Source organism: Lawsonibacter sp. JLR.KK007, assembly GCF_036941135.1.
Lineage (GTDB): Bacteria > Bacillota > Clostridia > Oscillospirales > Oscillospiraceae > Lawsonibacter.
Window position 1 is genome coordinate 621,587 of sequence record NZ_JAYWSY010000003.1, and the last position, 115,343, is coordinate 736,929.

The window sequence follows — 115,343 nt, forward strand, 5'->3', positions numbered from 1 at the left end:
TGGCCACCCGCTGCGTCCACGCCTGCCCCAAGGATGCCATCACCATCGTCAACCACCGGGCCAGCATCGACCACAGCAAGTGCATCACCTGCGGCAAGTGTGTCAGCGCCTGCCAGTACAGCGCCATCGTGAAGAACCAGCGCCCCTGTGAGAAGGGCTGCCCCGCCAAGGCCATCTCCATGGGCCCGGACAAGAAGGCGTCCATCGACATCAACGAGTGTATCTCCTGCGGCAACTGCGTGTACCAGTGCCCCTTCGGAGCCATCCAGGACAAGTCCTGGATCGTGGACGCCATCCAGATGGTCCAGGGCGGCGCCCACTGGGGCTACAAGACCTACGCGGTGATCGCCCCCTCCATCGCGGGCCAGTTTGCCCCCGCCACCTATGGCCAGGTGGTGGCCGGCATCAAGCAGCTGGGCTTCTCCGGCGTGGCCGAGGTGGCTCTGGGCGCCGACATGGTGGCCGACCGGGAGTCGGAGGAGCTGGTGGAGAAGGGGGTCCTCACCTCCTCCTGCTGCCCCGGCTTTGTGGGCTACGTGAAGAAGAAGCACCCTGAGCTGAACCAGTACGTCTCCCACACCCCCTCCCCCATGGTGATGATCGGCCTGCACCTGAAGGAGAAGGAGCCCGACGCCAAGGTGGTCTTCATCGGCCCCTGCGTGGCCAAGAAGAAGGAGTTCCAGCTGGGCCGCACCATGAACGCCATCGACTGCGTCCTCACCTACGAGGAGCTGTTCGCCCTGTTTGCCTCCCGGGACATCGACCTGGAGAAGCTGGAGGAGGCCCCCCTGGATGAGGCCAGCGGCTATGGCCGGAACTTCGCCCGCAGCGGCGGCGTGGCCGAGGCCGTGGTCCAGACCCTGAAGGAGAAGGGGTCCGACTTTGCGGTGAAGGCCGTCCCCTGCAGCGGCACCGCCGCCTGCGAGGTGGCCCTGATGAAGCTGAAGGTGGGCCGACTGGAGGGCAACTTCATCGAGGGCATGGCCTGCGAGGGCGGCTGCGTCCAGGGAGCCGGCTGCCTGGTACGCAGCCCCAAGAACAAGCTGGACGTGGAGAAGCACGCCAAGGCGGCCAACGACCAGGGCCGCGGCGTGGTCCAGGCGGTGAATGCCGCCAAGGGCATCGCGGCTCCCGCCGCCCCCGTCAAAGCCGCCGCCAAGACCGAGAGCAAGGCGGAGAAGGGCTGATTGAAATACGCAAAAAACCGCCGTCCGTTAGGGGGGTACTGATAAAGAACCTTATAAAACCACAAAAAAGTTGAGCAGTTACCGAAAAAAGCAAGACTTTGTGACAAAAATCAATACCCCCGAAAAGCACGATTGTAGGATCGTGCTTTTTTTATGCCCAAAAGGAGGCGAGCACTGTGCCGGAGGCCATCTTATCAGATTATTTTTACGGCGATGAATCTGAGCAATTTGTATTTTTTAAAATCCCCCGCCAGCTTATCACCGACCTAAAATTCAAGCACATCTCCACCGACGCCAAACTGCTGTATGGTATGCTGCTGGACCGCATGAGCCTGTCCGCCAAGCACGGCTGGTACGACGACACCGGGCGTGTCTATATCTACTATACCGTGGATGAGATATGCGGGGACATGGTATGCGGGCGGGATAAGGCCATGAAACTGCTGGCTGAACTGGACAACAAAAAGGGCATTGGCCTGATCGAGCGTGTCAGGCAGGGCCTGGGCCGTCCCTCGAAAATCTATGTCAAGCGGTTTACTACCCGGACAGCGCCTCCCAAACCGGCCCCGTTGCCTCCTGAACCTTTTGCGCCCATTTCTGAGGTCGATTTTTCCGACGTGCAGAAGTTAAAGTGTACCCTTAGTCAAGGACAAAATAAGAAATAGACACCCCAAAATTTGGACAGACATCAAAAAGGACAGCAGGCTGAATGAATCTCAACTATTTGTCACCTAATTAAAGGATCAGAAACTATCTCTGGCTCCAAAGTGTGCGCACCAAGCTCATTGGGGGTTTTAGAGATTTCAGGCGGCGAGGGTTTGCTGGGGAGATCAAGAGGATAAATGCCGGTAGTGACAAAGGAGAAATATTCGTTGGGAGAGAGCTTTGCCAAATCCCATTGATACCTCTCGTTGTTGTAATACGACATATAATCGTCAATGATCGCCTTTACCTCATCAAAAGAGGGATCGCCCGTCAAGTCAATCAAATCTTTCATATGCCCGAAGAAGCTCTCCTGTGGCGCATTGTCCCAGCAGTTTCCTTTGCGGGACATAGAGCGGCGAAGCTCGTTGTGTTCAACGAGTTCAATAAATTTGCAGCTGGTATAATGGCAGCCCTGGTCGCTGTGGATCACGGTCTCTGCATGGAGCGAGACGCCATGTTCCCGCATCAAAATATCCACCGCGTCCAGCACAAAGTCAACATCCAAGGATGGACTGAGGGTATAGGAAAGCACCTGCTTTGTATAGGCGTCCATGATCACACAGAGGTAGAGGAACGACCCACCCCAGGGGATATAAGTAATGTCCGTGAGGAGCACAAGCCGGGGGCCATAGCTCTCAAATTCACGGTCTAAAAGGTTAGGCGCATAATGATTCGTTTTCATTGCGTTTTTCATTTTGCGGTAAGGGTTTGCCCTCCGAATCGGACATTGCAAGCCGTATTTTTTCATCAACCGGCGTATCTTTTTCAGGTTCATAACCACCGGCGGAGTATTGTGGATAAGGCACATATAGATGCCCCGCGCCCCTTTGGAATATCTCCGCCGGTTGTATGCCTCCAAAACCAGCTCAAAATCAGCGCGATCCTGTGCTTCCCGCACCTGCCTGGCCGAAGCGGCGTTTAACCACGCATAGTAGCCGGACCTGGAAACCCCCGCTGTCTGGCACATCATGGATACAGATAGTTCGTTCTCACTGTTGGATAACGTCTGGTGGATCAGGGAAAAGATGGTGGAAGCCTCGTTCATGGCCGCGGCCCTTGCTTTCGTCCACCTCTGGCAGAGGATATTTTTTTTAGAAATTCCACCTCCTGCTCCAGATATTTCAGCCGGTGCTGCATCTGCCGCAGCTGAGCCTGGGTAGTTGTGTCTCCGCCTTCAGCAGACCCCTCTCCGCGCCTGCGCTGCGGCCGCTCATGGAACCCTTTCGCTGAAACCGCCTGCTTGCACACTACGTTCTGGATGCCGCTGAGACGATTCCTCCCGAGTACCTCCGGATCATAGCCCAAATCGTACATAATCGTTCTGGGTGTATCCCCTTCCTGGTATCTCCGCCAGAATTCTTCCTTGAATGCGTTTGTGAAGGTGATCTGCGTGGTGGACACATGGAGCGTGTATGGATTTTCTGCCATAACCCGCACCTGCTCTTGGGTAAACATTTTCCGTGCCATGTGTGATGCCCCTTTCTATTGGCCTCATTTTATCACACAGCCCTACCCTTAGAACATACTCTTGTCCTATATCCCTTTTCTTTCATTACTTGTTTCGTCCACTTTTAGGGTACGTCCTTACTTTTTAACCTGTCCACCAACCTGGGTCGCCATTTTTCCTGCTGTCCATAATCTTGGGTACAGTTTAAGTCGGAAAATCCGACTTCAAGAGGTCGAAAAAATCCACGTCAAGAGGTCGAAAAAATCGACCCAAGTTATACAAAGAGAATCCAAACTGATTTTATCCAGCCTTATCCATCCATCTCCCCCCGACAGCCCCCCAAGGGGCCGATGGGGATGGATCGATACAAGCAAAGAGAGATCATCGAAGAAAATATCGGCTATGAGCAGCTTCGGCAGGAACTTCCCTACGATGATGTGGAAAGCCTTCTGGAGCTGATCGTTGACGTGATATGCAGCACCGCCTCAACCATGCGGATCGGCGGAGAGGTCCTGCCAGTGGAGACTGTCAAGCAGCGATTCCAGCAGCTTGACGGGGGGCATATCAAATACGTCGTTGAATCTATGCGGCAGACCACCACGAAAATCAATAATATCCGGGCCTATCTGTTGACGGCGCTCTACAATGCGCCGGTGACGATAGGCCCTTACTATACAGCCGCTGTGCGGCACGACTTTGGGTGAATGAAAGCCCACCGTGGGACGCAATTTCAGCCCAAATCAAAACTCTGGTTAAATATTCAAATCCCACCATGAGACGCAAATCCAGTCCGGTTATGTTTCGCCCGGCAGAGAATGAAATCTCACCGTGAGACGCGAATTTTAACAAATAAAAGCCATAAAGGAGGTAAATTTTAATGGCAAATGAAAACGGCAAACCCCAAGCGCAGACCATTCCCCTGGCAAAAATCCATGACCTGCCCGGCGTGTTCATCAGCAAGCAGCCGGACAAAGCCTACGGCGGCCTCGTCACCAGCATCCAGGCGGGAGGCGTCAAGGAGCCGGTGATCCTTCGGCTCCGTGAGGACGGCGAGTATCAGCTTGTGACGGGCTACCGCCGCCGCCGGGCCAGTGAGCTGGCCAAGAAGCAGGACATCCCCGCCCTGGTGTACGACATGACCCCGCAGGAGGCCATCGACTACCACAAACGGGTGCAAAAACAGCCTGGCCTGCCTGTCCCCGGAAAACTGTTGGAGCCCCCTGTTTTGGACAGGAAAGCGGAGAAACCCGACATCAAGGGTACGGAAGATCCGACCACTGATCCCCAAAAAGTGGACAAACCCGCTGACCCGGCCAAGGGCGGCAAGGCCCAGGAGGCCACCGCACCCAAGGCTGGAGAGAAGCCCGCTACCCCCGCCGCTGGGGATAAGCCCAAGGAGGCCTCGGCCCCTGCTGACCCGGCCAAGGGCAGCAAGGCCCAGGAGGCCACCGCACCCAAGACCGGGGAGAAGCCCGCTACCCCCGCTGCTGGGGATAAGCCTGAAAAGGCCCCGGCCCCCGCTGACCCGGCCAAGGACGGAAAGGCTCAGGAGGCCACCGCGCCCAAGGCCGGGGAGAAGCCCGCTACCCCCGCTGCTGGGGATAAGCCTGAAAAGGCCTCGGCCCCCTCTGACCCGGCTAAGGGTGGCAAGGCTCAGGAGACCACCGTACCCAAGGCCGGGGAGAAGTCCGCTGCCCCCGCTGCTGGGGATAAGCCTGAAAAGGCCCCGGCCCCCGCTGACCCGGCCAAGGACGGAAAGGCTCAGGAGGCCACCGCACCCAAGGCCGGGGAGAAGTCCGCTACCCCCGCTGCTGGGGATAAGCCTGAAAAGGCCCCGGCCCCCGCTGACCCGGCCAAGGACGGCAAGGCCCAGGAGGCCACCGCACCCAAGGCTGGAGAGAAAACCGCCGCCCCCGCTGCTGGGGACAAGCCCAAGGAGGCCGCTAAACCTGTCATTGCTGTCACCGGCCCCGCAGCCAAGGGACCCTCTGGGACAGCTATCTCCCAGGTGTTCGACGAGCGTCTTTCTCCCCCGGATGAAAAGGCGCTGAAAGACCTGCCTGTGCCGAAAGAGGGCGAATCCTTCTTTATCACCCTCCACCCGGCTTACCTGGAAAAGTCCAAGTTTAATGTCTTTTCCGTGGACCAATCCAGTGAGAATTTCCGGGAACTGAAAAAGTCCGTGGAGCTGGTGGGGATCAAGGACCCTGTGCTGGCCCGTCTGAAACCGGAGGGTGGTCTGGAAATCCTGTCTGGCCAGCGCCGCCACCTGGCAGCCCTGGCCCTGAACTATCCCGTCCCCACTATCATCCAGAAAATCGACGACGCTGACGCCAAAATCATTGTGGCGGACGGCAATCTGCATCGGGATAAAATCTCCATGTATGACCTGTCCCGGGCCCTTCGGATGAAGATGGAGGGCATGAAGCAGAAATCGGGCCGCCGCAAGAAGGGCACGTTCAAGGCCGAGGAGCTGGACAGCGATGAAAAGCTGGCTCAGGAAATGGGAATGAGTGTCAGTAAGCTGAACCGTATGCTCCGCCTGTCTGAAGCCACCAAGGATGTGTGCGCCCGAGTGGACGACGGCTCCCTCCACCTGTCCACCGCATCGGCTATCTCCTTCCTGAAACCTGAGAATCAGGACGAGGTGCTTCACTTGATGGACCTGGGCTATAAGGTCAAAAATGAACAGGTGGAACGTATGAAAAAGGTGGATAAGGCCGGGAAACTGGATGAAATGACCATGCGGGATATTTTGGACGATAAGGACATCAAGCCCAAGCTCCCGCCTGCGCCCCCGGCACCCACGCCTCACCAGCCTGTCCAGGTGGTGGACGGCCAGACTCCCCCCCTCCAGGGCGGCCAGATCATTCCCCCGTCCCCGGACATGAAGCCCGCACCTGATACCGCCACTCCCGCTGTACCGGGGGCGACAGCCCCCGCCGCTGATCCTCCGGTACAGTCCGGCCCCACAGCCGGTCCCGCGCCTGCCACCGGAACCGGGCAGGAGGAGAAGGAGCCTTTTAAGGGTGAACAGGAGCGGCCCGAGATCACCAAGGTCATTCTCACCGGAGACCGCCTGCGCAAGTATTTCCCCGATGTCTCCATGACGCCCCGTGAGATTGAGGAGAGCGTCTATGAGGCGCTGGAGGAGCGCCGCCAGCGGCAGATCAAGGCCCAGCAGAAGGACGCTATTTTTCAGCGGGGAAAAACGCCGGGGCGATAATGGAATTTCACGCCAATATTGCCAACCTGGGCAAGTATAGCGCCGGGCAGCTGGCCGAAACTATTTTGTCTTTTCCCGTCACAACGGAGCAGGTCCAGGTGGCCTTGCGGGAAATCGGCGTGGACGGCCTCCGGTATCAGGAGATCATCATTTTGGAGTGTCGCACCAGTATCCGGGGACTTGACGATAAAATAGGTGACTTTGACCACATCGACGAGCTGAATTACCTTGCCTCCCGGCTTGCGGAGCTGACGCCGGAACAGCGCAGCAAGTTTTCCGCCGCAGCTGAGCATGACGAGTACGGCGGCAGCTTGCAGGATTTAATCAACCTCACCTTTAACCTGGATTGCTACGATCTCCTTCCCGATGTGAAATCAGACGAGGACTACGGTCATCATCTGGTGGACACCCATCGGGATTTTTTTCTGCCCAAACCGGCCCGGCTCTACTTCAACTATGAATCCTACGGCGAGTGTACCGCCATCAATGAGGGCGGCTGTTATACCGTCCAGGGCTACATCTTCAACAACCGCCGCATACCATTCAAAGAAGTTTACGACGGCCAGCACGTCCCGGAACAGTACAAGGTATTCCAGTACCCCATCCAACAGAGGATCAAAACGGCCCGGCCCGGCAGGAGCCGGGACAGCCCCGGCCATAAGCGCCCATGAGGGCGCTTTCTTATGCCCAGAAAAAAGCGGGCCAGGGTAGAAAAGCCGCCACTCCATGTTGTTTCCCTCTCAGGCGGGAAGGACAGTACCGCTATGCTCCTGCTGATGGTAGAACAGAGTATGCCTATTGACATGGTAGTGACTGCCGATACCGGAATGGAGTTCCCCGAGATGTACCGCCATTGGGACCAGGTGGAGCAATACTTATTGCGTAAGCGTGGCCTAAAGTTGACCATCCTGCGTCACCCGGAGGGCTTTGAGAGGATGATGTTTGACCACCCCGTAAACCGTGCGGAGGAATGGCAGCATGTCACACCTTATGGCTATGGCTGGCCCGGTATCAAAAAGGGCCGCTGGTGTACCGGCCAGCTCAAAACACACCTGATAAACAAGGCTGTATCACAGCTGAGAAAAACCCATAAAATCTTCCACTATGTCGGTATCGCCGCCGATGAACCGGAACGGATCAAAGGCGAACATTACCCCCTCTGCGATTGGGGAATCACCGAGGCCCAAGCGCTGCAAATCTGCTACGACCGAGGCTTTGACTGGGGCGGTCTGTATGAGATATACCACCGCTGTTCCTGCTGGTGCTGCCCCTTCCAGCGCATTGACGAACTGAGAAAGCTCCGCCGTCACCACCCCCAGCTTTGGGCCAAGCTGCTGGATATGGACGACAGGGCTTTAGCACAATTCGGCCACAATGCCCTGGGTCGATTCAAGGACCACTGGACTGTAGCGGAGCTGGAAGAACGTTTCTCCGCTGAGGATCGGGAAATATCCCTTTTTGATAGCGATAAGAAAAAAGGAGCTGATGTAATGAATGTTTTAGTAGTGGAGCCAGGAATGGCACCCTACGAGAAAGAAATCAACGGCCTGGAAGAAATGCAGGCCGTTGTGGGCGGGCCTATTAGCGCCCTTTACCCCTTTAAGGAAACGACTGTTCTTGTTGTCAATGACGAGGGTATCAACCTGGGCCTGGAGTTTAACCGCAGCATTGAGGGCGGCTACGGCGGTGTCTTTGGAACATTTTTTGTCTGTGGGCTGAATGAGGATAAGTTTTGCTCCCTAACCCCGGAACAAATGGAGCACTACAAACAGAAATATCTAAAGGCGGAGGTCCTGATTGCACTTAACGGGAATAAACCCTTTACATTCAAAGTTGATCCCCGCCCCAGGATACCGCCTGACACCCCCAAGCACCCGCCTAAAAAACCGGGACGGTGAACAATGTCCGCCATATCAGATGAACGGCTGGCCGAGCTGACCAACCGACTGGAAAATGGGATCAGGGAACTATACGCCAGCGGGCGGTATGCGGAGTATCTGGCCGCAATGTCCAAGTTTCACCGTTACAGCTTTGGGAACGCCCTGTTGATTCTACTCCAATGCCCCACGGCATCCACCGTCGCTGGTTACAATACCTGGAAAAAGACCTTTGGCCGACAGGTCAAGCGGGGTGAAAAGGGCATTCAGATTTTGGCCCCCTGTCAATTCACCCATTTGGTGGAGTACCAGAAGCTCGACCCAGCCACCGGCCAGCCCCTATACGGCAAGGACGGTAAGCCGCTGGTAGAACGCCGGCGGGAAAACGCCACCCGTTTTAAGATTGCCACCGTGTTCGATGTGAGCCAGACGGAGGGGCGGGAGCTGCCTAATATCGGTGTCTCTGAACTGACCGGGGAAGTTTCCGATTTTTCCGGTATTTATGATCGGCTTGCCGCCCTGTTTCCTCTCCCCGTGGAGCAGGACCATGTTCCCGGCACCGCCAAGGGCTACACCAGCTTCATGGAAGGACGTATTGTCATCAAGCCTGGTATGAGCCAGGTACAGACCATCAAGACACTGGTGCATGAGATCGCCCATGCCAAACTCCATAATCCTGATTTTCTGTCTGAGGAGCAGAAGAAGGCCCGGCGGGAGAAGGAGGTGGAGGCTGAGAGCGTGGCCTATGTGGTCTGCCAGCACTTCGGTATCGACACCTCCGACTACTCCTTCAGCTATGTGGCCGGTTGGAGCAGGGGCCGGGAGCTGACAGAGCTAAAAGCCTCCCTGGATGTGATCCACGCCACCGCTGGGGAGATCATCAACACCATCCAGCCACCCCCACCTGAATTGGAACGTAAGGCCCCGGAGCAGTCGCAACAGCAGAAATACAAAACTAAAAAATCGGTAAGGAAGTGATTTTTTGAGCAGCTATGACCCTTTCGAGCGCATGAGGGAAATTGAAATCTTCGGTGTCCCCGCCCTGTTCACCGACAAGGCCATCCCCCCGGAGGCCGTCCATCCCGGCATGAGCCGCTATGAGCTGCTGGCCGGGGACGGTGGCCCGGAGCAGCCCCGGTATGCGGCCATCCAGCCGGGCGGCAAATTCCTGGGTACTGTACTTACCCCTGTCCCGATTTTCCTTTACGCTCAGGATACGCAGCGGGAAATCGGCCCCGGCGACCTGATTCTGGACACTGAGGCTGGGAGCTACACCCCCGCCGAGTTTGAGGAAAAGTATCTGTCCCCAGACTATGATCCCCAAACTCAAAAAGAACGGTATGGCAAAGAGGAGTGATCAAGTTATAGCTTTTTAAGTATATAGGCATCACATTCATTGCTTAACATCTGTATGTGTTTATTAAGTTCATTCAAGTATATTACAGCTGATTCACGATTTTGGGCTGATAAAGCATCTCTTAGCTTGTTGGTACAAATAAGAGTGTCAGAATTTATATTTTGAAAATTCTCTAATATTACTGAGTGTCTATCAAAATAGGGAAATAATTCTTTTGCAGCAACAGCAAACACTTGGCTCAGTATCGTGTTTTGCTCTGTCTCATCCAAAGAGTATGTAAAGTTTTGTAAGAGATCGCTGATTTTTTCAGCAAACAACTGGTATTGTCTAACAATAGTAATTATTTGTGTTGCCTTCCCCTGTTTCTTTTCTAACTTTTTACTAAAGAGGCTTTGAAACAGGTAAATAAGTATTCCATTTGTGATAATCGGAACCAGTAATTCTATCCAATCTTTCAATTCCATACATATACCCGCCCTTTAACTGTAGAAGTAATCTCATTATAGGCTAGCTGCTTTGAAAGTCAAGTTCTCTTATAAGTAGCACCGCTTTGCGGCGCTGTCCCAGCAAGTATGTCATTTGGTAGCACAAATGACCCTTGTTAGGGGCAAAGCCCCTAAAACCCCCACGAATAATGGCGTCTCACCGTGAGACGCGAAACATAGCGGCTCCATCGTCAGGAACCATGCCGCCGCTTAAAATGAAATCTCACCGTGAGACGCCAATTCAAATCAGAAAGGAAGATGCCATGCGAAAGCGAAACCGCCATATCAGTGTATGGATGAATGAACAGGAATACCGACACTTAAAAGCTCAGGCAGGTAAAGCGGGACTGGGTATTGACCCGTTCATCCGTACTTTAGTCGCAGGTGTCCAACTCCGCCCCCGTCCGCCCGACACCTACGCCGCCTTGCTCCGGGAGCTGTCCGCTATCGGCAACAACGCCAACCAGATTGCTTATTGGGCCAACGCCCAAAAGAGCATTTCCGAGGCCGACATACGGCAGGCCGCCTCCCTGGTCCGGGAGGCGTGGCAGCTGGTCAAGGAGACGCTGTAGTGGCCTATGACAAAATCATCACCATCCGCAGCCGGTTGGATCACTGTCTGGATTATGCGCTGAATGAGGAAAAAACGGCGCTGTCCCAGGCCATAGACTATGGCATGAATCCGAGCAAGACCCACAATCTGGTGACGGGGATCAACTGTGTCCCGGAATCTGCCCACCAGGAAATGCAGGCCACCAAGCGCCGCTGGGACAAGCGGGGCGGGGTGCTGGGCTACCACATCATCCACTCCTATGCCCCCGGTGAGGTCACCTCGGAACAGGCCCACGCCGCCGGGGTGGACTTCGCCCGCCGTCTGCTGGGGGACCGCTATGAGGCCGTTGTCTCCACCCACACCGACAGAGAACATCTGCACTGTCATATCGTGTTCAACTCCGTATCCTTCGTAGACGGCAAAAAGTACCGCAGCGATTTTCAAAGCTATTTCGGCACCCTGCGGGAGACCTCCAACACCGTTAGCCGGGAACACGGCCTGTCCGTCATTGAGCCAGAGGGCCAGGGCAGACACTACGCCGAATGGGAGGCCGAGCGTAGCGGCAGAGGTACGGTCCGGGGAGTCGTCCGCCAGGACATCGACGCCGCCATCCGGGAGAGCTTCACCTTTGACAGCTTTCTGGTTGCCCTTCGGCGGCAGGGCTACACGGTGAAGTATGGGGCCAGCGTCAAGCACACCGCCATCACCCCGCCGGGCGGCAGGCGGGCTTTCCGCCTGGACAGCCTGGGGAATGGCTACACAGAAGCGGACATCCGGGCACGGCTGGCCGCTGTCCGCAGTGGCGGCATACCCACACCGCCAGCGCCACAGCCCATTGTCCCCAAGCGGTACACCGTCAAAAGGCGGACATACCGCCAGAGCCAGCGGCGCAAGCTCCACGGCTTTCGTGCTCTATATGTGTATTATCTGTATCTGTTGGGCGGACCGCATCTTCGGAGGCGGAAACCGCCTTCTTTCGCTGTCCGGGCGGATGTGGCCAAACTGCGGCAGTATCAGCGGCAATTTTCCTTGCTGCAAAAATACCGCATTGACAGCGACAGCCAGCTTGCCACACTGGGCGAGGCCCTGCAAGCCCGGATCGACGGCCTAACGGCTGACCGCAAGGACCTCTACGCCAGAAAGCGGGGTGGCGAGGACGTGGAAGCGGAAATCGCCGCTATCAATGCGGAGCTGCGCCGCTTGCGCCGGGAGTTGAAAACCTGCGGCAAAATTGAGGCGGACATACCCCGTATCCGGGAAAAAACAGCGCTTTACCAGGAGCAGAGGACCCAGGGCGGGCCGGTCAGGGACCGTCCGACGATAAAATTTGAGAGGAAGTGATTTATCTGGACGTAAACGCCGAGGCCGCCGATCTGGTGGTCAAGGAGAGTATTCAGGCCACGGAGAGCGCCGTCAAGCTGGCCGGGACCGGGCTGAAAAATGTCGCCGCCCTTCTGCTGGCCCTACAGCGGCAGGACAGTAAGGTGGTGGGCAAGACCAGCGCCAAGCGGTTGGCCCGTGACCCCGCCCCCGCCGTCGTCGTCCCACTGAAGCAGGAGGACATGAAGCAGTTTCAAAAGCTGGCAAAGGAATACGGTATTTTATACTTTATCGCTCAAAAGAAGGGCAATGATACCGGCTATGTCAACATCGTGTCCAACCAGAACTACGCCGCCCAGCTCAACGCCGTCATGGAGGCCATGCAGTACCCCATCCCCCAAAAGGCCCAGGAGGGCGAGCCGTCAAAAAAAATGAACCCCCGTGCTCCACAAGAGAGGTCCTCGCCCGAGCACGGGAGTGGCTGGAATCCCTCCCAACCGGAGGGGACGGATATTGAATCCGTCCGGGCCCGGCTGGAGGGGCTGAAAGCCATGTCCAGGGGGACGCACACCAGAGAGAGGACCCACGAAAAGATTCGATAGGAGGAATTTTGTTTGGCAAGTATCAGCGACATCATCAAGGGCAGGGCTGACCGGGATCAGGCCCGGACGGAACAGCTCCGGGCCGACCGGGAAAACCTGTCCCATATGCGGGACAGCGCCCTGGAGGACATCACCACCAAGCCGGACCGCTACCAGCAGTATCTGACCTTGCAGGCGGATAACGTCCGGTGCAGCGTGGGCAACGTGGCCCTGACCATGTACCAGCTGCCGGGGGCCACCCGGATCGGCTCCACCGACTTTTGGCACCAGCAGGGCCGGTACGTCATGGACACCGCTATGAACAGCGGGGCCAAGGTGTTCGTCCCGCCCAGGGACCCCAAGCGCCGGGGCTACTTCATGGGCAATTATTATGACATCAGCCAGACCACCGGCAAGCCCGTCATTCCCCCCGCCCCGCTGGAGGATAAGACGCCCCGAATGACAGCGGCCCTGGCCGCCCTTATGGATCAGACCCCTGTGGCGATAGCGGCCGATGAAGAAATTTCGGCGGCCGCCTACTACAACGAGGCCGACTTTACCATCTACATCAACCCGGCCCACACCGACACGGAGATTTTCAAGGCTCTGGCTACGGAGATCGCCTTTGCCCGAGCCCATGACCGGGGCTACAACAAGGGCTACCGGCGGGAGGCTTACCGCCTGGATTCTGAGAGCGTGGGCTATATGGTTTGCCGCCGCTTCGGGGTGGCCTGCGCCCCCCCGGACGCCAAAATGGTCCGCATGTTCTATGATGGCTATGACCCCTCCAGCCGGGCCGAGGCCCTGGAGCAGCTTCGGGGCACCGCCCGGAGTATTGGGGACGGCCTGGACCAGCAGCTCAATCCCCGGCAGCAGGAACGCCAGAATAACCGCCGTCACGGGTCCAGATAAAGCGGCACTATCTGGGGCGTGTCCCCTTTGGGGAGGGTACGGCGGGCACCCCTGCCAGTCAAGGCCGCATGATTGCTTCGCAATCATGCGCGAGCCGGCCAGTCTGCGGACTGGCCGGGCCTTGACAGTCAGTGCCCCCCGCCGTCTGTGCTATGAAAGGGGACACACCCCAAAAGCCGCCTTTCGGCGGCTTTTGCTATCCTGGGAGGCGGTTTACCTCCCACCGTCCAGCGGGGCCAACGGCCCCGCTGGACTACCTTATACTAAAATTGGAGGTTTGCATATGAAACGCACATGGAGACGCTTTGCCCCCGCACTCGCCGCCCTTATATTGGCGCTGGCCCTGTGCCCCGCTTCGGCGCTGGCCGCTGAACAGGACACTGGAGGCGGTAATCAGGCCGCCGCTTATCCCGCTGAGGTACGGGAGAGCGAGGAAAACGGCGTCCACCGGATCGAAAAGGTCTATGTCCTGTCCGTCCGGGATGACCCCGCCGCTATCCCTACCGCCGACTTTGAACGGGAGGGCCGCAGCTACACCCTTCTGGATGTGATCAAGAATGACCAAACTGAGACAGACGCCAAGGACCACATCGAGGTCGTCACCCTGGCTACAGATACCAAGGACGTGGCCGCCATCATCCAGCAGCTGGAGCCCGCCCTGGAGGTGACCACCGAGGACGGCTACACCGGGACCCTCACCCCGGACTATCCCGGTATCACCGTAGAGGCGGACGGATACCAGACCAGCTCCCGCACCGTCACCGCCACCCGCAGCTATCCCAACCTGTCCGACGCCGACGCATCCCTGATCCCCAAGACCATTACCGACGGCGGGCAGACGCTAACCCTGGCCGACGTTCAGTGGCAGGAGGCCGGGGGCTTCTACAACGCCACCGCCAACTATAGCGGCACCGCCACAGGGAAGTATGCCACCGGCTACACCGCCACCGTGGAGTACAAGGGCGAGGTATCCAGGACCAGCGGCGACACCGTGATTTACACCGCCATATTCGCGTCTCACGGTGAGACGCGAAACTCGCCCGGCCCGCAGGACCCCTCCGCCCCGGCAGACCAGAACAGCGGCGGAGGTATGAACAGGGCCCTGTTGGTCCTTCCCCTGGCCGTGCTGCTGGGCGGCGCTGGCTTCGGCTGCTGGAAACTGACCAAATATATGAAAGATAAGAAACGGGGGTATGTAAAATGAAAAAACGCTTGACCATGTTGCTGGCCCTCTGCTGTCTGCTGGGGGCCTTCGCCACCCCTGCCAGCGCCCTGGAGTACACCTTTGACAGCCCGCCCACCGGGGACTTCGGCGCTCCCACCAGCGACGACACCATCTATGAGCATAAGGACCCTAACGTGGACCGGAGCAAGAGCAGCGCCCTGATCCCGCCCGGCTTCGGGACGCCCACCAGCTATCTCCCCAACTCCGGGGAATATTTGACGCCCAATCTGGCGGCGGGCGGGCCGCTGAACAGCCCCTCCCTCAATGGGACCGTGACCGGCTCCATCGGCGGTGGAACCGTGCTTCTACCTGGGGCGGTTGACGCGCCCACTTCCAGCTACCCCACCACCGGCAGCACTGCCAATACTCAAGTCACTGGCTTTACCGACGTGACCTCCGACCTCTACTACAGCAACGGCAGCCTGGGTACTCTGAAAATCCCGGCCATTGGCTTGACCGTAAAGGTGGTCCAGGGGACGGACAGCAAAGCTCTTGCCAAGGGCGCGGGCCACTTCACCAACACTAGTATTTGGGACGGCAACTGCTGTCTGGCCGGGCACAACCGGGGCGTGACAAACCACTTTGGGAAGATCCACACGCTTGACACGGGGGACACCATTACCTTGACGACCAAGCTGGGAACCCGGACCTACTCCGTCACCAGCGTGATGAAGGTGGGCGAGACAGACAACTCCATGTTGGCCGCCACCACCGAAAATTGCATCACACTGTTTACTTGCGTCCGGGATGAACGGGACTACCGTTGGTGTGTCCGGGCCGTGGAGGTATAGGAACAAATCCCACCGTGAGATTTAATTTTGGCGCTGGAACTGTGTGGGTTTTTGACGATATCCCCTGTTTTTGATACAATATTAGTAGGAAATCATTTCCTGAATAAACTTTTGGAGGTATCAAAAATGAAAGGGAAATACGTTCAGTTTGTGACCGGCGCGATTGCTGGGGCCATGTTGGTCCCCACCACTTATGCGGCAGTACAGCAGCTTACCGCCACCCCCAGCACCCAGCGATTCTACATGGACGGCGCTCCCGTTCAACTGGAGGCTTATGCCATCAACGGCAGCAACTATGTGAAGCTCCGGGACATTGGCGAGGCCGTGGGCTTCAACGTCAGTTACGACGGCTCTACCAACAGCGTCTACATTGGCGAACGGCCCACCGGCGCCCAAGGCGCTGGCACCGGCTACCTGACCAACGGCCAGCCTGTCACCGAGGAAAATGTGCTGGCTCTCCTGCGGCAGATCGAACGGGACTGGCCCACCGGCACCACCTGGGGGACTAACAAAACCCCAGGCACCCACAAAAACGAAATCCCCAGCACAGAAAGCGGAAAAATCATGCGCAGTTACCATGTCAGCAATACTTACGCCTGCGGGGCCTATGCCAGCATGGTAAGCTCCCTGATTTTCGGTGATACCGCCAATCCTGGCCGCAAATTGAATGATTTATCCCAAATGAGACCGGGGGATATCCTGTTTTACGTCCGCAATGACAGCGGTAAGATATGGCATGTTGCGGTTGCATTGGAAACGCCCAACAGTATAAACGCATTTCATATCACAGACGGCAATCATGGTGAAACTGTGCAATGGCCGGACAGCTCCAGCCCCTACAGCAATATTGACAACCTGGAGTGCTACCGGGGCGAGGGCAAAAGCCATCATCTGGAGGTATGGACCCGCTATCCTGAGAATGTCCCCTACACCGGAAACAGCACAGACGCATGGCTTACCCAGGCTAAAAATAGGAGGTCATAAAATGCACCTGAAACCACCCATCCCACGCATGAACAGCCCCAACCCATAAATGAAGAATGACGCACCCACGGGCCGCACGAATTATGTGCGGCCCTTTTTTATCCCAAAATCAAAAGGAGGAATTTTTTAATGCTGAAAAGTATGAAAGCCCACTGGAAACGGGCCGTTTCCGGGCTGTTGGCTGTTATTATGGCCGCTGGTATGCTCCCGGCCCCGGCCTTCGCCGCTGACACCTCGGGCGGCTCCAATCCCTACGCACCCACTGGCAATTTTGAAGTAAATGTGGCGGGTGCCACCGCCTGGAACGGCGGCGATGGGGCCTTGACCGTCTACAAGACCGAGAGCGGCAGCGCCCAGGTCACGACAATCCCCGCTGCTGTGCCCTTCGCCCTTCTGGAGGACAACGGCGGCACTCGGCTGAAAGTCGGCTATGCTGCCGACGGCGGCTGGACAGGGAGCAGCCTGGACGGTACCGGCTGGATCGACAAAGAAAATGTCCTGGTCAATTTGCCCGACCTTCTCCCCAGTATCGGCTATGACCGGGACAGCGGCAGACTGTTCAATTCCCGCCTGACCCGGTTTGAATATGTTATTCCTGCCAGCTATAGTCTGGCCGAGCAGTTGGCCCAGCTTCAGCAGGAGGCCATGACCAGTGGCAATACGCTGGTGGTCCGTCAGAGTGGCCAGACCGTGAGCGTCAGCCGGGCCAAGGGCGACCCCGCCCAGCTGCACAGCTACACCCTGGACGGAGTGGCCTACCAGAAGTACGACGGCTGGACGGAGTATGAAACGGCGGACGACAGCCTGGGCGACCTCAGCTACGAGTTGCCCTTCTCCATTGACCGGGCCTATAGTGCCGATCCCAGCGTGACGCTGACGGTGTTTTGCCCACAGACCGTCAGGCGGGCCCCGGCCAGAGTAAGCGCCAGCAATCCCACAGGCGGCGTGGGGGCCTACAACCCCGGCAGCCCCGGAGGCAAAAAGCCAAGCACCTCTAACGTGGCCTGGAGTACCGATCCGGAGCGGACTTTTCTTCGCTTTACCCTGCTGGAATTTCCCCAGGGCGTCGTTACCGACCTGAATACACGGGATTGGAGCACATGGCATGTTATTGGTACTCCCTTGAATGTCGTTTGGAGCAACGGCTGGTCCGTGGACAAGTGCCGCAGCGATATAACCTGGTACAACTCCAACGCCATGCAGTACAACGGCGAGGGCAGCAACGCCCCCCAGTTGATGGGCGGCTCCTTTGAGAACGGCGGGGTGTACTCCTATGACGCCACCGGAGGAAGTAACAGCCGGTGGGTGACTACCGCCGATGAATTTCAGGCGGCGACCGGTATCTCCGACCAGGAGAAAGAGCAGATGTTCCATTGTAACTCCGGCAGCTGGTCCAGCGGCTGGAGGAATGGAGACTATACCTCCATGTGGGGCACCGACGCTGAATCCGTGACTCCCGGCAATCTCTATCAGGTCTACAAGGCCAACGACGCGTTTCTCTATCTGTTAAAGCGGCTGAGTTCCAATGAAAGTAATGATGGTTGGGATGCCGATACAGCAATGGAAAACTGGTCCGAGTACGTCCACGACGCAGACGGTAACCTGCGGACCAAGTACCGGATCATTGTAGAGACAGGCGGCGTCTTTAAGGACCCGGACGGTATGCGCCGTGCCTATACCCTGCGTGAGATGATGGCTTACAGCCTCTACAACAACGAGGGCAGCGGCCCTTATACGCTCATTTATGACCAGATGTCCACGATGGTGAACATGGCCCGCTGGATGCGGCAGGGCAAGGACAACCAATTTTTGGAGTATCCTCTGGATGAAAGCGGCACCCCCACCGGGGAGGAACTTCACTCCACCAACGGTTTCAGAGAGACGGACAGCTATGTGGACACCATCCAGTACGCCCGGCCTATTCGGGATACTATCTTTTCTGAGCGCCGGTCTTTCGGCCTGCATATCTTCTCCCCCTTCAATTTTGAAGGCGAACAGCCTGACCGCCCCTCTTTGGAAGTCACAAAAAAAGCGGGCTCTGATATTTCCTCTGGCGAGGAATGGGGTTTTACGGTAAAGTATATAACCGGAAATCCCACCAGCTTTTCCGCAACGAAAAACGGTGCGGACTGTACCAGCCAAGTGACGGATACCGGCAGCGGCTTGAAGTTCAGGTTAAAGGCCAATGAGACGATCCACATTGATTTTGAAACAGACCTCTCTTTTCGCTGCGAGGTAACAGAGGACGATTCTTCCGACCTGACCGATATCACTGGCAGCGGCGGCACCGCCGATATGACGGCGAAAAAGTTTACTACCACCAGTGGAGTTGCTAAAGTGACCTTTACCAATGGCACTGAGCCGCCTCCGCCCCCGGATAACCCTCCGCCTACCCCTACCCCCGGCAAGGCTATCCTCTACAAGAGGGACGCTAACACCAACGCTGGCGTCGGGCCCGCTACCTTTAAATTCAATTCTGTCGTGAATGGCAGCTATGAATTTGATACCGACGCCTCCGGTACGCTGGAGAGCATCCAGTGGTGGGACCCCACCGAGGCTGACGGCAAGTACATCAAGCCCGGCGAGTACGCTGTCACCGAGATCGTACCGCCGCCCAATTACCTGCCTACTACTGAGGTCCAGCAAATCAAGTTGGAGCTGGATGCGGACGGCAACCCCATTCCGGCTGGCCCATTAGTGTTCAAAAATTTGGCGAAAGTAGGGCTTCGCGTGGTTAAGTATGACCGTCAGAGCCACCAGCCCATGAACGGTGTGACCTTTGAAATTTTTCATAATGGCACCTCCATCGGCCGCTATGAAACCAAGGGCCAGGGCGAAATCATCCTGACCAACATCGAGCCCGGCACCTACCGGGCCATGGAGGTAGACACCGGCGACGAGGGCCATATCCTGGACACCAGCTACCAGGAGGTAGAACTTGTCGCTGGCGGCGGCACCAAAGATTTGGTGTTCTTCAACGACAACAAGCCCGGTATGAAGCTGGTGAAGGTGGACAGCGCCAACCCCTCCAAGACCATCCCCAATGCGAAATTCCGTATCCGAGCCGTGGATGGCAGCTTTGGCCCGCAGGAATTTGTGACCAATGGTAGCGGCGAAATCGACCTGTCTAACCTCCCCGCAGGTTCCTATGAGGTGACTGAAATAGAGTGCGCCGGGTACGTCATTGACAACGCCCAGCGCATTATTCATCTGAAGGCCAACGACACCGCCCAATTTGTGTTCACCAACACCAAGAAGCCCGGTTTCCGTCTAATCAAGACCAGTGCGGACGGCACTCCCCTGGATGGCGTTACCTTTAAGATCACCCCCATTGAGGACGCCAGCCACTCTATCGACCGCACCACGGCGAACGGCGGCGAGATCTTCGTGGAGGACCTGGAGCCCGGCGTGTACTCCGTCGTGGAGACGGCTACCCTCCCGGACTATGTTCTGGACAAGACGGAGTACCATGTAGAGCTGTCCCCCGGAAAAACCGCTGAACTTCGGCTGATGAATGAGAAGAAGCCCCTGTTGACCCTCTCCAAAACGGACGCTGACACCGGGGCGGTTGTCCCCGGCACCGTGTTTGAGGTCAAGGGCATTGACAACGACTATCAGGACGACTGGACCACCGGAGCGGACGGCAAGGCTGCCAAGCGCGTCACCCCCGGCACCTACCGGGTGACGGAGAAACATGTCCCCGCCCCCTACTACCTCCCGGACAAGGACGCTGACCGGGTGCAGACCATCTCCCTGAATCCCGGCGATGAAAAGACCCTGTTCTTCAAAAATCATCGCACCCCCGAGCTGACCATTTTCAAGGTGGACAGCGTGGCGGGCGCTCCCATTGAAGGGGCCAAGTTCCATGTGACCTACACCAGCAACGGCGAGGCCGCCGGCGCTCCCGCCTCTATGGACTTTGGCTTTTTCATTTCCGATTCTCACGGTGAGATTCGATTACACGAAAAAGGAAAGAAGCTGTACCCCGGCGAGTACACCGTCACTGAGGTGGAGCCCGCCCCCGGTTTCCAGATGAAGGAGCCCACCACGCAGAAGGTCATTCTCCACGGCGGCGAGAGCAAGACCCTCACTTTCCAGAATGAGCCGTTAAATGGGATCGTGGTCGAAAAATATGACAACGTGACCCATGAGGCCCTGCCCGGCTGCACCTTCCAGCTCCGCTTTTTGGGCGGCACCAGCGGCACAGGCGGCACCGTCATCGGCCAGAAAACCACCGGGCAGAACGGCACCTGTATCTGGACTGGCCTGACCGCCGGGACATACGTCGTGGAGGAAATTGACCCGGCAGACGGCTATTCCATCATCAATTCCTCCGAAACGGTCTATATTTCCGACGATGGAAAGCAGAGCGTCGTCACAGTGAAATTCGACAATGCACCGGACGGGATTCTTCTTATTCGGAAGGTCTGTTCGGTGAATCCCTCTGTTACCCTCCAGGACGCTGAGTTCAAGGTGACCTATGCGGACGGCACCCTGATTGGCGACAGCAATGGCATTTACCGCACCGACGCCCATGGCGAGATCCGCATTGAGGGCCTGAAACCCGGCAAGAGCGTCATTGTGACTGAGACAAAGGCCCCCGCTGGATTCATCATCGACACACAGTCGCAGACCATTCAGATCAAGGAGGGCCGGACTGTCAGCCTCACCTTTAAAAACCAGCCTCGGGGGAAACTAATTATCCAGAAGCGAGACAGTCAGACTGGCCAGCCTCTCCCCGGCGCCGAGTTCCGGGTCACAACCGCCGCTGGCTGTGAGGTTGGTCTGGACGGCGTGATCGGCACCGCCACCCTCACGCAGAACGGGCTGTTCACCACCGATTCAAACGGCGAGATTCGCATTTCCAACCTTGCTCCGGGGGCCTATGTACTGACTGAAACCAGGGCCCCGGCAGGGTATGTCATGGATTCTCCCAGCACCAACGTGGTTATCGGCCCCAACGGTGACACGCAGACGGTCATTGTCACCAATACTCCCAAGGCCACGCTGACTATCACCAAGCGGGACGCTGTGACCCGCAAACCCCTGGCAAATGCTGAGTTTATCGTCCGGGACAGCGAGGGCCACACAGTCGGCCCCACCAATGGTATCTACAAGACCGGGACGGACGGCACAGTAATTGTCTCTGGCCTGGAGCCCGGCAGCACAATCATGGTATCGGAAACCAAGGCCCCCACTGGTTATATCCTCGATGAGACGCCCAAAAGCATTGTAGTAAAGTCTGGTATTTCCAACAGCCTGATTTTTGACAACGAGCCAGGCACTACACTGATTATCCGAAAGTTTATCGAGGGCACCGAGAACGAGCCGTTGAGCGGTGTGTGCTTCAAGGTGGTGGACGGCTCCGGAGCCGCTGTTGGCCCGGACGATGGCTGCTACTACACCGACAAGGCAGGCGAGATTGTGCTCAGTGGCATTGAGCCCGGCACCACCGTGATTGCCCGTGAGATCAAGACGGTGGAGGGCTACATTCTGGACGGCACTCCCCAAGACATTCTTATCAAGGGCGGAGAGGTACAGCAGCTCACATTCTGGAATAAACGGGCCGGGACCCTGGTAATTCAGAAGAAGGACAAGGTATCCGGGGATCTGATCCCCGGCGCGCAGTTCCAGCTGATCTATGCCAATGGCGGCTTCGTGGATAATGACAACGGCCATCTGAGCAGCAACGGCCTCTACACCACGGATGATAAGGGAGAGATCAGAATTTCCGGTATTATTGGCACCGTCGTTGCCAAGGAGGTCAAGGCCGCTCCCGGCTATGTGATCGACCCGGCCACGCAGACACAGACCGTCACCGTCAACCCCCTGGACACGCAAACGCTTGTATTTCTCAATGATCCCATGTGCAGCCTGACCATTAAAAAGCTGGATTCTGTCAGCGGCAAGCCTGTCCCCGGCACCGAGTTTGTGGTCAAGGACGGCAGCGGCAACATCCTGGCTCGCTGTACCACCGGCAAGGACGGCACTGCCACGGTGAGCGGCCTTGTTCCCGGCAGCACAGTGATTGTCACTGAAACCAGAGTGCCCGAGGGTTACGTGCTGAACCAGACCCCGCAGACTATTACCGTAAAGAACGGCACCGGCAACAGTCTGATTGTCGGCAACATCGGCGGCAGTTCTGGCGGCAATGGCAGCAGCAACGGCGGCAACGACCTCACCTTTGAGAATGACCCGAAAATGACGTTGACCATCCACAAGTACATTGAGGGCACCGCCAATGAACCTCTGGCTGGCGTGGCCTTCAAGGTGGTGGACGGCTCCGGGGCCCCGGTCGGCCCCAGCGATGGTGTGTTCTACACCGACGCCAAGGGCGAAATTGTGATTGAGGGCCTGGAGCCCGGCACCACCGTAACCGCCCAGGAGGTCAAGACTGTTGAGGGCTTTGTGCTGGACGGTACTCCCAAGACCATCAAAATCAAAGCGGGGCAGGCCCCTCAGCTGATATTCTGGAACAAGCGGGCCGGGAATCTTATCATCAATAAGGTTGACGGCATTGACAAGCACCCCCTGGCTGGTGTCTGCTTCAAGCTCACCTATGCGGACGGCTCCAACGTGGACCAGGACGGTGGCAAGACCTCCACCAATGGCATGTATGTAACAGACAGCACCGGCCAGATCAAAATTTCCGGTATTGTTGGCACTGTGATTATCACAGAGGTCGAGACCATTGACGGCTACTATATTAAGGAGGAACACCGCACAAAGACCGTTGAAGTCAACCCGGACGACACGCAGACGGTGACAGTCTATAACGTCCCCACCCAGGCGCTGGTGATTCAGAAGTTCGCCGCGGGGGACAAGGGCGCTCCGCTGGCCGGGGTGGAGTTCCTGGTTACTGACAGCGACGGCACCCTCATCGGCCCCAACAACGGTATCTACAAGACCGACGCGCTGGGCCGTATCACCATCAAGGGGCTGACCCCCGGCACTGTCATTACCGCCAAGGAGACCAAGGCCCTGGACGGCTACATTTTGGACAGCACCCCGCAGTCCATTGAAATCAAGTCCGGGGAGGTCCAGACACTCAGCTTCTACAACACCCCCGCTGGCGGCCTCACCATCATCAAGAAGGACGAGGAGACCGGGGAGCGGATCAGCGGCGTCCAGTTTGAGATACGCAAGCTGAACGGCGAGGTCATCGGCAACTATACCACTGACCGCAGCGGCGTTATTTCTCTGCCCCAGGCCGACACGGGCTGGTATCAGGTGACAGAGTTGAAAGCCGCCAAGGGCTACCGGCTGGACAGCCAGCCCTACCAGGTAGAGGTCAAGGACGGCTCCACCGCCACCCTGGAGATCACTAACCGGCAGGCTGGCAGCGCTATTATCCATAAGGTGGACAGCCTCACCGGAGAAGGGATTTGCGGAGTTAAATTCTTGGTATCCGACAGCAAGGGGAACCCCATCGGCACCTATGAGAGCGACAACGAGGGCTATGTTTTTATCGACAAGGACCTTGCGGATGGTAAGTACACCGTGCGGGAATTGGAGTGCGCCCAGGGCTATATCCTGGACACCGTGCCCAAGACCTTCTATGTGGAGTACGGCGGCTGCACCACCATAACCTGGCCCAATACCGCCATCCGGGGACAAATCCAGATCGTGAAGAAGTCCGCCGAGTACAACAGCGTTAACGGCCTGCCCGCCGGGACGCTCCTGGAGGGGGCCACCTTTGAGATTTACAACGAGCGCACCGGAAACAAGGTGGATACCATCGTCACCGGGGCCAACGGCCTCGCGTCCTCTAAGGCCCTTCCCCTGGGCCGCTACACAATCCGGGAGACAAAGGCCCCGGCCAACTATGGCACGTCCACCGAAACCTACACCGCCGTGCTGGAATACTCTGGACAGATCGTGCGGCTGGAAATCAGCAACAAGAGCCTGTCTACCGGAGTTTCCATCGAAAAGACCGGGCCCAAGGAGGCCATGAGCGGCCAGCCTGTCCGCTATGTGTTCTCCCGGATTGGTAACACCAGCAATGTCATGCTCCAGTCCTTCTACTGGAGGGATACCCTCCCCGCCTCTGTGCGGCTGGATAAGGTAGTCACCGGGACCTACAATTTCCCCGGCACCTATAAGATCGTCTATAAAGTGAACAGCACCGGCGACTACCGCACCCTGGCCGACAGCCTCAGCACCAGCCGGAATTACACCCTGGCTGCCAGTCCCGCCGCCCTGGGCCTTGCGGCCAATGAGCGGGTGACAGAGGTCATGTTTGTGTTTGGGCAGGTCCCCGGAGGGTTTAGTCAGGTGGAGACTCCCATGCTCCATTGCATCACCCTTCCCGGTCTGGTCCCCGGCTCCAGTTTTGTCAACGTCGCCGACGTGGGCGGGACCTACAACGGTGTGTGGGTCCAGGGCGTGACCCGCTGGGTGACGACCGTATACGGCAAGCCCACTCCGTTACCCCGTACCGGCTATTAAATCCCACCGTGAGACGCCAATCACTCCCATAATGAAATCTCACGCTGAGACACAAATCAGGAGGTATCCGTGAAGCAGCAGAATAACAGCGGACCCCTCCCGTGGCTCCTGCTGGCCGTCCCCGTCCTCTGGGTGGGGGCGGCCCTGGCCAGCGGCTACCGGGAGGACATGACTATTTTCGACCTGATGGGGCGTTTCAGTATCATACTGGAACGCCCCTTTGACATCCGATGGACGCCCTACACCCTGAAATTCATGGTGGTGGCCCTGGTACTGTACGCCTTCGCCGTCACCCTCTACTTTTCCTGCAGGCAGAACAAGCGGCCCGGCGAGGAACACGGCTCCGCCCATTGGGGGAATGTTCACACTCTGAACCTCAAGTACCGGGATAAAGACCCCCACAACAATGTCATTCTGACCCAAAATCTCCGCATGAGCTTGAACGGGCGGAAGCACCTGCGCAACCTTCTACAAATCGTGGTGGGCGGCTCTGGCTCAGGTAAGACCCGGTATGTGGTCAAGCCCAGTGCGTCCGTAAGGGCAGAGTGACGCCTGCCCGCGGAGCTGTTGAAACCCCACCTTGAGCAAGTGGTGGACAAGGTATCACGCGGTGGTCAATCCACAGGGAGAAGGAGGCCCACACAGACCACACAACGCAACCCATCATCCCCCGTCTAACCCCGAAAGGGAAACCGGAGGGCGACCATAGCATGACGGAGTACACGGGCCGGTACGAGCTTCACGGACGGCGGCGTGGAGGGATGAAAAGATGTGCATGAGGATGAAAGCTATACTGCCTGCTTGACAGCCAGAGATTGGGCCCAGACAGTGCCCCCGGCGTATGGAAGCTAAACCCGCCGGCGCTCCTGACAAAGTTAGTGTTCGGCTCTATCTTTGCAGATACCCGGAGTGAATCCAGCCACGGGAAAGTGGAAAATGGCGAACGTCACATACCGACAGCACATCACGCTCGTTTCAGCAGTTCTAAACGGAGATTGCTCTAAAAGCGGAGCGCCGCCCAGGTGCGGCTATGGGAGCTATGAGAAAAGCGGCCCTGAAAATCCGCCAAGGCAACGGAGCTGTCATAGTAGTCTGAGGACCCTGGATTGACAGGGATAGCCGTAAAAACGGAAGCGAATAATGACGCCCACATGGCGAAGGACAGCGGCCAATCATTTTGATACAAGAGAGGACGGTGCGCGAGGCACCATGAGAAATCCGATTGATGTATTGAAGCTCCTCACGGAGAAAGCAAGTGTAAAAGGCTATACTTTTGAGCGGTTATACCGCAATCTGTATAACCCGGACTTCTATCTGCTGGCCTACAAGAATATTGCGGCCTCACCGGGCAGCATGACCACAGGCGCGGATGGATTGTCCATCGACAATATGAGCATGGCTCGTATCAACAAAATCATCAAATCCCTGAAAGACCAGACCTACCAGCCCAATCCGGCTCGGAGGACGTACATCGCCAAGAAAAATAACCCGGCGAAGCAACGCCCTTTGGGTATCCCTTCCACCAACGATAAGCTGGTGCAGGAAATCATTCGGATGCTGCTGGAGGCCATTTACGAACCCACCTTCTCCAATCTGTCCCACGGCTTCCGTCCAAAGCGAAGCTGCCATACGGCATTGTCCCAAATCAAGGATACCTTCACAGGTGTACGTTGGATGGTGGAGGGCGACATCAAGGCTTGCTTTGACTGTTTCGACCACCACGTTCTCATTGATATTCTACGGCGGCGCATTAAGGATGAAGCGTTTTTGTCCCTCATGTGGAAGTTCCTGAAAGCCGGATATATGGAGCAATGGGAATACCACAAAACCTACTCCGGCACCCCCCAGGGCAGCGGCATGAGCCCTATTCTGGCAAACATCTACCTCTCCGAGCTGGACACTTTCATGGAGGAATACAAGGCCCGTTTTGACACGGAACCCTTCAAACGCAACGCCAGCAAAGAATATGAGAAAATTGCCAGACGCTACCGCAAGGCAAAGAAAAAGCTGGACGCGGGAGACCACTCGAAAGAGGCAGTCCAAGAGTTCAAAGCGGCCCAAAAGCTGAAACTGTCCACACCCTACGCCGACGTGCTGGACGCTGATTTTAAGCGGATACAGTACAACCGCTATGCAGATGACTTTGTGGTGGGCGTGATCGGCTCGAAGCAGGACGCAATATCCATCAAAGAGGATTTGCGGCGATTCCTGTCCGAAAAGCTGAAGCTCACTCTCTCCGAGGAAAAGACAAAGGTCACTCATTCCAGCCAGGCGGTGCGTTACCTGGGCTATGACATTCGGGTCGTCCGAGATAAAGCAACCAAACGGGATAAGAACGGCGCATTAAAGCGTCCGTGGTATGGGAAGGTGTTCCTCTATGTTCCCCATGAAAAATGGGAGAACAAACTGCATGAACTTCGGGTGATGCAGGTCAAATGGGATGAAAACCGGGGCCGTGACTTCTGGCGGCCCATGCACCGAAACGAGCTGCTCAACAGCACGGATATTGAAATCGTCAGGCAGTACAATTCGGAAATTCGCGGCTTGTACAATTTCTATCGTATCGCGGAAAACGTCGGCGTACTGAGCAAATTCTACTATATGATGCGCTACAGTATGCTGAAAACCTATGCCGGAAAATACCGCACCAACGTCAGCAAAATTAAGAAAAGATATATGCGCGGTGGTGTGTTCCGGGTGCCCTATATCACTAAATCCGGACCCAAACTGTGCGAGTTTTACCATGATGGATTTCGCAAACAGGACAAGGGTTATGACAACGTGCAGGACACCCTTCCCCGGTATATCCGCTATGATGGGAGAAATACCCTTGCGAACAGGCTGAGAGCCGGTATCTGCGAGCTGTGCGGCAACAAAACGGACGATATTCGTATGCACCACGTCCGCGCCCTGAAAAAGCTCACCGGCAAAACCGAGGCGGAACGCCTGATGCTGCATATGCGCCGGAAGTCACTGGCGCTGTGCCCGTACTGCTATCAGTCTACACTTGCTCAAGAACCGTGATGGTGATTGCGCTTGGAGCCGGATACGCGGAGACGTGTAAGTCCGGTTCTGGAGGCGGCTCCGCCGAGACCGCTGGCGAAAGCCAGTATGGCGCGGCGGTGCCTACCTCACATTTGTATGAGGCCAACGCCTCCTACATAGCGACTGACCCCAAGGGGGGTGCGACACGTTCCTAACTGAAAAGGTTAGGCGTGGAGCCAAAAGAAGGACAGGAGATTGAAAGGAGCTTCTGGAAAGGTTTCATAGAACTGATTGTCCGACAGGTGGAATGAAGGGGTAACGCCTGGAAACGCCTGCTCTGATCCTCCGAATGGCATGGACGCTGTCAGGAGCGGAAATGTCATAAGCTCGGTGAAGTCGGCTGAGAGCGCACCCTAAAGACGCAGGAATGCGGTACAGGAACAGCGAACCAGAGGTGGTCGAGTACGTGATAGGCCGGGAGTCCAAGTAAGCATCTATGGTTAGAATCCTCCATGTTACAGCATGGCGGAGGCGTATTCTCGATTGTACGGGTCTAAATAGGGTATTGGCCGAATGGGCCAATCTCACCATCGTGTGAGGTCTGTGGGGATGAGTAAAACTCGGCTTTTATGAAAGTCCCTGCGCTGTTACAGGCGGCGGCAAGCAGACAGGCTTATAGAGAAGACCTACGGATGCTGAAAACAGGATAGGACAATCGGAACGTGGTAAGCCAGCGACGCGGAGAGCTTGACCTCTGTGAAGCGGCGGCAGGGAAAAATCTTCGGAAACAACCTGCCTTGCGCTGGTGAATGTGGCGGCACAGTACCAATGAAACGGAGCTAATAAAGCCGTGGAGGGATAGCCGCCAGTCAGTGTTTTACAATAAATCGAAGTTACAGTTCAAATGAGCAAAATCATTCTGCATAAGGTTCGAGTATGACTAAGAGAGGCAAACCCTTCAAGAAATTGGAGTGAGCCGACTTATGGCAGCCAACAAACCAAAGAAAAAGCAAGCACTCAGAAATAATGAGTATTACAGTACCCAAGCACTATTTGACGATTTATATGAGAGAAGTCAGCGCGGCGAAATCTTCACGCACCTGATGGAGCTGATTGCCAGTGAGCAGAATATCCTGCTGGCCTACCGCGCCATCAAAAAGAACAAGGGCAGTAAGACCAAAGGCGTAAACTCGACCACCATCGTTGAAATGGGAGAGAAACAGCCGGAGGAACTGATTGCCTATGTGCGAAAACGACTGCAAAATTTTCACCCTCATGCAGTCCGCCGGGTGGAAATCCCCAAACCAGATGGACGTATGCGCCCGCTGGGCATCCCCACTATGGAAGACCGTATCGTTCAGCAGTGTATCAAGCAAGTGCTGGAGCCAATCTGTGAAGCAAAATTCTACAAACACAGCTATGGTTTCCGTCCAAACCGAAGCGCCCACCATGCGGTAGCCAGGGCAATGTTCCTGGTGAATATCTCGAAATACCGCTATGTGGTGGACGTGGACATCAAGGGCTTCTTTGACAATGTGAACCATGGGAAGCTGCTGAAACAGCTTTGGACACTGGGCATACGGGACAAGCAGTTGTTGTGCGTCCTGTCCAAAATGCTGAAAGCGCCCATCCAAGGTGAGGGCGTTCCGGCAAAGGGGGTGCCGCAGGGCGGTATTCTCAGCCCGCTGTTATCCAATGTGGTACTGAATGAGCTGGACTGGTGGATTGCCAGCCAGTGGGAGGAATTTCCCCAACTGCAACGGTATCGAAGCCGGCCCCATTACAAAGGAAATGGCACGCTGAAGCAGGTGTATTTGGTACGGTATGCGGATGACTTCAAGCTGTTCTGCAAATGCCGCAGTGACGCAGTGAAAATATTTGAAGCAACGACAATGTGGCTGAAAGAACGGCTGGGGCTGGAAATCAGCCTGGAAAAATCTAAAATCGTCAATTTGAAAAAGAGATACTCAGACTTTCTCGGCTTCAAGCTGAAGCTCCGCCCCAAAAGCGGAAAATGGGTGCTGAAATCGCACATGGCAGACAAGGCGCAGAAAAAGTGCAGGGAAAACATACGCTCAGCCATTGGACGAATCGGCAGAGAGCCAAACCAATGGAGCGTGATGCAGTTCAACGCTATGGTGCTGGGCCTGCATGAATACTACAAAATCGCAACCAACGTATACCTCGACTTTGACCGCATCGCCTTTGATGTCAGAAAGACACTTTTATGCAGAACGAAAAGCCATCGAAGCAAGACCGGCCTGCGAAGCCAGGCATTTCAGCAATTCTATGGCGATTTTACCGGGAAAATATTCAATGTGGCTGGGCTGGCGCTCTTTCCAATCAACGGAGTGAAAACTACGCCGCCTATGTGCTTCTCTCCCGACATCTGCAATTACTCCGAAAAGGGACGGGCTAAAATCCATGAGCTGCAGAAGGCAATCAGCCCTGTTATCCTGCAAAAACTCATGGAGCATCCCATACAGGGGCAGAGTACCGAGTTGAACGACAACCGCATTTCTCTCTACATCGCTCAGCGGGGAAAATGTGCCATTTGCAAAGAGCCCCTGCTGTCGGGGGATATGGAAGTCCACCACATCACGCCAAAATCCAGCGGCGGAAAGGACAACTACTCCAATCTGGCGCTGGTAACGGGGGATGTTCATAAGCTCATCCACGCAACCGACCCGGTAATCATCCAAAAATATCTCGATAAGCTGAAACACTGCAAGCTCAACATGGCGAAACTCAATAAATTCCGGCTGTTGGCTGGCAACTGTAAAATCGAATATAGGTAAACATTGATGGGGCGCCGTGTGATGGGAAACTATCACGCACGGTGCTAAGCGGGGGAAAAGCCGGAGATTACTTCAAACGCTTACCTATCGCAAAAGCTGGCCCGATCCGCCGTCCCTCTGCTGCTGCAAGAGGGCTACACCATCCGCATTATCGACTTGGTGGACCCGGAACACTCAGACTGCTACAATCCCTTCCACTACATCCGCAGCGACGCCGATGTGCTGAAGCTGATCGCCAACTTCATTCGCAACACTACCCCGAAAAATGCCCATTCCAATGATCCGTTTTGGGAACGGAGCGAAATTGCTCTGGATTCCGCCCTCATGCTCTACCTTCTCCACGAGGCGCCCCCGGAGGAGCAGACAATGGAAATGATGTTGACCATGCTGGAGTACGGGGCGGCCAAGGAGGGGGACGGGGACTATCAGTCCCCATTGGATCTTCTCTTTGAGGCTTTGGAGGAGGAGCAGCCCAACCACATCGCCCTGCGCCAGTACAAGGTGTTCAAGCAGGCCCCCAGCGAAACGGCTATGAGTATCCTCATTACCGCCTCTGTCCGTCTGGCCCCGTTTACGTTGCCGGAGGTCCAGCGGATCACCAGCCGGGACACCATGGAGCTGGAGAAGCTGGGGGAACGGAAACAGGCAGTTTTCTGTATCATCCCGGACAGCAACGACGCCTCTCTCAATTTCCTCGTTGGAATGTTGTATACGCAGGCATTTCAGGAGCTGTACTATCAGGCGGACAAGGTACACGGCGGCAGTCTCCCCGTCCCGGTACGGCTCATGTTCGACGAGTTCGCCAATGTTGCCCTCCCGGACGGCTATGCCCGGCTCCAGGCCACCATGCGCTCCCGGAACATCATGGCAACCATTATACTGCAAAACATCTCACAGTTGAAGGCCCTTTTCAAAGATGATTGGGAGGGGATCATCGGCAATGCGGACAGCTTTATCTACCTCGGGGGGAACGAGCAGAGCACCCATAAATTTGTCTCCGAGCTGCTGGGCAAGGAGACGATCCAGACCCAAACCCACAGCCAGAGCAAGGGGCGCAACGGCTCATTCAGCCAGAATTTCCAATCGGCTGGCCGTGAATTGCTTACCCCCGATGAAGTGCGTATGCTGGACAACCGTCTGGCCCTGGTCCTGATCCGGGGAGAGGCCCCGGTCATCGACGCCAAGTACGACTTGACACGTCACCCTAATATCAAGCGGACTGCGGACGGCGGGGCCGCCCCCTACACCCACAACGCCCGCTGCCTCTATGACGTGGGTGACCTGGATTTTACGTTTACATCCCTGGATGAAATCGAAATTATTGAAAATATGGAGGAATCTTTATGAACAAACACACCAACATTCCCGCGCCCCGCAACACCCTCACCCGCCAGCAGCGCCGCCGCAGCCGCCGTGCCCGCTGCCTCTACACCGCCGCCGTCCTGGTCCTGTCCCTCTGCGCCGTGCTGACCGTCCCCGCCTTCGCCGTCGGGGACTCCGATCCGCTGGCTATCGTCAACAACCTGAGTGAGTTTATCTTTTCCATCATCAAGGCCCTGGGTATCATTATCCTGGGCTGGGGCATCGTCCAGGTGGGCATGAGCTTTCAGTCCCACGACGCCAGCCAGCGAACCCAGGGCTTTCTCTGCCTGTTCGGCGGGCTGATGATCGCCTTTGCTAAGGAAATCCTGGGCACTATTGGCGTAGTATGAGTAACATTGGCACAAAACAGGGAATGGCGTCTCACGGTGAGACGCCATTCTCTCCTATGGAGGTGAGCGACAATCAGCGATAACTGGATCGTAAATATTCTGGAAACCGCCCTGGCCGACTGGAACGGCAAACTGACGGAGATATGGACGCTGTTGACCCAGACCCCGCAGAATTTCAAGGGCGGCGACGTCTGGACTGTCATCATAGGCATCCACAACGCCCTGGTAGGGGTGGGCTATGGCCTGTTGGTCCTGTTCTTCGCGATGGGTATCTTCCAGAGCGCCGCCAGCTTTCGGGACTTCCAGCGCCCGGAATTTGCCCTGCGGCACTTTATCCGCTTCATTCTGGCAAAGCTGGCTGTAGGGAGCTGCATGGAGATTATGACTGCTATTTTCAGCGTGTGCGGCGGGATCATCGCTACGGTCATGTCCGGTATGGGCGGCTCCGTCTCCACGGCGGCCACCCTGCCCAGCGAGATCGTGACGGCCATAGAGGGCTTGGGCCTGTTGGAGAGTATTCCCCTCTGGCTTGTCTCCCTGTTAGGTTCCCTGTTTATCACTGTCATGTCCTTTGTTCTGCTGCTGACGGTATATGGGCGGTTTTTCCGCCTCTATATGTTCACCGCCCTGGCTCCGCTGCCTCTGGCTACCTTCGCCGGGGAGGGCACCGCCGCCAGCGGCAAGGCATTTCTGAAAAGCTACATCGGCGCGTGCATGGAGGGGGCCGTTATTGTCCTGGCCTGCCTGATCTACTCCGCTTTCCTGTCCAGCAGCACCCCGGCAGCGGACGCCACCCTGCCCGCCGTCACAATGGCATGGCAATACATTGGACAGTTAATTTTCAATATGCTGATCCTCACCGGACTTGTCAGGGGAGCGGACCGCATTGTGAAGGAGGTTTTAGGAAATGTTTGATTTTTGGGGTAAATACGGCCTAAAATTTCAGAAAAATAGTGCCGCATATATACGCAACTATGTCCAATATTAGAACAGGGAAACTTCACAAATTTTAGTATGTAATATTACCGCTTTTTCGGAAATACCCCTATTGATTTCTGAGAAATTTAGAGCTACACTAGTACCCCAAACAAATTAAGGATTTTGGAGTGCGTGGCTGGGCTTTAGCTGTCAGTTTAGCAGACTGGTGGATTAAGTGCTACAATTTTCCAACAATCCATTTGCGTTAAAGATATAAGGCGGTCAAGATGATGCTGGGTGGAGAAAGTCTTTGTACGTATTGGATGATAAGCGTATTTTTAAAAGGAGGTGCCTCAGCTTCTTAATGAAAAACGAACAGCGGGATTGCCATTACCGGGATGCAAAAAGTATAACCGCCCCCTTAGAAGGAGGCACCCACGATGGAACTTCTACCTGCAATAATAAAAGAAATTCCAGTCCCTGTCCTGATAATCATTGGAGCAATTACTATCCTTTTGATTTTTTCGGAATCCATTGTAAAATGCGTATTGGGCTTTATTTTAGCTCTTACTGCGTTGAAGAAAGGACACGAAGAAATTGAGTATTACGATACAAGAGTAAATAAAAAGCACAATGAACAATCAATAGACCCGGCAAAAAAAGAGGGACAAAAAAATATTCAAAAGCCGCTCAATATTGAACTTCTGAAAATTGTCAAGAGCATATTACATCAAAAGAGAGATTAAAGAGGGGCAAGTATTCATTGTATCCCTGCGAGGAGCAAATTTTGCTCCTGTTAAAGGAGACCATTCAATATGGTCTCCTTACTTTTTTACACATATTTTAAAGAGGTGATTCAATATCGAAATCAAAATCCCTAAAGAAGTGCGCCAGCACAAGGAAAGTATTTTCTTCGGCCTGTCCACCCGGCAATTTTTCTGCGCCGTGGCTGCCGTAGGCATCGCCGTGGCCGTCTATCTGCTGTTAGGACCGGCCATCGGCAAGGAAAACGCCAGCTGGCTGTGTGTCCTGGCCGCCGCGCCCGTGGCCGTGGCGGGCTTCTTCAGCTACAACGGCCTGACCCTGGAGCAATTCGCTTGGGCTTTTCTCAAGTCGGAGCTTCTGTGCGCTGGGGGCCGGCGCTTTGTCTCCGAAAATTTCTACTACAATATGCTGGGCCGAAAGGAGGCGAACGACTTTGATTAAAGCCCTGATTGCCGCCAACAAGAGCGAACGGGATAAATTCAAGATACCCCGCAGCGTCCAGCAGTCCATCCCCATCAAGTGTATCTACGAGGACGGCACCTGGCTGGTGGGCCGTAAGCACAGCCGTACATGGCGGTTTACCGATGTGAACTACGCCGCAGCGTCCGAGGACGACCGCCGGGGAATCTTCCTGTCCTACGGCGGAGTGCTGAACAGCCTACCCACCGACGCCGCCGCCAAGATCACCATTATCAACCGCCGTCTCAACCCCGTGGACTTTGAGCGCACGATCCTGATGAAAGAGCGGGGCGACAGCCTGGACAAGTACCGCCGGGAATCCAACCAAATCCTCACCCAGCGGGCGGCGGAGAGCAACAATCTGGTCCAGGAGAAGTACATCACCCTGTCCATCCCACAGCGGAATATCGACGAGACACGGGCCTACTTCCGCCGGGTGGACGCCAACCTCTCCAAGAGCTTCGGGCGGCTGGACAGCGGGGCCCGGCCCGTCTCCAACCATGACCGGCTCCGTATCCTCCATGACTTTTTCCGCCCCGGCGAGGAACAGTATTTTACCTTCGACCAGACCGCCACCATCCGCCGGGGCCTGGACTTCAAGGACCTGATCTGCCCGGACGGTATGAGGTTTCGGGCCGGGTACTTTGAAATGGGGGACAAGGTAGGCCGGGTGTTGTTCTTGAAAGACTTTGCCAGCTACATCAAGGACAGCATGATTGCCGACCTGTCCGACTTCTCTCGCAACCTCATGCTGTCCATCGACATTCTGCCCATTCCCACCGACGAGGCCGTAAAGGAGATTCAGGGCCGTATCCTGGGCATTGAGACGGACATTACCCGTTGGCAGCAGCGGCAGAACGACAAGAACAATTTCACCGCCACTGTCCCCTATGAGCTGGAGCAGCTTCGGGGGGAGGCCAAGGAATTTCTGTCCGACCTGACGGAACGGGACCAACGTATGATGTTTGCCGTAGTGACGCTGGTGCATATCGCGGACAGCGTGGAACAGCTGGACGCTGACACGGAGGCACTTTTGACCATTGGCCGGGAACATCTCTGCCAATTCTCTACCCTGCGCTACCAGCAGGAGGATGGACTGAACACGGTTCTGCCTTACGGTCTGCGTCGGGTAAAGGCTCTGCGGACGCTGACCACCGAGAGTACCGCCGTTCTTATGCCCTTCCGGGTCCAGGAGATTCAGGACCCCGGCGGCCTGCCCTATGGGATCAACGCCATTTCCAAGAATCTGCTGATCTGTGACCGGAAACAGCTTATTTCTCCCCACGCCTTCTACCTGGGCGTCTCCGGCTCTGGCAAGTCTATGGCAATGAAGTCCACCATTGAGAACGTGGCCCTTGCCACCAATGACGACATCATTATCATCGACGCGGAACGGGAGTATGGCCCCCTGGCCCGTGCCCTGGGCGGGGAGGTCATTGAAATTTCTCCCAACAGCCCCCACCACATCAACCCGCTGGAACTGACGGAGGACTACGGCGACGGGGACGATCCCGTAGCCATGAAGTCGGAGATCATCACCAGTATTTTGGAGCAGCAGATGGGCATGGGCCGTTTGAGCGGCGGGCACAAGTCTATCATCGACCGCTGTACCTCCAACGTCTACCAGAACTATTTCAGCAGCCGGGGCAAGGCTCCTATGCCTTTGCTCACCGATTGGAGAAATGAGGTCATGCGGCAGGTAGACCCGGAGGCCCGGGAAATCGCCCTGGCTGCCGAGTTGATCACCGAGGGCAGCTTGAACGTGTTCGCCCACCCCGGCAACGTGAATATGGACAGCAGGATCGTGGTCTTGGACCTCTACGAGATGGGGGAACAGCTTCGCCCCACCGCCCTGGTGGTCACCTTGGAGGCCATCCAGAATCGTGTCATGGAGAACCGCAAGCGGGGCAAATACACCTGGGTATTCCTGGACGAGTGCTATCTGTACTTCAAATATCACTACTCCGGAGAATTTCTCTACCGGGCGTGGAAACGCTTTCGGAAGTATGCGGCTCCCATGACCGCCGCCACTCAGAATATCGAGGAATGTCTGAAATCCGAGACGGCCCGGCTCATGCTGGCCAACTCGGAATTTTTGCTGCTGTTCAATCAGGCGGCCACAGACCGGGCGGAGCTGGCAAAGCTGCTGCATATCTCCGACACGCAGATGGGCTATATCACCAACGCCGAGGCGGGTCACGGCCTGTTGCGGATCGGCGGCTCCCTGGTGCCCTTCTCCAACACCATTCCCAGGGATACGGAACTGTATAAGCTCATGTCTACGACCCCTGGTGAATGAAATCCCACCGTGAGACGTGAATTTGTGCCCTATACCGTTGTGTAATAATTGGTATAGGGCACAGTTCATTTAATAATTGATGATAATTCATCAAAAATTTTTGCCGCAGCTACAATTTGATTATACTTACTACTATCACGAAGGAAGTATTGACAAGATGTATTTCTCTCCACAGGTTGTTTTAGCGTGGCAATATACCAATATGCCAATGCACAAGGGCCCTCAATTATTTCATGAAACGTCCTTCCATTCATAATCATATTATTTTTATAAGAATCGCCTTCAAGCGTTTTTATATATTCATATAAATTTTGACCCAAAATGTCTATCCATATCTGTTTTGTCAAATGACTTATTTCAGGAATCCAGTCACTAATATGTTCCGTTGGGTATCTATATGAAATAATTTGATGAAGTAATTCAAAGTATAATATTGATGGATGTGACAAATCCCCAAACGCTAAATTGTGGAGCACGATTATGCGATTAAGAATCTTTTCTTGAGTACGAACATCAATATCATTAAAAAGCCGAGATGAAAATTGTGATAAATCCTGCAACTCAACATCATTCATCGTGTCAAAACAATCAAGATAATCTTTGTGTCTTTCCCAAAAGGAATCGGACACCAAACCGTTATCTAATTGTACAGAGAAATCAATAAATTTCCTCATAAAATGTTGAACATCTTGTTCCTCTATACCGTATATACTTTGTATAACATGGTTGAGTTTAGTGCCATCATATGCCAAAATCACTATAATATTTTGCTGACTTTCAAAGAGATGATGTAGGCGTTCAAGAACCTTAACTGCATATTCTGGAACACACCGATCCAATTCATCTACTACGACAATAATCGGTTTATCTTCTGTCATTTTTGAAAGCTGATTCCTGGTTTTAGTTAAAATGGTTTTAAACTCAAAAAACGTATCATATTTATGGTTCTTTTTAGAGTCCTCTTCTATACCATTTTTCTGTGTTTCATATCGCTCAATTATAGATTCTGGAGACCATCCAGTTTTTGTCTCTATGACGTTGCACACAAGTTCTTTTCCCAAATCTTTTGCAGCCTTAAATGTAGCTTTCAATGTTGGACTCGCTTTGGGAAGCAACCGATTATAGTTTTCACAAATATTACGAATAGCAGCAATGATAGCAATGGAGGGTTCATCATAATAGTCATATTGCCAACAATCATAACGGAAAACGATGTATCGATCACCAGCAGCGTCAGGGTCTTGGAATAAACTAATCTGTTCCTCGAACATATCAAGAACATAGCTTTTACCGCTACCCCATTTCCCATCAATAGCAAAAGTACATCCTTGTTTATTGTCAGCTAATTGCCTTACAATTCTGATTAAGTCATCTACAAATCTTTGCCGATTTAATACATCAATTTTACCGCTCATAAAGATACTCCATTTCTATCTAAAATCATCTGGAGAAGATATTAAAATTATAGCGCTAAAATATAGAAAAAACAACTATCAGCAGACTGGTATTAAGGGTACATCTTTTGAAAAGGTGTATCTTATTTCTTTTTAGGAGGTAAAATGTCCAAAATACGAGAACGAAACCAAAGAGACAAAATAAAAAATCAGGGAAAACGCAAGAACAGCAAGCCAGCGCAGCAGAAGGTCCAGCGGGTCATGACGGCCAAGCTGAAAAAGGAGCTGGCCCAGCAAAAGCGGGGCGGTGGCTCCGTCACGGAGCAGCCCCATGTCAGCAGTGCCACCACCGAGGCCGTGGATCAGGTGGAGCAGACCACCGAGGCCGCTGTCTATGAGAGCGGCCATCAGGTAAAGCGTGGTATTTCCAGGGCTGTCACTAAGGCTAAAAAAGAGCGGCAGGAGGTGAAGAGACGGCAAAATCGGCCAGAGGCGCCAGAGCCGCCGTCCCAAACGTCACCCAGCGCCACACCCCGGCAATCTCCAGCTTCACCTGGCAGCCCGCAAGTATCCGGGGAGCGGCCACTCAATACCCCGCTCAACACCACCGGGCTAAAAACTTATATGTCTGACAGTCCAACAGCACCCAAGGTACGAGGCACCCCCACAACAGCGGCTGCACCGGAAATCAAGGCCCGACCAGATTATAAAGCGGATACTGCAACGGCCTCAGCTGTCCCCTCATCGGGGGATCGTATGCTTCAACAGGCCGTAGACAAACAGCGGGAGCAATTCAGATACCCGAAACGGACAAGCACCCTCTTAGATAGCGGTGATAGCTTATCCCTAACCAGGACTTCCACAGTTCCCAAAGGCGATCTCTCTCCTCAAAATCAATCTATCAATCCATCCATCAAAGAGCGCCCCCGGCGCTCCGCTGTTTTGAAGGAGAAGCCCCCAGGTGGAGGATTTACCCCCAGGACCCGGCCAAGGGCTGAACAGGCCGTTAAGAACGCAGTGGCTCCTACAAATGGAAAACGGACCTCCGCCAATCTGGCTGCAAACAAGGCCCGGCAAAGGGCCAAGCGAGAAGCCCAGCGGAGCATATTTCAGAGGACAAAGCAGACGGCCAGGAACGCCGCAAATTTATCCAAAAAAACAGCGATTGCCACCACAAAGGCTGTGAAAGCCCTGATTGGCACCCTGTCTGCCCTTATGGGTGGCATTGTCCTGGTTGCGGCCCTCTGCGTTATTTTCCTGGTGGCCGCTGTGATCGCTTCGCCCTTCGGTATCCTGTTTGCCAATGAGCCGTCCCCCGGCGCTGTACCTCTGAACGTTGCTGTATCTCAGATCAACATGGAGCTGACGGACAAGCTGTCCCTTTTACAAGCGGGGACCTATGATAGCATTGACATTCAGGGCGCTGGCCCGGACTGGAGAGAAGTTACGGCGGTATTCGCCTGCAAGACCGCTATGGGAGCGGACAGTGTAGATGTAGCCGCTCTCACGCCCGACCGTGTAGAGCGGCTGAAAGCTGTCTTTTGGGATATGTGCTCCATTACTTCCAGCCCGGAAACCATTGACCATCCAGCAGTTGGCAGTACGGCGGCATGGAGTGAAAAGGTCCTGCATATCACCATTGCCGCTAAAACTGCGGACGATATGTGGACGGCCTACTTATTTAACAGCGAGCAAAACAGTTCCCTGACCGAACTGCTGGCTGAGCTGGGGGTGATTGGTGATCTGCTGGGTGACCTGAGTATTTCGCAGGAGAGCGTAACCGAACTTCTGAGCCGTTTGCCAGCGGACCTGTCCCCGGAGCGTCGGGCCGTGGTGGAGACAGCTTGCAAACTGGTGGGTAAAGTAACCTATTTTTGGGGCGGAAAGAGCCGTGTAATCGGCTGGGATTCCCGCTGGGGGACGCTTCAAAAGGTATGGGCGTCGGGCAATTTCACCAGCGGCACCTACCGGCCCTTTGGCCTGGATTGCTCCGGTTTTGCCGATTGGGTATTCTACAATATCTCAGGCGGCAGCTACATCCTGGGCCACGGCGGGGGTGCTCATGCACAGCATACCTACTGCACCCCTATTACCTGGGCCGAGGCCCAGCCCGGCGACTTGGTTTTCTATCCCAATGATACCCACGTTGGTATTGTGGGTGGCTGGGATGAAAGCGGCAATATTCAGATTATCCACTGTACCAGCAGCTACAATAACGTGGTCATTACTGGGAAAGCCGGTTTTGCCACCATAGGCAGGCCCATGTACTACACCTCATAAAATGAAATCTCACGGTGGGACGCGAATCTTGTCCAGAATCGAATCCCACCGTGAGACTTATTTTTCTGTGATCCATTGGATAAATAACAACACTTTTTCTAAAGCTGAATCATCTAATTCTTGCAGCCTTTTCCCTAACGCCGCTCTTTTCGGGTCCTTTACTTCCAAGCCGGCAAAAAACTCCGAGGGACTGATCTCAAAGTAGAGCATAATTTTGAACAGCTCTTTCATGGAGGGCATCGTGGCCCCACTGGTAATCGACCGAATATATGATCCACTCTTTCCCAACTCTAAACTTAGACGGTGTTCTGACACATTCTTTTGTCCCCGCAGCTCTGTAATTCGCTCACGCAGATATTGCTCATATTGCAGTACCTCATCCATGCAGCACACCTCCCTGACTATTCACTATTGTACCTTGAATCAATAGGGAGTATCAGCGGTAAAAGTATCAATTTCGATTTGACAATCTTGAAACCAGTAGTATAATTATTAACCAGGAAAAGAAATTGATTTTTATACTATTTGACAGGCGAATGAGACAAGATATATTTTAGCAGAGGACCGATATTGGAATGGCGTACATGGGTCAAAGAACTTACTTGACGGCAATTTAATAGGGAGGCTAGACTATGCTGACTTTTGAAAAGATTTTAAGCGTATTTGAACAATTTCTTTCCGAAAACGGAATATATGAAATTGTGCAGACATCACACGGCTACACTGTCCTGGAGTGGGATTCCTGCGCAAAAGAGTGGATCAACGTAAAACTCTGCGCAACTCCGGAAGAAATGGCAGAAACCTTATTAGACAATTTAACGGGCTATTTGGAATACAAGGCCACGCTGGGCCGCAGGGATCTGACCTATGATGATATGGCCCAGGTCAGCGCCCAACGACAAGCCTATCTGGAAAAGCTCCAGTAGAACAACAGCACAGGCGCTCTAAAATTGAGGTGCCTGTGCTGCTATTCATTATCATCAATTTCTCTGGCTCCTATCAATCCCTCTGCGGTTGATTCCATGACGGATAACTCTTTTTCATTCAGCGAATCCAGGAGCCAATCTACTCGTTGCCGCCGTTCGCTCTTTTCCTTTTGCCGTTTTGGGGAAAAGAACTGATCTACAGAAATATCAAGCAAGATGACAAGTTTATAAAAGACTGCTAAACTTGGGTGCTGCCCCCGATTTTCCATATACATAATAGAGTGAGCAGTACGGTCTATAAGCTGGCCCAGGTATTCCTGCGTCCAGCCTTTGGCCTCCCTCTTTCGCTTGATTTCTTGCCCCAATGCGTGAAAGTCCAGTTGCATTTCGTTTTCATACATTTTTATATCACCTCATGTTATTTTACATTTAAGGTACAGATATGAAAACAAAATGAAATTCTAGTTTAGATACTATTTTATTCTAGTTTCCGGGCGATATAAGGAATGTTGATATTATATTTATCTGTGGTATAATCAAACCTGCAAATATACCGTATCTGGAGGTGAGGCCCTTGCTGATGTATTTGGCTATGCTGGAATCGGACGGAGACCGCCAAGAGTTTTTGAAGTTATATAATTTGTATTCAACTCCCATGCTATTAGTCGCTAAAAAGATTTTTAGTCAAGACTATAGTTCTGCGGAAGATGCAGTTCAAAACGCATGGATAAAGGTTATTGAAAATTTTTCTAAAATTTTGGCTGTTCCTTGTAAGAAACGGGGGGCGTATCTCGTTATAATAGTTAAGAACGAAGCACTCTCTATGCTGCGCAAACGGCAAAAAGAGCTCCCCCTAAATGAAACAGTAACCGGCGAAGAAGCGGCCATAGAAAACAGCAGCCAACCGATCCTGGATATAATTCATAAAATGCCCCAAGTGTATCGGGCGGTTTTAGAAATGCGGTTTGTTGAGGAGTGCAGCACACGGGAGATTGCAAACCGTCTCCATCTGAAAGAAAGCACAGTGAATACACGGATTCATCGGGGCAGATTGTTGTTGATCAAAAAGTTGAAGGAGGAGGGATATATATATGATTGATTCTTCGGATGACCGCCTCTTACAAAATATCCTTTTAGACGCCGCGGCGGAAGAATATATTGCGGAACTGGCCTCCACAGAAGATGTAACTACATCCCCACGCTTTCAACGCCAGATGAAAAAAATGCTTGCAAACCCCAATTCGTGGGCCAAACAGCGCAAACGCCCATTATGGAAACAATGCCTCTCCAGGGTAGCCATGCTGTTATTAGCCTGCTCCATAACTCTTGGCGCTATGATGGTGGTTAGTCCTACTGTTAGAGCGACCGTGGTTAATTGGGTCATGGAATGGTATGAGACACATATTATTTACAGATTCTTTGACGAATCCCATTTGGATAAACTGCCGTTATATGAAATTACAGACTTGCCAACTGGCTATAAAAAAGTTGAAGAAATCCGAACATGGAACAGTGTAACTATCCAATATGAAAACGAAGAAGGAGATATAATTTATTTCCACTATTCGTATATGATCCAGGGAAGCGCATTAGGTGTTAATACTGAAAATGCGGAAATATATGAGGTAAATATTCATAACTGCTTCGGGCATTTTTATTTATCGACAGACCCGCAACAGAATAACACTTTGATTTGGCTTGACGATCAAAAGAAGATTAACTTTCTAATTGATGGATTTTATGATAAAGATGAGTTATTGAAGATGGCGGAAAGCATTGTGTTGTGCAATGTGACGAAATAGTAAAATTTTTGGAAATCATGTAAGAAATAGCCTCTTTTCTGCGTTAGTAGGGCAAAGGCACAAGACTTAGTTTTGTGTGCCGCAGAAGGAGGTATTTCTTATGTCAATTTCAAGTATCTACGACGGGTACAATGTGACCTACACTGAGTGGGGACGCTGTGCCAAGCCCAAAGACAACCCGGATTCCAAGGTCGGGATTTATTGGGGCAAGGAATTTGAGGAAAAATTAAAAACAACGCTTGCCCAAACCGCAGCCGAGCAAACCGAAGCGGCTGAAAATGCTCCGCCCCGCGCCAAGCTGACGGATGATGACATCAAGGAACTGGCAAGCAAATATAACCCAGGTTCCATGACCCGGGACGAGTATGATTCATTTTTGGAGGAGCTGGTGGACAAAGGCGTTTTGACCCATCAGGAAATTCAATATATGGGCTATAAAGGAATGGTCTATTTGGACCTCAGCGACCACGGAAACTTGAAGCTGACGCCGGTTCAGATCAATCCCAATGACCCTATGGCCCGAAAGTGGATGTTCGACGGCTATAGTCTCTCTGGCGGCCTCTTCAGATTCGACGGTTCAGCTAATGCGAATGAGGAAATGGACCTTACACTCTCTGCCAAGCTGTACGACATGTTTACGCCAACCGAAAAGAAAGCCGCTTACAGCTACTACGGAGCCCTGTATGATGTTGTGAGACGAATGGATTCTGTACGCAGCTAGCAGTAGAAAGGAGCATTTAAAATGAGCGGCATCTCTACATTCACCGAAGCGGTCTATATGCCCTGCTACCATATCGACCTCTCCGCCAAAAAAGCGACCCTTGGCAAATACAACTACACTGAAATGATGAAAAAAGCAGCCCAGCAGACAGATGACAACATCACATATTATGAGCCAGACAAATACGGTAGAGTCTTTGTGGACCCGGCCCATCCCTCAAGGGCTGCTTTCGAGCCAGCGGACACCTCTGACATTTCGCTCCCGGCACCCAGCTCCGCCTATATGCCCGCCGTGAACACCAAAGCAGAGGAGACGGAGAAAGCACAGAAAAAGGAAGAACGTAAGAATCAGGATGAACAAGCGAAGCTGCTCCGGGAGGAACGTCTCCAAATGGACCAGATGGAAGCGATGCTTCGCAAATTCGGTATGCTTGGCTATCGGATGGACTTCCAGTCCTGGACACTGACCCCCGACCCCAACTACTTTTCCGATCTGCTGGCCAAGCAGTCAGAGCTGGCCAAAAGCGGGGAAAGCAAACTGACGCAGCAGGAAATCGAGGAGCTATCGGGAAAGTGCGACATGAACCAGATGTCGTCCCAGGAGTACAAGGACCTTGTTAACTATTTGTTCGACAAGGGCGTGATAGCCCGCCCGGAGCCTCTAGGCTTCGACCCTGGAGAACCTGTCTGCATCAAGGGAGGTCAGGCGTGGCTGGAATCTGCGGGAACAATGCGGAATACGGGTAAACCAGGTGTCGCGCAGTTTCTGCATCCTTCTCTGGCGGAATTTCACAACAGGCTTCGCGCTGAACAAGCGGCGGCCAAGGTTATTCAAAGCATCGAACGAATGGATTCTGCACGCAGCTAAGGTTTGATGGCGTTCAGCTGATTCACTATACTGATTGAAAGGTAAGGTAAAACAAAATATGGATCTCAGCATCAAAGGAAATTATTTCCAACCACAAAGGAGCAGCCAAGCGCAAAACACAAGTTTCAATAAAGAAAAAACATCCTTTACCTACCAGCTTTCCGCTAACCACAGTGCCATTACTGGCCCTGGGACCACGATTCCGATGTGGACAGAGGATACCATCTATTACGGCATGGACGGAAATCATCAAGATGTCCATGTTACTCTGGCTGAGGATTCCACCGAAGATGATCCCATTGTCCGAATCAAAGGCCACTCTGCCAGCGGGGAGTTTGACTTCACCCGCCACATCAAGGACATTGACCCAAGCAACGCTTCCTATGCGGAGATGTGCGCTCTGATTGGCTGGGAGGAACGGGTCAACCCTTCTGGCAAAAAGGGGCTGTTGATGCCTACTCCCCTTGGAATGGACGTCGGGAATGTGACCCGGAAACAGAATTTTGTGAATTTAGGCTCCCAGTATCTTGCTTCTGGAAAGTTTAGTCAATCCATCGCTGATCAAACAAAAGAATTATTGGAGCTTTACGAAAAACTAATGCGGATAAATCGGTCTGCTGCCGACGATTTACAGACTTATACCACTTATCGGCGGGTAAATGACCTTGCATTGTCTGGATTGATGAAAAGCACATAAATTGGAGCACCTCCGCCAACGGCATAATAAAAAAACCGTTGTTTTGGCGGAGGGCATTGGTGTGCCTAAATTGGATTAAACGGCGGTTTTGAAATATCAAATTTCAAGCCGCCGTTTTCTTTTAAAAAAATGATAAACGGGGGGTGTGTTAAAGTCACCCATTTTTAAGAACACGGCGGTATCCGGGAGGTATCACCGTGTCTTTTTGCACGCCCAGGACACATGACTGGTCAAAAAAATCCACTGCTCCAAGACGGGAAAAACCACCCCGGAATATACTGAAAAATATCATCTAACCGAAAACGCCTTTGTACCTGTCCGTATGGCCTTGCGCTATGCGGATATTTTCATGTCCAACGGGCCCAGCAGTCGCCGCATACCGCTATTTTTGTGCCTAAAAAAATTTTTTTCAAAAAGGGGCCATTTAGCGGGCAGCGGAGAGCGTGGCCGGTGTCCTATTAGCGGAAAGGGAGAGAACCACCCATCCCCAACGAAGGGGGGTGAGAAAATGGGATCGATCCCCCGCGAATATGAACAGCGGTGCCAGTTTGACGCTTTCTGTAAATCGGTACTGCGCAACGAAGCCTGGAATCTGAAGCGGAGCATGAAGCGCCAGCGGCGCCGTGTCACCCCGCTGGATACCGTGCCTCAGACCGAGTGGGACAAGCTCAGCACCACGGACTGCTACCCCAGCGACAGCTTTGTATTTTCGTCGCACGGGTACAGCATGTGCATTGACAACGAGCTTGTGGCCGCCGCTTTTGCCGGCCTGTCCGCTACGGAGCAGAGCATCCTGATCCTGCACTGTGCGCTGGACATGACAGACGCTGAGATTGGCGCATACTTGGAAATGTCCAGAAGCGCCGTCCAGCGGCGCAGGACAAAAGCCTTGACCGGGCTTCGTGCAAAATTGGTGGCGTTAATGTCAAAAGGAGGGTAAACACCATGAAGCAGACCCGTCACAAGGGCAGGGAAATGCTGCCCCTATCGGTAAGCGACGCTGCCCGTTCCGGGGACGCCGAGGCCGTGGAGCGTGTCTTGCGGTATTATTCCGGCTACATAAACAAGCTGTGTACCCGGACGCTCTACGACGAAACCGGACGCCCCTATGAGTGCCTGGACGAGTACATGAAGTGCTGTCTGGAAATCAAGCTCATTCAGGCTGTTGTTACGATGGAGTAAATAATACGGCCCACGGCAAGGGAGCAGCTTAACCCTTTCCCTGTTCCCTCCGCCTGCCAGCCGCTAACCGCACCTTGACAAAGAAAGCCCCGCAAGAGAACGGCGGAGCAGCATAGGGCAACGGATACATTCTGTATGTGTCGCGTCAGTAGGTTGCGCCATGACCTCATACCTTTTCTGAATTTTTTGAGTGAGCGAAAAAACGCCTATCTTGAAAGTTGGCAGCTTGTAATCAACGTCACATACGCTAATGATACTCCCCTACAGCCACAGTCCGAGCGTTAAAAGCGTCGCAGGCAATGGGTAGGGCCGCATGAGAACCATGCAGGGGGTGAAAGTCCCGTGGAGCTGTGCCGCCAGCCGTCCGGTTTATGCCCATATATGACCGCACTCTATTCAGTGCGGATATTCCCATATTCAAATCTCATCGTGAGACGTGAATCTATGAGTAAAGGGGTGTCCACATTGGCTGATACTAAAATAGGAGCTCAGCGCAATGTCGAAGAAATAAAAATCGGAAACACGACTTATATTGTAAATGAATATTTTGCCGCCAGCGGCGCCACCGTTTCAGAAAAAATAAAGCGTCTGCTTGACAAGGAAACAAAAAGAAAATGTTGCTAAACTTGTCAGTAATTTGAAGTTTTTCTTGACATTTAGTATAATATAAGTGTCACAGAGCTTGAAACGGTGACTGCCGGATAGGAGGCTGAAATGAATAGGCAGTTATTCAATTCGAGCGAAAAATGGGCGGCCCTCTATGTCCGTCTCTCCCGCGACGACGAGAACGAAGGGGACAGCAACAGCATTGCCCATCAAATCGAAATTCTCACCAAGTATGTAAAAGACCACGGGATCACCAGTTATAAGGTGTATAAAGATGACGGTTATTCTGGAACCAGCTTTAAGCGTCCTGGCTTTCAAGAAATGTTGGCAGACATTGAGGCTGGGCTTGTCAGTATGGTAATCGTCAAGGATATGTCTCGATTTGGCCGCAACTATCTGGAGGTAGGGTTATATACGGAAATCCGCTTTCCCGAGATGGGCGTCCGCTTTATCGCCGTCAATGACGGAGTAGACAGCGAGGATCAGATGGGCAACGACTTTACCCCGTTCCGCAATATCATAAATGAGTGGTACGCCAAAGATACCTCGAAGAAGATACGGGCGGTTTTCCGTAATAAGGGAATGTCCGGCCAGCGACTGGCCACCAACGCCCCCTACGGCTATATCAAGGGCGAGGACGGCCATCTGTTAGTAGACAATGAGACGGCCCCAGTGGTGGAGTTGATTTTCCAGCTTTGCGCAGAGGGCAACGGCCCCGGCAAAATCGCCCGTATGCTGAAAGAGCGGGGCATCCCCACACCGGGGACGATTGAGTTCCAGCGCACGGGTCGGACGCGCAACTATCACCCGGACAATCCGTGCGGTTGGAATGAAAGCACTATTATCAATATTTTGGAGCAGGACGCCTATCTAGGCCGCACTACCAACTTCAAAACCACCAAGTTATCCTACAAGAGCAAAAAAACGATTGAGAATACGCCGGACAAGTGGGTGGTATTTGAAGATACCCACAAGGCTATCATCGACCCGGAAACCTGGGAGATTGTGCGAAAGGCGAGGGAGCAGCGCCGCCGCCCCACTAAGATGGGAGAAATGGGGATGTTCTCCGGGTTGGCCTACTGCGCCGACTGCGGAGCGAGGCTTTATCACTGCCGGACTACTTCATGGACGCATGAACAGGAGTGTTATACCTGTTCTACTTATCGGGGGAAGAAAGGTTGCTCTGCACACTATATCCGGGCCGTGGTCCTGGAGCAGCTGGTGCTTCAAAACCTACAAAGGGTAGTGGCATATGCCCAAGAAGACGAGGACGAGTTTGTACGGCGCGTTATGGAGAATAAGACCGTCGTACAGCGGGCGGAGCAGGAGCAAGCCAAGCGGACCCTGGAAAAGCAGGAGCGGCGGATCAATGAGTTGGACGCCATCATCCAGAGGCTCTACGAGGACCACGTTATGGGCAAGCTGAACGCAGAACGGTTTGCGAAGCTGTCCGAGGGCTACGAGAAGGAACAGTCAGACTTGAAACAGTCTGTTGAAACCCTCCGGGCCATCGTAAATGCCGCTGAAACCCAGGCCGTCAATATCCAGAGTTTTCTGAAAATCGTGAAAAAGTACACCGAGCCCACCGAGCTGACTCCGGCACTCCTGCGGGAGTTTGTGGAGAAAGTCGTTGTCCATGCCCCCGATAAATCCAGCGGCCATCGCATCCAGCGCATTGACATACATTATAATTTCATTGGCAAGATTGATTTTTCCCCGGAATTTAGCCGGTATAGCAAAAAAACAACCGCATGACACCGAAGTATCATGCGGTTGCCGCCCGACAAAGAAAACTTCTTTATCAGGCACGCCCTTTGGGACGGCGGTTTTTTTGAAAAAATCCCGTCTGCCCTCTTGACAGACGGGTCAATTAGTGTTATGGTTAGTTACACAAGTAATGAACCAATAAACGACAAGCAAACCACTGCGGAGGTGATCAAGTGCGCGGAACCTTAAACGACCAGTCCCTGCTCTATCTGCAGATTGCCCGGATGCTGGAGGACGACATCCTCCGGGGGGTCTACCGGGAGGAGGAGCAGGTGCCCTCCACTAACGAGCTGGCCCGGGAGTACAACATCAACCCGGCCACCGCCGCCAAGGGCATCAATCTGCTGACGGCGGAGGGCATTTTGTACAAGCGCCGGGGCATCGGCATGTTTGTGGCGAAAGGAGCGGAGGAAACCGTGAAGCAGAAACGAAAGGCCGCCTTTTATGACGGCTACATCAAGCCTCTGGTGAAGGAGGGGGCCTCCCTGGCCCTCACCAGAGAGGAATTAGTGGCCATGCTGGAGCGGGCCATAGGAGAGGAGAAGGAAGCATGAACACTGGTATCCTGAAAGCAAAAGGGCTGTGCAAGTCCTACAAGGACAAGGAGGTCCTCCACGACCTGGACCTGACCGTGGAGCCGGGCAAGATCTATGGCCTCATCGGCCGCAACGGAGCGGGCAAAACCACCCTGCTGGGCATCCTCACCGCCCAGAACACCAAAAACGGCGGCGAGGTCACCTACAACGGCCAGCCGGTGTGGGAGAATCAGAGGGCCCTCAACGACATCTGCTTCTCCCGGGAGCTTCAGGCCACCCTGTTTTCCGGGCCCAACAACCTGAAGGTGAAGCACTATCTCAAATCCGCCGCCATCTACTACCCCAACTGGGACATGGACTACGCGCTGCGGCTGCTGGACGAGTTCAAGCTGGAGACCAAGAAAAAAATCTCCCAGCTGTCCAAGGGCCAGATGTCCATGGTGACCATCCTCATCGCCCTGGCCAGCCGGGCCCCCATCACCATCCTGGACGAGCCCGCCGCCGGGCTGGACATCGTCATGCGGGAGCGGTTCTACCAGCTTCTGCTGGAGGACTTTTCTCAGACGGGCCGTACCTTCATCGTCTCCACCCACATCATCGAGGAGGCGGCCTCTGTCTTTGAGCGGGTCATCATCCTGGACGAGGGCCGGATCATTGAAAACGCGGAGACCGAGGAGCTGATCAGCCAGTTCCGCTATGTCTCCGGCCGGGAGGACGTGGTGGACCAGGTGTGCACCGGGCTGGAGGTGCTGTCCACCCACCAGATGGGACGGCACAAGACGGTGGCCGTCCGGGGGGACATGGTCAAGCTGGAGGCCGCCCTGGCGGCGGACGTGGACGTGGCCCCCATGAACCTGCAGAACGTCTTCGTGGCCCTGTGCGGCCACGGGGATGCCCAGTAAGGGGGGAGCGAAATGGTGAAATCCTTCCGGTTTCTTCTCAGCTATTCCTGGGTCAACCTGGGGGCGGTCTTCGGCTTTGCCGCCGTCGTGATTGTAGGCTGTTACATCACCGGTGTGCCCGGCAACCCCAATGTGGGCAACCTCTTTGAGACCTACTACGCCATGTTCCCCACCATGATCCTGCTGTGTCTGTTCCTCTACGCCTTCGCCATGTGTACCAACAACCTGAATCTGGGGCTGTCCATGGGAGCCCGGCGAAGGGATTTCTTCTGGGCCATTCAGGGCAATATGGCCTTCTACGCGGTGGTCTGCTGGGGGCTTCAGCTGTTTATGTCCGCTTTCCCCGCCCTTGCCAACTGGGAGATACGGGACAAATGGGCTTTGCTGGACCTGTTCGACGGCCGGGTGTGGGTCTTCCCTCTGGTGTGCATGGTGCTGATGGTGCTGGGCTGCCTCAGCGGGCTGGTGCTGGTGAAAAGCAAGATTTTGGGCACCATTCTGGTCACAATATCCATCTTTGTGATGATTTTTGTCTCAGTGTTTATGATCCTCTCCGCCGACACCGGGGTTATGAACTACCTGGTGGAGACGGAGTGGGGCTGGCTGTGGACCACTCTGCCCAGGATCATGATTGCCGTGCTGTCCGCTGGCGCGGTGGGCGGAGAATTCCTGATCTGGAAGGTTGTCCAGCGTTATGTTGTGAGGTGAGTTGCGATGCTGAAACTGTTTCAAAAGCTGGTAAAGCTGAATCTGGACGACCTGGCCCTCTACCTGGCGGTGGAGGGGGGCCTGTTCCTGGTGATTCAAATCATCATTGGGTGCGTCATGCACTTTGGCCGGCCGGACACCAGCGTCACTGTGTCCTGCATTCTGTTCCCCATTGTGGGCGGGTTTACCGCCCTGGTTGCCGGGATTTCCCACGTGGGGGTCAGCTTTGACCAGGCCCTGCGCTTCGGCCAGACCCGGAAGCGGGCCCTGGGCCTGACCCTGGGGCTGTGCGCCTTCGAGTCCGCCTTTGCCCTGGCCCTGGGCGGAGCGCTGGCCGCTGTGGAGCGCTTCCTCTGCGTCCCTCTGTGGGCAAAGCTGGCGGGAATGAACGGCTGGGTGATGGGAGGGTCCGGTGTGATGGAATTTGCGGCCTCTCCCGGCCACGATGCCCCTATTACCGGGAAGGTCTTTGAGAATATGGCCGGGGAGCTGGTCTCTGTGCCGGAAAAGACCCTGATTATTGAGGCCTTCACCCTGGACTGGTACTGGTGGCTGCTGATCTTCGCCCTGGCCGTAACCGGCGGGCTCATCGTGGGGGCGCTGCTCCAGCGGTTCGGCGGCAAGGGCGGCTGGATCATCTGGGGTATCTGCGTCGTTCCCATGCTTCTGAGCCAGATTTTTCCCCAGAAGCTGGTCTCCTCCGCTGAATTGATGATCCCTGTGCTGGCCGTCCTCTTTGTGGCCGGGTTCCTCTGGTCCGTCTGGTCCCTGCTTCACGCAGCGGTGCGGGCGTAGAGAGGAGGGAGCCGCATGCAGACCCTGGTGATCCTGCTGGCCCTGACGGTGGGTGTGCTCAAGTCGGGAAAATATCGGAAATAACAGACGGACGGCCCCAGGGCCGTCCGTTTTATGTGATTTGCGATTGCATTTCAGCGGCGCATTTGGTATAATGTAACATCTATCGGTCTGTTGATACGAGGACGGGACCGCAGTCTGTCCCGCAAAGAATATGAGGTGTCCTGTTTGTATTTAAAAGCATTGGAAATCCAGGGGTTCAAGTCCTTTCCCGACAAAACGGTCCTGACCTTCGGGGAGGACATTACCGCCATCGTGGGTCCCAACGGGTCGGGCAAGTCCAACATCTCCGACGCCATCCGCTGGGTGATGGGGGAGCAGTCCACCCGGGCCCTCCGGGGGGGCAAGATGGAGGACGTGATCTTCGGCGGCACCGCCAAGCGCAGGCAGACGGGCTACGCCGAGGTCTCCCTGGTGCTGGACAACACCTCCCACCTCTTTGACATGGAGGAGAGCGAGGTGATGGTTACCCGGCGGTACTACCGCTCGGGGGAGAGCGAATACTATATCAACCGCCGCTCCGTCCGGCTCAAGGACGTGAACGAGCTGTTCATGGACACCGGCCTGGGCCGGGAGGGCTACTCCATCATCGGCCAGGGCCGCATCGACGAGATCCTGTCGGTGAAGTCCGCCGACCGCCGGGAGGTCTTTGAGGAGGCCGCCGGCATCTCCCGCTACCGCCACCGGAAGGAGGAGGCGGAGCGCAAGCTGGAGCGCACCGACGAGAACCTGGTTCGCATCAACGACAAGATTTCCGAGCTGGAGCTCCAAGTGGAACCCCTCCGGGAGCAGAGCGAGAAGGCGAAAAAGTTCCTGGTCCTCCGGGACGAGCTGCGGGGGCTGGAGATCTCCGTCTGGCTGGACACCCTGGAGCGCCTTCGGGCCAGCAGCATCAAGCTGGAGGCCGACTATCAGGAGGCCGCCCGCCGCCGGGAGGAGGTAAAGGTCTCCCAGGAGAAGGCCTACGCCGCCGCCGAGCGGTTTTCCGAGGAGATGCGGGAGAAGGACCTGGAGGCCGACCGGCTCCGCTTTGCCCTCCAGGGGCGGCAGGCCCAGGCCAACGAGCTGGAATCGGCCATCGCCGTGCTGAAGAACAACATCCAGCACAACCTGGAGTCCGCCCAGCGCATCCGGGCCGACCTGGAGCAGCAGGAGGGCCGGGAGGGCTCCCTGTCCGAGCAGATCGGCCAGCGGAAGAGCCGTCTGGCCGAGATCGAGGCCCAGCTGACCCAGGGCCGGTCCGACCTGGAGGCCAAGAGCCGGGAGGCCGACGAGGCGGTCCGCTCCGCCGGCACCCTGGCCAGAGAGCTGGAGGACCTGCGCAGTCAGGCCGACCTGGGCGCCGCCGGAGCCGCTGAGGCCAAGGCGCTGCTGTCGGCCCTGGCCGCCGCCGCCCAGGAGGTCATGGACCGGGACGAGACGGTCCGCCGGGAGGCCCACGAGCTGGAGGACCGGCTGGAGGAGGCCCAAAAGGAGGCCCGCGCCGCCAAGCGCCGGTACGACAGCGCGGTGGAGGAGCGGGACGCGGTCAAAAACGTGATCCAGGGCTACCAGCTGCGGATGGATGCCCGAAAAAAGAAGTGGGACCAGACCAGGGACGCCCACATGAAGCTGCAGATGGAGGAAAACGCCCTCGCCTCCCGGATCAAGCTGCTCACCGAGATGGAGCGGGAGCACGAGGGCTACACCAAAGCGGTCAAGCTGGTGATGAACGAGGCCCAGCGGGGGACCCTGCAGAACATCCGGGGTCCGGTGGCCGGCCTGCTGAAGGTCCCCGACCGGTACACCGTGGCCATCGAGACCGCCCTGGGCGGGGCCATGCAGAACCTCGTGGTGGACCGGGAGGAGGACGGCAAGGCGGTCATCCAGTACCTGAAGCGCCGGGACGGGGGCCGGGCCACCATCCTGCCGGTCAGCTCCATCCGCCCCGGCTTCCTCCGGGACGAGGCGGACCTGAAGAAAGAACCCGGCTTTGTGGGCGTCGGAGACCAGCTCATCTCCTTCGATCCCCGGTACAAAAACGTCTTCTCCAACCTGTTGGGCCGGGTGGCCGTGATGGAGAACCTGGACGCCGCCATCGCCGCCGCCCGGAAGTACAAATACTCCTTCCGCATCGTCACGTTGGACGGCCAGGTGCTCAACCCCGGCGGGTCCATGACCGGCGGCTCGGCCAGCCGCAGCGCCGGCATCCTCAGCCGGGCCAACGAGCTGGAGCGGCTGAACGGCCAGCTCCAGGACATCCGCCTCCAGGTGGCCGAGGCGGTAAAGGCGGCGGCCGAGGCGGAGCGGGAGAACACCGCCGCCGCCTACGAGCTGGAGACCGCCCAGAGCCAGCTGCGCCAATGGGAGGACGCCATCCTGAAGGCGGAGGGCGAGCTGTCCCAGAGGCGCACCGTCGCCGCCGAGCTGGCGCGCCAGCAGGGGGTGCAGCAGGAGGAGCTGGAGCAGCTCAAGAGCCGGGCCGCCCAGATCGAGACCGACACCCAGGCGGCCCGGTCCCGCATCCAGACCCTGGAGGGGGAGACCGCCGCCCTGAAAAGCGAGGCGGAGGGCAAGGCCAGGGGGCAGACCGAGGTCCAGGAGCGGTCCGCCCGCATCGCCCGGGAGGCGGCCGCCCTCACTGCCGCCCAGGCCGCCCTGGAGGCGGAGCGGGAGGCCACCCGGTCGGGCCTCACCGAGCTGGAGCGGCTCAAAGCCAGCATGGCCGGGGACCGGGACCAGAGCCGGGCCCTGATGGCGGACTACGAGGCGAAAAACGCGGGCTTCACCCAGGAAATCGAGGAGAAGCAGGCCGCCCTGGCCGCCCTTCAGGAGGAGAGCCGCAGCCAGAATGAGACCATCGCCCAGCTGAACCAGGAAAAGATCGACCTGGAGGGCCAGCGGGTGAAGGCCACCAGGGAGAGCCAGTCCCTGAACGAGGAGCTGCTGAGAACCGAGGGGGAGGTCTCCCGGCTGGAGCAGAAAAAGGTGTCTGCCTCCATGGAGGAGAAGCAGCTGCTGGACAAGCTGTGGGAGAACTACGAGCTGAGCCACGAGGCCGCCCGCCAGCAGCGGGTGGAGATCGAGTCGGTCCAGAAGGCCAGCCGCCGGATCTCTGAGCTGAAGCGGTCCATCTCCTCCCTGGGCAACGTGAACGTGGGGGCCATCGAGGAGTTTTCCCGGGTGAACGAGCGGTACACCTACCTCACCGACCAGCGGGACGACGTGGATAAGGCCAAAAAGGAGCTGGAGGAGATCATCGCCGGCATCACCAACGAGATGAAGGCCATCTTCCAGCGGGAGTTCACCACCATCAACGAGGCCTTCGGCCAGACCTTTTTGGAGCTGTTCGGCGGCGGCAAGGCCACCCTGGAGCTGGAGGACCCGGAGGACATCCTCAACTGCGGCATCGAGATCAAGGTCCAGCCGCCGGGCAAGGCGCTGAAAATCATCACCCTGCTGTCCGGCGGGGAGAAGGCTTTTGTGGCCATCGCCCTGTACTTCGCCATTTTGAAGGTCCGCCCCACCCCCTTTGTGGTGATGGACGAGATCGAGGCCGCCCTGGACGACGCCAACGTGGTGCGCTTCGCCCACTATATGCGCACCATGGCGGAGCGGACCCAGTTCATCGTCATCACCCACCGCCGGGGCACCATGGAGGAGGCCGACGTGCTCTACGGCGTGACCATGCAGGAGCAGGGGGTGAGCCGGATGCTCACCATCAATTTGAATGACGTGGAGAAGGAGCTGAACATCCGCTAAGCGCCCATTGTCCGGGCCAGCCCCCAGCCCAGATAGATTCCGGTGAAAAAGGACGCCCGCTCCTGGAGGGCGCCGTCAAAGTGTATGGCGTCCTCCAGGCGGTCAAAAAGAGCCTGGGCGTCCGGGTCGGGAAGCTGCCTGCAGGCTTGCCAGACCTCCGCCAGATATGCCTCTCGGGAAATTCGCTCTGGCATTTGCCGGTAAATCTGGTATGATAGGTCTTGCAGTTCCGGGATGTTGTAGAGCAGCTCGAAAAGACTGAAGTTCATTGCAACAACTCCTTTTGGCTTAATTTATACGTATTATACACGCAAAATTTTGGTGTGTCAAGTGAGGAGACGAAAATGAGTCAATTTTCTGATTCCTTGAAAACAATTCGGAATCAATCGAAAAAAACGCAGCGGGAAACTGCGGAATATCTGGGAATCAAAATCCGCACTTATCAGAATTATGAGGGCGGACAGAGTGAACCGAACATTTCTTCCCTCATCAAGCTGGCGGACTTCTTCATGGTCAGCCTGGACGAGCTGGTGGGCCGGGACTGGATCGGCCGCTAGATTGGGGGGAAAAGCACCATGAACGACAACGAGAAAAAATCCGGCGACTGGAAGCTGATCGTGGGGGGCATCCTCCTGATTATCGTGCTGTTCATCGCCATCAACTTCATATTCTGGGGACTGGGGCAGATGGTCCCCAGGCAGAACGTAGATGTTTCCCAGAGCGCTTCCGCGTCCCTGGACGTGTCCGGCGAACAGGACGCCCCCAGCTTCTGCATCCACTGCGGCAAGGCCCTGCCGGACAGCTTCCAGTGGGGGCAGTTCTGCCCGTATTGCGGAGAGAAGGTGGAATAATGGAACAACTGAAATGCCTGCGCTGCGGCGTGGAAATGGAATTTGTTGGCCGGGAAAAGATACAGCTGGGCCAGACGGGCTGGCTTCTGGGCGACTTGGGCAATCTGATTGCCGGGGCGCTGGAGACGGCCATTTTTACCTGTCCCAAATGCGGCAAGCTGGAGTTTTTCCGGGGAGATTTCTTCGACGGCGAGGGCGAGGAAGCCGGAAGCATTGCCGAAACGCGCTGTCCCAGCTGCGGCGTGCGCTATGAGATGGATTACCCCAAGTGCCCCCGGTGCGGGGAAGCAAATCCAAATTGGTAAGGGAGGCAGACGCCATGGGCTTTTTTGACAAGCTGAAAAAGATCAACATTTTTGCCGGCTTCGGCTCGGAGCTGAACGACGACTTCTATGACGAGTTGGAGGAGTCGCTGATTCTGGCGGACACCGGCATGGATGTCACCCTGGAGCTGGTGGAGGAGCTGCGCCGCCGAACGAAGGCGGAGGGCGTGAAAACCGTCGAGGGAGCCCGGGAGGTGATGGTGGACGTCATTGCCGGAGCCCTCAGCGCCGGGGACCTGTCCCTGGATCTGTCCACCCGTCCTTCTGTGGTGCTGTTCATCGGGGTGAACGGGGTGGGCAAGACCACCACCATCGGCAAGATCGGCCACCAGCTGCGGGACCAGCGGAAGAAGGTCCTCTTCTGCGCCGCCGACACCTTCCGGGCCGCCGCCGCCGAGCAGCTCACCATCTGGGCCGACCGGGCGGGGGTGGACATCGTCAAGCAGCAGGAGGGGGCCGACCCCGCCGCGGTGGTCTTCGACGCCCTGTCCGCCGCCAAGGCCCGGAACACCGACGTGGTGCTGGTGGACACCGCCGGCCGGCTGCACAACAAGCAGAACCTGATGAACGAGCTGAACAAGATTTCCCGGGTGATCGACCGGGAGCTGCCCGGCTGCGCCCGGGAGACCCTGCTGGTGCTGGACGCCACCACCGGCCAGAACGGCCTGATCCAGGCCAAGCAGTTCAAGGAGGCGGCGGGGATCACCGGCATCGTCCTCACCAAGCTGGACGGCACCGCCAAGGGGGGCATCGCCATCGCCATCGCCAAGGAGCTGGGGGTGCCGGTGAAGTACGCCGGCGTGGGCGAGGGCATCGACGATTTGAAGCCCTTTGACGCCCGGGAGTTCGCCCAGGCGCTGATTTGATGCTTTTTCTGGAAGGAAAAAGCATCCCAAACAGAACGTCCTGGAAAAACTGCGTTTTTCCTCCCTGTGCCGGGGTGAAAATTTAATAGAATATCAATAGACAGAAAGAGAAAATATGGTAGAATAAGGGGAAGCCTGTATGAAGCTGGTACTGGCCAGCAAGAACCAGAAGAAGCTGGTGGAGATGAACGATATCCTGTCCCATCTGGGAATCGAGGTCTGCTCGGAGGCGGAGGCCGGGGTGGACCTGGAGGTGGAGGAGACCGGGACCACCTTTGAGGAGAACTCCCTGCTGAAAGCCAAGGCGGTGATGGAGGCCAGCGGCCTGCCCGCCATCGCGGACGACTCGGGCCTGTGCGTGGACTGCCTCAACGGTGCGCCGGGGGTGTACTCCGCCCGGTACGGCGGCGAGGGCCTGGACGACGCGGCCCGCTACCGTCTGCTGCTGGAGAACATGCGGGGGCAGATGACAAGGGCGGCGAAATTCGTCAGCGTCATCACCTGCTGCTTCCCCAACGGGGACGTACTCACCGCCCGGGGGGAGTGCCCCGGCGCCATCGCCTACGCCCCCATGGGGGAGGGAGGCTTCGGCTATGACCCGGTGTTCTTCGTCCCGGAGCTGAAAAAGACCTTCGCCCAGCTCACCGCCGGGGAGAAAAACGCCATCTCCCACCGGGGGAGGGCGCTGGAGGCGTTTCAGGCCAAGCTGGAGGAGTATTTGAGATGAATGCAGGGGGCGGCGCCCTCGCCGCCCCGCTGTTGACAGGCGTATGACGGGCCGCCGGGGGCGGCGGCCCCTACAAAGATGAAAACGAGGATTTTTGAATGGAACTGACAAGCAAACAGCGTGCCCAGCTGCGGGGCCTGGCCAACAGCATCGACACCATCTTGATCGTGGGCAAGGACGGCATCGGGGACAACCTGGTCAAGCAGGCCAACGACGCCCTGGAGGCCCGGGAGCTGATCAAGGGCCGGGTGCTGGAAAACTCCCTCCTCTCCCCCCGGGAGGCGGCGGAGGAGCTGGCCCCCCTCACCCGGAGCGAAATTGTCCAGGTGATTGGAACAAAATTCGTATTGTACCGTCCAAGTCATAAGAAGGACAAAAAGGATAAAATTTCCTTAGTGAGCGACAAAAGAAAATAACGGACTGAAAGAGGTGTTCACGTTGAAAATCGGCATTTTTGGCGGAACCTTCAACCCGCCCCATCTGGGGCATCTGGCGGCGGCCCGGGCGGCCATCGGCGCGCTGGGGCTGGATAAGCTGCTGATTGTCCCGGCGGCCGTTCCGCCCCACAAGGAGCTGTCCGAGGACGCCCCCGCGCCCCGGCGCCGGCTGGCCATGGCGGCCAAGCTGGCCGACGCCCTGCTGCTGCCGGACAAGGTGGAGGCGTCCGGCCTGGAGCTGGACCGGACGGGCAAGAGCTACACCTCCGACACGCTGGAGGCGCTGCGGAAGCAGTACCCGGAGGCCGAGTTGTGGTTGCTCATGGGGCGGGATATGTTCCTGACCCTGGACCAGTGGCATCACGCGGCGGATATTGTGGCCCAGGCGGGCATCTGCGCCTTTGGCCGGAGCGGGGAGGACGGCCAGGCGGTGTTTGCCCCCTATCTGGAATTTCTGGAAGAGGCGTTCCCAGATGCGCGGGTGGAGATTATCGACGTCCCCGGCCTGGTGGACATCTCCTCCACCCGCCTGCGGGAGCTGCTGGCGGAGGAGAAGGGGGCGGAGTACCTCCCCCCCTCAGTTTACGGGTATATCCTGATGAACGGCCTCTACGGAACCCGCGCCGATTTGAAGAGGCTGGACATCCCCGAGCTGCGGGCCTGCTCCTACTCCATGGTGCTGGAAAAGCGGGTGCGCCACATCCGGGGCACCGAGGAGGAGGCAGTCCGTCTGGCCCGCCGCTGGGGGGCGGACGAGACCATGGCCCGCCGGGCGGGCATCCTCCACGACTGCACCAAGTATCTGTCCGGGGAGGAGCACATCGCCATCTGTGAACAGTACGGCGTCCCCCTGGACGAGTTGGAGCGCACCGCCCCCAAGCTGCTCCACTCCAAGACGGGGGCGTGTATGGCCCGCCACGTTTTTGGAGAACCTGATGAGGTGTACGAGGCCATCTTCTGGCATACCACCGCCAAGGCGGACATGACAACCCTGGAAAAGATCCTGTATGTGGCCGATTACATGGAGCCCAACCGGGACTTTGACGGGGTGGAGCAGCTGCGCCAGCTGGCCTATCAGGACCTGGACAAGGCCCTGCTCCTGGGGGTGGAGACCACCGTGCAGGAGATGCGGGACCGGCAGCTGCCCGTCCATAAAAATACCCTCCAGGCCCAGGCCTGGCTGCGGGAACACGGCGTAACGATCGAAGGGTGAGACTATGAGCGAATTTCACGAGAAGCACGGCAAGCGGGAGGCCCCCGGCGGCGAATTTCCCCTGATCCGCTGGTGGCGGCAGCACCGGGCCTGGGTGGCCGGGCTGGACCGGGGCGGCAGAATCAAGTACCGGCTCTATCTGGCGCTGGTGGTGGCGGCCATCCTGATCATCGCCCTGTACCTGTTCCTGCGGTCCTGGCTCCGCCTGCCCGAGGTGCCCGACCTGCCGGGGGCCAACATCAACACACCGGGGGAGACCTCCCAGACCCAGCCAGGGCAGCCGGGGGACATCTCCTTTGCGGGGGCCGAGCTGCCTGACGTGGCGAAAAGCGGCCGGAAGGAGGGCTACTACACCTTCCTTCTGTGCGGCAAGGACGTGGTCAGCAACTCCACCGACACCATGATCCTCATCACCTACGACACCAAGGGCAAGTCCATCCACGCCATCAGCCTGCTGCGGGACACCATGACCAACACCAGCGCCAAGCGGGGAGCCCAGAAGCGGCTGAACGTGACCTTCACCCGGAACATGGGAGGCCAAGATCTGTCTGATCAAGAGCGGGTGGAAAAGGGGATGGCCGCCCTGCGGCAGGAGGTCAGCCGCCTCACCGGCGTCTACCCCGACTTCTACGTCCTGGTGGAGTGGGAGGCCATCGGCCGGCTGGTGGACGCGGTGGACGGCGTGTACTTTGACGTCCCCTACGACATGGACTACGACGACCCCACCCCTGGCCAGGACCTGCACATCCACCAGAAGAAGGGCTACCGCCTGCTGGACGGCCAGGACGCCATGGAGGTCATCCGGTTCCGGAAAAACAACAGCGGCAGCATCTCCCTGGGGGACGTGGGCCGCACGCAGATCCAGCGGGACTTTCTCACCGCCGTGCTGAAAAAGTGCCTTACCCCGGAGATCCTGCTGAAGCTGCCCTCTCTGGTCCAGATCTTTACCGAGAATGTGGAGACCGACCTGACGGTGGGCAACATTCTGGCCTTCGCCCAGCTGGCCATCGGGATGGACGCGGAGAACAACGTGAGCTTCTCCTCCATGCCCTACTACGGGGTGATGTACGATGGAGCGTCGCTGGTGTGCGTCCAGCAGAACGAGATGCTGGAGCTGCTGAACAGCGGCATCAACCCCTATCAGGATGAGATCAAGGCCAGCGACCTGCAGCTGATGTACAAGAAGTCGGGGGGCGGCTTCGGTGTGACCAACGGCACCCTGGCCGACCCGGCGGCGGCCAATCGCCCCGCTCCCAAGCCGGCGGAGCCTGACGAACCTGACGAGCCTGACGAGCCTGACGAGCCTGACGAGGACCCCGACGCCGTCGGCTCGGACACCAACGCCGGCTCCGGCACAACCTCTGACCCGGGAAGCAGCGCCGATCCCGGGGCCGTCGGCCCGGGCGCCTCGACCAACCCGGACACGGACCCTGGAACCACCACCAATCCCGGGGACATCGGGAGCATCGACCCCAGCGTGGTGTTCCCGGACCTGTCCCCCGACATACAGGGGAACAGCACAGCGGATGAGACACAAGCGGCGGCTTGAACGATATCGAAAGGAGTGAATGGAATGGAATCCTATGAGCTGGCGATTCTGCTGGCCCGTGCGCTGGACCGGAAAAAGGGCGGCGACCTGAAGGTGCTGAAGACCGAGGGCCTGACCACCCTGGCGGACTACTTTGTCATCTGCACGGCCACCTCCAACACCCAGGTCAAGGCCATGTCCGACGCCTGCGAGGCGGCGGCCGAGAGCAGCGGCGAGCGGGCCCACCACATTGAGGGCCACCGGGATGGCACCTGGCTGCTGATGGACTTCTCCAGCGTGGTGGTCCACGTCTTCACCGACGAAGCCCGGAAGTTCTACGACCTGGAGCGGCTGTGGGGCGACGCGGAGGAGATGGACATCTCCAGGGAGCTGGATGAGATGCCCAAGCACCAGAACTGGAGACTGCGCTAACAGAACACGGCCCCGGCGTCCAAGAAAGGGACGCCGGGGCCATGTTTCATTGCTCTCCGCGCACAAGCTTCAATGCCTTTTGACAGTTTTCCACCCGGTTGACTGACTGGCTGCCGCCGAATTCTCCGTCCACCGTCCAGGGGATGGGCTGCTCGCAGCGGAAGGTGAGCTGGCTGGCCTGGAACTGGACCAGCGCCCCTGAGCGGTCTGCCGAGGGGTTGGCCAGGGCCTGGAGCCCGTCGGTGAGGTCGGCCAGGCTGAGGGGCTTTTTCACCAGCGTGACCTCAAACAGCCCGTCGTCCAGCACTACCCAATTGGCGCTGGGGGGGCGGAGGCCGCCGATGGACTGGGAGTTGCTCACCATGCCGAAGTAAAAGTCGTCCTCCAGGATGTTGCCGTCGTACTCCACCTGCATGTGGTAGGGGGCGATGGTGGGCAGGGAGGCGATGCCCGCAAAAATATAGGCCAGGTGGCCGAAGGTGTTTTTCAGCTCCTGGGGGGTGTCGTAGGCCACCTTGGTGAAGGCGCCGAAGGCGGCCACGTAGATGAAGGGCTTGCCGTTGAGCCGGCCCACATCCATGGGGAGGGTCAGGCCGGTCCCGGCGGCCACCAGGGCGGCCTCCCGGGGCTTCCGGGGGAGCTTCAGGGTGGCGGCGCAGTCGTTGGTGGAGCCGAAGGGGATGTAGCCCAGCGGGGGCGGGGCCTTCAGCTTCAGCAGGCCGGAGACGGTCTCGCTGAGGGTGCCGTCCCCTCCGGCGCAGATGACCCGGTCGAAGGACCCGCCCAGCTCCTGGGCGGTGCGGGCGGCGTCCCCTTTGCACTGGGTGGGGTATGAGGTGGTGATCCATCCCGCCTTGGTGAATACGTCCAGCACCGTGGACAGCGCCGTTTTGATCTGTCCGGTGCCCGAGGTGGGGTTAAAGATAAAGAGCAGCTTGTTCATGCCAAAGCCTCCAAACAGGAAGAGATTGATACTATTATAGGGATGAAACGGAAAAAATCAAGGCGGATAGGAAAACTTTACCGGTTCTTAACAGACGGCGGGAAGGGGGTTGCGCGGGGCGGAAAAAACGAGTAAAATAGGAGCGCTCAGATTTTTTCAGACGAGGTGCATTCCACATGAATCGAACGACCCTGGCCGCCGCCTTTCCGGTGACCGTCCCGGTGCTGATGGGCTATCTGGCCATCGGCATGGCCTTCGGGCTGATGCTCCAGTCCATCGGCTGCGGCGTGGGCTGGGCGGTGCTGATGAGCGCGGTTATCTACGCCGGCTCCGGGCAGTACCTGGGGGTGTCCCTGCTGGCGGCGGGGGCGTCCCTGCCTCAGACGGCCTTCCTCACCCTGATCATCAACTTCCGCCACCTGGTCTACGGCCTGTCCATGCTGGAAAAATTCCGGGGCATGGGGGCGCGGAAGCTGTACATGATCTTTTCCCTGACCGATGAGACCTACGCCCTCCTCTCCTCCGCCAAGGCCCCGGAGGGGGTGGACGAGCACGACTTTTTCTTTGCCGTGGCCCTGCTGGACCAGAGCTACTGGGTGCTGGGTTCGGCCATCGGCTCGCTGCTGGGCTCCGCCCTGGCCTTCGACACCACGGGGGTGGACTTTGCCATGACCGCTCTGTTCCTGGTGATCGCCGTGGGCCAGTGGAGGGGCGCGGGGAGCCATCTGCCCGCCCTGCTGGGAGGCGCGGCCGCTCTGGCCGGCCTGGCGCTGGCGGGGGCGGAGGACATGCTCCTGCCCGCCCTGGCCATCATTGTCATTGCCCTGACCCTGCTCCGGCCCCGGCTGGAGGGCGGCGGGAACAGAGAGGAGGAGACGTCATGCACCTGACCCCGGTCCAGATCCTGGCCTACATCGCCGTGATGGCGGGGGTGACCTTCCTCACCCGGGCCCTGCCCTTCCTCCTGTTCGACCGGGGGGACCATCCCCCCAAGCTGATCCTCTACCTGGGCCGGGTGCTGCCCCCGGCCATCATCGCCATGCTCATCGTCTACTGCCTGAGAGGGATCACCTTTGCCTCCCCCGCGGGCTGGGCGCCCCCCCTCATTGCGGGGCTGGCGGCGGTGCTCCTCCACATCTGGAAGGGCAACGACCTGATCTCCATCTTCGGGGCCACAGTCCTTTATATGGTTCTGGTCCAGGGGGTATTCGCGTAAGGGAAGGGATGGATCAGCCCCTGCTGTGGGGGCTGATCCTGAAAAAGGGGTGTTTTTGTGGCAAACGTACTCATTACCGGCGGCTCCCAGGGCATCGGCAGGGCGGCGGCCCGGCTCTTCGCCCAGGAGGGCTGGAGCGTGGCGGTCAACTACAACTCCAGCCGGGACGGGGCAGAGGCTCTGGTCCGGGAGCTGGCCGGGCTGGGGGTGGGGGCCGTCCCAATTCAGGCGGACGTCTCCCTTCCCGAGCGGGCGGAGGGGCTGGTCCGGGAGGCGGAGGCCGCCCTGGGTCCCCTGGACGCCCTGGTCTGCAGCGCCGGGGTGGCCCTGCCCCAGCAGCTGCTCACCGATACCACGGACCGCCAGTGGCGGCAGCTGATGGCGGTGGACCTGGACGGGATGTTTTACACCCTGAGGGCGGCCATTCCCGGGATGGTGCGCCGGAAGCGGGGGGCCATCGTGACGGTCTCCTCCATGTGGGGGGTGACGGGCGGCTCCTGCGAGGTCCCCTACTCCGCCGCCAAGGCGGGGGTCATCGGCCTGACCCGGGCCCTGGCCAAGGAGCTGGGCCCCTCGGGTGTCCGGGTGAACTGCGCGGCCCCTGGGGTGATCGACACCGCCATGAACGCCCACCTCACCCCGGAGGACCTGGCCGCCCTGGAGGAGGAGACCCCTCTGGGCCGCATCGGACAGCCGGAGGAACTTGCTCAGGCCATCCTTTTTCTGGCCTCGGACCGGGCCTCCTTCATCACCGGCCAGGTGCTGAATGTGGACGGCGGAATGGTGATCGGATAAAATATTTCACGAAAATTAAGAATTCAGCCCAGGATTAGCGGTTGTAAAATGGGCAAAAACTTGGTATAATAAAGCACTCACAAAAGCTTCGGCGTTGGGAGGGGAATCATGGGCCGGGCCAACAGAGATGTAGGCGGCTATCGGGGCCGCCGGACCATTACGGATATTTTGAAGTTTATCGCGGTCGCTTTGGCGGTGGTGGTGGTCCTTGTGCTGGCTGGACTCTACTTTGCCCAGCGTTATGTTGTCTATACCGACGAGGGTCCCAAGCTGGAGCTGCCCCCCTTTCTGCAGATGTTCCGCCGGGAGGAGGACCCCGGCGGCTCCGCCTCCCTGCCCGACGTGAGCGTGGTGGTGGACTCCAGCGCCGGAGAGCCGGAGCCGGATCAGGTCCGGCTCCCGGAGTACGCGCTGGAGCTGCCGGTGGAGGACGTGGTCAGCGGAGCGGCCGCCGCCAAGCTGGAGCAGGCCGGGGCGGACACCCTGATCCTGACGGTGAAGGCTCCGAGCGGCCAGCTGGCCTGGTGGTCGGAGGAGTACACCGCCCAGTGGTCGGAGGTGTGCGGCCCGGAGGAGGTGAACGCCGCCCTGAAGGCGTGGAACGAGGGGGAGGTGTACACCGTGGCCCGGGTGTGCTGCTTCCAGGACGACAGCGCCCCCTACTCCCGGAACAAGCTGGCCCTGCGCCGGGGGGACTACAACTGGCGGGACGCGCTGGGCCTGCGCTGGCTCAGCCCCGCCCAGGAGGACGCCCAGGCCTATCTGGCCGGCCTGTGCACCGAGCTGGCCTACCTGGGCTTTGACGAGATCCTGCTGGAGCAGTGGCATTTCCCCATCCAGGGCAATGTGGAGAACATCACCCGGGGGGAGCGGTACGATCCCGCCCAGTTCACCGCCAGCCTGGAGACCTTCCTCGGCCAGGTGCAGACGGGCATCGCCCCCTACGGGACCAGGCTGTCCCTCCGGGTGGAGCGGGACACCCTGGCCGGGACGGAGCAGGTCAGCGGCGTCACCGCCCAGCTGCTGGAGGGGTACGCCGCCCGGATCTGGACGGCGGAGGACGGCCTCCAGCCCGCCCCCCTGGACCTGCTGGAGCAGGCGGGGATCTCCGGCGGCCGGGACCGGCTGGTGGCCATCGCCGCCGCGCCCGGCGAGGACCGCTCCGGCCCCCAGGCCGTCCTTCTGGAACCGTAACAGCCCCAGGCGTTCCGCCGGTTTCGCCGGCAGAGCGCCTGTTTTTTTGCGCAAAAATAGAAATGTGTTCAAAAAACCGGCAAATACGGAAAATTGGCTGGGTAAAAAGGGAGAAAAAGGACTTGAATTTTTGGGAGAAAGTTACTACAATGAATAGTAGCAAATCTCTCCATTCCAGCATTTAGAAAAAGGTGGTGAAAACATGGCATTGGAAGCAATCCAGACGGTTACCCAGGCGGAGGCGAAGGCCAAGGCCGGCCGGGAAGCCGCTGCCGCCCAAGCCAAGCAGAAGCTGGCCGACGCCCAGCGGGAAGCAAAGCAGACCGTGGAGCGGGCCCGTCAACAGGCCCGTGAGGAAGTCCGCCAGATGATGGCAGAGGCGGAGGCCAAGGCCGCCCAGTTGACCCAGGAGGAGCTGGCCCGGGCTGCGGCGGACTGCGAAACATTAAAGCGAAATGCCCGGGAGCGGCTGGAAGAGGCCGCGCAGTTCATCGTTGGAAGGGTCGTGGAACGGTAATGGCCATAGAAAAAATGAAGCACCTGCGCATGGTGGCCATGGCAAGCGACCGGGAGGACCTGCTCCGCAAGCTCCAGCATATGGGCTGTGTGGAGATCGTCCAGCCGGAAGCGGACCCGGAGGCCCCCCTGTGGGCCTCCCTCGCCCGCCCGGACACGGGAGGGCTGGCCGCCGCCCATGAGGAGCAGCTCCAGGCCGAACGGGCCCTGGAGGTCCTCAAACGGTACGCTCCGGCCAAGAGCGGCTTTTTGGCGCCCCGGCCCAGCGTACCGGAGAAGGACCTGCTCAACCCGGAGCAGACCCGGCAGGGCATGTCTCTGGCCCAGGAGGTCCACGGGCTGGACCGCCGCCTGTCCGCCATCCGCGCGGAGCAGACCAAGCTGGAGGCCCAGAAGGAGGCCCTGCGCCCCTGGCTGAACCTGGACCTGCCTCTGGAGACCGGCTCCACCCCCCAGGTGGTGTTCCAGCTGGGCACCCTGCCCGCCAGCCTCCCCATGAACCAGGCCGAGGGCGAGGTCCAGGCCGCCGGCGAGCTGGCGGAGCTGACCGAGGTGTCCGCCAGCCGGGAGTCCCACTACTGCACCCTGGTGTGCCACGCCAGCCAGGGGGACGCGGTTCTGGAGACGCTGAAGAACCTGGGCTGGTCCCGGGCCAACCTGCGGGACTGGACGGGCACTGCGGCGGAGAACCTGAAGCGCCTGGAACAGGAGACCAGGGCCCTGAAGGAGGAGGCCTCCTCCATTGAGGAGAAGCTGTCCGGCATGGGGGATCGGAACGCCCCCCTGCAGAAGATGGCCGACCTGGCCTGCATCAACGTCAGCCGGGAGGAGGCCCGCAGCCGTCTGATGGACACGGGCGAGACCTTCCTGCTGGAGGGCTGGGTCCCTTCGGAGCGCTGGCCCGCCCTGGAGCGGGAGCTGTCCGCCTACCCCTGCGCCGTGGAAGCGGCCGACCCGGCCCCGGAGGAGTACCCCCAGGTGCCGGTGAAGCTGAAAAACAACTGGTTCACCAAGCCGCTGAACATGGTGACGGATATGTATTCCCTCCCCGCCTACGGCTCGCTGGACCCCAACCCCCTGATGGCCCCCTTCTTCATCCTGTTCTACGGGATGATGATGGCGGACATGGGCTACGGACTGATCATGATGCTGGCCTCGGTGGTGGTCATCAAGAAGGCCAAGCCTGACGGGGCCACCATGCGGTACATGATGCCCCTGCTGGGGCTGTGCGGTGTGAGCACCTTCCTGTGGGGGGCGGCCACCGGCGGCTTTTTCGGAGACCTGATCCCCCAGCTGGTCCAGCTGATGAACCCCGGCAGCACCTTTGCCCTGCCCAAGCTGTTCGATCCCCTGGATAAGGCGGTGAACGTGCTGGTGGGCGCGCTGGTGCTGGGCGTGGTGCAGATCTTCACCGGCATGGCGGTCAGCATGTACAAGCAGATCAAAGCAGGCGAGACCATGGCCGCCCTGTGCGGCGAGGGAGCTTGGTTCCTGGTGTTCATCCTGGCCGGAGCGGCCGCGGTGAGCGGACAGATCATCCCCTGCGTGGCCGCCATCCTGGTGGTCCTGGCGCTGACCCAGGGCTACGGCAAAAAAGGGATTGTGGGCAAGCTGATGGGGATCGCCGGTTCCCTGTACAACAACGTCACCGGATATTTCAGCGACATCCTGTCCTACTCCCGCCTGATGGCCCTGATGCTGGCCGGCGCGGTCACCGCTCAGGTGTTCAACACCCTGGGCGCCATGACGGGCAATGTGATCGCCTTCTTCATCATCGCCATGGTGGGCAACGCGCTGAACTTCGCCCTGAATATTCTGGGCTGCTTTGTCCATGACATGCGCCTGCAATGTCTGGAATACTTCGGGCGGTTCTATGAGGACGGCGGAAAGCCCTTCCGCCCCCTGGACCTGGATACAAAATACTACAAGGTAGTAAAATAAGAGGAGGAAATTATCATGATTGACACTGCATTGGCTCTGGAAGCAACCCAGCTGGGAACTCTCTTCGGCGGCTTTGGCGGCCTGGCTCTGGCCCTGTTGGGGGCCGGCCTGGCGGTGGGCCTGAGCTGCGTCGGCTCCGCCAAGGGCACCGGCATCGCCGGCGAGGCCGGTACCGGCCTGCTCAGCGAGGACCCCAGCAAGTCCGGTAAGGTCATGGTCCTGCAGCTGCTCCCCGGCACCCAGGGCCTGTACGGCATGGTGGTGTGGTTCTTCGCCATCAACAGCATGGGCCTGCTGGGCGGCGATTTTACCACCCTGCTCAGCGAGATGACCGTTTCCCGCGGCATGGCCTACTTTGCCGCCTGCATGCCCATGGCGCTGGGCGGCCTGCTGTCCGCCATCGCTCAGGGCCGCGTGGCCGCCGGTTCCATCAACATCCTTGCCAAAAAGCCTGACGACTGGTCCAAGGGCCTGATCCTGTGCGGCATCGTGGAGTTCTACGCCATCCTGTCCCTGCTGGCCTCCATGCTGATGCTGCTGCAGTTCTGATCCCGCAGGAAGGGGACTGTAGTATGGAAGGAATCAATAAGATCACTGCCAAGATCGCCCAGGACGCCCAGGCTGATATCGACAAGCTGATGGCGGAGACCGGGGCGAAGCTCCAGGCCATCCAGGCCGACGCTGCGGCCCAGGCCCAAGAGGAGGCCCATGAGATCGTCGAGAAGGGCCGCATGGCCGCCGCCGAGCGGCTGGAGCGGCTGAAATCCGCCTCCCAGATGGAGCGGCGCAAGCTGGAGCTGGCCGCCAAGCAGGAGGTGCTGGGCGAGGCCTTTGACCTGGCCCTGGAAAAGCTGTGCACCCTGCCGGAGCAGGAGTACATCGACCTGCTGGCCCGGCTGGCCCTGGAGGCATCCTCCTCCGGCAAGGAGCAGATCATCTTCTCCCAGAAGGACCGGGCCAAGGTGGGCAAGCAGGTGGTTATGGCGGTCAACGATGCGCTGCTGAAGGAGCGGGCCCCCGGCCTGCCCGAGGAGGTCACCAAGTCCCGGATGGGCACCCTGATGGATAAGCTGATCCACAACACCACCGCCATCGTCACCGGCGCGGGGCTTACCCTGTCCGAGCAGACCCGGGAGATCAAGGGCGGCTTTATCATGGTGGACGGCGACGTGGAGATTAACTGCGCCTTCGAGACCCTGGTCCGCCTGCAGCGGGAACAGATGGAGAAGAAGGTCGCCAACGTTCTGTTTCAATTGTAAGGAAGGGGGCATTTGATTTGTCCCATCGCAGAAAAGATACGGATTATCTGGCCATCTCCGCCCGGATTCGGGCCATGGAGAACCGGCTCCTCACCCGGGAGCGGATGGACCGGATGATCGAGGCCCGGGACGACGCCGAGGCGATGAAGCTGCTGGCCGAGTGCGGCTATCAAGATGCCGCCGGGCTGGACGCGGCTCTGGCCCAGGCCCGCGCCGGGGTGTTCAAGGACATGGAGCAGGGCGCTCCCGACCCCCGCCTGGTGGAGGTCTTTCAGATCAAGTACGACTACCACAACGCCAAGACCATCCTCAAGTCCCAGGCTGTCGGGAACGACCCGGAGCGCCTGCTGCTGGCCGGAGGCCGGTATGACCCCGGTCAGCTGCTGGACAGCTGGAAGCGGGAGGCCCTCAGCGGCGTCTCCGAGACCTTCCGGAAGGCCATGGAGCAGGCCGGAGCGGCCCTGACGGAGGGGGGCGACCCCCAGCGGGCCGACCTGATCTTGGACCGGGCCTGCTACGCCGAGATGGCCCGCCTGGCTGACGAGCTGAAAAGCCCCTTCCTGCAGGGGTATGTCCGCCTGTCGGTGGACGTGGCCAACCTGCGGGCGGCCGTCCGGGTGGCCCGCATGGGCCGGGAGGGGGACTTCCTGCGCCAGGTGCTGCTGCCCGGAGGGAACGTGTCCGAGACGGCCATCTCCTCCGCCCGAGTGGAGGCGCTGGGCGAGGTGTTCCGGTCCGGCCCGCTGGCTAAGGCGGCCGGCCTGGGGGAGAAGCTGGCCCAGCCAGGCGGAGGCTCCCTCACCGCCTTCGAGCGGGAGTGTGACAACGCCCTCACCGCATACCTGGCCGCCGCCCGCCGCATCCCCTTCGGGGAGGAGACGGTTATCGGCTACCTGTACGCCAAAGAGCTGGAGTTCACCGCCATCCGGGCCATTTTTGCCGGACGGGCGGCGGGACTGGATGGGGATACCATCCGCTCCCGGCTCCGCGAGACCTATGTGTAAGGGGGTGGGCAGATGCAAAAGATCGCAGTTATGGGCGACAAGGACAGCGTTTTGGGCTTCAAGGCCCTGGGGCTGGAGGTCTGCCCCGTGGATTCCCCTGACCAGGGCCGGGAGGCCCTCCACCGCATGGCGAAGGAAAACTACGCCATCATCTATATGACCGAGCAGCTGGCCGCTCAGATGCCCGATGAGGTCGCCCGGTATAAGGACGCCCTCACCCCTGCCATCATCCTGATCCCCGGCAAGGAGGGCTCCCTTGGCATTGGCATGGCCAACGTGAAGACCGCCGTGGAGCGTGCGGTCGGCGCGGATATTCTGTAAGCGCAGAAAAGCCTCCCTCCAAGAGGGAGCCATTCAGAAATTTACCCAGAAAGAAGGTTTGCAAAGCCTATGGGAAAAATCGTAAAGGTCTCCGGACCACTGGTGGTTGCCACCGGGCTTGCCGACGCCAACATGCAGGACGTGGTCCGTGTTGGCGAGCAGCGTCTGATCGGTGAGATCCTCACCATGACCGGCGACTCCGCATCCATCCAGGTCTATGAGGAGACCTCCGGCCTGGGCCCCGGCGCCGACGTGATCACCACCGGCGCACCCCTGTCCGTGGAGCTGGGCCCCGGCCTGATCGAAAACATCTACGACGGCATCCAGCGCCCGCTGGAGGTCATCATGCAGAAGGTCAAGGGCAACAACCTGCCCCGCGGCGTGGAGGTCCCCGCCCTGGACCGGGAGAAGAAGTGGGACTTCACCCCCACCGTCAAGCCCGGCAGCAAAGTGGTGGGCGGCGACATCATCGGCACCGTTCAGGAGACCAACTCCATCCTCCACAAGATTATGATCCCCCCGAAAATGAGCGGCACCATCCTGTCCATTGAGTCCGGCTCCTTCACCGTCACCGACACGGTGGCCGTCCTGGAGCAGCCCAGCGGCGAGAAGGTGGAGCTGCCCATGATGCAGAAGTGGCCCGTCCGTGTGGGCCGTCCCTATAAGCACAAGTATCCCCCTGTCATCCCCCTCCAGTCCGGCCAGCGGATTGTGGACTCCTTCTTCCCCGTGGCCAAGGGGGGCACCGCCGCCATCCCCGGCCCCTTCGGCTCGGGCAAGACCGTCATGCAGCACGCCCTGGCCAAGTGGTCGGACGTGGACCTGGTGGTCTACATCGGCTGCGGCGAGCGGGGCAACGAGATGACCGACGTGCTCCGGGAATTCCCCGAGCTGGTGGACCCCCGCACCGGCGAGTCTTTGATGAAGCGGACCGTGCTCATCGCCAACACCTCCGATATGCCCGTGGCCGCCCGTGAGGCGTCCATCTACACCGGCATCACCATCGCCGAGTATTTCCGGGACATGGGCTACGCCGTGGCCGTCATCGCTGACTCCACCTCCCGCTGGGCCGAGGCCCTGCGCGAGATGTCCGGCCGTCTGGAGGAGATGCCCGGCGAGGAGGGCTACCCCGCCTACCTGTCCTCCCGTCTGGCCCAGTTCTACGAGCGGGCCGGCTCCGTGGCCTGCATCGGCTCCGACGAGGACCGCCGGGGTTCCCTGACCGCCGTGGGCGCGGTCTCCCCTCCGGGCGGCGACCTGTCCGAGCCCGTCTCCCAGGCCACCATGCGGATCGTCAAGGTGTTCTGGGCCCTGGACGCCTCCCTGGCCTACCGCCGCCACTTCCCCGCCATCAACTGGCTGAACTCCTACTCCCTGTATCTGGACTCTCTGAAGCCCTGGTACGATGAGAACCTGGGTCCCAAATTCCTGGAGAACCGGGAGTGGGCCATGGCCGTCCTCCAGGAGGAGGAGAGCCTGAACGAGATCGTCCAGCTGGTGGGCAAGGACTCCCTGTCCGCCAAGGACCAGATCACCCTGGAGGTGGCCAAGATCATCCGGGAGGACTTCCTCCAGCAGAACTCCTTTGTGGACATCGATTCCTACTCCGAGTACGACCGGCAGGCCCGCATGCTGGCCCTGATCCGGGACTACGACGTCCACTGCCGCGCCGCCGCCGAGAAGGGCGGCTCCCTCAACGATCTGTTCGCCATCCCCTCCCGGGAGGGCATCGGCCGGGCCAAATCGGTTCTGGCCACCGAGTATCAGGACGCCTATGCCGTCCTGCAGGAGCAGATGGAGAAGGAGATCGCTGCGATCGGAGAGAAAGGAGCGGATGCGCTGTGATTCGTGAATACAAGACAATCCAAGAGATTTCCGGCCCTCTGATGGTGGTTAACCGGGTCCAGGGCGTCACCTATGACGAGCTGGCCGAGATCGAACTCACCGACGGCTCCGTCCGCCGCTGCAAGGTGCTGGAGGTCAACGGCGACTCCGCTGTGGTCCAGCTGTTCGAGGCCTCCGCCGGCATCAATCTGGCCGAGTCCAAGATCCGCTTCCTGGGCCACCCCCTTCAGCTGGCCGTGTCCGGCGACATGCTGGGCCGGGTCTTCAACGGCATGGGCCAGCCCATCGACGGCGGCCCCGCCATCCTGGCCGACGAGTACCGGGACATCAACGGCCTGGCCATGAACCCCGCCGCCCGTGACTACCCCAACGAGTTTATCCAGACGGGCATCTCCGCCATCGACGGCCTGAACACCCTGGTCCGGGGCCAGAAGCTGCCCATTTTCTCCGGCTCCGGCCTGCCCCACGCCAACCTGGCGGCTCAGATCGCCCGCCAGGCCAAGGTGCTGGACGGCGCGTCCAACTTCGCCGTGGTCTTCGCCGCTATCGGCATCACCTTTGAGGAGTCCAACTTCTTCGTGGAGGAGTTCCGCCGAACCGGCGCTATTGACCGCACCGTGCTGTTCACCAACCTGGCCAACGACCCCGCCGTGGAGCGTATCGCCACCCCCCGTATGGCCCTCACCGCCGCGGAGTATCTGGCCTTTGAGAAGGGCATGCACGTGCTGGTCATCCTCACCGACATCACCAACTACGCCGAGGCTCTGCGTGAGGTCTCCGCCGCCAAGAAGGAGGTCCCGGGCCGCCGCGGCTACCCCGGCTACCTGTACACCGACCTGGCCACCATGTACGAGCGGGCCGGCCGTCAGCTGGGCAAGGAGGGTTCCATCACCATGATCCCCATCCTCACCATGCCCGAGGACGACAAGACCCACCCCATCCCCGACCTGACCGGCTACATCACCGAGGGCCAGATCATCCTGTCCCGGGAGCTGTACCGCAAGGGCATTATCCCGCCTATCGACGTGTCCCCCTCCCTGTCCCGCCTGAAGGACAAGGGCGTGGGCCCCGGCAAGACCCGGGAGGACCACGCCAACACCATGAACCAGCTCTTCGCCGCCTACTCCACCGGCAAGGAGAATAAGGAGCTGATGTCCATCCTGGGCGAGGCGGCCCTGTCCCCCACCGACCTGCTGTACGCCAAGTTCGCTGACGAGTTTGAGAAGCGTTACGTGGCCCAGGGTCCGGAGGACAACCGCTCCATCCAGGAGACCCTGGACTTGGGCTGGGACCTGCTGTCCATCCTGCCTCGGGGCGAGCTGAAGCGGATCAAGACCGAGTTTATCGAGAAGTATATGCCCAAGAAGGACTGACCTTCTCCGGGAGGTGAACCGGTTTATGCTGATATGGTTCACCCTATGAAGAAATGAGGTGACCCCCAATAGCAAGTACAGTTGTAAATCCCACCCGTCAGGAGCTGACCCGGCTGAAAACCCGTCTGCGCACCTCCATGCGGGGCCACAAGCTCCTTAAGGATAAGCGGGATGAGCTGATGAAGCAGTTTATGGATGTGGTCCGGGAGAACCGGGCCCTCCGCCAGCGGGTGGAGGAGAGCCTGATGAAGGCCCACGGCGCCTTTACGGTGGCCGCCGCCCTCATGTCCCCGGAGATGCTGGAGCAGTCCCTGCTCTACCCCAAGCAGTCCGTGGAGCTGGATATGACCTTCCAGAACATCATGTCGGTGGACGTGCCCCAGTATCAGTTCCGCACCAGCAGCCAGGACCCCGGCGAGGTCTACCCCTACGGCTTCGCCCAAACCAGCGGCGAGCTGGACGACGCGGTGGATGCCCTGTCCCGGGTGCTGTCCGACATGCTGCGGCTGGCGGAGATCGAAAAGACCTCCCAGCTGCTGGCGGAGGAGATCGAAAAGACCCGCCGCAGGGTCAACGCCCTGGAGTATGTGAAAATCCCCGAGATGCAGGCCAACATCAAGTATATCACCATGAAGCTGGACGAGAACGAGCGTTCCAACACCATCCGGCTGATGAAGGTGAAGGACATGATCCTGAAGGAGGCCATCGAGGAGAAGCGGGCGGAGACCGCCCAGGCCATCGAAGCCTTTGGCGGGAAGGCCCCGGCGAAGGCGTAACCAATACCAAAAGGTACAGCCCGGAATCCTCCGGGCTGTACCTTTCAGTGAGGAGTTGCCATGAGTTTAGTTCAAGCCGCCCTGTGCGGCCAATTTGCCATCGTCTGCGGCGAGCAGCAGCTGAATCTGTCCACCGGGGGCGTGCTGCACAATTTCCGAAAAATCTTCAAGGTGAATCCCAATGTGATCCTCGGCCTGTCCGGGGCTATCGAGGACAATTACTACCTGTTTCAGGACTACATCAACATGGATTTCACCATGAAAGAGGGCTGTTCGGACAGCCTGGAGGAGGTCTTCGACCGGGTGACCGCCCGGTATCATGAGATGGAGGCCGAGGGAGAGTGCGACGTGTTCAGCCTGATTTGCGGCTGGAACGGGACCGGTTTTGAGGCGAAGACCTTCTACCTCAACGCCCTCTATCCGGGGAACAACGGGATCACGGACGTGCGCCCCGCCCACGCCATGGACGGCAAGCTGATCTCCTGCGGCGACAACCGGCACTATGAGAATTTTTTCCGCAGCGTGAGCCGCTACGGCTTTGAGGTCTACAGCATACAGCGCGCCTTCCGGGATGTGCTGGCCCAGGGGGTCCTGTTTGACAGCTTTATCGACAAAAATGCCCAGTTTGAGGTGATCCGGAGGCCGGAGTAGCGGCGCTCCTCTGCGCCTGGGGCGTTTGGAGCGGCTCTGTGGCCGGCCCGGCCATCTTTGGACAAAAAAGTACCGTCTGATTCCTCAGACGGTACTTTTTTATGGATTATCCCTCTTTGCACAACAGGACATCGTGATAGAACTTATCCAGCTTCTTCTGAGTGGGGAAAACGGCCATGTACATCTGGTTGCCCATGGCCCCGGACAGCACGTCGGGGATGCGCTCCACCATCTTCATCTGTCCGCCGTATTTCTCCATGATGGCCGCGTGGTCATAGACGAAGGGCTTGCCGTCCCGGCGGCCGGCAAAGGCGCAGAAGCAGTGCTCGCCGGGCTCCAGAGTGGAGCGGTCGAAGGCGATCATGTCCGCCCAGATCTTGTACACGTTGGTGGAGTTGGCAAAGTTCATCATGTCCGGGCTGAACCCGCCGCAGGGGCGCATGTTGACCTCCAGGGCCACGATGTCCCCCTGTTTGCCCATCCCCTCCTGGTCCTGGGTCAGGCGGAAGAACTCGAAGTGGACGAACCGGCTTTTCACCCCGAAGCTCTTCACCGTGGCCCGTCCAGCCTTCCGGGTGTCGGCGGGGAGGTTTTTGACGATGTAATAGATGGAGTTATCCTCCTGGTTGACGATGTCCATGATGGACATGGGGGTGACGTTGCCCGTCTCGAAGATGGGCTCCCCCTTGGAGTCGATGATGGCGTCGTAGGAGTTGACCTCCGCATGGATAAACTCCTCCATGATGTAGGAGACCTCTGGAGCTTTGGCGCTCAGGAACTGGTCCAGGTCCTGGGCACTGGACAGCTTGTGGGTGTCGCAGGCCCCCACCCCGTTGTCCGGCTTGACCACCACCGGCCAGCCCACCTCCTTGATGAAGTCCAGACAGCCCTTTCTGCTGTCCACCAGGTGGAAGCGGGCGGTGGGGATGCCTGCGGCCTGGTAGTACTCCTTCATGTTGGACTTATATTTGATGCGGGGGATGTCGCTGGTCTGGAAGCCGCTGGTGATGTGGAAGTCGGTGCGCAGGGCGGCGTCCCGTTCCAGCCAATACTCGTTGTTGCTCTCCAGCCAGTCGATGCGGCCGTACTTGTGGATGAAGAAGGCCACCCCCCGGTACACCGCGTCGTATTGCTCCAGGGAATCCACCTTGTAATACTCGTTCAGGCTGTCTTTCAGCTGGGGGGACAGCTGGTCGTAGGGCTGGTCGCCGATGCCCAGCACGTTCATCCCGTTGTTTTTCAGCTCCCGGCAGAACTGCCAGTAGTTGGTGGGGAAGTTGGGGGAAATAAAGATCACATTGCTCATGGTTTTCTCACACTTTCTCTCTCGGTTTGATTCAGTCCGATTGGCCCGGCTCGCCGCCCAGCAGCCAGGGGAAGAAGTACACCGCCTGCTTGTACCACCAGGGCCAGTCGTGGGCGCAGTCGTGGCCCCAAAAGTCCACCCAGGTGTGGATGCCCTTCCGGTAAAAGATGTCCGCCAGCTGACGGGTGGAGTCGGGCAGCTCCCAGGCCCCCTGGCCCACGCAGATGGCCGCCCGCTGGCGGTTGAAGAGGCCGATGTAGGGGTGGTCCGGGGGCAGGTTGGCCATGTAGTGGACGGGGGAGTTCTGATAGACCACCTCGTCCATGTAGCCGTGGAAGCCGTAGCTGGCGGTGTAGATGCCGCTGAGGGCCAGCATGCCGTTGAAGAGATCGGGCCGGCGCAGGTAGAGGTTGGCGGCGTGGGTGGCCCCCAGGCTGCAGCCGAAGGAGATGATGCCCTCCTGCCCGGTCCGGTTCAGAATGTAGGGGGCCATCTCCTTGGTGAGGTAGTCCATCCACTGCTCGTGGCGGCGGGCCCGCCAGTAGGGGTCGCCGTTCTTGTCAGACCAGGTCTCCTTGTCCAGAGTGTCCACCGAGAAGACAATGATCTGTCCGGACTCGATCCAGGGGGCCAGGGTCCCGGCCATGTGGAAGTCACCGAAGTCGTAGAAGCGGCCGTCCTGGCAGGGGATGTACAGCACCGGCCGGCCGGAGCGGCCATAGACCATGCACTCCATATCCCGCCCCAGGGCGGGGCTGTAGTCAACAAGGTATTGGGTTTCCATAGACAGTCCTCCTAACGATTCAGCTCATACATCAGCGTCTCAATGAAAAAGGGAATCTGCTTTTCCCAGCTGGCCTCGCAGTGCTCGCCGCCGGGGACGATGCGGCAGGTGAGCCGCACCCCCCGCTCCAGCAGCAGGGCGGCCACCCGGGCGAACTGCCCCCGCATCAGCTCGTGAGCGCCCATCTCCCGGGAGCCGTAGTCCATGTACAGCACCGTGTCGGGCTGGGTCTCCGCCCCCCGGACCAGCCGGGCCAGACGGTCGGGGGCCACCCACAGAGAGGGGGACAGGGCCGCCGCCCGGGAGAAGACGTGGTTATACTCCAGCAGGGCGTACAGGCTCATCAGCCCGCCCATGGAGCTGCCCGCGATGAAGGTGTGCCGCCGGCCGGGCAGGGTGCGGAAGCGCCGGTCGATGGAGGGCTTGAAGGTGTGTACGAACCAGTCCATGGTGAGCTTGCCCCGGCCCTGCACGTGGCCCAGGTCGGGCTCGTAGAAGGTGTAGGGGGAGTATTCCGACAGCCGCCCGTTGTCCGGGTGATGGTTGCACTCCACCGCCGCCACGATCAGCGGCGTCTGGCAGGCGTCCAGGTACTCCCCCAGCCCCCAGCTCTTGCCGTAGGTGGCGTCCGAGTCGAAGAAGACGTTGTGGCCGTCAAACATATACAGCACGGGGTAGTGGCAGTCAGGCTCCCAGTCGTAGGACCTTGGCAGATAGAGGTAAACGCCCCGAGGCTCGTCCCCTGTCAGCTCGGGGATCGTCACATTCCATTTCTGAATCATGATGCATCCCTCCCAGTTTCTTCTCTGACAGTTTATCACAGTAAAGCGAGGATTTCAATTCGTCTCCGGGCTTTTTTCTGTATTTTTGGATTCCAGCCTGGAAACCGGATCGGATTTGTGAAATATCACGAGGAATCCGGCGGAACCATATGGTATAATGGACCGGAAAAAGGAGGGAGCGCCATGGTGAGACCGGCCCGTCCAGCGGATCTGGACGCCGCCGCCGCGATCTGGCTGGAGGGCAATCTGTCGGCCCACGACTTCATCCCGCCCCAATACTGGCAGGGCAATGTTGAGCTGGTGAAGGGTCTGCTGGCCCAGGCGGAGCTGTACGTCTATGAGGACGAGGGGGAGGTGCTGGGCTTTTTGGGCCTGGAGGACGGCTATATCGCGGGCATCTTCGTCCGGAGCGAGGCGCGGTCCAGAGGGACCGGCAGGCAGCTGCTGGAGGCCGCGAAGGGCCTGTACAGCCGCCTGACTCTGCGCGTCTATCAAAAAAACCGCCGGGCGGCGGACTTTTACCGGCGGGAGGGCTTTTCCGTCCGGGAAGAATCGGTGGACGAGGGGACCGGCGAGGCGGAATATTGGATGGAGTGGGAAGCATAACAACACCTTGGTCCGGGGAAGGAACCTGATTCACATGATACCAGCCTTCGACATAGTTCGAAAGGCTGATATTTTTTTTGCCCAAGAGGGGGCATAACCCCCGGCTTGTCCTCATAGGATGGGACAAAGGCTGGTGAAGGATATGGAAGGAATGGCTGGGGCGGCGAGCTACGTCCAGGCGGTGCAGGCCCTGCCCCTGCGGCTGCGGGAGGAGGCGCTGTCCCTGCCGGAGGGGGCCCGGGCCCGGGCGGAGGAGCTCCGCCTCCGGGCGGGCTGGCCCATGACGGCGCTGATAGACGAGGCGGAGCGCCCCCTGGGAGGGCCTCCGGTGGAGCCGGGGGAGCTGGAGCGGCTGGTGGAGATCGCCAGCGGGGCATCGCTCCACACGGTGCTGGACCAGGTCCGCCGGGGCTACCTGACCATGGAGGGGGGCCACCGCATCGGACTGTGCGGGACGGCTGCCCTCCAGGAGGGGGAAATCCGCAGCCTGCGGGCAATTTCCTCCGCCAACCTGCGGATCGCCCGGCAGGTGCGGGGGGCCGCCGCCCCGGTATTGGACGGGCTGTGTCCCGGCGGGCGGCTGACGGATACCCTGATCCTCGCGCCCCCCGGCCTGGGCAAGACCACCCTCCTCCGGGACCTGATCCGCTCGGTCTCCGAGGGGGAGGGCTGCGTCCCCCTCCGGGTGGCCCTGGCCGACGAGCGGGGGGAGGTGGCGGCGCTGTACCGGGGCCTGCCCCAGCTGGAGGTGGGCCGGCGCACCGACGTGACGGAGGGTTGTCCCAAGGCCCAGGGGCTGATGCTCCTGCTGCGGGCCATGAACCCCCAGGTGCTGGCGGTGGACGAGATCACCGCCCCGGAGGACGGGCGGGCGCTGTCCGAGGCGGCGGGCTGCGGGGTCACCCTGCTGGCCACCGCCCACGGGGAGGACCGGGCCGACCTGGAGCGCCGCCCCCTGTACCGTCCGCTGCTGGAGGCGGGACTGTTCCGCTTTCTGGTCCGCATTCGCCGGGCGGGGGAGGGGCGAGCTTATACTGTGGAGGAGCTGAGGTAGATGATCCGTCTGATGGGAGCCGTTCTGGTGGCGGCTGGGGGCGCGTATCTGGGCTTTCAGGCGGCGGCGGCGCTGCGCCGGAGGGTGCGGGCGCTGCGCCAGCTGGAGGCGGGCCTGGCCCTGCTGGAGCGGGAGCTGGAGCTGAACGCCCCGCCCCTGTTCCAGCTGCTGGAGCGGGGGGCCGCCCGGAGCGAGGGCCCGGCGAAGGCGCTGTTTGAGGGGTGCCTCCAGGGGCTGGACCGCCTGGACCGGGAGGAATTCTCCTGCCTGTGGCGGCGGCTGGCGGAGGAGCAGGCCGGACTGCCGCCGGAGGGACGGGCCATTCTGAGCGCCCTGGGGGACACCCTGGGGCGGTATGAGGCCCCCCGCCAGCGGGAGGCCCTGTCCGCCGCCCGCCGCCGCCTGGAGGAGCTGGCCGTCCGGCTGGAGGCGGACAGCCGCCGCCAGGGGAGGGTCTATCAGGCCCTGGGCCTGTCCGGCGGGGCGTTTCTCGTTATTTTGCTGCTGTAATATGATACCATCACGAAAGAGGGCTTTTACATATGGAGGTTGATCTCATTTTCAAAATTGCGGCCATCGGCATCCTGGTGGCGGTGCTGAACCAGGTGCTCAGCCGGGCGGGCCGGGACGAGCAGGCTATGATGACCACCCTGGCGGGGCTGGTGGTGGTGCTGATGATGGTGGTCCAGGAGATTGCCAGCCTGTTCGACCTGGTCAAGGACCTGTTTGGGCTGTGATGGAGGCCATGGCCAAGCTGGCCGCCGTGGGGGTGACGGCGGTGGTGCTCAGCGCGGTGCTGCGGAAAAACACCCCGGAGCTGGCCCTGCTGCTGGTGCTGGCGGCGGGGCTGTGGATGCTGGCTCTGGCCGCTCAGGGCCTGGGGGCGGCGGTGGCCCTGATGGAGGAGCTGGCCCAGCTGGCCGGACTGTCGGAGGCCCTGCTGGAGCCGGTGTTCAAAACGGTGGCCCTGTCCATCCTCACCAGGCTGACGGTGGAGATCTGCCGCTCGGCGGGGGAGGGAGGGGCGGCCGCCTTTGTGGAGACGGCGGGGACCGTCCTGGCTCTGCTGGCGGCTCTGCCCCTGGTGCGGGCTGTGGCCCAGCTGATGGGGGAGCTGCTGACATGAGACGTGTGCTGATTTTCTGTGCGCTGGCTGCGGCGTGCCTCCTCCCGGCCTGGGGGGCGGAGCTGGACGTCCCCGGCCTGGACCAGGTGTGGGAGACGGCGGAGGGCCAGGGGGTGTCTCGGGACGTCTCCCTGGACCAGGGACTGGCCCAGCTGGCCGGACAGGCTCTGGACCAGCTGAGGCCCCTCCTCCGGGCCAGCCTGACCACCGCCATGAAGCTGGCGGCAGTGGTGCTGCTGTGCGCCCTGGCGGAGAGCGTCCAGGCGGGGGAGGGGGAGGGCCTCCCGGCGGTGACTATGGCCGGAGCTTTGGCCATCACCGCCCTGACCATGACGGACATGGCCGCGATGATCGGCCTGGGCCGGGACACTCTGGGCAGAATGGAGGAGTTCTCCAGCCTTCTGCTGCCGGTGATGGCGGTACTGACGGCGGCCACCGGGTCGGTGAGCGCCGCCGCCGCCCGGCAGGGGGCCACGGTGCTCTTCTCCCAGCTGCTGCTCACCGTCATGGACCGGCTGCTGGTCCCCCTGGTCTACTCCTTCGTGGCGGTGAGCTGCGCCCACGCCGCCGTGGGCAATCCGGGGCTGAAAAAGGTGGCCGATCTGCTGAAGGGGACCATCACCTTTGTCCTGACCGCCCTGCTGCTGGCCTTTGTGGGCTACCTGACGGCCAGCGGGGCCATCGCGGGCAGTGTGGACGCCGCCGCCGTGAAGGCGGCCAAGCTGGCCATCTCCCGGGCCATCCCGGTGGTGGGGAGCATTCTGGCCGACGCCTCCGAGTCGGTGCTGGCGGGAGCGGGGGTGCTGCGGGGGACGGTGGGGCTGGCGGGACTGCTGGTGGTGCTGGCCCTGTGCCTCACCCCCTTCCTGCGGCTGGCCCTCCAGTACCTGGTGTACAAGCTGGCCGCCGCCCTGTGCGCGGTGGTGGCCCAGCCCAAGCTGTCCGGCCTCATCGACGCCATCGGCACCGCCTTCGGCCTGGTGCTGGGCATGACCGGGGCGGGAGCCCTGATGCTGCTGGTGAGCCTGGTGTCCGCTGTGGCGGCGGTGACCATATGATGGGGGCGGTGCGGAGCTGGCTGCTGGCGGTGATCGCGGCCTCCCTGCTGTGCGCGGTGGCCGGAGCCCTTATGCCCCCCGGCGGGGTGAAGCGGGTGGGGCGGCTGGTGTGCGGACTGGTGCTGCTGGGGGCGGTGCTCTCCCCGGCAGCCACCCTGGACGCGGCGGAGGGCCAGCGCTGGCTGGAGGGCTGGCTGGACTCCATCCAGCACCGGGAGGAGGAGCTGGAGGGGACGGTAAACCAGCAGATGAAAAGCATCATAGAACGGGAGTGCGCCGCATATATTGTGGACAAGGCGGCGGAGCTTGGCCTGACCTGCCGGGCCCGGGTGGAGTGCCAGCCGTCGGAGGACGGCCTGTACCTCCCTGTCCGGACGGAGGTGGCTGGCCCCATGACGGCGGAGGTCCAGGGCCGGCTGATCCGGACCATCGCGGAGGACCTGGGGGTTCCGCCGGAGGCGCAGATTTACATGGAGGAGGAGGAAATGCCGTGAAATGGAAGTGGCCCGAGGCGGCCCAACGGTGGAAGGAGGGGCTGCGGAGGTACTTATATGTGCTGCTGGTGGCGGCGGCGGGGGTGGCGCTGCTGCTCCTGCCCTCCGGCGGGCGGGACAGCCCCGGCGGGGAGCTGCCGGACCAGGAGGAGGGGGCCTCCTTCGACCTGGAGAGCTTTGAGACCAAGCTGGAGCGCACCCTGTCCCAGATCGAGGGGGCGGGGGAGACCCGGGTGGTTCTCACCCTGGACGGAGGCAGCCGTCAGGTGCTGGCCCGGAACCAGGAGCGGGAGGGGGATGGCGGCGGGACCAACACGGTGGTCACCGTGGGCAAGGGGTCCGGCCAGCAGGAGGTGGTCCCCCTCCAGACGGTGGCCCCGGAGTTCCGGGGCGCGCTGATCGTCTGCCCCGGCGGAGGGGACGCCAGAGTGCGTCTCCGGCTCATCGAGGCGGTGTCCGCCCTCACCGGCCTGGGCGCCGACCGGATCTCGGTGTGCGCCGGAGGCTAGCGGGGCGTTTTTCCCAACAACCAACATAAAAGGAGGAGTCAACATGAGAACGAAGAAGGACGGCTGGTCCCAGCTGTGGAAGCGGAACGCGGTGGTGGCGGCTATTGCCCTGTTTGTGTGCGCGGCGGTGTACCTGAACTGGAACTACGACAAGGAGGCGGACACCGGCGCAGGCAAGACGCTGGGGCAGTCCGCCATGGTGGGGGGCCAGACCCAGGACCCGCTGGTGAGCGGCGACCGCTCCGCCGCCGGTACCGGGGAGGAGGACGCCCAGGACGCCGGAACCGCCGGAGCGGAGGTCCCCTCCGCCGGGGAGACGGAGGGAAGCGCCTACTTCGCCACCGCCCGGCTCAACCGGCAGCAGGCCAGGGACAGCGCCCTCTCCCTGCTCCAGGACGCCGCTGCCCGGGAGGACGCGGACGCCGCCGTGAAGGACCAGCTCAACGACAACATCCAGACTATGGCAGACTACACCGTCACCGAGGCCCAGATCGAGAACCTGGTGGTGGCCAAGGGCTTTGCCGACTGCGTGGCCTTCATCGGGGAGGACTCCCTCTCCCTGGCGGTGGCCGCGCCGGAGGGCGGCCTCACCGAGGCGGACACCGCCAAGATCGTGGACATCGTGCACCAGACCAGCGGCTTCACCGCCGGTCAGATCCATATCATTGAGGTGGAGTAAAGTTTTTTGCCTCTGCGGTTGTCAAACGGGGAAAAGTGTGGTAAAATAACGGTATCCGTTTGAAAACTGGAAACAGGAGTGGTATCACAATGGGCGAAAGCAAGGATTATGTCTCCCGCTCTGATGAGCTGGGCAACATTCACATCTCTGAGGAGGTGCTGGCGGCCATCTCTGCCGCCGCTGCCCTGGAGGTGGAGGGGGTCAGCAGTCTGACCAACCCAGGCAGAAAGAACGCCGCCAAGGGGGTCCACATTAAGCTGGAGGAGGCTCAGGTGGTGGTCACCATGTCCGTCCTCATGGCCTATGGCCACACCATCCCCGAGATGGGCAGGGCCGTGCAGGAGGCGGTGAAAACCGCCATCGAGTCCATGACCGGTCTGGAGGTCGCCGCCGTCAACGTCAGCGTCAGCGGCATCGTTTTCCCCCAGCCAGAGCAGTAAAAAACAGCGCCGGGAATTGTTCCCGGCGCTGTTTTTTTACCATCTTTGGAGCTGCCGCAGCAGGATTCCTGCAATGTCCTCGCAGGAGCCCTGGATCTGGACCGCGCCAATGTTGTAGGCCACCATGGGCATGCCGTACACCACGCTGGATTCCTTGTCCTGGCCGATGGTGTAGGCCCCGGCCTGACGCATCTTCAAAAGGCCGTCGGCACCGTCCCGGCCCATGCCAGTCATGATGATGCCGGCCATTTTACACTTGACCTGCTCGGCCATGGAGAAGAACAGCGCGTCCACCGAGGGCCGGTGGCCGCTGACCTTCTCGCCGGGCATGCAGCTTACGGTGTATTTTGTCCCGCTGCGAACCACGCGCATCTGAAAGTCCGCCGGAGCCAGCAGGGCCAGTCCCCGGCGCAGCTCATCGCCGGTCTTGGCCTCCCGCACCTCCATGTGGCACAGGCGGTTGAGCCGGTCGGCGTACATCTGGGTGAAGCCCACCGGCATGTGCTGCACGATGAGCATGGGGGGGATGTCGGCGGGCAGGCGCTTCATGACCTCCAGGGTGGCCTCGGTGCCGCCGGTGGAGGCCCCCAGGGCGATGATGGCAGCGTCCATTGAGGGCCGACTGCCCAGGAGCGGAGGCGCGGGGAGAGCGGGCTTGTTGCCGGTTTGGGGCAGGCGGACTCCGCCGCCCAGGGCGGCTCCCGGCCGGCCGGCCGCTGTCAGCGCGGGGGCGCCGGGCCGGGGGCGCACCTGGGCTCCGGCGGCGGCGATGACCTTGCTGGTGAGCGAGTGGATGAACGCCTCGTTCTGGCCCGGCTCCGGCTTGCGGACAAAGTCCACCGCTCCGGCGGACAGGGCGTCGAACACCCGCAGGTCCAGGGAGGACACCAGAATCACCGGCAGGGGGACGGCGGGGAGCAGCTGCTTTAAAAGGTCGATGCCGCTCATGCCGGGCATCTCCACGTCCAGCGTCATCACGTCGGGCTTGAGCTGGTCCACCTTGACCCGGGCGTCCTTGGCGTTGAAGGCGGTGCCCACCACCTCCACACGGGGGGAGGCGTTCAGCCCGTTGGAAATCATGGTGCGGGCCAGGACGGAGTCGTCCACCACCAGAACGCGGATCTTTTTGTTGGATGGCCACATGACAATCACTCCTTCAAATCAGGCCCGGCCCGGTCCGGAGGACCGGGGGGCGCATCATTTTTTCTGGAAGGTGGACGGAGCTACCGTCGCGTAGGGAGCGTCCTTGCTCAGGTTCTCCGAGTGGCTGATCATCAGGTAGCCGCCGGGGTTGGTGGCGTCGTAGAAGCGGCGCACCAGGGCGTCCTTGGTGGGCTGATCGAAGTAGATCATCACGTTGCGGCAGAAGATCACGTCGAACTTGGTGCGGAACCGGATGGGGTCCATCAGGTTGAAGGTCTGGAAGATCACGTTGTTGCGGATCACGGGGGCAACGGCGTAGCGGCTGCCCTCCAGATGCTTGAAGTATTTCTTCCGCCAGGTCTCGGGCACGGTGCTGGGCACCTCGTAGATGCCCTGCTTGGCCTTGGCCAGGGCTTTTTGGGAGATGTCGGTGGCCAGGATGCGGGTGTCCCACTGGCTGGCCTGAATGCCCAGAAAATCCTTGATGTACATGGATACGTTGTAGGGCTCCTCGCCGCTGGAGCAGCCTGCGCTCCAGATGGCGATGGACTTTTTGTTCTGGTATTTGCGCACCAGCTCGGGCATAATCACCTTGGTGAAGAAGTCGAAGTGCTCCGGCTCCCGCATGAAGAAGGTGTAATTGGTGGTCAGGCGGTTGAGCACCTGCTCGATCTTTTGGGGGTCCTTCTCCTTCAGCAGCTGGGTGACGAACTGGGAAAAGCTGGTGTACCCCTGCTCGGTCAGCATGGAGGACAGCCGGCTGGTGACCAGCTGACGCTTCTCCTGCAGGGTGATGCCGAATTCGGATTGAATGAAATGTGTCAGTCTGCGGAAATCTTCATCCGAGATGGGCTGTATCATCTGAGAGCTCCCTCCCTTAACAATGTATGTGCCAGCGTCAGTCGTGGAGCAGCTGCGCACAGTCCAGCTCCAGCATGGTGTTGCCGTCGGGCAGGGTACACATGCCGGAGACCATGACCTGGCTCCCGCCGCTGTTGGTGGGGACGGGAAGGATATCCTCCTTGGGGACGTCCACCATCTGCTCCACCATGTCCACCACGATGCCTACCATGTTGCCGTCCACTTCCACCACGATGCTGCAGAAGTTGTCCTGGGGCATTTTGCCCAGGCGCAGGCGGATGTCCACGATGGGGATGATCTGGCCCCGCAGGTTGATCACGCCCTTGACGTAGCCGGGCACCTGGGGCAGATAGGTGATGGAGTAGCCGGTGATGATATCCTTGACCAGCTCGGCCTTGATGCCGTACATCAGGCCGTCGGAGGAGAAGATCAGGTATTTATCGGTGGCGATCTCCGGGATCTGATCGTTATACTCGTCGATCTGGGCCTCGGTGGCGAACATCATTTCTTCAACTCGTGCCATAAGTTCATTCTCCCTTCCTGTACTGCCGCCGTTAATAGGTGCTGTGAGCGGCCGCGTAGACGTTCATCACGTCCAAAATGATGCTGATGCTGCCGTCGCCCAGGATGCTGCACCCGCTGATGCCGTAGTTCTTCACGCCGAAGTTGTTGATGTAGTTGGGCATGGGCTTGACCACGATCTGCTGCTCGCCCATCAGCTCGTCGACAAACAGGCAGTAGGAGTGCTCGCCGGCCTCCACCCACATGAGGATGCCGTCCTCAATGTTGTCGCAGCCCTGCTCCATGCAGAACAGCTCCTTGGCCCGGATGATGGGGTAGAAGTTGTCCCGGATTTTTACCATCTCGCCCTGGGCGGGGTCGTGGATCACGTCCTGGGCGGTGACCTTCAGGGAGGACTGGATGGTGTTGATGGGGATGGTGAAGATGGAGCTGCCCACCGCCACCTCCATGCCGTCCATGATGGCCATGGTCAGGGGGATTTTCAGAGTGGTGGTCATGCCCTGGCCCCACTCGCTGGAGATGGTGACGGTGCCGCCTACATCGGCCACGTTCTTCTTCACCACGTCCATGCCCACGCCTCTGCCCGAATACTCGGTGACCTCGGTGTTGGTGGAGAAGCCGGGCATCATCAGGAAGTTGAGGATCTCCTTCTGGCTGTAGTCGTGGTCGGGGGCGGCCAGGCCCTGGCGGATGGCCTTGTTCAGCACGGCCTGGGTGTCAACGCCCTGGCCGTCGTCCTTGATCTCGATGATGACCTCGCTGCCGGTGTGCCGGGCGGAGAGGATCACCTCGCCCACCGGGTCCTTGCCGGCGGCGATGCGGTCGGCCTCGTGCTCCTCCAGGCCGTGGTCCATGGAGTTGCGGACGATGTGCATGATGGGGTCGCTGATGGCGTCCACGATGGTTTTATCCACCTCGGTGTCCTCGCCGATGAGGGTGAGCTTGGCCTTTTTGCCCAGCTTCTTGCTCATGTCCCGGACGATGCGGTTCATCTTCTGGAAGGTGCCGGACACGGGCACCATCCGCAGGGACATGGACACGTCCTGCAGATCGTCGGTGAGCTTGCGCAGGTCACGGGCGGACTTGGTAAAGTTGTCCAGCCGCAGCCCCTTCAGGTCGGGGGAGGAGGTGACCATGGATTCGGTGATGACGATCTCGCTGACCACCGCCATCAGCTGGTCCAGCTTGGCCAGGTTGACGCTGATCAGGCTCTCCTTGGCGTGCTGCTGGCCGGCGGCGGGCTTGGGGGCGGGGGAGGCGTCCGCCTTGACGTCCGCCTTGGGGGCGGCGGCGTCCGCCTTGGGCTCTTCGGCGGGGGCGGGGGCGGAGGGCGCGGGCTTGGCGGCGTCCACCGCCTGATACTCCCGGACCGAGGCCCCGCCCTTCACCGCGGGGAGGGCCGCCTGCCGGTCGTCCGCGGTGCGGAACCACAGCAAAAAGCCCTGGTCTGCAATGAGGTCGGAGGTGGAGGGGTCGGTCTCCACGTTGGCGGGGAAGGTGATAAAGTCGCCGCAGTAGTCCTTCACGCCGTTGGTGAGCATAAAGGCCCGCAGGTTTTCCATGCCGCTGCCCTCGTCAAAAAAGACGTGGATGCCGAACAGGTAGTCGGGGTTGACCGCCTCCGCCGCGGGGGCCTCCGCCGCAGGGGCGGGGGCGCTCCCGGCGGACGCCTCCTCCCCGGGAGCGGGAGCGGCGGGATTGCCCTGAATTTTATCGATCAGGCTATTAATTTTAGCCACGATATGGTCGATAGACTGAGAGAGCGGTTCATCGTTTTCCACCTTTTCGATCTCGCCGCGGAAGAAGTCCACGGCCTGGAACAGCATGTCGAACAGGTCCGGCCGGGTCGCCTCCGGGACCACGTCCATGCCCTTCTCCCGAACGATGAAGAACATATCCTCAATCCGGTGGGCCACCGTCATCAGGGAGCTGAACTCCATCATGGCGGAGGAACCTTTGATTGTGTGCATGATACGGAATATCTCGTTGACGCTGTCCTCGGAGAATGTATCCGCCTCTTCCGCCGTCAGCAGGATACCATCCAGCTGTTCCAGCAGGGTGTTGGTCTCGTAGAGATACATATCCAGGATGCTGTCGTTGCCGCTGCCCATAAAAACGCCACCTTTTTTCATTTGGTTTTGGATGCGGGCGGGGGGCCGGCCTGCAGGCATAGTAGCCCCACCCATATCTAATCATACTCGATATATCGGCAGTGTCAATTAGAAAATTAAGTTTTCCAGAAAAAAAACTGGGGATAGACTTTTGCTCGGAGCTGGTTTAAAATAATTCTGAACCAGGCCCGGCGGGGGCCGGGCGCTGTCCCGGCCCGTTTTCCTCGCCGCCGGCCGCCTCAGTCCGATCTGAAATAATGGAAATGGAGTGTCGCCAATGCCAGACCTGCTTGGTGTGACCAACCCGGTACCGGGACATGACAACAACAATGTAAACCGAAATATACCCACCTCCCCCAGCGACACCCGGATCCAGAACGCGCCGGACCTGAACCGGGTGGTCCGCTCGGACAACCGGACCGAGCAGCAGACCGCCGGCGATTCCAGCAGCCAGGCCCTGCGCTACGATTCCAACTTCGCCGCGTTCCTCCAGCGCCTGGCCAACACCCCCGACCTGCGGGAGAGCCTGACCACCATCTTCGCCATGTACGAGGGGACGGTGGTCTCCTCCGGCATCGAGGAGGGGCTGGCCGCCGAGATGGGCGCGTTGCTGAACATGCTGAAGATGGACGAGGCGGCGCTGAGCAAGTTCTTCAGCGCCCAGCTGGCCAACGGCGCCCGCTTCGGCGGGGCGCTGTTCAGCATCCTGCGGGAGGCCTTCTCCTCCAGCGGCTCGGAGGCGGCGCGGAACAATATCCTGCAGTTCCTGAAAAAGTACGGCGACTACTCCTCCACCGGCCACATCCAGGGCAACCTGCTGCGCAACCTGACCAAGCTGACCCGGGCCATCCCCGCCAGCTACGGCAGCCAGCTGCTGCCCATGGTGTCCGAGCTGGAGGGAAAGATGCAGCAGGGGGACCGGGCCGGGGCGCTGAAGCTGCTCCAGGGCAGCATCCTCACCTTCCTGGCCGGCTACACCAGCAAGACCAACGACATGGGCCTGTCCCGGTCGCTGATCTCCATGCTGGCCCTGGACGTGGCCCGCTACGAAAACGGCAGCGAGGACAGCCTGCTTCAGGCGTTCCATCAGATGCTGGGCGGCTCCGGCCTGCGGGATAAGCTGGGCGCCCTGTCCGACGAGGCCCTGCTCCGCCTGCTGGACAGCACCAGCTTCGCCAAGGCGGCGGACAGCGACCAGTTTGCCGCCCAGCTGGCCAAAACCGCCCAGGCCGCCCTCCAGAACGGGGCGGGCAAGGAGGTGCAGGAGGCCTTCCGCAACATCATCTCCGCCTTCCTGGTGAACGAGAGCGTCCATATGCCTCTGAACCACATCCTCCTGCCCCTGGAGTGGGACGGGAAGATGGTCTTTTCCGAGATGTGGGTGGACCCGGACGCGGAGGAGAACCTGAAGCGGGGCCGGGGGGACAAGGAAAACGTGATGCGCTTCCTGTTCAAGATCGATATCCAGAGCCTGGGCTTCTTCGACATGGTGCTCACCTGTCAGGGGGAGCGGGTGGACGTGCAGGTCTTCTGCCCCGAGCGGGTGGCCCCCTTCTCCCAGCTGGTGCAGGGGGAGCTGTCCCGCATCATCGCCGATAACGGCCTGTCGGCCGGGGCGGTCCAGGTCCAGCAGATGGACCGTCCGCTGACCATTTCAGGGGTATTTCCAAAAATTTTTGAGGGGGGGAGCAGCGTCAATGTCACGGTATGACAACCGGTCCGCCAACCGGGCGGTGGCCCTGAAGTACGACGGGGAGGGCGCCCCGGTGGTGGTGGCCTCCGGCATGGGCTATCTGGCCGAGCGGATGATCGAGGTGGCCACCGAGAGCGGCGTGCCCGTCTATGAGGACAACTCCCTGGCCACCATGCTCTCCCAGCTGGCCCTGGGCCAGGAGATCCCCGACGCCCTGTATCAGGCCATCGTGGAAATTTACGTCTACTTTTTGAACTTTGACCCCAACGACCCGGACAAGGCCCGGCGGCAGCGCCAGGCCCTGGCGGAGGAGGCGGCCCGGATGGCCGCCCCGGACGAGAAAGGAGCGTCGTAACTATGGCAGACCGCCTGTATTTGATTCTGGACAGCCAAAGCGTGCCTCTGGCCAACGCGGTGCTGGAGTCCCCCCCCAACTCGGAGGTGCTCCAGATCTGCGTTCTGGGCGGCAAGGAGGAGGCTGTGGCCGCCCACCGGGAGATCCAGCTCATCGGCATGGACGACTCCACTCCCAACCGGGTGGGGGTGATCATCCGCCAGCGGGGCGAAAAGCTGGTCATTCAGCCCACCGCCGCCCTGGGCCCCAACGCCCGGGAGAACCTGCGCATCCTCACCAGCTTTGACAGCGTGATGTACCCGGTGACCGGCTGCTGGCGGGGGCAGAAGACCCTGAAGGCCAAGGACCTGAGCTGCGGCGGCATCGCCTTCTGGAGCAGCATCCCCCTGGAGGAGCGGGAGATCGTGGAGATGGTCCTCCCCGTGACCGACGCCCCTCTGGTGGTCAAGACCCAGGTCCTCCGGGAGCTGGAGGACGAGACCTCCGCCCAGCCGCTGTACGCCTCTAAATTCGTAGACCTGATCCAGGACGAGGAGGCCCTGATCCGCAAGGCGGTGTTCAGCATACAGATCGACAACGCAGACTGAACCAAGGCGGCGGGAGCCCATCCGCCCCCGCGTTACCCCCGGGAACACAGAAAGGAGAACCGCATATGTCCCAACGAACCGGTACACAGCGCCGCACCTGGAAGGAGCGTGCGCTGGCCCTGCTTTTGGCCGCCGTCCTGGTGGCCGGCCTGGCGCCTGGACTGACTCTGCCCTCCCGGGCGGAGCACTGGGCCGACACCTATCTGGACCAGCTGGTGGACTGGGGCGTCCTGCGGGCGGATCAGACCGCCGACCCGGACGCCGCCCTCACCCGCGCCGACTTTATGGCCATCATCAACCGGGCCTACGGCTACACCGAGACCGGCCCCATCCCCTTTGAGGATGTGCTCCCCACCGACTGGTTTTACGACGATGTGTCCATCGCCTACACCGCCGGGTATATGGCGGGCACCTCCGACATCACCGCATCCCCCTACGACAGCCTCACCCGGGAGCAGGCGGTGTGCATCCTGGGGCGGAACATGATGATGCAGGACACCCCCGGCGAGAGCCTGGCCTTTTCCGACAGCCGGGATGTGAGCGACTGGGCCCGGGGCACCGTGAAGACCGCGGTGGACAATTACATCATCTCCGGCTACCCGGACAACACCTTCCAGCCCAAGTCGGCCATCTCCAAGGCCCAGATGGCGGTGCTCATCACCCAGTGCGTGGGCACCCCCATCCAGCAGAGCGGCAGCTATGAGCTGGGCGGCGTCTTCGGCAACGTGACCATCACCGCCCCCAACGTCGCCCTGCGCAACACCACCATCAGCGGCGACCTGTATGTCTCCGGCGGCGTGGGCCTGGGGGGCATCCGGCTGGAGAACGTGAACGTGCTGGGCCGGATCATCCTCAGCGGCGCGGGCGAGAGCGAGGGCGGCGACGCCAGCGTGGTCATGCGCAACGTCACCGCCGGGGAGATGCTGGTGGACAACATGCGGGGCCGGACGGTCACCATCCGGGCGGACGGCATCACCGAGATCGACAAGACCACCGTACGCACCTCCGCCTACCTCGAGGACAACAACACCGATGACAAGGGCCTGATGAACATCGAGCTGGACGGAGATTCCGGCGCCCGGCTGACCCTGGCCGGCCGGATCAAGGACGTGGTGAACAAGACTCCCAACTCCTACATCCAGGTGGCCAAGGGCACCGTGGCCAAGATCACCGCGGATGAGGCCGCGGTGAACTCCACCATCCAGCTGGACCGGAACACCGAGGTGAAGGAGATGAACCTGGACGTGGCCACCAACGTCACCGGCGACGGCGACATCGGCCAGCTGAACGTCAACGCTCCTGGCTGCGTGGTGTCCATGCTGCCCGACAAGATCTACATCCGGCCCGGCCTGACCGCCAACATCGCCGGGGTGGTAATGGACTCCCAGGCGGCGGAGGAGGGCTCTCTGGACCCGCGCCTGCTGGCCGGTTACCCCGCGGCCAAGGACATCACCCCCGAAGGACTGCGGGCCGACTTCGCCGGCAACAAGAAGGGCACCGTCTACTGGGCGGTGAGCAGCATCACCGACGGCTCCATCGGCGAGGACGACCTGATCTCCCCGCCCTCCTACGGCTCCAAGGCCATCCGCAACGGCTCGGTGGCGGCCCCCGTGGGCGGAGACGAGGTGAGCGCCCAGATCACCGGCCTGTCGGTGGGCGGCTCCTACTACCTGTCCGCCATGCTGGTGGACGACCAGGGCAACCGCAGCCCGGTGAAGGTGGTGGCCTTCACCACGCCGGACAACACCGTCCCCGCCTTCGGCCAGGGCTACCCCTATATGTCCTACATCGGCAAGGAGGCGAACGCCCAGCTGATCACCGCGCAGGTGGCAGTGATGGCGACCAAGAACTGCAAGATGTACTATACCGTGCTGCCCGCCGGGGCCGCCGCTCCCACCGTCGATGAGCTGCGCTCCGCCGCCATCAGCAGCAACCTGGGCTACGGCGTGGTGGATCTGGAGAAGAACCAGGTCTGGGACAGCGACGAGGCCATCATCGTCAGCCGCCGCCTGGAGGAACAGAAGGACTACGTGCTCTACCTGTGGCTCACCGACGGCATCAACAGCTCGGCGGTGACCTCCCTGGCCTTCAGCACCCCGGACGTGACTCCGCCTGACTTTGTCATCCATCCCAGAAGCAACGGCGATCCTCTGGCCACCAGCGTGCCCATGACCGCCGCGCTGAGCGAGAACGGCACCATCTACTGGGTGGCGGTGAAGTCCGGCGATCCCTACCCCCTGCCCAACCCCCAGAACGACAGCGACAACGAGGAGGACGGCAAGACCGCCAAGCTGACCAGCGAATATGCCAAGCTCCAGGTGCTCAACGGCATGGGCGCGGTGAGCAGCGGCCGGGCCACGGCCACCGCCAACAACCAGGTCAACCTGAACATCACCGGCCTCCAGGCGGAGACCAGCTATGACCTGTACTACATGGCCGTGGACGCCGCCGGAAACTACACCATCCAGGTCTACAAGCTCCAGGGCGGCATCCGGACCCTGGACACCAATCCTCCCACGGTGCGCCAGTTCTTCACCAAGACGGACAGCCAGGACCCCACCCGTCCCATGCGGGACACCTCCATCGTCCTGGAGTTCAGCGAGAACGTCCGCCTGGGCGGCACCAGCCAGGACCTGCTGTCCCTGTATGAGGCCACCCAGGAGGGCACCACCTCCGAGCAGGAGGAAGCCCTGAAGGAGTTTGTGGACGCCCTGCGGAAGAACATCGATTTCTGCACCCTGGAGAACAACGAGGAGCGGTCGGTGGTCAAGGACAAGGACGGCGTCAGCTCCAGCGAGTGGGTCATTGACTTCACCAAGGCCCAGGTGGCCAACGTCAACGGCAAGATTCAGATCACCTTCCCCAACACGGCGGACAATGAACCCGGACTGCGTCTGGCCAGCGGCGCGACCTACTACTTTAAGGTGAACATCGATTCCCAGAACAAGATCAGCGACCTGAGCGGCCATGAGATCGAGTCCTCCCCGGTGTGGTACGAGACCCCGGAGTCGGAGGGCCACAGCCTGCCCATGTTTACCGTGGTCTTCGCCCGGGTGAACCTGACCTCCAACGGCTTTGCGCTGAACAGCCAGCAGTGGCCCCTGGCCATCGAGGAGGAGAACAACCTCAACCGGGACAACAACCTGGGCATCGGGGACTACGGCGTGGACTTCAAGTTCCGGATGCGGCCCGACTCCACCGAATCGGTGGCGGACGGCATCGCCTACGACCTGCTGCTGTGGACCGATACCCAGCTGGAGTACGACCTGTATTACCGCGCCGTCAGCAAGAGCGGCGAGGCGCTGACCGCGAAGACCGGCACCAACGGCTCCTTCCTCTACGGGATGCCCAACATGCCGGAGAACGTGGACCAGAACGGCTGGGTGAAGCTGGGCAGCAGCGGCGTACACTACATCGGCGCGAACAGCGACGGCCGGTCCAGCAAGCGGCTGCACCAGGTATTCAACGGCTGCGGAGCCGGAGCCGTCCTGCCCGAGCTGAACAAGCTGAGCGGTACCTACACCAACGAAAACGGCGAGAAAGAGGACGTGTACTATGAGTTTGCCGTGTCGGTGCGCAGCATTGGCGGCCGCACCGACCCCAACACCTGGGGCGAGACGGTGAACTTCTACGTGGATGTGGCGGCGGGCGACACCGTCAACCTCTACGGCCTGGGCGAGAGTCCCACCAACGACGCCTGGAAGCGCTTCCTGGACAACGGCCTGACCAACAACGGCGGCGAGTCCATCGGCGCGGCAGGCAGCGAGTGTACCACCGGCGAGCCCCGTGAGCTGCACATGGAAAAAACCTTCAGCGACAAGGTGCAGCCTTCCTTCGTCCGGGGCTACCCCACCTTTGAGACCACCGAGAGCTCCGTGACCATGAACTTGGCCCTGACCCGGGCCGGTACCATCTACTATGTGATCGGCTACGCCCACAACGGAGATTCCGACCCCACCTCGGGCACCTGGAGTCCCACAATCGGCACCTACTGGAAGGACACCGGGAACATGATCCGGCCGGAGGAGGTCCCCCGGAGCGGCAGTGAACGGGACGATGAAAACCCGCCGATGCCGCAGCTGAAACAGCCCACCAACTACCAGATTCAGGATCCCAGAGGCTGGAACGAGGCGGTGGACATGATGAAGGACGTTCCGCCGGGCAGCGTGAACTGCCAGCAGGTGGCGGTGCAGCAGGTGACCATCAACAACCTGAAGCCCAACCGGACCTACTACGTCTACTTCGTCATCACCGGCACCGACGTGACCCCCTCTGAGGTGCAGATCTACAAGTTCAAGACCAGTCCCATGAGCCGGCCGGTGATCACCATCGGCAGCGCCCCCGGCACCAACGGCCAGCCTGGCCGCGCCACGCTGAAGACGGATGTGGGCTCTGAGCTGACCTATAAGGTCTACGGCGCCAATTCCCTGAGCAGTGTGCAGTACATCGGTGACGGCTCCCTGCTGGCGAACTACGTCAATCCCAACTGCGCGCCGCTGCCCGCCGCCTACAATAAACTGACCATCTATGATGCCCTCCAGACTGTGTACTACTACAACGAGGCGTCGAAGGGCGATCCCAATAAGATTGCTTACTACCCCACAGACGGCTCGGGCAACCCGGAGAACTACCCGGAGTATTCGGTGTTTGACGTCTACGCCAGCAAGGAAGTGAAGGAGAGCATCAAACGCTGGCTGGATACTGCCGAGGATGAGAGCGCAGCCGACAAGGGCGGCCCCATCCACCTGAACGCCAACGTGGTGCAGAACGGTAATCCCAAGCTCCAGACGGACCAGGACTACTACGTGGTTGCCATAGCCCGCAAGGACCCCATAGACAACAGCATGAAGGACAGCGGCGTGGATGTACTCTACTCCTTCATGGGCCGTCAGATCAAGATCGGTGACCAGAATCCCCCGAACCTGGAGAGCGCGATCATCAACTTTACTGTTGGGGACGATGGAACGCTGACCTCTGGCCAGATCACTCTTATCTTTGATAAGACAATCTATAAGCTCAAAGGTGGCAAGGATAATGAGATTACGAGCGCTAAAGATTTGTTTAACGCTGGATTGGGTGGGATCGAAGAGGATAGTGTCGTAACCAGCAATAATAATGCTTCCACGGCTGTATTAAGACTGGTAACCCAAGGAAAGTTTACAAGCGGCTGTATTTATGGTACAGTTGGCACCAATTACCTGAGCAACAGTGATAGTGTTACTGCACGTGCGGTGCTGGATATCTCCTCCGCAGTCACAACAAGGGAGGATGCAACGAACAATTATACAGACTACACCATCACGGTCACCTGGACTCCCGCCGCCGGTACCGGCCTGACTCCCCTGACGGAGACTAAGACGGTGACCATCACGAAGCCGAAGACTCCCACCAACAGGAGCGCCCCGGTCGCAACGGCGGCCTACGGCAATGTGACCACCTCCTCCGGGTCAGGCAGCATCAAGAGCGGCACCCTTACGGTGAGCTTTGACCAGGCCCTGTACAACACCAACGGCAGCGCGGTGACCACGGCGGACCTGTCCTGGATCATCCAGAGCTCGGAGGGCATCGACCTGGCCCGCAGCAGCATCACCAACGACACCATGAACAACACGGCGCGCCTCACCCTGGCGCTGAAGCAGGGGGCGAAGAGCGTCTCCGCCAGGATCAACAGCGGCACGCTGGCCAGCTCCAGCGGCATGGTGACCGAGGAGGACCTGATCATCACCGGCACCGAGCGCACCAGCACCAGCGGCCAGAGCAACCTGTCCGTCACCGGGTACAATGTGGACGTGACCTGGGGCGGCGAGACGCTGAAGACAATCACAGGCACCATACAGTGATCCCGAAACGGGAGCGGGCCCCCGGCTCGCTCCCGTTGCCCTATTTCCCATGAAAAGGAGTGTTTTGAATGCGGAAAACCCTTGCCCGCCGCAGTCTCGCGGCCCTGCTCACCCTCACCCTGATTCTGTCCCTGCTCCCCGCCGCCTTTGCGGCGGACCCGATCACCTTGGACAAGAATTCCCTGTCCCTGCAAGTGGGAGAGACAGCGCAATTGAAAGAGACCAACAATGCCACTGTCAGCTGGTCCAGCAACAATAACAGCGTTGCCTCTGTTGACGCCAACGGCAACGTCACGGCTGTCGGCCGCGGCAGCGCCACCATCACAGCCTCCGACAGCAACGGCCAGAGCGCCACCTGCGCCGTGACCGTTATAACGGCACAGGCGAAGAGCCTTGCGGTCGAGCTGAAAGCGAACCAACAAACCATATCCTATGGCGGGATGGCCTATTTGGAGGTAAGGAAGATTTCGGTTACATGGAGCGACAACACAACAAGTGACCTTGATCTGAGCAGCAACCGGCTGAGCTGCTCTGCGGCCGTCGTCCCCGGCGGCACCGGCTCTGTGAGCATCGCCAATCCCTCCGACACCAGCGGCCAGTCTGGCCTGCAGGCCATCCGTGTCACGGGCGCCGGCGAGGGCACCGTGACCGTCCAGGTGACGGTGGAGTACCGGAACATGGATACAAATGCCATCACATCCGGAACGGCGAACTGCACGATCAGCGTCACATCCGCCAATACGGTGGTCATCGAGGACTTCGACACAAGTCAGAACCTGAACCTGATCCAGGGCGTCCCCAAGACGCTGAAGGCTTACGTGACCGAGAACGGCAGGCGGAACGATGAGCTGAGCGACCAGATTGAGTGGGAGATCAAGGGCAGCGGCCTTTCCATCCAGGGGACCAGCACCGGCCCCAGCGTCACCGTCAATCCCACCAGCGAGGTAGGGGCGGATCAGGGGGTGACGATCACTGCCAGCTATACGCCGGCGGGCGGCAGGACGGTCTCCAGAACCCTCACCTGTATCATTCGGGACCCCGGCGGCACCGGCGGCGACGGTCCGGACAAACCTGTCCCGCCCCCTGCCGGCGACACCCTGCCCGAGGGTGTGGTGCCGGTGATCACCATCAACTCCCCCGCCGACGGCAAGATCATGGAGCCCGGCTCGGAGAGCATGGACATCTCGGTGGCCTTCAAGAAGCCGGACGGCAGCTCCGTCAATAGTATCCTCCAAGCCTCCACCGGCGGCTACCTGATCGCCACCTATGTGGACGATAACGGCGCACGCTACGAGGTTCCCCTGAACGGGACCAGCAGCGAGCCCGGCATCGCCAAGCTGGAGGTGCGCAGCGGCCGGTACTGGGTGACGGCCAGCAAACCCGGCGAGGCCACCCTGACCATCTCTGCCAGCAGGGGCGATCCGGCCAGCGTGTCGGTGGTGGTCAGCGGCTTTGTGCTGCTGCAGGACGAGATCACCATGACGGAGAACGAGAGCCGCAGCCCCTTTGAGGAGGGGGAGAAGCAGATCATCAAGGCCTACGGCGAGGCCAAGACCACCGACCTGAGCATCTGGTCCGACGCGGCCAACATCGCCACCTACGTGAACAACAACCTTGCGGCCTACAGCCCCGGCACGGCCAACTTCACCATCAGCGACGCCCGGCGGGGCTTCCGGGCCACCCTCAAGGTGACGGTGAAGTCCGACCCCAACTCCACCATCAACGGCATCACAATCAAAAACACCGAGACCCTGCCCTTTACCGACGGGCGGCTGACCTTCAACCTCCAGGCGGGGGGCCTGCTGTCTCACATCACCGGCATCAACGTGGACGCCGGCAAGGGGGCGATGTATTACAACTACCGTTCGGAGAACCAGCCCGGCTCAGGCGTGGGCGCGGAGAGCTACTACTACCCTGGCCGCAGCGGCGGCGTCCCCGCCGGACAGCGGTCCATGGCCGACCTGACCTTCGTCCCCAACCGCAGCTTCCCCGGCGGCGAGGTGACCATCAACTACACCGCCTTCTCCACCAGCGGCCAAAGCTACGCCTGCCAGATTGTCCTCACCGTCACACCGCAGGGGGGGTCCAGCGCCGCCATCGCTATGGACACAGCCTACAACACCCCGGTGAGCTTCAACAGCGATGAGTTCAACCGGGTGTGCCAGGAGCGGCTGGGCAGCAAGCTGCGCTGCGTGGTCTTTTCCCAGCCCCCGGAGCGCCAGGGCGTCCTTTACACCAACTACTACAGCGCGGAAAACTACGGCAACGTGGTAGACACCGCCCGCCAGTACACCCTGAAGGAGCTGGACAGCATCTCCTTTGTCCCCGCCCCCGGCTACAGCGGGCTGGTCACCGTCTACTACACCGCCTACGGCGCTGGGAACAGCGGCTCCTATGCCGGTCAGGTGAGCATCAACGTGGGCCGGGAGAGCGGCGTGTCCATCGGCGGCCTGGCCTACGACGTGGGCAAGGGCGGCGTGGTCCACTTCGACGACGAGGATTTCAACGACTACTGCCGGGAAATCCTCTATGAGGAGAACCGCTACAACTACCAGACCCTCAGCTTCATCCGCTTCGAGTCCCTGCCCAGCGCCAGCCAGGGCGTGCTCTACTACGACTACCGCTCCAGCGTCAACCTGGGGTCCCAGGCGGCTGCCGGGACCAGCTACTACTACGGCTCCCGGGCTCCCCGCATCGACCGGCTGAGCTTTGTGCCCGCAGCGGACTTCACGGGCACCATCAAGATCCCCTTCACCGGCTGGACCACCGACGGCACCAGCTTCGGCGGCAACGTGGAGATCAACGTCCGCAGCGGTACCGGCGCAGGGGACATCTACTACACCTGCGCCCCCGGCCGGACGGTGAGCTTCCGGAGCGCCGACTTCACCAGCCTGAGCACCCAGCTCACCGGGCGCACCATCGACTATATCGTCTTCCAGCGCCTGCCCAGCACCGCGGACGGCTCCCTGTACTACGGCACCTCCCGGATCACCGCCACTGGAACCCGGTACCGGAACAGCAGCCTGAGCCGGCTGTCCTTCCGGGCCAGCAGCACCTTCTCCGGCCCCATCGACATCCCCTTTGACGGCGTCTCCGCCGGCGGGGCCAGCTTCTCCGGGATCATCACCATCGGCACCGGAACCTCCGGGGGGAACGTCAGCCTGAGCAGCATCCGCTACAACTCGGATACGGGGACCGCCGCCGTGTTCGACCGGGTGGACTTCGACGACCTATCCCAGTGGGAGACGGGCCGGAACATCAGCTCGGTCCGGTTCACCCCGCCCTCCAGCCGGGAGGGGACCCTCTACCGCAATTACCGTTCCAGCACCAACATGGGTTCCAGGATTACCTCCACTACCACCATCAACGCCAGCGACCTGGACCGGGTGGCCTTTGTCCCCGCCTCCGGCTTTAACGGCGTGGCCTATGTGGACTTCACCGCCACCGCCGCCAGCGGCGGCGGCACCTTCACCGGCACGGTGGAGATCGTGGTGGGCCGGGATTACAGCTCCGGCTCCCGCTACTTCAGCGACATGGCGGGGTACAGCGCCCTCCAGCAGGCGGCGGTGGACTTTCTCTACGACCGGGGCGTCACCCGGGGGCTGAGCGTTGGCCAGTACGGCCCGGAGAGCTCCATCCGCCGGGGGGACTTCGCCCGGATGGTCTACCTGGCCTTCTCCTTCACGCCCAGCGGGATGCCCCAGGCCTTTGTGGACGTGCCGGTGGGAGCCTACTACACCGAGGCGGTGAACGCCCTCTACTCCAGAGGGGTGGTCAGCGGCGTGGGCGGCGGTTTCTACGCCCCCAACAGCACCCTGACCCGGCAGGACGCCATCTGCATCGTCCAGCGGGCCATGCGGGCGGCGGGGCGGACGGCCAATGACGGCAGCCTCTCCGTGCTGAACGGCTACAGCGACAGCGGCAGCGTGGCGGGCTACGCTCAGGGGGCCATGGCCTTTGCCGTGCAGCAGGGCTACCTGCCCCTGAACGGCGGCTGGCTGGCCCCCACCCGTCCCCTGACCCGTGTGGACATGGCCGAGATTCTCTACCGGGTGCTCACCTCCTGATTTGTGGAAAAAAGATCCCTGGCTGATACAGCCAGGGATCTTTTTCGGCTAAAAACGGTGGACCCAGCCCGACAGGAGCCAAACGGGGGCCAGCCAGGTGAGCATGTACACCAGCAGGTTCAGGGGGGACAGGGAGCTGTAGGCCGCTGCCGAGGTGAGGTAGGCGGCCAGGGCCAGCCCCAGGGTGGAGGCGGCGCAGCACAGCACCCCACCCAGCTGGGCGGCCCATCGCAGCCGCTTGGCGGCGGCGATGGCCTCGGCAAAGGGGAGCAGTCCCTCCCGGCACAGCAGGGCGGTGAGCACCCCGTCGTGCTCCTGGTCCGGATCGGACAGCTCCCGGCGGCGCTCCACTCCGGGGAAGGCCATCCGGTCCGCCGCCAGCTTGAACCGCTGCTGGAGCATGGCGGGGATCAGGTTGAAGTCCCGGGTGGCCAGCACCGGCTCCACCTTCTCCAGCATCAGGGCCTCCAGGGCGGGGAAGACGGTGTCGGGCAGGGTGTAGCTCAGGGCGAAGATGCCCGCCAGCCGCCCGTCGATGGCGCAGAAGACGGCGCTCTTCACGTTCAGTCCCTGGGGCAGGCGGACCTCCATCAGCTTCATGAAGGCGGCGGAGCCCACCAGCACCTGGTCCCCCCGGATATTGCCGGACAGCCCGCCCCCCTCGTGGTACTGGAGGCCCTCGGCGTTGCGCATCAGCCCGCCCATGGCCCGCAGCTGGTCGTGAAAGAGGGGGGCCAGGGCGCTGCCCGAGGCCCGGATGAGGGTGGCGGTGTAGGCCACCACCCGCTCGGCGGGAAAGTCGGACATGAGCTTATAGCCATTGAGCTCCACATAGCCGGGCGGGAACAGGTCCCCGTCGGTGAGGAGCACGCAGCAGCCGTTCCGGGAGGCGGCCGCGCCGGTCCAGCCGGCCAGGGCGGCCCCGCTGGCGGACAGGCGGCGGGCGGTCTTGTGGAAGGCCCGTCCGTAGACCACCGCCCCTCCGAAGGCGGCGGTGGCGGTGAACAGGGCGGACAGGGACCAGACCAGCCGCTCCGGGCGGCCGTCCCCCACCGAGGCCATCAGGGCGAAGACCAGGTCCCCCAGGGCCAGCAGGGGACAGAACCGGCGAAATATCCGCTGGACCCCGTCGTCGGCCTGGATCTGACTGCCAAAATCCTCCTGGGTGCCCGACCACTTGGCATAGGTGTCCTTGTCGTTCCACCGGGCCGGGTCCAGGGTGATGCGGTAGGGGGTGGAGGAGGCGGCGGCAGTGCGGCAGCTCAGCCGCAGGCCGCATTTTTTGTGGTAGGAGCCGTGAAGCAGAAAAAACAGCCCCGCAAGACAGACCAGGGTGTAGGGCAGGCGCTGGGGCGGCTCCTCGCTCAGGGCCAGCTGGACTCCGTCGGCCAGGGTGAAGGCGCAGGCCAGGGCGGAGAGGGTGTCCATGCCGAACTTTAAAAAGCAGGCCCGGGCGATCCCGGCCAGCAGCACGTCCAGGGCCAGCAGCACCCCCGCCCCCAGCAGTCCCGCAGAGAGCAGGCACTGGAGCTGGGGCTGGTCCAGAGGCTGGGGGAAGATTAGCCCCGCCGCCGGGGCCAGGGTCTGGACCAGGGCGGCCGCCCACAGCAGAAGGATCAGCAGCGACCGGGTACGCATCCACTTCAGCCCCTTGCCGTACCGCCGGGCCAGGTCGCCGGGGGGCGTGTCGGGAGGGGGAGGCTCCTGCCGCTTGGGCCGGCGGGGAGGCCGGGGCTGGACTGGCTCCTCCTCCTGGTCGGTGCCGGGGATGAGCCGTTCCAGACGGCGGATCTCCACCCGGTCGTTGGACTCCTCCTCTTCAAACATGTGACCGGCATAGTCGTCCGCCTTCTGGTTCAGGTCGTGGACCAGGGCGGACAGCCGTCCCCGCTTTTTGGGGAAGGGGGTGATGTTCTCCGGCTGGGCCTCCGGCGGCTCCTCGGGGGGGAACCGCTCGTCCTCAACGCGCTCCGGCCTGTCTGGCTCCTCCGGCTCCTCGGGCAGGGGGCCGGGACCGGGGAAGGCCACCATTTTGCCCGGCGGCAGGGGGGCGGCCTCCTCCGGCTCCCGGGGGAGGTCCTCCGGCTCCTCCGGGGCGGGGGGATGGCCGAACTCCGCCATGATGTCGTCCAGGGAGAAATCCCCGCCGTCGGCGTCACCGATGAGGGACTTGATGTCGATCAGGTCGCCTGGATTGTTTTGTTTGTCGCGGTCGCTCATGGAAGAGACTCCTTTAGGGTATAGGATTACTCAAACGCCCCCTCTTCGCAAAGGGCCGGCTCCCCCTGTCCGGGGGAGGCGCCGGGCGAAGCGAGACAGAGGGGGAGAGGGGGGCGTCCGCCCAAGCGGATGAGGGAGATCAGCCGCAGATCCGCTGGCGCACCGCCTCGTACAGCAGCACCGCCGCGGCGGCGGAGGCGTTGAGGGAGTTGATCCTGCCCAGCATGGGGATGGACACGGTGAAGTCGCAGCTCTCCTTCACCAGCCGCCCCAGACCGGCGCCCTCGCTGCCGATGACAATGGCGGCGGGGCCCTTCAGGTCGGCCTGGTACAGGGGGGTGGACCCCTCCATGGCCGCGCCGAAGACCCAGATCCCCTCCTCCTTCAGCTCCCGGAGCAGGGCGGGCAGGTTGGGCACCCGTGCCACCGGCACGTGGGCCACCGCTCCGGCGGAGGTCTTTCCCACGATGGCGGTCAGCCCAGCGGAGCGGCGCTTGGGGATGATGACCCCGTGGGCTCCGGCGGCGTCGGCGGTGCGGATGACCGCCCCCAGGTTGTGGGGGTCGGACAGCTCGTCGCACACCAGGATCAGGGGCTTTTCCCCCTTTTCCCGGGCGGCGCTGAGGATGTCGTCCACGCTGGCGTACGCCCGGACGGCGGCCTGGGCGATCACCCCCTGGTGGGCGTGGGTGCGGCTCATGCCGTCCAGCTTGCGGCGGTCGGCGTCCACCACCACGATGCCCTGTTCCCGCGCGGCGGAGGCGATGTGCCCCAGGGCGGAATCCGTCTCCCCCCTGGCGAGGAAGATTTTGTCGATGGCCACCCCGGCCCGCAGGGCCTCGATGACGGCGTTGCGGCCCTCGATGATGCCGTCGTTCTCCTGCTCCACCGGGGCGGAGCGGCGCAGAGGGGGGCGTTTGTTCATAGGTATCCAGTCCTTCCGTGTCGAAATCACATACAAAAGGTATTCTATCATATTTTCTTCCTGGAGGGAAGTGGAAATTTGACGGGATCCGGCAAAAAGCGGGTCACAGAAAGTTTACTTGTATTTATTCTCCAACTGTGGTATGATACCCGTTGACCAATTTTAGAAAACAAAAAATGGAGGTACGCTCCTTTGAAGCCGGATAAAGGAAACAACAAGAAGAACACCTTCGGCCTGATTTCGCTGATCCTGTGGGCGCTGTTTCTCACGCTGCTCTTCCGCAGCTGCACCAGCTCCTACAACAGCTCCAATCAGGTCCAGGTGGACTACTCCACCTTCCGCCAATGGGTGGCGGCCGACCTGGTGGAGTACGTCAAGCTGGAGAGCAGCCTGTTCACCATCACCCTCAAGGAGGGAAAAGAGGAGGAGGCCCTGGCCTATATCCCCGAGGATGAGAACCACCAGCTGGCGGGCAACAACATGTTCGCCTGGATGCCCATCCAGAACGACCGGGAGACCGAGTATGTCACCACCCCGCCCCCCATCGCCGACCTGGAGCTGGAAACCCTGCTGGAGGAGCACGGCGTGGGCCACGGCACCCCCCCGGTGGACAACTCCTCCCAGATCCTCTACCTGCTGCTGACCACCGTGCTGCCCATCGTCATCATGGTGGGGGCCATGGTCTTCCTGCTGCGGGGCATCGGCGGCAAGGGGGGCATGGGCGGCATCGGCGGCGTGGGCAAGGCCAACGCCAAGGTCTATGTGGAGAAGAAGACGGGGGTCACCTTCCGGGACGTGGCTGGCCAGGACGAGGCCAAGGAGTCCCTGGAGGAGATCATCGATATCCTCCACAACCCCCAGAAGTACACCGAGATCGGAGCCAAGCTGCCCAAGGGGGCGCTGCTGGTGGGCCCTCCGGGCACCGGCAAGACCCTGCTGGCCAAGGCCGTGGCCGGAGAGGCGGGGGTGCCCTTCTTCTCCATCAGCGGCTCCGACTTTGTGGAGATGTTCGTGGGCGTGGGCGCGAGCCGTGTCCGGGACCTCTTTAAAGAGGCCAGCAAAATGGCCCCCTGCATCATCTTCATCGACGAGATCGACACCATCGGCAAGTCCCGTGACAACCGCATGGGGGGCAACGACGAGCGGGAACAGACCCTGAACCAGCTGCTGGCCGAGCTGGACGGCTTCGACCCCGGCAAGGGGGTCATCGTCCTGGGGGCCACCAACCGCCCCGAGGTGCTGGACAAGGCGCTCCTTCGCCCCGGCCGCTTCGACCGGCGCATCACCATCGACCGGCCCAACCTGGCGGGCCGTCTGTCCACCCTCCAGGTCCACACCCGCAACATCCGCCTCAGTGAGGATGTAGACCTGAAAAAGATTGCTCTGGCTACCGCCGGCACGGTGGGGGCCGACCTGGCCAACCTGGTGAACGAGGCCGCCCTCCGGGCGGTCCGCCACGGACGCCGGGCGGTGAACCAGGAGGACCTGCTGGCCTCCTTCGAGTTCGTCATCGCGGGCAGCGAGAAGAAGAACTCCGTCCTCACCCAGTTTGAGCGGAAGCTGGTGGCCTACCACGAGGTGGGCCACGCCATGGTGGCCTACAAGCAGAAGAACGCCGAGCCGGTGCAGAAGATCACCATCGTCCCCCACACCGAGGGGTCGCTGGGCTACACCCTTCTCATGCCCGAGGAGGATAAGACCAATCTGCGCACCCGGGAGGAGCTGATGGCCAAGATCGCCGTCTCCATGGGCGGCCGGGCCGCCGAGGAGGTGGTCATGGACACCATGACCAACGGCGCCTCTCAGGACATCCAGGAGGCCACCAACATCGCCCGGAATATGGTGGCCATGTACGGCATGAGCGAGGAATTCGGCATGATGGCCCTGGGTTCGATCCGGAACCAGTATCTGGAGGGGGGCTACGGCCTGGACTGCGCTCAGGACACCGCCGCCGTGATGGATAAAGCGGTGAAGGCCATCCTGGACGTGTGCTACAAGGATGCGGTGGAGGTCATCCGCGCCAACCGGGAGGACATGGACAAGGTGGTGGCCTACCTGCTGGAGAAGGAGACCATCACCGGCGGCGAGATGGTGGCCATCATCGAGGGCCGGGACCCCGCCGCTGTGGAGGACGCCTACGCCTCCACCCGGAAGGCGGAAAAGCCCCTGCCCGGGGACATCGAACCCCCGGCTAAGGCCATCCACATCGTCAGCGAGGAGATCAAGCCCCCCGCCGCTCTGGAGACGCCGGAGGAGCAGGAGATGCCGGAGAAGGAATCCTCCGAGTCCGCCCCGGCAGATGAGGACCAGAAATCAGAGTAATGGAACGCGCCGCCCGGCCGGGCGGCGCGTTTTTATGTTCAGATCGCGTCCAGACAGGCGCTGACCAGTGTTTGCAGTTCCCGGTCCGCGTCCACCATATAACCGCACAGTACGTCGAAGCCGCCAGCGTATGGGTCAAGGCAGTTTCTTAACCCCATAGACATCACCTGGAGGGCGTTCACTCCATTGGAAATCTGATTTGCCGCGGTCTCCAAATCCAGTAATTTTTCTTGCAGACTCATAAATTCCTCCTTGTTTTTCTCCAGGAGTTGTGGCATAATCAGATTTGCCATAACTCCTTGGAGTGGTAAATAGAGTGTTGGTTCGCTTCGTGGGGCGCCAGCACTCTATTTTTATTGGTCGAGTTCTTCATCAACCTTTTCGTTGAGCCATTGGGTTTTTGTTTTGTTCTGCGCGTTCAGCTTTTCCGTCAGCGCGTTCAGCTTCTCGCGGGAGAGCGGAACACTGAATTGCCCAATGGTTTCTCGCCGCTTTCGATAATACTCGGCGGAATTCGGGGGGGACAAGGATTGATCACCTCCTTGCTAGCAATTATACCAGATAGCTAGCAATACGTCAAGGACTTTTTGAAACGAGAGTGGGGACTTGCTCCCGCCGCAGGAAGTATGGTATCATCTTCTCCAAAAAGAATGTGCTGAATATGGGAACTGAAAGGGAGCGCAAGGACACGAAACTGGCAACGATTTATGAACTGCATCTTATTGTTACCGGCGGAGAGAAGAAAAACTGCACAGTGGAGGAAATTGTAGAGTTGTTGGAATAAGATCGCGCTGGCAAAGGACCAGGAGTGATGATTAGAACGCGCCGCCCGGCTGGGCGGCGCGTTTTTATGTTCAGATTGCGTTCAACGCCTCGTTTGCCGTCCGCACCAGGTACTCCATGGCCTGCACCGGCCATTTGCCTGCGGCGGTCTCGCCGGTGAGCATCAGGGAGGAGGCCCCGTCCAGCACGCCGTTGTAGATGTCGCTCACCTCCGCCCGGGTGGGGACGGGCCGCTGCTCCATGGACCACAGCAGCTGGGTCACCAGACAGAACTCCCGGCCCGCCGCCCGGCACCGGCTGGCGATGTCCTTCTGGATGCCGGGCAGCTTCCACAGCGGCATGGTGTTGCCCAGGTCCCCGCGGGCGATGCAGATCTGGTCCGCCGCCCCGATGATCTCGTCCAGATGGCTGCAGCCCTGGGAGTTCTCGATCTTGGCTATGATCTGGAGGCGGCCCAGACCCAGCACGGCCAGGGTGTCCCGGAGCACGTCGATGTCCTGCCGGTTGCGGACGAAGGGCTGGAGGATATGAGTGACGCCGCAGCTCCTGGCACGGGACAGGTTTTCCACGTCGTCGGAGGTGAGGGGCGGGGTGTCGATCTCGGCGCCCAGCAGGGACAGGCTCTTCCGGCTGAGCAGCGGCCCGCCCCGGACCACCCGGCACAGCAGCACGGTGGGGCTGGCGCGCTTCACGTCCAGGAGGAGCGCGCCGTCGTCAATGGAAATCTGCTGCCCCCGCCGGGCGGTTTGGAGGATGCCCTGGGGGATGGGGACGCCGCCGTCCCCCAGCAGGAGCTCATCGCCCTCCCGCAGGGGGAGGGTCCGGGGCAGCTCCCCCACCCGCAGCTCCGGACCCTGGAGGTCCAGGATGAGGTGGGCGTCGGGCCGTCCGGCGGCCCTGGCGGCGGGCCAGTACAGCTCCTCCAGGATGGGGGCGCACTTGGCCAGGCTGGTGTGGGACAGATTGACCCGGATGCCCGTCATCCCCGCCCGAAACAGCTTTTCCAGCACCTCCCGCTTGGCGCAGGGGTCCCCAAGAGTAGCATAAAATTCCATACGATCTTCCTCCCGCGGGCGTTTTTTTCTATTATGATCCCCCTTCGCCCGGAAGTCAACGACAATTTGGGTTGCTCTTTGGGGATTTTTCAGGTATAATGGGAGCCTCCCCGTTTGCAGGAGAAGCTCCCGGCGAAGGATTGTCAAGGCCCCCTTCCCAAAGGGGGCTCCGCCGCTCTGCAGGGGGCCCTACAAAGGAGGAACACCAATGCGCGTTATGGCAATCGACTACGGCGACGCTCACACCGGCGTAGCCCTTTCTGACCCCACCGGCTTTCTGACAGGGACCACCACCACCATCCACAGCTGGCGGCAGGAGGTGGTGGTGGACCGGCTGGCCCAGTTGATCGAGGAACACCGCCCCGACGAGGTGGTGCTGGGCTTCCCCAAAAACATGGACGGCACCGACGGCAAACGGGCGGACCTGTACCGGGAGCTGGCCGCCGCCCTGGAGGAGGTCACCGGCAAGACGGTGATCCTGTGGGACGAGCGGCGCACCACCATCGACGCCCACCGGATTTTGTTCAATCAGGGCAAGGATGGCCGGAAGCGGAAGAAGATCGTGGACGCCGTGGCCGCTTCTCTGATTCTGGAGAACTATCTGGATTTTAAGCGAATGAAACAGGAGTGATTTGTTATGAAACGACGGACATCGGGACTGCTGCTGTCCCTGCTGATGCTGGTGAGCCTCACCGCCTGCGGTACGGACGTTGAGATGAACCAGGGCAGCCACAGCGCTGTCATACATGGTGTTTATGGATCATCCAGCCAGCTGGTTGATCTGCCCGTCCAGGAGCCGGAGGACGGCAGGGACCTTCCCGGCAACAGTCAAAGCGCCCTGGACGGCAATGAGGCCCAGGGCAACCGCCCCGACGGCAAGAGCGACGAGGGCAACGCCTCCGTTGAGGAGGACGGCTGGTACTCCTCCAAGGAGGAGGTAGCCCTGTACATCCACCTCTACGGCGAGCTGCCCGGCAACTACGTGACCAAGGCGGAGGCCGAGGACGCGGGCTGGACGGGCGGCAGCGTGGAGCGGTGGACCGGAGAGGGCACCGCCCTCGGCGGCAGCTACTTTGGCAACTACGAGGGCCTGCTCCCCAAGGAGCAGGGCCGGACCTACGCCGAGTGCGACGTGGACACCGTAGGGGAGAACTCCCGGGGGGCCAAGCGCATCGTCTTCTCCAATGACGGGCTGATCTATTATACCGAGGATCACTATGAGAGCTTCGAGCTGCTGTATGGAGAGCCATAAATCAATTCAGGCCCCGCCGGTTGGCGGGGCCTTTCTGCTATGGATTACTGTTCACACTTCCAGAAAAACGCGCTGTAAGGGGGCAGCTCGCTGCCGCCGCCGAAGTCGTGGGGAGCGCCGGTGATCAGGTCCTCCGCCCGGCCGCAGCCCGCGTCGAAGTGGGCGGTGTAGGGGGAGGCGTCGGCGTTGATGGCCACCAGCACCCGCTCGCCCTCGCAGGCCCGCTCAAAGATGATCTGCCTGTTGGTGAGCGCCACATTGCGGTAGGCCCCATAGCACAGGGCCCTGCTCCCCTTCTTGGCCTGGGCCAGCTGGGAGATCCAGGTGGTCAGATCGTTCCACTCCGGCTTCTCCAGGGCGGGCCGGAGCTCCGCGTCGCTGCCCCGGCCCTTGCTGCCCTGCATCCCCCACTCGCTGCCGTAGTAGACGGAGGGCACCCCGGGCATGCCGAAGGCCATGGCCCAGGCGGGGCGCAGGTGGTCCGGGTTGGTCAGCTTGGAGGCGATGCGGTCCACATCGTGGTTGTCCAGGAAGGACAGCAGATGCCGCCCCTTGTACAGGGTCCACTGCTCGGGGCCGAACTGCCGGGCCAGGGAGTGGCCGATCTCAAACATGTTCATGGAGTTGAAGGCCGACCACAGCCCTTTGTAGCACTCGTAGTTGGTCACCGAGTGGCACATATCGTCGGCCATCCAGCGGTTGTAGTCCCCATGGAGGGTCTCGCCCATGAGGACAAAGTCGGGCTTCAGGCCGTTGACAAAGGACCGCAGCTGCTTCAAATACTCCGGGGGCAGACAGTAGGCCACGTCCAGCCGCAGGCCGTCAATGCCGAAGCGGTCCACCCAGGAGCGAATGGCGTTGAACTGGTGCTCCACCACCGCCGGATTGAACAGGTTCAGCTTGACCAGCTCGTTGTGGCCCTCCCAGCCCTCGTACCAGAAGCCGTCGTTGTAGTTGGTGTTGCCGTCGAAGCTGATGTGGAACCAGTCCTTGTAGGGGCTGTCCCACTTCTTCTCCTGCACGTCCCTGAAGGCCCAGAAGCCCCGGCCCGCGTGGTTGAACACCCCGTCCAGCATCACCCGGATGCCGGCGTCGTGAAAGGCCTGGCAAACCTGGGAGAAGTCCTCGCCGGAGCCCAGGCGGGGGTCCACGGTGTAATAGTCCCGGGTGTCGTAGCCGTGGCGGTCGCTGTCGAAGACCGGGTTGAGCAGGACGGTGTCCGCCCCGGTCTTTTTGATATGCTCCACCCAGTCCAGCAGGCGCAGGATGCGGGGAACCTCCACCCCGTCGTTTTCCGCCGGCGCACCGCACAGGCCCAGAGGGTAGATCTGGTAGATGACTGCTTGGTCAAACCACATAGTAACAATCTCCTTTTGCCCAAAAGGGCGGTTTGTTGACAGGACCATCATACTACCATCGATGGGTTTCGTCAAGGGAAGGCTCCCCCCGGGGCGGGAGGGGTTCCGGCTTATTTCAGCGCGTCGGACACCTTCATCAGAGTCTCCTCATGGGTGTGGTCCACCAGGTGGGTGTAGATGCGGCCGGTGGTGGCGGGGGTGGAGTGGCCCAGGGCCTTGCCGATGTCGAACAGGGGCACCCCCTGGAAGGAGGCCACCGTGGCGAAGGAGTGGCGCAGGCCGTGGAGGGTGACCCGGGGCAGCCCGTTCTTCTTCACGAACCGGGTGAAGGCCAGCGACAGGGCGTTGGGGGAGTAGGGCAGGCCCTTGTGGTCCAGCACCACAAACTCGCTGGGCGTCTGGAGCTGCCCGGAGCGGTACAGCTCCTTCTGCCGCTCCTGCTCCGCCTGGAGCAGACGGAGCATGTCCTCCGACAGGAACAGGGTGCGCACCGAGGAGCGGGTCTTGGTCTCCTTCTGGACGATGGTGGCCCCGAAGGCGGTGCGGGCCTCCCGGATGAAGAGGAGCTGGCGCTGGTAGTCGATGCACTCCCACTTCAGGCCGCAGATTTCCTCCCGGCGCATGCCCAGGCTGCCCGCCAGCTTGGTGCACAGCTCCAGGGGGTGGCCCTCGATGAGGGCGTACAGCCGCTTCAGCTCGTCCGGACGGTAGTAGGAGGCCTCCTTCTGCTTGGCCCTGGGGGGCTCCACCCGGTCCATGGGGGAGACCAGCAGCTTGTCCTGCCGCACCGCCGAGCGCAGGGAGGAGGACAGCAGGTCGTGGTGCCGCCGCAGGGTGTTGTTGGACAGGTTGGCGGCCTGCTGGACCTGGATGTAATACTGCTGGATGTCCATGGGGGTGAGCTTCAGCAGGGGGATGTCCCCCAGGGCGGGGATCAGGTGGTTGTCGATGATCTTCTGGTAGCCGTACACGGTGGTCTCCGCCCGGGTGGGCTGGACGATGTTCTCCATCCAGCTCTCCAGCCAGTCGGCCAGGGTCAGCTCGTGGCGGGGGGTGCGCAGCTCCTCCTCCCGGTGCATCAGGAACTGCCGCAGGCCCTTCCGGGCGGCGTAGAGGGTGGGGTAGGTCTGGTACCGCTTCATCCGCTTGCCGCTGGCGTCCTTGCCCAGGTCCATGCTGACGTAGTAGGTCTTCCGCTGATCGTCATAGGAAATGTTGCGCTCTACTTTCTTTCTTGCCATAGTGAAATACCTCCATATTTTTTTCTATTGGGTAGTGTTCCCCGTCTTGGAGGGAAACAATCTCCCATAGGAAAACTATGGAGCAAACTTCCGCCCTGGACAAGGCCAAAATGTCAAAAAATCTCGAAAACCGTCGAATTTTGCAGAAAAAGGGGAGAAGGGCTTTCCCAACGGGAGGGGCTGTGGTAAAATGAAGCAAAAGGACAGGAGGGACAGCTATGCTTCGGATCGGAGGTCTGGCCCTGCCCATCGGGGGCGGGGAGGAGGAGCTGCGCCGGCAGGTGGCGCGGGCCCTGGGGGTGCGCCCCGGGGCGCTGGGGGCGCTGGAGATCGTCCGGCAGTCCATTGACGCCCGGAAAAAGGACAGCGTCCACTATGTGTACACCGTGGAGGTGGACCTGCCCGATGAGGGGGCGGTGCTGAGGTCCGCCCCCGGCCGGAACGTCACCCTGGCGGCGCGGACGCCCTACGCCTTCCCGGCAGGGAGACGCAGGTCGTCCCTCCCCCCGGTGGTGGTGGGGATGGGGCCGGCGGGACTGTTCGCCGCCCTGTTCCTGGCCCGGAACGGCTTCCCCTGCGTGATCCTGGAGCGGGGGCAGGACGTGGACCGCCGGGCCCTGGATGTGAAGGATTTTTGGGCCTCCGGGGGGCTGGACGAGGGGTCCAACGTCCAGTTTGGCGAGGGGGGCGCGGGCACCTTCTCCGACGGCAAGCTGACCACCGGCACCCACGACCCCCGGATCTCCGCCGTGCTGGATGTGCTGGTGGAGGCGGGGGCTCCCGCTGACGTGAAATACTCCCACAAGCCCCACATCGGCACCGACGTCCTCCGGGAGGTGGTGAAGACCATCCGCAAGGAGCTGATTGCTCTGGGCTGTGACGTGCGCTTCGGCCACCGGCTCACCGGGCTGACCCTCTCCGCCGGGGCGCTGGCGGGGGTGGAGGCGGAGGGCCCCCAGGGCCGCTGCCTGCTGAAGGCGGACACCCTGATCCTGGCTCCCGGTCACTCCGCACGGGACACCTTCGCCATGCTCCAAGAGGCGGGGGCGCCCATGGAGCGGAAACAGTTCGCCATAGGCGTGCGCATCGAGCACGAACAGCGGAAGATCAGCCTGAGCCAGTACGGCCCCGCCTGGGAGCGGCTGCCCCCCTCCGACTACAAGCTGGCCTGCCACCTGCCCGGCGGCCGGTCGGCCTTCACCTTCTGCGTCTGTCCAGGGGGACAGGTGGTGGCGGCGGCCTCGGAGGCGGGGGGCGTGGTCACCAACGGCATGAGCTGCCGGGCCCGGGACGGGAAAACCATCAACGGCGGCCTGCTGGTGGGGGTGGGGCCGGAGGATTTTCCCGGAGCGGACGTGCTGGCCGGGGTCCGGTTCCAGGAGCAGTGGGAGCGGGCGGCCTTCCGGCTGGGGGGCGGCGGCTTCCGGGCCCCGGTCCAGCGGGTGGAGGATTTTTTGCGGAAACAGCCCTCTGAGGGGCCGGGGGCGGTGGAGCCCACCTACCGCCCCGGCGTGACCTGGACGGACCTGTCCCCCTGCCTGCCCGGCTATGTGACGGACACCCTGCGGGACGCTCTGCCCCTGCTGGACCGGAAGCTCCGGGGCTTCGCCGCTCCGGACGGGGTGCTGACGGGGGTGGAGACCCGGTCCTCCTCCCCGGTGCGCATCCTGCGGGGGGAGGACTTCCAGTCCGCCCTCCGGGGGCTGTACCCCTGCGGCGAGGGGGCGGGCTACGCCGGGGGGATCGTCTCCGCCGCTGTGGACGGCATCCGGGTGGCCGAGGCGGTGGCGCGGGGATAAAAGCCCGCCGGACGGGGCATGCTACAGGCATCTCAACCCAGGAGGTCGATCATATGAGCAAGCCCAAGGACAAACAGCGCCGGGAGGTCCGCCGGGACCTGCGGGGCTCCGCCCCCATCGCCGGTCAGAACCGGACCGACAC

General features: G+C 60.0%; 106 protein-coding genes (2 of these 106 running past the window's edge). 84 read left to right on the forward strand and 22 right to left on the reverse strand.

The window, feature by feature from the left end:
• Both VV088_RS21270 and VV088_RS21275 read left to right on the forward strand, forming a co-directional pair.
• A protein-coding gene (locus VV088_RS21270) for a 4Fe-4S dicluster domain-containing protein (protein WP_334602656.1) crosses the window boundary here: on the forward strand, nt 1-1,187 show its 3' portion. The gene continues 301 nt to the left of window position 1, outside the view; 1,187 of the gene's 1,488 nt are visible here — the last part of the coding sequence; its start codon lies off the left edge, out of view; the stop codon is at nt 1,185-1,187.
• Between the two features lie 176 nt (nt 1,188-1,363).
• The gene (locus VV088_RS21275; protein ID WP_334602657.1) at nt 1,364-1,852 is read left to right on the forward strand and encodes a replication initiator protein A; all 489 of its coding nucleotides are present in this window, start codon (nt 1,364-1,366) and stop codon (nt 1,850-1,852) included.
• A gap of 62 nt (nt 1,853-1,914) precedes the next feature.
• On the opposite strand, the gene VV088_RS21280 is transcribed toward VV088_RS21275, so the two are convergent.
• Both VV088_RS21280 and VV088_RS21285 read right to left on the reverse strand, forming a co-directional pair.
• Nucleotides 1,915-2,937, reverse strand: a complete 1,023-nt coding sequence (locus VV088_RS21280) for an IS3 family transposase (RefSeq protein ID WP_334600186.1) — start codon at nt 2,935-2,937, stop codon at nt 1,915-1,917.
• Nucleotides 2,934-3,359 carry an HTH domain-containing protein gene (locus VV088_RS21285; RefSeq protein ID WP_334599158.1) on the reverse strand — a complete coding sequence of 142 codons (426 nt, stop codon included), beginning with the start codon at nt 3,357-3,359 and terminating at the stop codon, nt 2,934-2,936. The genes VV088_RS21280 and VV088_RS21285 overlap by 4 nt, the downstream gene beginning before the upstream one ends.
• Before the next feature lie 336 nt (nt 3,360-3,695).
• Between VV088_RS21285 and VV088_RS21290 the strand changes: the two genes are divergently transcribed.
• From VV088_RS21290 to VV088_RS21315, 6 genes are all read left to right on the forward strand, one after another.
• Entirely contained in the window at nt 3,696-4,043 is a 348-nt protein-coding gene (locus tag VV088_RS21290) for a DUF6017 domain-containing protein (protein ID WP_334602658.1), read from the forward strand.
• 173 nt (nt 4,044-4,216) lie between these two features.
• Complete coding sequence (locus VV088_RS21295; protein ID WP_334602659.1) at nt 4,217-6,565, forward strand: ParB N-terminal domain-containing protein; 2,349 nt, start codon at nt 4,217-4,219, stop codon at nt 6,563-6,565.
• A complete protein-coding gene (locus VV088_RS21300; RefSeq protein ID WP_334602660.1) occupies nt 6,565-7,236 on the forward strand; it encodes an antirestriction protein ArdA in 672 nt (223 codons plus the stop codon). Before VV088_RS21295 ends, VV088_RS21300 begins: the two co-directional genes overlap by 1 nt.
• 12 nt (nt 7,237-7,248) lie before the next feature.
• Nucleotides 7,249-8,463 (forward strand): DUF3846 domain-containing protein, encoded by a 1,215-nt coding sequence (locus VV088_RS21305; RefSeq protein WP_334602661.1) that lies wholly within the window; start codon nt 7,249-7,251, stop codon nt 8,461-8,463.
• Nucleotides 8,464-8,466: 3 nt separating this feature from the next.
• Nucleotides 8,467-9,420 carry an ArdC-like ssDNA-binding domain-containing protein gene (locus VV088_RS21310; RefSeq protein WP_334602662.1) on the forward strand — a complete coding sequence of 318 codons (954 nt, stop codon included), beginning with the start codon at nt 8,467-8,469 and terminating at the stop codon, nt 9,418-9,420.
• 4 nt (nt 9,421-9,424) lie between these two features.
• On the forward strand, nt 9,425-9,799 hold the full coding sequence (locus tag VV088_RS21315) for an LPD28 domain-containing protein (RefSeq protein ID WP_334602663.1): 375 nt from the start codon (nt 9,425-9,427) through the stop codon (nt 9,797-9,799).
• 5 nt (nt 9,800-9,804) lie between these two features.
• Here VV088_RS21315 and VV088_RS21320 read toward each other — a convergent pair whose 3' ends face one another.
• Nucleotides 9,805-10,263: a hypothetical protein gene (locus VV088_RS21320; RefSeq protein WP_334602664.1), complete on the reverse strand. Its 459-nt coding sequence runs from the start codon at nt 10,261-10,263 to the stop codon at nt 9,805-9,807.
• A 284-nt stretch (nt 10,264-10,547) separates the two neighbouring features.
• On the opposite strand from VV088_RS21320, the gene VV088_RS21325 reads away from it, so the two are divergent.
• From VV088_RS21325 to VV088_RS21405, 17 genes are all read left to right on the forward strand, one after another.
• A complete protein-coding gene (locus tag VV088_RS21325; protein ID WP_334602665.1) occupies nt 10,548-10,856 on the forward strand; it encodes a MobC family plasmid mobilization relaxosome protein in 309 nt (102 codons plus the stop codon).
• Entirely contained in the window at nt 10,856-12,178 is a 1,323-nt protein-coding gene (locus tag VV088_RS21330; RefSeq protein WP_334602666.1) for a relaxase/mobilization nuclease domain-containing protein, read from the forward strand. The genes VV088_RS21325 and VV088_RS21330 overlap by 1 nt, the downstream gene beginning before the upstream one ends.
• Nucleotides 12,175-12,759, forward strand: a complete 585-nt coding sequence (locus tag VV088_RS21335) for a PcfB family protein (RefSeq protein WP_334602667.1) — start codon at nt 12,175-12,177, stop codon at nt 12,757-12,759. The genes VV088_RS21330 and VV088_RS21335 overlap by 4 nt, the downstream gene beginning before the upstream one ends.
• Before the next feature lie 12 nt (nt 12,760-12,771).
• Nucleotides 12,772-13,650 carry a hypothetical protein gene (locus VV088_RS21340; protein ID WP_334602668.1) on the forward strand — a complete coding sequence of 293 codons (879 nt, stop codon included), beginning with the start codon at nt 12,772-12,774 and terminating at the stop codon, nt 13,648-13,650.
• A gap of 283 nt (nt 13,651-13,933) precedes the next feature.
• Complete coding sequence (locus VV088_RS21345) at nt 13,934-14,854, forward strand: hypothetical protein (protein WP_334602669.1); 921 nt, start codon at nt 13,934-13,936, stop codon at nt 14,852-14,854.
• Entirely contained in the window at nt 14,851-15,666 is an 816-nt protein-coding gene (locus tag VV088_RS21350) for a class D sortase (protein WP_334602670.1), read from the forward strand. The genes VV088_RS21345 and VV088_RS21350 overlap by 4 nt, the downstream gene beginning before the upstream one ends.
• A 126-nt stretch (nt 15,667-15,792) precedes the next feature.
• Nucleotides 15,793-16,650 carry a stalk domain-containing protein gene (locus VV088_RS21355; protein ID WP_334602671.1) on the forward strand — a complete coding sequence of 286 codons (858 nt, stop codon included), beginning with the start codon at nt 15,793-15,795 and terminating at the stop codon, nt 16,648-16,650.
• A gap of 129 nt (nt 16,651-16,779) precedes the next feature.
• Entirely contained in the window at nt 16,780-25,098 is an 8,319-nt protein-coding gene (locus VV088_RS21360) for a collagen binding domain-containing protein (protein WP_334602672.1), read from the forward strand.
• 69 nt (nt 25,099-25,167) lie between these two features.
• Complete coding sequence (locus VV088_RS21365; protein WP_334602673.1) at nt 25,168-25,647, forward strand: hypothetical protein; 480 nt, start codon at nt 25,168-25,170, stop codon at nt 25,645-25,647.
• A gap of 660 nt (nt 25,648-26,307) precedes the next feature.
• Entirely contained in the window at nt 26,308-28,122 is a 1,815-nt protein-coding gene (locus VV088_RS21370) for a reverse transcriptase domain-containing protein (RefSeq protein WP_334602674.1), read from the forward strand.
• Between the two features lie 944 nt (nt 28,123-29,066).
• Nucleotides 29,067-30,881: a group II intron reverse transcriptase/maturase gene (gene ltrA, locus VV088_RS21375; protein ID WP_334599169.1), complete on the forward strand. Its 1,815-nt coding sequence runs from the start codon at nt 29,067-29,069 to the stop codon at nt 30,879-30,881.
• 96 nt (nt 30,882-30,977) lie between these two features.
• On the forward strand, nt 30,978-32,228 hold the full coding sequence (locus tag VV088_RS21380; RefSeq protein WP_442913198.1) for a VirD4-like conjugal transfer protein, CD1115 family: 1,251 nt from the start codon (nt 30,978-30,980) through the stop codon (nt 32,226-32,228).
• Nucleotides 32,225-32,593: a glutamyl-tRNA amidotransferase gene (locus VV088_RS21385; protein ID WP_334602675.1), complete on the forward strand. Its 369-nt coding sequence runs from the start codon at nt 32,225-32,227 to the stop codon at nt 32,591-32,593. Before VV088_RS21380 ends, VV088_RS21385 begins: the two co-directional genes overlap by 4 nt.
• A gap of 72 nt (nt 32,594-32,665) precedes the next feature.
• Nucleotides 32,666-33,508 (forward strand): hypothetical protein, encoded by an 843-nt coding sequence (locus VV088_RS21390; protein WP_334602869.1) that lies wholly within the window; start codon nt 32,666-32,668, stop codon nt 33,506-33,508.
• 443 nt (nt 33,509-33,951) lie between these two features.
• Nucleotides 33,952-34,257 carry a hypothetical protein gene (locus VV088_RS21395; RefSeq protein WP_334602676.1) on the forward strand — a complete coding sequence of 102 codons (306 nt, stop codon included), beginning with the start codon at nt 33,952-33,954 and terminating at the stop codon, nt 34,255-34,257.
• A gap of 127 nt (nt 34,258-34,384) precedes the next feature.
• Nucleotides 34,385-34,717, forward strand: a complete 333-nt coding sequence (locus VV088_RS21400) for a PrgI family protein (RefSeq protein WP_334602870.1) — start codon at nt 34,385-34,387, stop codon at nt 34,715-34,717.
• A complete protein-coding gene (locus VV088_RS21405; protein ID WP_334602677.1) occupies nt 34,710-37,034 on the forward strand; it encodes a VirB4-like conjugal transfer ATPase, CD1110 family in 2,325 nt (774 codons plus the stop codon). The genes VV088_RS21400 and VV088_RS21405 overlap by 8 nt, the downstream gene beginning before the upstream one ends.
• 65 nt (nt 37,035-37,099) lie before the next feature.
• Here VV088_RS21405 and VV088_RS21410 read toward each other — a convergent pair whose 3' ends face one another.
• On the reverse strand, nt 37,100-38,449 hold the full coding sequence (locus tag VV088_RS21410) for a KAP family P-loop NTPase fold protein (protein ID WP_334602678.1): 1,350 nt from the start codon (nt 38,447-38,449) through the stop codon (nt 37,100-37,102).
• Between the two features lie 144 nt (nt 38,450-38,593).
• Between VV088_RS21410 and VV088_RS21415 the strand changes: the two genes are divergently transcribed.
• Complete coding sequence (locus VV088_RS21415; RefSeq protein ID WP_334602679.1) at nt 38,594-40,708, forward strand: C40 family peptidase; 2,115 nt, start codon at nt 38,594-38,596, stop codon at nt 40,706-40,708.
• Nucleotides 40,709-40,765: 57 nt separating this feature from the next.
• Here the strand turns inward: VV088_RS21415 and VV088_RS21420 are convergent, their stop codons facing one another.
• Entirely contained in the window at nt 40,766-41,092 is a 327-nt protein-coding gene (locus VV088_RS21420) for a helix-turn-helix domain-containing protein (RefSeq protein WP_334602680.1), read from the reverse strand.
• 248 nt (nt 41,093-41,340) lie between these two features.
• On the opposite strand from VV088_RS21420, the gene VV088_RS21425 reads away from it, so the two are divergent.
• Nucleotides 41,341-41,634: a hypothetical protein gene (locus VV088_RS21425; RefSeq protein WP_334602681.1), complete on the forward strand. Its 294-nt coding sequence runs from the start codon at nt 41,341-41,343 to the stop codon at nt 41,632-41,634.
• 41 nt (nt 41,635-41,675) lie between these two features.
• Here VV088_RS21425 and VV088_RS21430 read toward each other — a convergent pair whose 3' ends face one another.
• Nucleotides 41,676-42,035, reverse strand: a complete 360-nt coding sequence (locus VV088_RS21430; protein WP_334602682.1) for a helix-turn-helix transcriptional regulator — start codon at nt 42,033-42,035, stop codon at nt 41,676-41,678.
• A gap of 179 nt (nt 42,036-42,214) precedes the next feature.
• Here VV088_RS21430 and VV088_RS21435 point away from each other — a divergent pair, with 179 nt between their 5' ends.
• The 14 genes from VV088_RS21435 to smc all read left to right on the forward strand — a co-directional run bounded on the left by VV088_RS21435 (nt 42,215) and on the right by smc (nt 56,018).
• Nucleotides 42,215-42,733, forward strand: coding sequence for an RNA polymerase sigma factor (locus VV088_RS21435; RefSeq protein ID WP_334602871.1), 519 nt, complete (start codon nt 42,215-42,217; stop codon nt 42,731-42,733).
• Nucleotides 42,726-43,436 carry a DUF4367 domain-containing protein gene (locus VV088_RS21440; protein WP_334602683.1) on the forward strand — a complete coding sequence of 237 codons (711 nt, stop codon included), beginning with the start codon at nt 42,726-42,728 and terminating at the stop codon, nt 43,434-43,436. Before VV088_RS21435 ends, VV088_RS21440 begins: the two co-directional genes overlap by 8 nt.
• Nucleotides 43,437-43,536: 100 nt before the next feature.
• Nucleotides 43,537-44,157, forward strand: coding sequence for a hypothetical protein (locus VV088_RS21445; protein WP_334602684.1), 621 nt, complete (start codon nt 43,537-43,539; stop codon nt 44,155-44,157).
• 21 nt (nt 44,158-44,178) lie between these two features.
• Nucleotides 44,179-45,024, forward strand: a complete 846-nt coding sequence (locus VV088_RS21450; protein WP_334602685.1) for a hypothetical protein — start codon at nt 44,179-44,181, stop codon at nt 45,022-45,024.
• A gap of 58 nt (nt 45,025-45,082) precedes the next feature.
• Nucleotides 45,083-45,721 carry a hypothetical protein gene (locus VV088_RS21455; protein WP_334602686.1) on the forward strand — a complete coding sequence of 213 codons (639 nt, stop codon included), beginning with the start codon at nt 45,083-45,085 and terminating at the stop codon, nt 45,719-45,721.
• A gap of 508 nt (nt 45,722-46,229) precedes the next feature.
• Complete coding sequence (locus VV088_RS21460; RefSeq protein WP_334602687.1) at nt 46,230-46,661, forward strand: RNA polymerase sigma factor; 432 nt, start codon at nt 46,230-46,232, stop codon at nt 46,659-46,661.
• A gap of 5 nt (nt 46,662-46,666) precedes the next feature.
• The gene (locus VV088_RS21465) at nt 46,667-46,903 is read left to right on the forward strand and encodes a helix-turn-helix domain-containing protein (RefSeq protein ID WP_334602688.1); all 237 of its coding nucleotides are present in this window, start codon (nt 46,667-46,669) and stop codon (nt 46,901-46,903) included.
• A gap of 465 nt (nt 46,904-47,368) precedes the next feature.
• On the forward strand, nt 47,369-47,527 hold the full coding sequence (locus tag VV088_RS21470; protein ID WP_334602689.1) for a hypothetical protein: 159 nt from the start codon (nt 47,369-47,371) through the stop codon (nt 47,525-47,527).
• A 90-nt stretch (nt 47,528-47,617) separates the two neighbouring features.
• Entirely contained in the window at nt 47,618-49,264 is a 1,647-nt protein-coding gene (locus tag VV088_RS21475) for a recombinase family protein (protein ID WP_334602690.1), read from the forward strand.
• Between the two features lie 185 nt (nt 49,265-49,449).
• Nucleotides 49,450-49,830: a GntR family transcriptional regulator gene (locus VV088_RS21480; RefSeq protein WP_334602691.1), complete on the forward strand. Its 381-nt coding sequence runs from the start codon at nt 49,450-49,452 to the stop codon at nt 49,828-49,830.
• Nucleotides 49,827-50,714 carry an ABC transporter ATP-binding protein gene (locus tag VV088_RS21485; protein ID WP_334602692.1) on the forward strand — a complete coding sequence of 296 codons (888 nt, stop codon included), beginning with the start codon at nt 49,827-49,829 and terminating at the stop codon, nt 50,712-50,714. The genes VV088_RS21480 and VV088_RS21485 overlap by 4 nt, the downstream gene beginning before the upstream one ends.
• Before the next feature lie 12 nt (nt 50,715-50,726).
• Nucleotides 50,727-51,422, forward strand: a complete 696-nt coding sequence (locus VV088_RS21490) for a hypothetical protein (RefSeq protein ID WP_334602693.1) — start codon at nt 50,727-50,729, stop codon at nt 51,420-51,422.
• 6 nt (nt 51,423-51,428) lie between these two features.
• Complete coding sequence (locus tag VV088_RS21495; RefSeq protein WP_334602694.1) at nt 51,429-52,217, forward strand: hypothetical protein; 789 nt, start codon at nt 51,429-51,431, stop codon at nt 52,215-52,217.
• A 219-nt stretch (nt 52,218-52,436) separates the two neighbouring features.
• The gene (gene smc / locus VV088_RS21500; protein ID WP_334602695.1) at nt 52,437-56,018 is read left to right on the forward strand and encodes a chromosome segregation protein SMC; all 3,582 of its coding nucleotides are present in this window, start codon (nt 52,437-52,439) and stop codon (nt 56,016-56,018) included.
• Here the strand turns inward: smc and VV088_RS21505 are convergent.
• Nucleotides 56,015-56,287, reverse strand: coding sequence for a hypothetical protein (locus VV088_RS21505; RefSeq protein ID WP_334602696.1), 273 nt, complete (start codon nt 56,285-56,287; stop codon nt 56,015-56,017). The genes smc and VV088_RS21505 overlap by 4 nt on opposite strands.
• 75 nt (nt 56,288-56,362) lie before the next feature.
• Here VV088_RS21505 and VV088_RS21510 point away from each other — a divergent pair, with 75 nt between their 5' ends.
• The 9 genes from VV088_RS21510 (at nt 56,363) to rsfS (ending at nt 62,395) form a co-directional block, all read left to right on the forward strand.
• Nucleotides 56,363-56,575, forward strand: a complete 213-nt coding sequence (locus VV088_RS21510; RefSeq protein ID WP_334602697.1) for a helix-turn-helix domain-containing protein — start codon at nt 56,363-56,365, stop codon at nt 56,573-56,575.
• An 18-nt stretch (nt 56,576-56,593) separates the two neighbouring features.
• On the forward strand, nt 56,594-56,869 hold the full coding sequence (locus VV088_RS21515) for a zinc ribbon domain-containing protein (RefSeq protein WP_334602698.1): 276 nt from the start codon (nt 56,594-56,596) through the stop codon (nt 56,867-56,869).
• The gene (locus tag VV088_RS21520) at nt 56,869-57,174 is read left to right on the forward strand and encodes a hypothetical protein (protein ID WP_334602699.1); all 306 of its coding nucleotides are present in this window, start codon (nt 56,869-56,871) and stop codon (nt 57,172-57,174) included. The genes VV088_RS21515 and VV088_RS21520 overlap by 1 nt, the downstream gene beginning before the upstream one ends.
• A gap of 14 nt (nt 57,175-57,188) precedes the next feature.
• Nucleotides 57,189-58,058 (forward strand): signal recognition particle-docking protein FtsY, encoded by an 870-nt coding sequence (ftsY, locus tag VV088_RS21525; RefSeq protein WP_334602700.1) that lies wholly within the window; start codon nt 57,189-57,191, stop codon nt 58,056-58,058.
• Between the two features lie 139 nt (nt 58,059-58,197).
• A complete protein-coding gene (locus VV088_RS21530; protein ID WP_334602701.1) occupies nt 58,198-58,785 on the forward strand; it encodes an XTP/dITP diphosphatase in 588 nt (195 codons plus the stop codon).
• Nucleotides 58,786-58,883: 98 nt separating this feature from the next.
• Nucleotides 58,884-59,201, forward strand: a complete 318-nt coding sequence (locus VV088_RS21535) for a YhbY family RNA-binding protein (RefSeq protein ID WP_334602702.1) — start codon at nt 58,884-58,886, stop codon at nt 59,199-59,201.
• Nucleotides 59,202-59,223: 22 nt separating this feature from the next.
• Nucleotides 59,224-60,435, forward strand: coding sequence for a bis(5'-nucleosyl)-tetraphosphatase (symmetrical) YqeK (gene yqeK / locus VV088_RS21540; protein ID WP_334602703.1), 1,212 nt, complete (start codon nt 59,224-59,226; stop codon nt 60,433-60,435).
• Nucleotides 60,436-60,439: 4 nt separating this feature from the next.
• On the forward strand, nt 60,440-61,984 hold the full coding sequence (locus VV088_RS21545) for an LCP family protein (RefSeq protein WP_334602705.1): 1,545 nt from the start codon (nt 60,440-60,442) through the stop codon (nt 61,982-61,984).
• Nucleotides 61,985-62,008: 24 nt separating this feature from the next.
• A complete protein-coding gene (gene rsfS, locus VV088_RS21550) occupies nt 62,009-62,395 on the forward strand; it encodes a ribosome silencing factor (RefSeq protein ID WP_334602706.1) in 387 nt (128 codons plus the stop codon).
• A 46-nt stretch (nt 62,396-62,441) separates the two neighbouring features.
• Here rsfS and VV088_RS21555 read toward each other — a convergent pair whose 3' ends face one another.
• A complete protein-coding gene (locus VV088_RS21555; RefSeq protein ID WP_334602707.1) occupies nt 62,442-63,338 on the reverse strand; it encodes a diacylglycerol/lipid kinase family protein in 897 nt (298 codons plus the stop codon).
• 176 nt (nt 63,339-63,514) lie between these two features.
• On the opposite strand from VV088_RS21555, the gene VV088_RS21560 reads away from it, so the two are divergent.
• From VV088_RS21560 to VV088_RS21625, 14 genes are all read left to right on the forward strand, one after another.
• The gene (locus VV088_RS21560) at nt 63,515-64,228 is read left to right on the forward strand and encodes an AzlC family ABC transporter permease (protein WP_334602708.1); all 714 of its coding nucleotides are present in this window, start codon (nt 63,515-63,517) and stop codon (nt 64,226-64,228) included.
• On the forward strand, nt 64,219-64,554 hold the full coding sequence (locus VV088_RS21565; RefSeq protein ID WP_334602709.1) for a branched-chain amino acid transporter permease: 336 nt from the start codon (nt 64,219-64,221) through the stop codon (nt 64,552-64,554). The genes VV088_RS21560 and VV088_RS21565 overlap by 10 nt, the downstream gene beginning before the upstream one ends.
• 57 nt (nt 64,555-64,611) lie before the next feature.
• The gene (gene ymfI, locus VV088_RS21570) at nt 64,612-65,349 is read left to right on the forward strand and encodes an elongation factor P 5-aminopentanone reductase (RefSeq protein ID WP_334602710.1); all 738 of its coding nucleotides are present in this window, start codon (nt 64,612-64,614) and stop codon (nt 65,347-65,349) included.
• Nucleotides 65,350-65,457: 108 nt separating this feature from the next.
• Nucleotides 65,458-66,543, forward strand: a complete 1,086-nt coding sequence (locus VV088_RS21575; protein ID WP_334602711.1) for a putative glycoside hydrolase — start codon at nt 65,458-65,460, stop codon at nt 66,541-66,543.
• Between the two features lie 202 nt (nt 66,544-66,745).
• Nucleotides 66,746-67,060 (forward strand): hypothetical protein, encoded by a 315-nt coding sequence (locus VV088_RS21580; protein WP_334602712.1) that lies wholly within the window; start codon nt 66,746-66,748, stop codon nt 67,058-67,060.
• Entirely contained in the window at nt 67,060-69,000 is a 1,941-nt protein-coding gene (locus tag VV088_RS21585; RefSeq protein WP_334602713.1) for a V-type ATP synthase subunit I, read from the forward strand. The genes VV088_RS21580 and VV088_RS21585 overlap by 1 nt, the downstream gene beginning before the upstream one ends.
• Nucleotides 69,001-69,015: 15 nt before the next feature.
• A complete protein-coding gene (locus VV088_RS21590; RefSeq protein WP_334602714.1) occupies nt 69,016-69,549 on the forward strand; it encodes a V-type ATP synthase subunit K in 534 nt (177 codons plus the stop codon).
• A 23-nt stretch (nt 69,550-69,572) separates the two neighbouring features.
• A complete protein-coding gene (locus VV088_RS21595) occupies nt 69,573-70,259 on the forward strand; it encodes a V-type ATP synthase subunit E (protein WP_334602715.1) in 687 nt (228 codons plus the stop codon).
• A 17-nt stretch (nt 70,260-70,276) separates the two neighbouring features.
• Nucleotides 70,277-71,263, forward strand: a complete 987-nt coding sequence (locus VV088_RS21600) for a V-type ATPase subunit (RefSeq protein WP_325227846.1) — start codon at nt 70,277-70,279, stop codon at nt 71,261-71,263.
• Between the two features lie 12 nt (nt 71,264-71,275).
• Entirely contained in the window at nt 71,276-71,584 is a 309-nt protein-coding gene (locus VV088_RS21605; protein ID WP_325227844.1) for a V-type ATP synthase subunit F, read from the forward strand.
• Nucleotides 71,585-71,653: 69 nt separating this feature from the next.
• A complete protein-coding gene (locus VV088_RS21610) occupies nt 71,654-73,429 on the forward strand; it encodes a V-type ATP synthase subunit A (protein WP_334602716.1) in 1,776 nt (591 codons plus the stop codon).
• Complete coding sequence (locus VV088_RS21615) at nt 73,426-74,802, forward strand: V-type ATP synthase subunit B (protein ID WP_334602717.1); 1,377 nt, start codon at nt 73,426-73,428, stop codon at nt 74,800-74,802. The genes VV088_RS21610 and VV088_RS21615 overlap by 4 nt, the downstream gene beginning before the upstream one ends.
• 68 nt (nt 74,803-74,870) lie before the next feature.
• Nucleotides 74,871-75,578: a V-type ATP synthase subunit D gene (locus VV088_RS21620; RefSeq protein ID WP_334602872.1), complete on the forward strand. Its 708-nt coding sequence runs from the start codon at nt 74,871-74,873 to the stop codon at nt 75,576-75,578.
• Nucleotides 75,579-75,638: 60 nt separating this feature from the next.
• Nucleotides 75,639-76,229, forward strand: coding sequence for a hypothetical protein (locus tag VV088_RS21625; RefSeq protein WP_334602718.1), 591 nt, complete (start codon nt 75,639-75,641; stop codon nt 76,227-76,229).
• Nucleotides 76,230-76,335: 106 nt separating this feature from the next.
• Here the strand turns inward: VV088_RS21625 and VV088_RS21630 are convergent, their stop codons facing one another.
• From VV088_RS21630 to VV088_RS21640, 3 genes are read right to left on the reverse strand one after another with little or no spacing between them, the layout of a single operon-like run.
• Nucleotides 76,336-77,535, reverse strand: a complete 1,200-nt coding sequence (locus VV088_RS21630) for an ATP-grasp domain-containing protein (RefSeq protein ID WP_334602719.1) — start codon at nt 77,533-77,535, stop codon at nt 76,336-76,338.
• A gap of 31 nt (nt 77,536-77,566) precedes the next feature.
• Complete coding sequence (locus tag VV088_RS21635; protein WP_334602720.1) at nt 77,567-78,319, reverse strand: esterase family protein; 753 nt, start codon at nt 78,317-78,319, stop codon at nt 77,567-77,569.
• A gap of 11 nt (nt 78,320-78,330) precedes the next feature.
• A complete protein-coding gene (locus tag VV088_RS21640) occupies nt 78,331-79,101 on the reverse strand; it encodes an alpha/beta hydrolase (RefSeq protein WP_334602722.1) in 771 nt (256 codons plus the stop codon).
• A gap of 183 nt (nt 79,102-79,284) precedes the next feature.
• Here VV088_RS21640 and VV088_RS21645 point away from each other — a divergent pair, with 183 nt between their 5' ends.
• The 10 genes from VV088_RS21645 (at nt 79,285) to VV088_RS21690 (ending at nt 85,067) form a co-directional block, all read left to right on the forward strand.
• Nucleotides 79,285-79,707 (forward strand): GNAT family N-acetyltransferase, encoded by a 423-nt coding sequence (locus VV088_RS21645; protein WP_334602723.1) that lies wholly within the window; start codon nt 79,285-79,287, stop codon nt 79,705-79,707.
• A 142-nt stretch (nt 79,708-79,849) separates the two neighbouring features.
• Nucleotides 79,850-80,761: a stage III sporulation protein AB gene (locus tag VV088_RS21650; protein WP_334602724.1), complete on the forward strand. Its 912-nt coding sequence runs from the start codon at nt 79,850-79,852 to the stop codon at nt 80,759-80,761.
• Nucleotides 80,762-81,271 carry a stage III sporulation protein AB gene (locus tag VV088_RS21655; RefSeq protein WP_334602725.1) on the forward strand — a complete coding sequence of 170 codons (510 nt, stop codon included), beginning with the start codon at nt 80,762-80,764 and terminating at the stop codon, nt 81,269-81,271.
• Between the two features lie 32 nt (nt 81,272-81,303).
• Nucleotides 81,304-81,498: a stage III sporulation protein AC gene (spoIIIAC, locus tag VV088_RS21660; protein WP_120394034.1), complete on the forward strand. Its 195-nt coding sequence runs from the start codon at nt 81,304-81,306 to the stop codon at nt 81,496-81,498.
• Nucleotides 81,498-81,887, forward strand: coding sequence for a SpoIIIAC/SpoIIIAD family protein (locus VV088_RS21665; protein ID WP_334602873.1), 390 nt, complete (start codon nt 81,498-81,500; stop codon nt 81,885-81,887). Before spoIIIAC ends, VV088_RS21665 begins: the two co-directional genes overlap by 1 nt.
• Nucleotides 81,884-82,945, forward strand: coding sequence for a stage III sporulation protein AE (locus tag VV088_RS21670; protein WP_334602726.1), 1,062 nt, complete (start codon nt 81,884-81,886; stop codon nt 82,943-82,945). Before VV088_RS21665 ends, VV088_RS21670 begins: the two co-directional genes overlap by 4 nt.
• Nucleotides 82,942-83,439, forward strand: coding sequence for a hypothetical protein (locus tag VV088_RS21675; RefSeq protein ID WP_334602727.1), 498 nt, complete (start codon nt 82,942-82,944; stop codon nt 83,437-83,439). Before VV088_RS21670 ends, VV088_RS21675 begins: the two co-directional genes overlap by 4 nt.
• Nucleotides 83,436-83,948, forward strand: a complete 513-nt coding sequence (locus VV088_RS21680; protein ID WP_334602728.1) for a stage III sporulation protein AG — start codon at nt 83,436-83,438, stop codon at nt 83,946-83,948. The genes VV088_RS21675 and VV088_RS21680 overlap by 4 nt, the downstream gene beginning before the upstream one ends.
• A 43-nt stretch (nt 83,949-83,991) precedes the next feature.
• Nucleotides 83,992-84,627 carry a SpoIIIAH-like family protein gene (locus VV088_RS21685; RefSeq protein WP_334602729.1) on the forward strand — a complete coding sequence of 212 codons (636 nt, stop codon included), beginning with the start codon at nt 83,992-83,994 and terminating at the stop codon, nt 84,625-84,627.
• An 89-nt stretch (nt 84,628-84,716) separates the two neighbouring features.
• Nucleotides 84,717-85,067, forward strand: coding sequence for an Asp23/Gls24 family envelope stress response protein (locus VV088_RS21690; protein WP_334602730.1), 351 nt, complete (start codon nt 84,717-84,719; stop codon nt 85,065-85,067).
• Nucleotides 85,068-85,103: 36 nt separating this feature from the next.
• Here the strand turns inward: VV088_RS21690 and VV088_RS21695 are convergent, their stop codons facing one another.
• Genes VV088_RS21695 through VV088_RS21710 form a run of 4 tightly spaced genes read right to left on the reverse strand, consistent with a single transcriptional unit; the run spans nt 85,104 to nt 89,704 of the window.
• The gene (locus tag VV088_RS21695; protein ID WP_334602731.1) at nt 85,104-86,210 is read right to left on the reverse strand and encodes a protein-glutamate methylesterase/protein-glutamine glutaminase; all 1,107 of its coding nucleotides are present in this window, start codon (nt 86,208-86,210) and stop codon (nt 85,104-85,106) included.
• Nucleotides 86,211-86,264: 54 nt separating this feature from the next.
• Entirely contained in the window at nt 86,265-87,071 is an 807-nt protein-coding gene (locus VV088_RS21700) for a CheR family methyltransferase (protein WP_334602732.1), read from the reverse strand.
• A 37-nt stretch (nt 87,072-87,108) separates the two neighbouring features.
• A complete protein-coding gene (locus VV088_RS21705) occupies nt 87,109-87,594 on the reverse strand; it encodes a chemotaxis protein CheW (RefSeq protein WP_334602733.1) in 486 nt (161 codons plus the stop codon).
• A gap of 31 nt (nt 87,595-87,625) precedes the next feature.
• Entirely contained in the window at nt 87,626-89,704 is a 2,079-nt protein-coding gene (locus tag VV088_RS21710; RefSeq protein ID WP_334602734.1) for a chemotaxis protein CheA, read from the reverse strand.
• 277 nt (nt 89,705-89,981) lie between these two features.
• Between VV088_RS21710 and VV088_RS21715 the strand changes: the two genes are divergently transcribed.
• The 5 genes from VV088_RS21715 (at nt 89,982) to VV088_RS21735 (ending at nt 102,246) form a co-directional block, all read left to right on the forward strand.
• A complete protein-coding gene (locus tag VV088_RS21715; RefSeq protein ID WP_334602735.1) occupies nt 89,982-91,415 on the forward strand; it encodes a hypothetical protein in 1,434 nt (477 codons plus the stop codon).
• Nucleotides 91,402-91,752 carry an EscU/YscU/HrcU family type III secretion system export apparatus switch protein gene (locus VV088_RS21720; protein ID WP_334602736.1) on the forward strand — a complete coding sequence of 117 codons (351 nt, stop codon included), beginning with the start codon at nt 91,402-91,404 and terminating at the stop codon, nt 91,750-91,752. The genes VV088_RS21715 and VV088_RS21720 overlap by 14 nt, the downstream gene beginning before the upstream one ends.
• A gap of 2 nt (nt 91,753-91,754) precedes the next feature.
• Entirely contained in the window at nt 91,755-92,339 is a 585-nt protein-coding gene (locus VV088_RS21725; protein WP_334602737.1) for a PilZ domain-containing protein, read from the forward strand.
• A gap of 65 nt (nt 92,340-92,404) precedes the next feature.
• A complete protein-coding gene (locus VV088_RS21730; RefSeq protein WP_334602738.1) occupies nt 92,405-98,179 on the forward strand; it encodes an S-layer homology domain-containing protein in 5,775 nt (1,924 codons plus the stop codon).
• A 68-nt stretch (nt 98,180-98,247) separates the two neighbouring features.
• Complete coding sequence (locus VV088_RS21735; RefSeq protein WP_334602739.1) at nt 98,248-102,246, forward strand: Ig-like domain-containing protein; 3,999 nt, start codon at nt 98,248-98,250, stop codon at nt 102,244-102,246.
• Nucleotides 102,247-102,294: 48 nt separating this feature from the next.
• Here VV088_RS21735 and VV088_RS21740 read toward each other — a convergent pair whose 3' ends face one another.
• The gene (locus tag VV088_RS21740) at nt 102,295-104,466 is read right to left on the reverse strand and encodes a hypothetical protein (RefSeq protein ID WP_334602740.1); all 2,172 of its coding nucleotides are present in this window, start codon (nt 104,464-104,466) and stop codon (nt 102,295-102,297) included.
• 139 nt (nt 104,467-104,605) lie between these two features.
• Nucleotides 104,606-105,391 carry a 23S rRNA (guanosine(2251)-2'-O)-methyltransferase RlmB gene (gene rlmB, locus VV088_RS21745; protein WP_334602741.1) on the reverse strand — a complete coding sequence of 262 codons (786 nt, stop codon included), beginning with the start codon at nt 105,389-105,391 and terminating at the stop codon, nt 104,606-104,608.
• Nucleotides 105,392-105,583: 192 nt separating this feature from the next.
• On the opposite strand from rlmB, the gene ftsH reads away from it, so the two are divergent.
• Entirely contained in the window at nt 105,584-107,713 is a 2,130-nt protein-coding gene (gene ftsH / locus VV088_RS21750) for an ATP-dependent zinc metalloprotease FtsH (protein ID WP_334602742.1), read from the forward strand.
• 38 nt (nt 107,714-107,751) lie between these two features.
• Here the strand turns inward: ftsH and VV088_RS21755 are convergent, their stop codons facing one another.
• The 3 genes from VV088_RS21755 to VV088_RS21765 form a co-directional block, all read right to left on the reverse strand.
• On the reverse strand, nt 107,752-107,955 hold the full coding sequence (locus VV088_RS21755) for a hypothetical protein (protein ID WP_334602743.1): 204 nt from the start codon (nt 107,953-107,955) through the stop codon (nt 107,752-107,754).
• Nucleotides 107,956-108,066: 111 nt separating this feature from the next.
• Nucleotides 108,067-108,240, reverse strand: a complete 174-nt coding sequence (locus tag VV088_RS21760; protein WP_334602744.1) for a hypothetical protein — start codon at nt 108,238-108,240, stop codon at nt 108,067-108,069.
• Between the two features lie 327 nt (nt 108,241-108,567).
• Entirely contained in the window at nt 108,568-109,551 is a 984-nt protein-coding gene (locus VV088_RS21765; protein WP_334602745.1) for a pyruvate kinase, read from the reverse strand.
• Between the two features lie 208 nt (nt 109,552-109,759).
• Here VV088_RS21765 and ruvX point away from each other — a divergent pair, with 208 nt between their 5' ends.
• Complete coding sequence (ruvX, locus tag VV088_RS21770; RefSeq protein ID WP_334602746.1) at nt 109,760-110,182, forward strand: Holliday junction resolvase RuvX; 423 nt, start codon at nt 109,760-109,762, stop codon at nt 110,180-110,182.
• 6 nt (nt 110,183-110,188) lie between these two features.
• Nucleotides 110,189-110,803 carry a ribonuclease domain-containing protein gene (locus tag VV088_RS21775; RefSeq protein WP_334602747.1) on the forward strand — a complete coding sequence of 205 codons (615 nt, stop codon included), beginning with the start codon at nt 110,189-110,191 and terminating at the stop codon, nt 110,801-110,803.
• Nucleotides 110,804-110,847: 44 nt separating this feature from the next.
• Here VV088_RS21775 and VV088_RS21780 read toward each other — a convergent pair whose 3' ends face one another.
• Together VV088_RS21780 and VV088_RS21785 are read right to left on the reverse strand one after the other, a co-directional pair.
• Entirely contained in the window at nt 110,848-112,161 is a 1,314-nt protein-coding gene (locus VV088_RS21780) for an alpha-amylase family glycosyl hydrolase (protein WP_334602748.1), read from the reverse strand.
• Between the two features lie 110 nt (nt 112,162-112,271).
• Nucleotides 112,272-113,402 (reverse strand): tyrosine-type recombinase/integrase, encoded by a 1,131-nt coding sequence (locus VV088_RS21785; RefSeq protein WP_334602749.1) that lies wholly within the window; start codon nt 113,400-113,402, stop codon nt 112,272-112,274.
• 218 nt (nt 113,403-113,620) lie between these two features.
• Here VV088_RS21785 and VV088_RS21790 point away from each other — a divergent pair, with 218 nt between their 5' ends.
• Together VV088_RS21790 and VV088_RS21795 are read left to right on the forward strand one after the other, a co-directional pair.
• Nucleotides 113,621-115,201, forward strand: coding sequence for an NAD(P)/FAD-dependent oxidoreductase (locus tag VV088_RS21790; RefSeq protein ID WP_334602750.1), 1,581 nt, complete (start codon nt 113,621-113,623; stop codon nt 115,199-115,201).
• Nucleotides 115,202-115,254: 53 nt separating this feature from the next.
• Nucleotides 115,255-115,343, forward strand: the 5' portion of a protein-coding gene (locus VV088_RS21795) for a hypothetical protein (protein WP_334602751.1). The gene runs 73 nt beyond the window's last position; only the first 89 of its 162 coding nucleotides appear in the window; its start codon is at nt 115,255-115,257; the stop codon falls past the right edge of the window.

Excerpts from the sequence above, each read along its gene's own strand:
- ltrA (WP_334599169.1), top strand. The coding sequence starts at position 29,067 with ATGGCAGCCAACAAACCAAAGAAAAAGCAAGCACTCAGAAATAATGAG.
- VV088_RS21300 (WP_334602660.1), top strand. The coding sequence starts at position 6,565 with ATGGAATTTCACGCCAATATTGCCAACCTGGGCAAGTATAGCGCCGGG.
- VV088_RS21430 (WP_334602682.1), bottom strand. The coding sequence starts at position 42,035 with ATGTATGAAAACGAAATGCAACTGGACTTTCACGCATTGGGGCAAGAA.
- VV088_RS21695 (WP_334602731.1), bottom strand. The coding sequence starts at position 86,210 with ATGTGGCCATCCAACAAAAAGATCCGCGTTCTGGTGGTGGACGACTCC.
- VV088_RS21425 (WP_334602681.1), top strand. The coding sequence starts at position 41,341 with ATGCTGACTTTTGAAAAGATTTTAAGCGTATTTGAACAATTTCTTTCC.
- VV088_RS21565 (WP_334602709.1), top strand. The coding sequence starts at position 64,219 with ATGCACCTGACCCCGGTCCAGATCCTGGCCTACATCGCCGTGATGGCG.
- VV088_RS21700 (WP_334602732.1), bottom strand. The coding sequence starts at position 87,071 with ATGATACAGCCCATCTCGGATGAAGATTTCCGCAGACTGACACATTTC.
- VV088_RS21305 (WP_334602661.1), top strand. The coding sequence starts at position 7,249 with ATGCCCAGAAAAAAGCGGGCCAGGGTAGAAAAGCCGCCACTCCATGTT.
- VV088_RS21495 (WP_334602694.1), top strand. The coding sequence starts at position 51,429 with ATGCTGAAACTGTTTCAAAAGCTGGTAAAGCTGAATCTGGACGACCTG.
- VV088_RS21725 (WP_334602737.1), top strand. The coding sequence starts at position 91,755 with ATGGCAGACCGCCTGTATTTGATTCTGGACAGCCAAAGCGTGCCTCTG.
- VV088_RS21505 (WP_334602696.1), bottom strand. The coding sequence starts at position 56,287 with ATGAACTTCAGTCTTTTCGAGCTGCTCTACAACATCCCGGAACTGCAA.
- VV088_RS21325 (WP_334602665.1), top strand. The coding sequence starts at position 10,548 with ATGCGAAAGCGAAACCGCCATATCAGTGTATGGATGAATGAACAGGAA.
- ftsY (WP_334602700.1), top strand. The coding sequence starts at position 57,189 with ATGGGCTTTTTTGACAAGCTGAAAAAGATCAACATTTTTGCCGGCTTC.
- VV088_RS21455 (WP_334602686.1), top strand. The coding sequence starts at position 45,083 with ATGGATCTCAGCATCAAAGGAAATTATTTCCAACCACAAAGGAGCAGC.
- VV088_RS21775 (WP_334602747.1), top strand. The coding sequence starts at position 110,189 with ATGAAACGACGGACATCGGGACTGCTGCTGTCCCTGCTGATGCTGGTG.
- VV088_RS21510 (WP_334602697.1), top strand. The coding sequence starts at position 56,363 with ATGAGTCAATTTTCTGATTCCTTGAAAACAATTCGGAATCAATCGAAA.
- VV088_RS21710 (WP_334602734.1), bottom strand. The coding sequence starts at position 89,704 with ATGGGCAGCGGCAACGACAGCATCCTGGATATGTATCTCTACGAGACC.
- VV088_RS21765 (WP_334602745.1), bottom strand. The coding sequence starts at position 109,551 with ATGGAATTTTATGCTACTCTTGGGGACCCCTGCGCCAAGCGGGAGGTG.
- ruvX (WP_334602746.1), top strand. The coding sequence starts at position 109,760 with ATGCGCGTTATGGCAATCGACTACGGCGACGCTCACACCGGCGTAGCC.
- VV088_RS21360 (WP_334602672.1), top strand. The coding sequence starts at position 16,780 with ATGCTGAAAAGTATGAAAGCCCACTGGAAACGGGCCGTTTCCGGGCTG.
- VV088_RS21385 (WP_334602675.1), top strand. The coding sequence starts at position 32,225 with ATGAACAAACACACCAACATTCCCGCGCCCCGCAACACCCTCACCCGC.
- VV088_RS21605 (WP_325227844.1), top strand. The coding sequence starts at position 71,276 with ATGCAAAAGATCGCAGTTATGGGCGACAAGGACAGCGTTTTGGGCTTC.
- VV088_RS21420 (WP_334602680.1), bottom strand. The coding sequence starts at position 41,092 with ATGGATGAGGTACTGCAATATGAGCAATATCTGCGTGAGCGAATTACA.
- VV088_RS21685 (WP_334602729.1), top strand. The coding sequence starts at position 83,992 with ATGAGAACGAAGAAGGACGGCTGGTCCCAGCTGTGGAAGCGGAACGCG.
- VV088_RS21395 (WP_334602676.1), top strand. The coding sequence starts at position 33,952 with ATGGAACTTCTACCTGCAATAATAAAAGAAATTCCAGTCCCTGTCCTG.
- VV088_RS21575 (WP_334602711.1), top strand. The coding sequence starts at position 65,458 with ATGGGCCGGGCCAACAGAGATGTAGGCGGCTATCGGGGCCGCCGGACC.
- rsfS (WP_334602706.1), top strand. The coding sequence starts at position 62,009 with ATGGAATCCTATGAGCTGGCGATTCTGCTGGCCCGTGCGCTGGACCGG.
- VV088_RS21415 (WP_334602679.1), top strand. The coding sequence starts at position 38,594 with ATGTCCAAAATACGAGAACGAAACCAAAGAGACAAAATAAAAAATCAG.
- VV088_RS21545 (WP_334602705.1), top strand. The coding sequence starts at position 60,440 with ATGAGCGAATTTCACGAGAAGCACGGCAAGCGGGAGGCCCCCGGCGGC.
- VV088_RS21515 (WP_334602698.1), top strand. The coding sequence starts at position 56,594 with ATGAACGACAACGAGAAAAAATCCGGCGACTGGAAGCTGATCGTGGGG.
- VV088_RS21690 (WP_334602730.1), top strand. The coding sequence starts at position 84,717 with ATGGGCGAAAGCAAGGATTATGTCTCCCGCTCTGATGAGCTGGGCAAC.
- VV088_RS21475 (WP_334602690.1), top strand. The coding sequence starts at position 47,618 with ATGAATAGGCAGTTATTCAATTCGAGCGAAAAATGGGCGGCCCTCTAT.
- VV088_RS21735 (WP_334602739.1), top strand. The coding sequence starts at position 98,248 with ATGCGGAAAACCCTTGCCCGCCGCAGTCTCGCGGCCCTGCTCACCCTC.
- VV088_RS21785 (WP_334602749.1), bottom strand. The coding sequence starts at position 113,402 with ATGGCAAGAAAGAAAGTAGAGCGCAACATTTCCTATGACGATCAGCGG.
- VV088_RS21280 (WP_334600186.1), bottom strand. The coding sequence starts at position 2,937 with ATGAACGAGGCTTCCACCATCTTTTCCCTGATCCACCAGACGTTATCC.
- VV088_RS21560 (WP_334602708.1), top strand. The coding sequence starts at position 63,515 with ATGAATCGAACGACCCTGGCCGCCGCCTTTCCGGTGACCGTCCCGGTG.
- VV088_RS21530 (WP_334602701.1), top strand. The coding sequence starts at position 58,198 with ATGAAGCTGGTACTGGCCAGCAAGAACCAGAAGAAGCTGGTGGAGATG.
- VV088_RS21465 (WP_334602688.1), top strand. The coding sequence starts at position 46,667 with ATGAAGCAGACCCGTCACAAGGGCAGGGAAATGCTGCCCCTATCGGTA.
- spoIIIAC (WP_120394034.1), top strand. The coding sequence starts at position 81,304 with ATGGAGGTTGATCTCATTTTCAAAATTGCGGCCATCGGCATCCTGGTG.
- rlmB (WP_334602741.1), bottom strand. The coding sequence starts at position 105,391 with ATGAACAAACGCCCCCCTCTGCGCCGCTCCGCCCCGGTGGAGCAGGAG.
- VV088_RS21485 (WP_334602692.1), top strand. The coding sequence starts at position 49,827 with ATGAACACTGGTATCCTGAAAGCAAAAGGGCTGTGCAAGTCCTACAAG.
- VV088_RS21585 (WP_334602713.1), top strand. The coding sequence starts at position 67,060 with ATGGCCATAGAAAAAATGAAGCACCTGCGCATGGTGGCCATGGCAAGC.
- VV088_RS21650 (WP_334602724.1), top strand. The coding sequence starts at position 79,850 with ATGGAAGGAATGGCTGGGGCGGCGAGCTACGTCCAGGCGGTGCAGGCC.
- VV088_RS21490 (WP_334602693.1), top strand. The coding sequence starts at position 50,727 with ATGGTGAAATCCTTCCGGTTTCTTCTCAGCTATTCCTGGGTCAACCTG.
- VV088_RS21535 (WP_334602702.1), top strand. The coding sequence starts at position 58,884 with ATGGAACTGACAAGCAAACAGCGTGCCCAGCTGCGGGGCCTGGCCAAC.
- VV088_RS21665 (WP_334602873.1), top strand. The coding sequence starts at position 81,498 with ATGGAGGCCATGGCCAAGCTGGCCGCCGTGGGGGTGACGGCGGTGGTG.
- VV088_RS21320 (WP_334602664.1), bottom strand. The coding sequence starts at position 10,263 with ATGGAATTGAAAGATTGGATAGAATTACTGGTTCCGATTATCACAAAT.
- VV088_RS21625 (WP_334602718.1), top strand. The coding sequence starts at position 75,639 with ATGAGTTTAGTTCAAGCCGCCCTGTGCGGCCAATTTGCCATCGTCTGC.
- VV088_RS21290 (WP_334602658.1), top strand. The coding sequence starts at position 3,696 with ATGGATCGATACAAGCAAAGAGAGATCATCGAAGAAAATATCGGCTAT.
- VV088_RS21740 (WP_334602740.1), bottom strand. The coding sequence starts at position 104,466 with ATGAGCGACCGCGACAAACAAAACAATCCAGGCGACCTGATCGACATC.
- VV088_RS21640 (WP_334602722.1), bottom strand. The coding sequence starts at position 79,101 with ATGATTCAGAAATGGAATGTGACGATCCCCGAGCTGACAGGGGACGAG.
- VV088_RS21705 (WP_334602733.1), bottom strand. The coding sequence starts at position 87,594 with ATGGCACGAGTTGAAGAAATGATGTTCGCCACCGAGGCCCAGATCGAC.
- VV088_RS21590 (WP_334602714.1), top strand. The coding sequence starts at position 69,016 with ATGATTGACACTGCATTGGCTCTGGAAGCAACCCAGCTGGGAACTCTC.
- VV088_RS21450 (WP_334602685.1), top strand. The coding sequence starts at position 44,179 with ATGAGCGGCATCTCTACATTCACCGAAGCGGTCTATATGCCCTGCTAC.
- VV088_RS21580 (WP_334602712.1), top strand. The coding sequence starts at position 66,746 with ATGGCATTGGAAGCAATCCAGACGGTTACCCAGGCGGAGGCGAAGGCC.
- VV088_RS21445 (WP_334602684.1), top strand. The coding sequence starts at position 43,537 with ATGTCAATTTCAAGTATCTACGACGGGTACAATGTGACCTACACTGAG.
- VV088_RS21345 (WP_334602669.1), top strand. The coding sequence starts at position 13,934 with ATGAAACGCACATGGAGACGCTTTGCCCCCGCACTCGCCGCCCTTATA.
- VV088_RS21310 (WP_334602662.1), top strand. The coding sequence starts at position 8,467 with ATGTCCGCCATATCAGATGAACGGCTGGCCGAGCTGACCAACCGACTG.
- VV088_RS21595 (WP_334602715.1), top strand. The coding sequence starts at position 69,573 with ATGGAAGGAATCAATAAGATCACTGCCAAGATCGCCCAGGACGCCCAG.
- VV088_RS21670 (WP_334602726.1), top strand. The coding sequence starts at position 81,884 with ATGAGACGTGTGCTGATTTTCTGTGCGCTGGCTGCGGCGTGCCTCCTC.
- VV088_RS21790 (WP_334602750.1), top strand. The coding sequence starts at position 113,621 with ATGCTTCGGATCGGAGGTCTGGCCCTGCCCATCGGGGGCGGGGAGGAG.
- VV088_RS21715 (WP_334602735.1), top strand. The coding sequence starts at position 89,982 with ATGCCAGACCTGCTTGGTGTGACCAACCCGGTACCGGGACATGACAAC.
- VV088_RS21410 (WP_334602678.1), bottom strand. The coding sequence starts at position 38,449 with ATGAGCGGTAAAATTGATGTATTAAATCGGCAAAGATTTGTAGATGAC.
- VV088_RS21435 (WP_334602871.1), top strand. The coding sequence starts at position 42,215 with ATGTATTTGGCTATGCTGGAATCGGACGGAGACCGCCAAGAGTTTTTG.
- VV088_RS21370 (WP_334602674.1), top strand. The coding sequence starts at position 26,308 with ATGAGAAATCCGATTGATGTATTGAAGCTCCTCACGGAGAAAGCAAGT.
- VV088_RS21730 (WP_334602738.1), top strand. The coding sequence starts at position 92,405 with ATGTCCCAACGAACCGGTACACAGCGCCGCACCTGGAAGGAGCGTGCG.
- VV088_RS21630 (WP_334602719.1), bottom strand. The coding sequence starts at position 77,535 with ATGAGCAATGTGATCTTTATTTCCCCCAACTTCCCCACCAACTACTGG.
- VV088_RS21780 (WP_334602748.1), bottom strand. The coding sequence starts at position 112,161 with ATGTGGTTTGACCAAGCAGTCATCTACCAGATCTACCCTCTGGGCCTG.
- VV088_RS21355 (WP_334602671.1), top strand. The coding sequence starts at position 15,793 with ATGAAAGGGAAATACGTTCAGTTTGTGACCGGCGCGATTGCTGGGGCC.
- VV088_RS21655 (WP_334602725.1), top strand. The coding sequence starts at position 80,762 with ATGATCCGTCTGATGGGAGCCGTTCTGGTGGCGGCTGGGGGCGCGTAT.
- VV088_RS21555 (WP_334602707.1), bottom strand. The coding sequence starts at position 63,338 with ATGAACAAGCTGCTCTTTATCTTTAACCCCACCTCGGGCACCGGACAG.
- VV088_RS21635 (WP_334602720.1), bottom strand. The coding sequence starts at position 78,319 with ATGGAAACCCAATACCTTGTTGACTACAGCCCCGCCCTGGGGCGGGAT.
- VV088_RS21520 (WP_334602699.1), top strand. The coding sequence starts at position 56,869 with ATGGAACAACTGAAATGCCTGCGCTGCGGCGTGGAAATGGAATTTGTT.
- VV088_RS21440 (WP_334602683.1), top strand. The coding sequence starts at position 42,726 with ATGATTGATTCTTCGGATGACCGCCTCTTACAAAATATCCTTTTAGAC.
- VV088_RS21720 (WP_334602736.1), top strand. The coding sequence starts at position 91,402 with ATGTCACGGTATGACAACCGGTCCGCCAACCGGGCGGTGGCCCTGAAG.
- VV088_RS21610 (WP_334602716.1), top strand. The coding sequence starts at position 71,654 with ATGGGAAAAATCGTAAAGGTCTCCGGACCACTGGTGGTTGCCACCGGG.
- VV088_RS21755 (WP_334602743.1), bottom strand. The coding sequence starts at position 107,955 with ATGAGTCTGCAAGAAAAATTACTGGATTTGGAGACCGCGGCAAATCAG.
- VV088_RS21675 (WP_334602727.1), top strand. The coding sequence starts at position 82,942 with ATGATGGGGGCGGTGCGGAGCTGGCTGCTGGCGGTGATCGCGGCCTCC.
- VV088_RS21350 (WP_334602670.1), top strand. The coding sequence starts at position 14,851 with ATGAAAAAACGCTTGACCATGTTGCTGGCCCTCTGCTGTCTGCTGGGG.
- VV088_RS21645 (WP_334602723.1), top strand. The coding sequence starts at position 79,285 with ATGGTGAGACCGGCCCGTCCAGCGGATCTGGACGCCGCCGCCGCGATC.
- VV088_RS21295 (WP_334602659.1), top strand. The coding sequence starts at position 4,217 with ATGGCAAATGAAAACGGCAAACCCCAAGCGCAGACCATTCCCCTGGCA.
- VV088_RS21285 (WP_334599158.1), bottom strand. The coding sequence starts at position 3,359 with ATGGCACGGAAAATGTTTACCCAAGAGCAGGTGCGGGTTATGGCAGAA.
- VV088_RS21460 (WP_334602687.1), top strand. The coding sequence starts at position 46,230 with ATGGGATCGATCCCCCGCGAATATGAACAGCGGTGCCAGTTTGACGCT.